Annotated in this window: 94 protein-coding genes, 1 tRNA gene and 2 pseudogenes (2 of these 97 cut by a window edge); 64 read left to right on the top strand and 33 right to left on the bottom strand. The window is 71.4% G+C overall.

The window, feature by feature from the left end; translation table 11 throughout:
• Together OG252_RS11280 and OG252_RS11275 are read left to right on the top strand one after the other, a co-directional pair.
• Positions 1-481 carry the end of an aminotransferase class I/II-fold pyridoxal phosphate-dependent enzyme gene (locus OG252_RS11280; RefSeq protein WP_266450042.1) on the top strand. It extends 767 nt beyond the left edge of the window, so the window shows 481 of its 1,248 coding nt (coding positions 768-1,248); the start codon falls outside the window, past its left edge; it ends in the stop codon at positions 479-481.
• A complete protein-coding gene (locus OG252_RS11275) occupies positions 478-1,521 on the top strand; it encodes an MBL fold metallo-hydrolase (protein WP_329335648.1) in 1,044 nt (347 codons plus the stop codon). The genes OG252_RS11280 and OG252_RS11275 overlap by 4 nt, the downstream gene beginning before the upstream one ends.
• On the opposite strand, the gene OG252_RS11270 is transcribed toward OG252_RS11275, so the two are convergent.
• Complete coding sequence (locus OG252_RS11270; RefSeq protein WP_329335646.1) at positions 1,518-2,141, bottom strand: DedA family protein; 624 nt, start codon at positions 2,139-2,141, stop codon at positions 1,518-1,520. The genes OG252_RS11275 and OG252_RS11270 overlap by 4 nt on opposite strands.
• On the bottom strand, positions 2,138-2,911 hold the full coding sequence (locus OG252_RS11265; protein ID WP_266450045.1) for an MBL fold metallo-hydrolase: 774 nt from the start codon (positions 2,909-2,911) through the stop codon (positions 2,138-2,140). The genes OG252_RS11270 and OG252_RS11265 overlap by 4 nt, the downstream gene beginning before the upstream one ends.
• Before the next feature lie 88 nt (positions 2,912-2,999).
• Here OG252_RS11265 and OG252_RS11260 point away from each other — a divergent pair, with 88 nt between their 5' ends.
• The 8 genes from OG252_RS11260 to dnaK all read left to right on the top strand — a co-directional run bounded on the left by OG252_RS11260 (position 3,000) and on the right by dnaK (position 12,733).
• Positions 3,000-3,431: a hypothetical protein gene (locus tag OG252_RS11260; protein WP_266450046.1), complete on the top strand. Its 432-nt coding sequence runs from the start codon at positions 3,000-3,002 to the stop codon at positions 3,429-3,431.
• An 89-nt stretch (positions 3,432-3,520) separates the two neighbouring features.
• Positions 3,521-5,635, top strand: coding sequence for a phage holin family protein (locus OG252_RS11255; RefSeq protein ID WP_329335643.1), 2,115 nt, complete (start codon positions 3,521-3,523; stop codon positions 5,633-5,635).
• A 114-nt stretch (positions 5,636-5,749) separates the two neighbouring features.
• Positions 5,750-6,811, top strand: coding sequence for an ATP-binding protein (locus OG252_RS11250; RefSeq protein WP_329335642.1), 1,062 nt, complete (start codon positions 5,750-5,752; stop codon positions 6,809-6,811).
• A 66-nt stretch (positions 6,812-6,877) separates the two neighbouring features.
• Positions 6,878-8,677, top strand: a complete 1,800-nt coding sequence (locus tag OG252_RS11245) for a vWA domain-containing protein (RefSeq protein ID WP_329335640.1) — start codon at positions 6,878-6,880, stop codon at positions 8,675-8,677.
• Positions 8,678-8,738: 61 nt separating this feature from the next.
• Complete coding sequence (locus OG252_RS11240) at positions 8,739-9,167, top strand: OsmC family protein (protein WP_266450050.1); 429 nt, start codon at positions 8,739-8,741, stop codon at positions 9,165-9,167.
• A gap of 115 nt (positions 9,168-9,282) precedes the next feature.
• Positions 9,283-9,879, top strand: coding sequence for a hypothetical protein (locus tag OG252_RS11235; RefSeq protein ID WP_329335638.1), 597 nt, complete (start codon positions 9,283-9,285; stop codon positions 9,877-9,879).
• Positions 9,880-9,886: 7 nt separating this feature from the next.
• Positions 9,887-10,645, top strand: coding sequence for a glycerophosphodiester phosphodiesterase family protein (locus tag OG252_RS11230; RefSeq protein WP_329335636.1), 759 nt, complete (start codon positions 9,887-9,889; stop codon positions 10,643-10,645).
• Between the two features lie 183 nt (positions 10,646-10,828).
• A complete protein-coding gene (dnaK, locus tag OG252_RS11225) occupies positions 10,829-12,733 on the top strand; it encodes a molecular chaperone DnaK (protein ID WP_329335634.1) in 1,905 nt (634 codons plus the stop codon).
• 73 nt (positions 12,734-12,806) lie between these two features.
• On the opposite strand, the gene narJ is transcribed toward dnaK, so the two are convergent.
• The 4 genes and pseudogenes from narJ to OG252_RS11205 form a co-directional block, all read right to left on the bottom strand.
• The gene (gene narJ / locus OG252_RS11220) at positions 12,807-13,289 is read right to left on the bottom strand and encodes a nitrate reductase molybdenum cofactor assembly chaperone (RefSeq protein WP_329335632.1); all 483 of its coding nucleotides are present in this window, start codon (positions 13,287-13,289) and stop codon (positions 12,807-12,809) included.
• A 187-nt stretch (positions 13,290-13,476) separates the two neighbouring features.
• Positions 13,477-14,190 (bottom strand): annotated as a pseudogene (locus tag OG252_RS11215) (SAM-dependent methyltransferase); the annotation flags it as partial.
• Positions 14,191-14,537: 347 nt separating this feature from the next.
• The gene (locus tag OG252_RS52330; RefSeq protein WP_443068397.1) at positions 14,538-14,759 is read right to left on the bottom strand and encodes an SAM-dependent methyltransferase; all 222 of its coding nucleotides are present in this window, start codon (positions 14,757-14,759) and stop codon (positions 14,538-14,540) included.
• A 97-nt stretch (positions 14,760-14,856) separates the two neighbouring features.
• Positions 14,857-15,720: a helix-turn-helix domain-containing protein gene (locus OG252_RS11205; protein WP_266450056.1), complete on the bottom strand. Its 864-nt coding sequence runs from the start codon at positions 15,718-15,720 to the stop codon at positions 14,857-14,859.
• A gap of 238 nt (positions 15,721-15,958) precedes the next feature.
• On the opposite strand from OG252_RS11205, the gene OG252_RS11200 reads away from it, so the two are divergent.
• Complete coding sequence (locus tag OG252_RS11200) at positions 15,959-16,384, top strand: hypothetical protein (protein WP_329335629.1); 426 nt, start codon at positions 15,959-15,961, stop codon at positions 16,382-16,384.
• On the opposite strand, the gene OG252_RS11195 is transcribed toward OG252_RS11200, so the two are convergent.
• Entirely contained in the window at positions 16,366-17,205 is an 840-nt protein-coding gene (locus OG252_RS11195) for a helix-turn-helix domain-containing protein (protein ID WP_266450059.1), read from the bottom strand. The genes OG252_RS11200 and OG252_RS11195 overlap by 19 nt on opposite strands.
• A 186-nt stretch (positions 17,206-17,391) precedes the next feature.
• On the opposite strand from OG252_RS11195, the gene OG252_RS11190 reads away from it, so the two are divergent.
• From OG252_RS11190 to OG252_RS11180, 3 genes are all read left to right on the top strand, one after another.
• The gene (locus OG252_RS11190; protein WP_329335626.1) at positions 17,392-18,480 is read left to right on the top strand and encodes an ADP-ribosylglycohydrolase family protein; all 1,089 of its coding nucleotides are present in this window, start codon (positions 17,392-17,394) and stop codon (positions 18,478-18,480) included.
• 98 nt (positions 18,481-18,578) lie between these two features.
• Entirely contained in the window at positions 18,579-18,884 is a 306-nt protein-coding gene (locus tag OG252_RS11185) for a 4a-hydroxytetrahydrobiopterin dehydratase (RefSeq protein WP_266450063.1), read from the top strand.
• 5 nt (positions 18,885-18,889) lie between these two features.
• Entirely contained in the window at positions 18,890-19,633 is a 744-nt protein-coding gene (locus OG252_RS11180; protein WP_266453029.1) for a class I SAM-dependent methyltransferase, read from the top strand.
• Here OG252_RS11180 and OG252_RS11175 read toward each other — a convergent pair.
• Positions 19,602-20,078, bottom strand: a complete 477-nt coding sequence (locus OG252_RS11175) for a hypothetical protein (RefSeq protein WP_329335624.1) — start codon at positions 20,076-20,078, stop codon at positions 19,602-19,604. The two genes, OG252_RS11180 and OG252_RS11175, sit on opposite strands and share 32 nt — an antisense overlap.
• Entirely contained in the window at positions 20,078-20,554 is a 477-nt protein-coding gene (locus tag OG252_RS11170) for a hypothetical protein (RefSeq protein WP_329335622.1), read from the bottom strand. Before OG252_RS11170 ends, OG252_RS11175 begins: the two co-directional genes overlap by 1 nt.
• Before the next feature lie 39 nt (positions 20,555-20,593).
• Here OG252_RS11170 and OG252_RS11165 point away from each other — a divergent pair, with 39 nt between their 5' ends.
• A complete protein-coding gene (locus OG252_RS11165; protein WP_266450068.1) occupies positions 20,594-21,550 on the top strand; it encodes a helix-turn-helix transcriptional regulator in 957 nt (318 codons plus the stop codon).
• Between the two features lie 41 nt (positions 21,551-21,591).
• The gene (locus OG252_RS11160; protein WP_266450069.1) at positions 21,592-23,490 is read left to right on the top strand and encodes a rhamnogalacturonan lyase; all 1,899 of its coding nucleotides are present in this window, start codon (positions 21,592-21,594) and stop codon (positions 23,488-23,490) included.
• A gap of 62 nt (positions 23,491-23,552) precedes the next feature.
• Here OG252_RS11160 and OG252_RS11155 read toward each other — a convergent pair whose 3' ends face one another.
• On the bottom strand, positions 23,553-26,210 hold the full coding sequence (locus OG252_RS11155) for a cellulose binding domain-containing protein (RefSeq protein WP_329335617.1): 2,658 nt from the start codon (positions 26,208-26,210) through the stop codon (positions 23,553-23,555).
• Positions 26,211-26,456: 246 nt separating this feature from the next.
• Positions 26,457-29,375, bottom strand: coding sequence for a glycoside hydrolase family 48 protein (locus OG252_RS11150; protein ID WP_329335615.1), 2,919 nt, complete (start codon positions 29,373-29,375; stop codon positions 26,457-26,459).
• Between the two features lie 251 nt (positions 29,376-29,626).
• Between OG252_RS11150 and OG252_RS11145 the strand changes: the two genes are divergently transcribed.
• Both OG252_RS11145 and OG252_RS11140 read left to right on the top strand, forming a co-directional pair.
• Entirely contained in the window at positions 29,627-31,126 is a 1,500-nt protein-coding gene (locus OG252_RS11145) for a cellulase family glycosylhydrolase (RefSeq protein WP_266450075.1), read from the top strand.
• Positions 31,127-31,173: 47 nt separating this feature from the next.
• Positions 31,174-32,883 (top strand): glycoside hydrolase family 6 protein, encoded by a 1,710-nt coding sequence (locus tag OG252_RS11140; protein ID WP_329335612.1) that lies wholly within the window; start codon positions 31,174-31,176, stop codon positions 32,881-32,883.
• Positions 32,884-32,924: 41 nt separating this feature from the next.
• On the opposite strand, the gene OG252_RS11135 is transcribed toward OG252_RS11140, so the two are convergent.
• Entirely contained in the window at positions 32,925-33,695 is a 771-nt protein-coding gene (locus tag OG252_RS11135; RefSeq protein ID WP_329335610.1) for a phytanoyl-CoA dioxygenase family protein, read from the bottom strand.
• 149 nt (positions 33,696-33,844) lie between these two features.
• Here OG252_RS11135 and OG252_RS11130 point away from each other — a divergent pair, with 149 nt between their 5' ends.
• Positions 33,845-34,750 (top strand): class I SAM-dependent methyltransferase, encoded by a 906-nt coding sequence (locus OG252_RS11130; protein WP_329335607.1) that lies wholly within the window; start codon positions 33,845-33,847, stop codon positions 34,748-34,750.
• 142 nt (positions 34,751-34,892) lie between these two features.
• Entirely contained in the window at positions 34,893-35,594 is a 702-nt protein-coding gene (locus tag OG252_RS11125; protein WP_329335606.1) for an SDR family oxidoreductase, read from the top strand.
• Positions 35,595-35,607: 13 nt separating this feature from the next.
• Here OG252_RS11125 and OG252_RS11120 read toward each other — a convergent pair whose 3' ends face one another.
• From OG252_RS11120 to OG252_RS11105, 4 genes are all read right to left on the bottom strand, one after another.
• Positions 35,608-36,309: a glycoside hydrolase family 75 protein gene (locus tag OG252_RS11120; RefSeq protein ID WP_329335604.1), complete on the bottom strand. Its 702-nt coding sequence runs from the start codon at positions 36,307-36,309 to the stop codon at positions 35,608-35,610.
• Between the two features lie 213 nt (positions 36,310-36,522).
• Positions 36,523-37,359, bottom strand: coding sequence for an aldo/keto reductase (locus OG252_RS11115; protein ID WP_329335602.1), 837 nt, complete (start codon positions 37,357-37,359; stop codon positions 36,523-36,525).
• 139 nt (positions 37,360-37,498) lie between these two features.
• Positions 37,499-39,325, bottom strand: a complete 1,827-nt coding sequence (locus OG252_RS11110; protein ID WP_266450088.1) for an AMP-dependent synthetase/ligase — start codon at positions 39,323-39,325, stop codon at positions 37,499-37,501.
• Positions 39,326-39,633: 308 nt separating this feature from the next.
• Positions 39,634-41,133 (bottom strand): MFS transporter, encoded by a 1,500-nt coding sequence (locus OG252_RS11105; RefSeq protein ID WP_329335599.1) that lies wholly within the window; start codon positions 41,131-41,133, stop codon positions 39,634-39,636.
• Positions 41,134-41,242: 109 nt separating this feature from the next.
• Here OG252_RS11105 and OG252_RS11100 point away from each other — a divergent pair, with 109 nt between their 5' ends.
• The gene (locus tag OG252_RS11100) at positions 41,243-42,223 is read left to right on the top strand and encodes an Lrp/AsnC family transcriptional regulator (RefSeq protein ID WP_266450094.1); all 981 of its coding nucleotides are present in this window, start codon (positions 41,243-41,245) and stop codon (positions 42,221-42,223) included.
• A 22-nt stretch (positions 42,224-42,245) separates the two neighbouring features.
• Here OG252_RS11100 and OG252_RS11095 read toward each other — a convergent pair whose 3' ends face one another.
• The gene (locus OG252_RS11095) at positions 42,246-43,109 is read right to left on the bottom strand and encodes a LysR substrate-binding domain-containing protein (RefSeq protein ID WP_329335597.1); all 864 of its coding nucleotides are present in this window, start codon (positions 43,107-43,109) and stop codon (positions 42,246-42,248) included.
• Positions 43,110-43,303: 194 nt separating this feature from the next.
• Between OG252_RS11095 and OG252_RS11090 the strand changes: the two genes are divergently transcribed.
• Positions 43,304-44,353: a bile acid:sodium symporter family protein gene (locus tag OG252_RS11090; protein ID WP_329345121.1), complete on the top strand. Its 1,050-nt coding sequence runs from the start codon at positions 43,304-43,306 to the stop codon at positions 44,351-44,353.
• Here OG252_RS11090 and OG252_RS11085 read toward each other — a convergent pair.
• Together OG252_RS11085 and OG252_RS11080 are read right to left on the bottom strand one after the other, a co-directional pair.
• Positions 44,289-45,464, bottom strand: coding sequence for a DUF4185 domain-containing protein (locus OG252_RS11085; RefSeq protein WP_443068396.1), 1,176 nt, complete (start codon positions 45,462-45,464; stop codon positions 44,289-44,291). The two genes, OG252_RS11090 and OG252_RS11085, sit on opposite strands and share 65 nt — an antisense overlap.
• A gap of 65 nt (positions 45,465-45,529) precedes the next feature.
• Positions 45,530-47,398 carry an exo-alpha-sialidase gene (locus OG252_RS11080; protein ID WP_329345120.1) on the bottom strand — a complete coding sequence of 623 codons (1,869 nt, stop codon included), beginning with the start codon at positions 47,396-47,398 and terminating at the stop codon, positions 45,530-45,532.
• A gap of 296 nt (positions 47,399-47,694) precedes the next feature.
• Here OG252_RS11080 and OG252_RS11075 point away from each other — a divergent pair, with 296 nt between their 5' ends.
• Positions 47,695-48,240, top strand: a complete 546-nt coding sequence (locus OG252_RS11075; protein WP_329335593.1) for an isochorismatase family protein — start codon at positions 47,695-47,697, stop codon at positions 48,238-48,240.
• A gap of 4 nt (positions 48,241-48,244) precedes the next feature.
• Here the strand turns inward: OG252_RS11075 and OG252_RS11070 are convergent, their stop codons facing one another.
• Positions 48,245-48,964: an SDR family oxidoreductase gene (locus OG252_RS11070; protein WP_329335591.1), complete on the bottom strand. Its 720-nt coding sequence runs from the start codon at positions 48,962-48,964 to the stop codon at positions 48,245-48,247.
• Positions 48,965-49,099: 135 nt separating this feature from the next.
• Between OG252_RS11070 and OG252_RS11065 the strand changes: the two genes are divergently transcribed.
• Positions 49,100-49,915: a LysR family transcriptional regulator gene (locus OG252_RS11065; protein WP_329335589.1), complete on the top strand. Its 816-nt coding sequence runs from the start codon at positions 49,100-49,102 to the stop codon at positions 49,913-49,915.
• A gap of 123 nt (positions 49,916-50,038) precedes the next feature.
• Here OG252_RS11065 and fdhD read toward each other — a convergent pair whose 3' ends face one another.
• The 5 genes from fdhD to OG252_RS11040 are packed head-to-tail and all read right to left on the bottom strand — an operon-like array spanning position 50,039 to position 56,533.
• Positions 50,039-50,887, bottom strand: coding sequence for a formate dehydrogenase accessory sulfurtransferase FdhD (fdhD, locus tag OG252_RS11060; RefSeq protein WP_266450106.1), 849 nt, complete (start codon positions 50,885-50,887; stop codon positions 50,039-50,041).
• 7 nt (positions 50,888-50,894) lie between these two features.
• Positions 50,895-51,755: a 2Fe-2S iron-sulfur cluster-binding protein gene (locus OG252_RS11055; RefSeq protein ID WP_307678357.1), complete on the bottom strand. Its 861-nt coding sequence runs from the start codon at positions 51,753-51,755 to the stop codon at positions 50,895-50,897.
• The gene (locus OG252_RS11050; RefSeq protein WP_329335586.1) at positions 51,752-53,584 is read right to left on the bottom strand and encodes an NAD(P)H-dependent oxidoreductase subunit E; all 1,833 of its coding nucleotides are present in this window, start codon (positions 53,582-53,584) and stop codon (positions 51,752-51,754) included. Before OG252_RS11050 ends, OG252_RS11055 begins: the two co-directional genes overlap by 4 nt.
• Before the next feature lie 55 nt (positions 53,585-53,639).
• Complete coding sequence (locus tag OG252_RS11045) at positions 53,640-55,565, bottom strand: molybdopterin oxidoreductase family protein (RefSeq protein ID WP_329335584.1); 1,926 nt, start codon at positions 55,563-55,565, stop codon at positions 53,640-53,642.
• Positions 55,562-56,533, bottom strand: a complete 972-nt coding sequence (locus tag OG252_RS11040; protein WP_266450112.1) for a 2-dehydropantoate 2-reductase — start codon at positions 56,531-56,533, stop codon at positions 55,562-55,564. Before OG252_RS11040 ends, OG252_RS11045 begins: the two co-directional genes overlap by 4 nt.
• 225 nt (positions 56,534-56,758) lie before the next feature.
• On the opposite strand from OG252_RS11040, the gene OG252_RS11035 reads away from it, so the two are divergent.
• The 4 genes from OG252_RS11035 to OG252_RS11020 all read left to right on the top strand — a co-directional run bounded on the left by OG252_RS11035 (position 56,759) and on the right by OG252_RS11020 (position 60,117).
• On the top strand, positions 56,759-58,093 hold the full coding sequence (locus OG252_RS11035; RefSeq protein WP_266450114.1) for an OFA family MFS transporter: 1,335 nt from the start codon (positions 56,759-56,761) through the stop codon (positions 58,091-58,093).
• Complete coding sequence (locus OG252_RS11030) at positions 58,062-58,196, top strand: MFS transporter small subunit (protein WP_266450115.1); 135 nt, start codon at positions 58,062-58,064, stop codon at positions 58,194-58,196. Before OG252_RS11035 ends, OG252_RS11030 begins: the two co-directional genes overlap by 32 nt.
• Before the next feature lie 148 nt (positions 58,197-58,344).
• Positions 58,345-59,286, top strand: a complete 942-nt coding sequence (locus OG252_RS11025) for a beta-ketoacyl-ACP synthase III (protein WP_266450116.1) — start codon at positions 58,345-58,347, stop codon at positions 59,284-59,286.
• A 153-nt stretch (positions 59,287-59,439) separates the two neighbouring features.
• A complete protein-coding gene (locus OG252_RS11020) occupies positions 59,440-60,117 on the top strand; it encodes a GntR family transcriptional regulator (protein ID WP_266450118.1) in 678 nt (225 codons plus the stop codon).
• Positions 60,118-60,202: 85 nt separating this feature from the next.
• Here the strand turns inward: OG252_RS11020 and OG252_RS11015 are convergent, their stop codons facing one another.
• Positions 60,203-61,039 carry an NAD(P)H-binding protein gene (locus OG252_RS11015; protein ID WP_329335579.1) on the bottom strand — a complete coding sequence of 279 codons (837 nt, stop codon included), beginning with the start codon at positions 61,037-61,039 and terminating at the stop codon, positions 60,203-60,205.
• Between the two features lie 225 nt (positions 61,040-61,264).
• Here OG252_RS11015 and OG252_RS11010 point away from each other — a divergent pair, with 225 nt between their 5' ends.
• From OG252_RS11010 to OG252_RS10935, 16 genes are all read left to right on the top strand, one after another.
• The gene (locus tag OG252_RS11010) at positions 61,265-62,446 is read left to right on the top strand and encodes an ROK family transcriptional regulator (protein ID WP_266450121.1); all 1,182 of its coding nucleotides are present in this window, start codon (positions 61,265-61,267) and stop codon (positions 62,444-62,446) included.
• Positions 62,447-62,633: 187 nt separating this feature from the next.
• Entirely contained in the window at positions 62,634-64,151 is a 1,518-nt protein-coding gene (locus tag OG252_RS11005; protein ID WP_266450122.1) for a sugar ABC transporter ATP-binding protein, read from the top strand.
• Complete coding sequence (locus tag OG252_RS11000; RefSeq protein WP_266450124.1) at positions 64,148-65,167, top strand: ABC transporter permease; 1,020 nt, start codon at positions 64,148-64,150, stop codon at positions 65,165-65,167. The genes OG252_RS11005 and OG252_RS11000 overlap by 4 nt, the downstream gene beginning before the upstream one ends.
• A gap of 17 nt (positions 65,168-65,184) precedes the next feature.
• Positions 65,185-66,243: a substrate-binding domain-containing protein gene (locus OG252_RS10995; protein ID WP_266450125.1), complete on the top strand. Its 1,059-nt coding sequence runs from the start codon at positions 65,185-65,187 to the stop codon at positions 66,241-66,243.
• Between the two features lie 83 nt (positions 66,244-66,326).
• Entirely contained in the window at positions 66,327-67,607 is a 1,281-nt protein-coding gene (locus OG252_RS10990) for a Gfo/Idh/MocA family protein (protein ID WP_329335575.1), read from the top strand.
• A 14-nt stretch (positions 67,608-67,621) separates the two neighbouring features.
• Entirely contained in the window at positions 67,622-68,626 is a 1,005-nt protein-coding gene (locus OG252_RS10985) for a sugar phosphate isomerase/epimerase family protein (protein WP_266450129.1), read from the top strand.
• 95 nt (positions 68,627-68,721) lie between these two features.
• Positions 68,722-71,244: a PQQ-dependent sugar dehydrogenase gene (locus OG252_RS10980; RefSeq protein ID WP_329335572.1), complete on the top strand. Its 2,523-nt coding sequence runs from the start codon at positions 68,722-68,724 to the stop codon at positions 71,242-71,244.
• Positions 71,245-71,259: 15 nt separating this feature from the next.
• Positions 71,260-72,621, top strand: coding sequence for a ThuA domain-containing protein (locus OG252_RS10975; protein ID WP_329335569.1), 1,362 nt, complete (start codon positions 71,260-71,262; stop codon positions 72,619-72,621).
• A gap of 226 nt (positions 72,622-72,847) precedes the next feature.
• Positions 72,848-73,972: an inositol-3-phosphate synthase gene (locus tag OG252_RS10970; protein WP_266450133.1), complete on the top strand. Its 1,125-nt coding sequence runs from the start codon at positions 72,848-72,850 to the stop codon at positions 73,970-73,972.
• A complete protein-coding gene (locus OG252_RS10965; RefSeq protein WP_329335567.1) occupies positions 73,969-74,949 on the top strand; it encodes an SCO3242 family prenyltransferase in 981 nt (326 codons plus the stop codon). Before OG252_RS10970 ends, OG252_RS10965 begins: the two co-directional genes overlap by 4 nt.
• The gene (locus OG252_RS10960) at positions 74,946-75,902 is read left to right on the top strand and encodes a sugar phosphate isomerase/epimerase family protein (protein WP_329335565.1); all 957 of its coding nucleotides are present in this window, start codon (positions 74,946-74,948) and stop codon (positions 75,900-75,902) included. The genes OG252_RS10965 and OG252_RS10960 overlap by 4 nt, the downstream gene beginning before the upstream one ends.
• On the top strand, positions 75,899-76,609 hold the full coding sequence (locus OG252_RS10955; protein WP_329335563.1) for an EboA domain-containing protein: 711 nt from the start codon (positions 75,899-75,901) through the stop codon (positions 76,607-76,609). Before OG252_RS10960 ends, OG252_RS10955 begins: the two co-directional genes overlap by 4 nt.
• Positions 76,609-77,457, top strand: a complete 849-nt coding sequence (locus tag OG252_RS10950) for a TatD family hydrolase (RefSeq protein ID WP_329335561.1) — start codon at positions 76,609-76,611, stop codon at positions 77,455-77,457. Before OG252_RS10955 ends, OG252_RS10950 begins: the two co-directional genes overlap by 1 nt.
• Positions 77,458-77,460: 3 nt before the next feature.
• Complete coding sequence (gene eboE, locus OG252_RS10945; RefSeq protein ID WP_266450140.1) at positions 77,461-78,705, top strand: metabolite traffic protein EboE; 1,245 nt, start codon at positions 77,461-77,463, stop codon at positions 78,703-78,705.
• Positions 78,702-80,141 carry a nucleotide pyrophosphatase/phosphodiesterase family protein gene (locus OG252_RS10940; protein WP_329335558.1) on the top strand — a complete coding sequence of 480 codons (1,440 nt, stop codon included), beginning with the start codon at positions 78,702-78,704 and terminating at the stop codon, positions 80,139-80,141. Before eboE ends, OG252_RS10940 begins: the two co-directional genes overlap by 4 nt.
• Positions 80,142-80,187: 46 nt before the next feature.
• Positions 80,188-81,240: a sugar phosphate isomerase/epimerase family protein gene (locus tag OG252_RS10935; RefSeq protein ID WP_329335557.1), complete on the top strand. Its 1,053-nt coding sequence runs from the start codon at positions 80,188-80,190 to the stop codon at positions 81,238-81,240.
• Positions 81,241-81,353: 113 nt separating this feature from the next.
• On the opposite strand, the gene OG252_RS10930 is transcribed toward OG252_RS10935, so the two are convergent.
• The 4 genes from OG252_RS10930 to OG252_RS10915 form a co-directional block, all read right to left on the bottom strand.
• Positions 81,354-82,742, bottom strand: coding sequence for an OFA family MFS transporter (locus OG252_RS10930; protein WP_266450146.1), 1,389 nt, complete (start codon positions 82,740-82,742; stop codon positions 81,354-81,356).
• 120 nt (positions 82,743-82,862) lie between these two features.
• Entirely contained in the window at positions 82,863-85,007 is a 2,145-nt protein-coding gene (locus OG252_RS10925) for an acetate--CoA ligase family protein (RefSeq protein WP_266450148.1), read from the bottom strand.
• 4 nt (positions 85,008-85,011) lie between these two features.
• Positions 85,012-86,253 (bottom strand): formyl-CoA transferase, encoded by a 1,242-nt coding sequence (gene frc, locus OG252_RS10920; protein WP_266450149.1) that lies wholly within the window; start codon positions 86,251-86,253, stop codon positions 85,012-85,014.
• Between the two features lies 1 nt (position 86,254).
• On the bottom strand, positions 86,255-87,937 hold the full coding sequence (locus OG252_RS10915; protein WP_266450151.1) for a thiamine pyrophosphate-binding protein: 1,683 nt from the start codon (positions 87,935-87,937) through the stop codon (positions 86,255-86,257).
• A 144-nt stretch (positions 87,938-88,081) separates the two neighbouring features.
• On the opposite strand from OG252_RS10915, the gene sucC reads away from it, so the two are divergent.
• The 3 genes from sucC to OG252_RS10900 all read left to right on the top strand — a co-directional run bounded on the left by sucC (position 88,082) and on the right by OG252_RS10900 (position 91,757).
• Positions 88,082-89,212, top strand: coding sequence for an ADP-forming succinate--CoA ligase subunit beta (gene sucC / locus OG252_RS10910; RefSeq protein WP_266450153.1), 1,131 nt, complete (start codon positions 88,082-88,084; stop codon positions 89,210-89,212).
• Positions 89,213-89,223: 11 nt separating this feature from the next.
• Complete coding sequence (gene sucD / locus OG252_RS10905; RefSeq protein WP_266450154.1) at positions 89,224-90,102, top strand: succinate--CoA ligase subunit alpha; 879 nt, start codon at positions 89,224-89,226, stop codon at positions 90,100-90,102.
• A 113-nt stretch (positions 90,103-90,215) separates the two neighbouring features.
• Positions 90,216-91,757: an aldehyde dehydrogenase family protein gene (locus OG252_RS10900; RefSeq protein ID WP_329335552.1), complete on the top strand. Its 1,542-nt coding sequence runs from the start codon at positions 90,216-90,218 to the stop codon at positions 91,755-91,757.
• 276 nt (positions 91,758-92,033) lie between these two features.
• Here the strand turns inward: OG252_RS10900 and OG252_RS10895 are convergent, their stop codons facing one another.
• On the bottom strand, positions 92,034-93,362 hold the full coding sequence (locus OG252_RS10895; RefSeq protein ID WP_329335550.1) for a DUF2254 domain-containing protein: 1,329 nt from the start codon (positions 93,360-93,362) through the stop codon (positions 92,034-92,036).
• 142 nt (positions 93,363-93,504) lie between these two features.
• On the opposite strand from OG252_RS10895, the gene OG252_RS10890 reads away from it, so the two are divergent.
• A tRNA-Leu gene (locus tag OG252_RS10890) sits at positions 93,505-93,592 on the top strand.
• Positions 93,593-93,621: 29 nt separating this feature from the next.
• Here OG252_RS10890 and OG252_RS10885 read toward each other — a convergent pair.
• Positions 93,622-94,215, bottom strand: a complete 594-nt coding sequence (locus OG252_RS10885; RefSeq protein WP_329335548.1) for a TetR/AcrR family transcriptional regulator — start codon at positions 94,213-94,215, stop codon at positions 93,622-93,624.
• Positions 94,216-94,427: 212 nt separating this feature from the next.
• On the opposite strand from OG252_RS10885, the gene OG252_RS10880 reads away from it, so the two are divergent.
• The 11 genes from OG252_RS10880 (at position 94,428) to OG252_RS10830 (ending at position 109,687) form a co-directional block, all read left to right on the top strand.
• Positions 94,428-94,988: a 2Fe-2S iron-sulfur cluster-binding protein gene (locus OG252_RS10880; RefSeq protein WP_266450159.1), complete on the top strand. Its 561-nt coding sequence runs from the start codon at positions 94,428-94,430 to the stop codon at positions 94,986-94,988.
• Positions 94,985-95,977, top strand: coding sequence for an FAD binding domain-containing protein (locus OG252_RS10875; RefSeq protein ID WP_329335546.1), 993 nt, complete (start codon positions 94,985-94,987; stop codon positions 95,975-95,977). Before OG252_RS10880 ends, OG252_RS10875 begins: the two co-directional genes overlap by 4 nt.
• The gene (locus OG252_RS10870; RefSeq protein ID WP_329335544.1) at positions 95,974-98,091 is read left to right on the top strand and encodes a xanthine dehydrogenase family protein molybdopterin-binding subunit; all 2,118 of its coding nucleotides are present in this window, start codon (positions 95,974-95,976) and stop codon (positions 98,089-98,091) included. The genes OG252_RS10875 and OG252_RS10870 overlap by 4 nt, the downstream gene beginning before the upstream one ends.
• The gene (locus OG252_RS10865; protein ID WP_329335542.1) at positions 98,084-99,217 is read left to right on the top strand and encodes an XdhC/CoxI family protein; all 1,134 of its coding nucleotides are present in this window, start codon (positions 98,084-98,086) and stop codon (positions 99,215-99,217) included. Before OG252_RS10870 ends, OG252_RS10865 begins: the two co-directional genes overlap by 8 nt.
• A 233-nt stretch (positions 99,218-99,450) precedes the next feature.
• Positions 99,451-100,932: an MFS transporter gene (locus tag OG252_RS10860; protein WP_329345119.1), complete on the top strand. Its 1,482-nt coding sequence runs from the start codon at positions 99,451-99,453 to the stop codon at positions 100,930-100,932.
• A 404-nt stretch (positions 100,933-101,336) separates the two neighbouring features.
• Entirely contained in the window at positions 101,337-103,493 is a 2,157-nt protein-coding gene (gene fusA / locus OG252_RS10855) for an elongation factor G (protein ID WP_329335540.1), read from the top strand.
• 189 nt (positions 103,494-103,682) lie between these two features.
• Complete coding sequence (locus tag OG252_RS10850) at positions 103,683-104,522, top strand: alpha/beta fold hydrolase (protein ID WP_329335538.1); 840 nt, start codon at positions 103,683-103,685, stop codon at positions 104,520-104,522.
• 98 nt (positions 104,523-104,620) lie between these two features.
• A complete protein-coding gene (locus OG252_RS10845) occupies positions 104,621-105,157 on the top strand; it encodes a GNAT family N-acetyltransferase (RefSeq protein ID WP_329335536.1) in 537 nt (178 codons plus the stop codon).
• 4 nt (positions 105,158-105,161) lie between these two features.
• Positions 105,162-106,652, top strand: coding sequence for an ABC transporter substrate-binding protein (locus OG252_RS10840; protein ID WP_329335534.1), 1,491 nt, complete (start codon positions 105,162-105,164; stop codon positions 106,650-106,652).
• 15 nt (positions 106,653-106,667) lie between these two features.
• Entirely contained in the window at positions 106,668-108,452 is a 1,785-nt protein-coding gene (locus OG252_RS10835; protein ID WP_443068395.1) for an ABC transporter permease subunit, read from the top strand.
• On the top strand, positions 108,449-109,687 hold the full coding sequence (locus OG252_RS10830) for an MDR family MFS transporter (protein ID WP_329335529.1): 1,239 nt from the start codon (positions 108,449-108,451) through the stop codon (positions 109,685-109,687). The genes OG252_RS10835 and OG252_RS10830 overlap by 4 nt, the downstream gene beginning before the upstream one ends.
• An 86-nt stretch (positions 109,688-109,773) precedes the next feature.
• On the opposite strand, the gene OG252_RS10825 is transcribed toward OG252_RS10830, so the two are convergent.
• Positions 109,774-110,550, bottom strand: coding sequence for a CDP-alcohol phosphatidyltransferase family protein (locus OG252_RS10825; protein WP_266450174.1), 777 nt, complete (start codon positions 110,548-110,550; stop codon positions 109,774-109,776).
• Positions 110,551-110,658: 108 nt separating this feature from the next.
• On the opposite strand from OG252_RS10825, the gene OG252_RS10820 reads away from it, so the two are divergent.
• From OG252_RS10820 to OG252_RS10800, 5 genes and pseudogenes are all read left to right on the top strand, one after another.
• The gene (locus OG252_RS10820) at positions 110,659-111,642 is read left to right on the top strand and encodes a zinc-dependent alcohol dehydrogenase (RefSeq protein ID WP_329335527.1); all 984 of its coding nucleotides are present in this window, start codon (positions 110,659-110,661) and stop codon (positions 111,640-111,642) included.
• Between the two features lie 174 nt (positions 111,643-111,816).
• The gene (locus tag OG252_RS10815; RefSeq protein ID WP_266450177.1) at positions 111,817-112,215 is read left to right on the top strand and encodes a 6-pyruvoyl trahydropterin synthase family protein; all 399 of its coding nucleotides are present in this window, start codon (positions 111,817-111,819) and stop codon (positions 112,213-112,215) included.
• Positions 112,212-113,396 (top strand): glycosyltransferase family 4 protein, encoded by a 1,185-nt coding sequence (locus OG252_RS10810; protein ID WP_329335525.1) that lies wholly within the window; start codon positions 112,212-112,214, stop codon positions 113,394-113,396. Before OG252_RS10815 ends, OG252_RS10810 begins: the two co-directional genes overlap by 4 nt.
• A gap of 80 nt (positions 113,397-113,476) precedes the next feature.
• Positions 113,477-114,460, top strand: a complete 984-nt coding sequence (locus tag OG252_RS10805; protein ID WP_425587633.1) for a class I SAM-dependent methyltransferase — start codon at positions 113,477-113,479, stop codon at positions 114,458-114,460.
• Positions 114,457-115,343, top strand: a pseudogene (locus tag OG252_RS10800) (lysylphosphatidylglycerol synthase transmembrane domain-containing protein); its annotated part runs 145 nt beyond the window's last position; the annotation flags it as partial. The gene OG252_RS10805 and the pseudogene OG252_RS10800, both read left to right, overlap by 4 nt.

Raw genomic sequence — 115,343 nt, 5'->3', positions numbered from 1 at the left:
CGCCCCGGTCGCCGTCGCGGCCGCGTACGCCCTGACCGAACCCGAGCCGCTCACCGCCCGCGTCAAGGCCGCCGTACGCCTGCACGCGCGCGTGGCCGCCGCCGCGCACACGGCCGTCGTCACGGCGGGCGCGCTGGCCCGGCCCCCGCAGGCCGGCCGCCATCTCTACGTCGACCTGGGACCTTTGAAGACCGCGCTCACCGGGCACGGGGTGGGCGACGCCCAGGAACTGGAGGACTTCCTCACCGCCCGGCTCGGCATGCCCGCACCGGGCGGCCACCGCTTCGGCGACGACCTCGGGGCGCTGCGGGTGCGGCTGTCCACCGGCCCGCTGCTGGGAGACACGGACGAGGAACGCGCGGAATGCCTCGGTTCCCCCTCACCGTTGGAACTGCCACACGTGCAACGCGCGTTGATCCACCTGGAATCGGTCTTCGACGATCTCCGCGACGACGCTCAGCGATGGGAGCCTCCTCGATGACGCAGCAGTCCGAGTCGACCACGAGCACGCCCCGCCACGACACCGACGCTCCCGCGGCCCCCGCCTCCGTCACGCCCGCCGCGGCCCCCAGAGCGCTCGGCGAGCACCGGGTGTGGCCGCGCTCCTTCCACGACCGGCTGACCGCCCCGCTGCCCGACCTGAAGTCCATGGCCCGCTTCGCCCGCGAGGGCTCCATCCGCCCCGGCCGGGAAGGTCTCGCCGACATCCCCCGACTGCCCTTCGAACCGGCCCCGCTGCCCCGCGTGGACGCGCGCACGATCGCCGTCTCCTGGGCGGGACACGCCAGTTGGGTCGTACGGATCGGCGGCCTGACCGTCCTCACCGACCCGGTCTGGTCCCGCCGCATCCTCGGCACCCCGGCCCGCATCACCCCGGTCGGCATCGCCTGGAGCGACCTGCCGCGCGTCGACGCCGTCGTCATCAGCCACAACCACTACGACCACCTGGACGCCCCCACCCTGCGCCGACTCCCGCGCGACACCCCGGTGTTCGCGCCGGCCGGGCTCGCCCGCTGGTTCCGCCGCCGCCGGTTCACCAAGGTCACGGAGCTGGACTGGTGGGAGGCGGCCGAACTGGGCGGTGTCCGCTTCGACTTCGTGCCCGCCCACCACTGGTCCAAGCGCTCCCTCACCGACACCTGCCGCACCCTGTGGGGCGGCTGGGTGCTCACCGCCCCCGACGGACAGCGCCTCTACTTCGCAGGCGACACGGGTTACGGCCACTGGTTCGCCCGCATCGGACAGCGCTACCCCGGCATCGACCTCGCCCTGCTCCCCATCGGCGCCTACGACCCCCGCTGGTGGCTCAGCGACGTCCACTGCGACCCGGAGGAGGCGGTGCGCGCGGCGCGGGACCTCGGGGCGCGGCGCATGGCGCCCATGCACTGGGCGACGTTCGTCCTGTCGGCGGAGCCGGTGCTCGAGCCGCTCACGCGGGTGCGGGCGGCCTGGGAGAAGGCGGGCCTGGCCCGGGAGGACCTGTGGGACCTGCCCGTGGGAGGTTCCCGGATCCTCGACTAGGCCTTCGCGGTCCGGCGGACCCGGCGCCACGCACTCGGCGCCGCGCTGATCACCACGGTCAGCGCGACCGCCGCGACCACGCCCTCCCAGGGCTCGCTGAACAGCGACCCGCCAAGGATCCCGATCAGCTGGTACGTCACCGCCCAGGCAAGGCACGCCGGAAAGTTCCCGCGGGCGAACCTGCGCATCGGCCACTTCGCCATCAGACAGGCCAGCATGACCGGGATCCGCCCGGCCGGCACCAGCCGGGACAGCACCAGGACCGCCACCCCGTGGTCGGCGAGTTTCTCCTGCGCCCGCGTGAGCCGGTCCTCGGGGGCGCGCGAGCGGATCGCCTCCAGCCAGCGCGAGCCGTTCTTCGACCGCATGCCGCGCCGCCCCAGCCAGTACAGGGCCATGTCACCGAGGAACGCGGCCGCCGAAGCCGTCACGAACACCAGCGCCAGCGCGAACGGCGCCGTCTGGTGAAAGGCCACCACAGCCGCCGAACTCACCAGCGCCCCCGTCGGCACCACCGGCACCAGCGCCCCGAGCAGCACCAGCACGAACAGCGTCGGATACCCGATCGCCTGCTGCGTGGACTCCGGCGTCACAGCCGTCGAGGCGGTCACCCAGCTCACCGGGCGACCTCCAGCCGCACGCTCTCCCCGTGCCCGAGCCGGTGCACCGCCACCTGCGGTGCCCGCTCGGCCGCCAGGCGCACGAACTCCTCACCCGGCGCGTGGAACTCGTGCGGGCGCACCGCGTCCATCCCGATCGGCCAGTACGTGCCGTAGTGCACGGGCACCGCGCTGCGCGGCGCCAGCCGGACCAGCGCCTGAGCGGCCCGCCCCGCGTCCAGATGCCCCTCGCCGAGGTAGGGTCCCCAGCCGCCCACCGGCAGCAGCGCCACGTCGACCGGCCCGACCTCCTTGGCCATCTCGTCGAACAGGCCGGTGTCCCCGGCGAAGTACGTGCGGCCCTCGCCCTCCACGACATAGCCGAGCGCGGGGGCGTGGTGCGGTCCGAGCGGCAGCCGCCGGCCGTCGTGCCGGGCGGGCACGACCCGTACCACCAGGTCACCGACCCTGACCTCGTCACCGGGAGCCACCTCGCTCACCCGCAGATGCGCGAGCCGGCGCAGCCCCGGTACCGCCCGTGGTGCGCCCCGGGGCACGAGCAGGCGCGTGCCCGGGGCGAGCCGCGCCAGCGAGGGAACGTGCAGATGGTCGGCGTGCAGATGGGACACCAGCGCCACGTCCGCGCGCCAGGCACCGGGCGGCGGCAACTCCCCGCGACGGCGCCGCAGATGAGCCAGACGGCGGACGAACAGAGGGTCGGTGAGCACACGTACGTCCGAATCCGTGACCGTGCAGGTGGCGTGACCCCACCAGGTGATCTCCACCGGCACCTCTTTGCCTCCTTCGCGCGACTCCCCGAAGCCTACGGGCAGGAGTAGGGTCGGCGGCGAAACCCGGAGGTGAGTGAGGGGGGACTCCATGGGAGAGGTCCGCGGTGCACCGGTCGGCCGCCCGCCGTTGCGGGTCACGGCGATCGCCAGCCTGACGCCCCTGGAGGAGCTCGACGACGACCCCTTCCTGGTGGACTCCCGCAGCCAGCACGCGATGTGCGCCCGCTGGGCCGCCGAGCGGGGCTACGTCGTCACCCGGGAACTGCTCGTGCACCGGCTCCGTCCCGACCACGGTGTCCTGTGGGAGGGCGTCCGCCCCGGCCGCGACGTGTTCGTCGCGCCGAGCCTGCGCGTCCTGCAGAGCGCCCTGTCGTCGGTCGACGAGTTCACCGCCGAGTGCGCCAGACGCGGGGTACGGGTCGAGACCGTGGGGCGCGCGGAGCCCGCGTACGACGCCCAGATGAAGGCCCACGTGCACCGCAGGCTGTCGATGCCGACGGCCGGCTACGACGGGCGCTAGCGGCACCACGAGGAACCTGTCCGGCCGGGCCCGTATGACAGGCTTGCCCCGGGCCCGCACCGATGACGGGCCGGGCCGGGACGTGAGGTGTGCTGGGCGTGCGTGCAGGGCGGTGGCGGCGGGTCGCCAGTCAGGTCGGGCGGAGCGTCACGGTGTGGGCCGTGTCCACCCTCACGATGCTCGTGCTGGCGGGCATCCTGCCCGATTTCCGGATCCAGTCCGTCGACGGCGACAGCGCCACCCGGATCGCCGTCACCGCCGCGTTCGGGGCGGGCGCCTTCGGTCTGCTGTCGGCACTGGTGTGGCCGCTTCTCGTACGGCTGCTGCTGCTCGTGCCCGCGCTCGTGCTCGGGCTGCTGGTCTTCTTCCTCAACGGCGGGCTGCTGCTGATCGCGCTGCGCCTCAACCCGGCCGAGCGGGGCGACGCCGCCCCGGAGACCGCGGTCGTGGTCGCCGCCGTGATGTCGGCCGTGGCCTCCGCCACCGGCGCCGCCCTGGCCGTGCGCGACGACGACGCCTACCGGCGCCGCCTGTACCGTCTCGCCGACCGCCGCCGCAGGGGCGGCGGCGCGGCCTGCCCGGCCAGCCCCGGCACCGTCTTCATACAGCTCGACGGCGTCGGCCACGACATCCTGCTCGACGCCGTCGGCCGCGGCCTGCTGCCCACCGTCGCCCGCTGGCTCGGCGCCGCCCCCGCCGCCCCCGCCGACGCCGGCGGCCGTCGCGGGCCCACCCACCGGCTCACCCCGTGGCGCACCGACTGGTCCAGCCAGACCGGCGCCAGCCAGCTCGGCATCCTGCACGGCAGCAACCACGACATCCCCGCCTTCCGCTGGTACGAGAAGGACCGCCGCGAGGTCATGGTCTGCAACCGCCCGACCAGCGCCGCCGAACTCCAGCGCCGCGCCGTCGAGGCCACCGGCGACGGCGGACTGCTCACCGCCGACGGCGCCAGCCGCGGCAACCTCTTCTCCGGCGGCGCCGACGAACAAGCCCTCGTGCTGTCCATCGCCACCCGCCGCCGCAGCCGCGAGAACCGCTCCCGGTCGGGCTACTTCGCCTACTTCTCCGACCCGGCCAACGCCGTGCGCACCGCCATGTCCTTCGTCGCCGAAGCCGGCCGCGAGATCGGCCAGTCCACCCGGTCCCGGGTGCGCAAGGATCGCCCCCGGGTCTCCCGCGGCGGCCTCTACCCCTTCATCCGCGCCTTCGCCACCGTCGTCGAACGCGACGTCGTGGTCGCCGCGGTCATGGGCGACATGCTCGCCGGACGCACGGCCGTCTACGCCGACCTGGTGGCGTACGACGAAGTGGCGCACCACTCCGGGCCGTTCAGCCGCGACGCCGAGAAGGTCCTCGAACGCCTCGACCGCTCCCTCGCCCTCATCGAGAACGTCGCCGAGCACGCCCCGCGCCCGTACCGCATCGTCGTCCTGTCCGACCACGGCCAGAGCCCCGGCGAGACCTTCCGCACCCGCTACGGCCTCACCCTCGGCGACCTGGTCCGGGCCGGCTGCGGGCTGCCCGTGCCGCGCCGGGCGCGACGCACCCACAGCGGCGCCGAGGCCCGCGCCGCCGTACGCGCCGCACTGCACCGGCCCGTCGAGGAGGGCGGCGAACAGTACCGCCCCTCCAGCCGCCGCTCGGAGCCGATCGTGCTGGCCTCCGGCAACCTCGGCCTGGTGTCCTTCCCGGACGTACCGCACCGGATGAGCAAGGAGGAGATCGACGCCCGCCACCCCGCCCTGCTGACCACCCTCGCCAACCATCCCGGCATCGGCTTCCTGCTGGTGCGCAGCGAGGAGCACGGCGGGGTCGTCCTCGGCCCCTTCGGCGCCGAGATCCCCCTGGACGAACTCGACGACGACCCCGGCCCGCTCGCCGACTTCGGGCCCCGCGCCGCCGACGCCGTCCGCCGCACCCACTCCTTCCCGCACACCGCCGACATCATGGTCAACTCCTGGTACGACCCCGCCGAGGGCGAAGTCCTCGCCTTCGAGGAACAGATCGGCTCGCACGGCGGCCTCGGCGGCGCCCAGGCCAAGGCCTTCCTGCTGTCGCCGCTCGCCCTGTCCGCACCCGACGAGGACGGCACCCAGCTCGCCGGGGCCGAGCACATCCACCGCGTGCTGCGCCGCTGGCTGCGCGAGACGGACGGCCCCCAGGTTCCGCTGGCGGCGCGCCAGGACCGACGCGCCGCCTGAACCCGGGGCGCGATAAATGGGCTGCGCCCGCCTGCCGCCGCGCCCACACTGTCCGTACCGGGCGTCGCGCACCAGTACGCCCCGGCCCCCTCGAACACTCCCAGGAGCCACTACTTGCAGGCAGCCGTCACCGTCACACCCTCCCGCATCCCCGAGCTGCTGCTCGGTCTCGCCACGGTGCGGCCGGTCTTCGTCTGGGGCGCCCCCGGCATCGGAAAGTCGTCCCTGGTACGGGAGTTCGCCGAGTCGCTGGGCCTTGAGTGCGTGAGCCTGCTCGGCACCCAGCTCGCCCCCGAGGACCTCATCGGCGTCCCGCAGATCCGCGACGGCCGCTCGGTGTTCTGCCCGCCCGAGGCGATCGCCCGCGACGAGCCGTACTGCCTCTTCCTGGACGAGCTGAACGCGGCCACACCGGACGTCCAGAAGGCGTTCTACTCGCTGATCCTGGACCGCCGGATCGGCAACTACGAACTGCCGAAGGGCTCCATCGTCATCGGCGCCGGCAACCGCGCCACGGACAACGCCCTCGCCCGCCCGATCGCCTCCGCGCTCGTCAACCGCCTCACCCACGTGCACCTGGAGGCCTCCGCCAAGGACTGGCTCGTCTGGGCCGCGGGCAACGGCATCCACCCGTGGATCCTGGACCACCTCACCGACCGGCCCGACCACCTGTGGTCCAAGCCCCCGAAGACCGAGGAGCCGTTCTCCACGCCCCGCTCCTGGCACATGCTCTCCGACGCCCTGCACTCCTTCGGGCCGGGCCTCGACGAGGACACGCTCAAGGTGCTGGCGCACGGCACGCTGACGCCCGCGCACGCCACCGCGTTCTGCGGCTACGCCAAGATCGTCCGCAGCCGGTTCGGCATCGAGGCGATCCTCAAGGGCGACGCCCGCTGGCCGAACCGCCTGGAAGACCGCGACCTGCTCTACTACCTCGCCGAGTCCTTCCGCGGCCGCCTCGTCAAGGAACTGCCCGCGAGCAAGGACCACATGTCGGCGAACGGCCGCCAGACCGCGTACCGCGCCAAGTCACTGCTCGTACAGCTCGCCGAGATCTCCGTCGAGGTCGCCCAGAGCGTCATCGCCTCCGACGCCGACGGCAACCCCCTCCTGCCCGCCTGGTTCCTCATCGAGGCCGCCCGGGACATGCCCCGGCTGGTGGAGGCGCGACGATGAGCCCGGCCACCGCGCGCACAGGGGCCCGCCCGTGAGCCGTACACGCGAGACCGCGCAGGCCCGCGGATGAGCCGCGGACGCAAGCAGAACGAGCCCAAGAAGGACCCGGCCGCCGAGGCGTGCGCCGACGGCGTGCGGCTGGCGATGGCGAACCCCGCGCTGGCCGCCATCGAGGCCAAGCTGTGCCGCGAGAAGGAGTGCGCCCTGGCTCCCCGGCACGGCCTCGCCCGCGTCACCTCCAACGGCACCGTCCACCTGCACCCCACCCGCCTCGCCGAACCCGAGGAATGGGCCTGGGCCCTCGCACACGCCCTCATCCACCTCGGCTTCGGACACGTCCCCGCCGCCACCGGCGAACGCGTCCAGCCCGACCGCCACGACCTCGCCGCCCGCTGCACGGTCGTCAACCGTTTCCTGCTGACCGTCCCCGTGGGCCGGCCCCCCGACGACCTCCCGCTGTCGTACCCCGGCGGCGACGAGGAGCAACTCGCCGCGAGCTGGCGGCGGACCGGGATCCCCGGCGCGTACGAGCACTGCGGCACGGCCGCGGGAGAGGCGGACCAGCTGCTGCTCCCGTGGAGCAGGTGGGGCGGCCAAGTACCGGACTGGCAGATCGCGTTCGCGCACGCCCTGACCCGCACCATGTCCACCGCCCTGGACCTGGCCGGCGGCCGCCGCGACTCCATGACCGGCGGCCCCACCCGACTGCACCCCTGGGAACGGGCCCTGAGCTGGTTCGTCTCCTCCTACCCGCTGCTCGGCGGCATCGCCGCCGGCATCACCCTCGTCGCCGACGCCGAACTCGCCCGCGCCCACGGCATCTCCGTCGCCGCGGTGAACCCGGAGGCCGGCGAGATCTACGTCAACCCCCTGCGCCGGTTCGACGACGAGGAGTGGCGCTTCGTCCTCGCCCACGAGATGCTGCACGCCGCCCTGCGCCACGGCGACCGCTGCGGCACCCGCGACCCCTTCCTCTTCAACATCGCCTGCGACTACGTCATCAACGGCTGGCTGACCGAGATGCAGGTCGGCACCATGCCCGAGGGCCTCCTGCACGACCCGGAGCTGACCGGCCTGTCCGCGGAGGAGGTCCACGACCGCATCGCCCGCGACCTGCGCCGCACCCGCCGCCTGGCCACCCTGCGCGGCAAGGGCGCCCGCGACATCCTCGGCGGCCCGCTCGGAGCGCCCCGCGACTACGTCGACCTCGACGAGCTCTACCGCCGGGGCCTGGCCCGCGGCCTCGACCTGCACGAGCAACAGGACCGCGGCCACCTGCCGGGCGGCCTGGTCGAGGAGATCCGCGCGCTCAGCCACCCCCCGCTGCCCTGGGACGCCCGACTGGCCCGCTGGTTCGACGAGTTCGTACCGAGCCCACAGCCCGTACGGACGTACGCGCGCCCCTCCCGCCGCCAGGCGGCCACGCCCGACATCCCGCGCGCGGGACGGTACTTCCCGCCCGAGGAGATCGCCCGCTGCACCTTCGGCGTCGTCCTCGACACCTCCGGCTCCATGGACCGGGTGCTGCTCGGCAAGGCGCTGGGCGCGATCGCCTCGTACGCCGAGGCCCGGGACGTACCGGCCGCGCGGGTCGTGTTCTGCGACGCGGCCCCGCACGACGCCGGCTATCTCCCGGTCACCGACATCGCTGGCCGGGTACGGGTCCGCGGCCGGGGCGGCACCGTCCTGCAGCCCGGCATCGACCTGCTGCACCGCGCCGACGACTTCCCGCCCGCCGCTCCGGTCCTCGTGATCACCGACGGCTGGTGCGACGTCCTGCGGGTGCGGCGCGAGCACGCCTACCTGATCCCGCAGGGGGCACGACTGCCGTTCAGCGCACGTGGACCGGTCTTCCGGGTGAGCTGAGCCGGAGTGTGATCGTATGGAGTCCGAAACCCGGATCCGGGACCATAGGAAAGGAATGACCGTGGCTACCACGCGCTCCGCACACACCGTCTGGGAAGGCAACCTGCTCGAGGGCAACGGAGTCGTCACCTTCGACACCTCCGGCGCCATCGCCGAGCAGCCGGTGACGTGGGCTGCCCGCACGCAGGAGGCCAACGGCAAGACCAGCCCCGAGGAGCTGATCGCCGCCGCCCACTCCAGCTGCTTCTCCATGGCGTTCTCGCACGCCCTCGCCGGGGCCGGCACCCCGCCCACCAAGCTCGTCACCTCCGCCGACGTCACGTTCCAGCCGGGAGAGGGCATCACCGGCATCCACCTCACCGTCGAGGGCACCGTGCCGGGCCTGGACGAGGACGGCTTCGTCGCCGCGGCGGAGGACGCCAAGGTGAACTGCCCCGTCAGCCAGGCCCTGAAGGCCGTACCGATCACCCTGTCCGCGAAGCTCGCCTGACCGGACCGGCACACCACGACCGTCGCGCGGGCCGCCCCACCCGGGGAGGCCCGCGCGACGGTCGGTTCGTGACCGGGCGGACGGGTATCAGGACGACGGTGTCGAAGGGAACGCGATGGGGCCGCGAACATCCAGCGGATCGGCGGTACTCGACTCCGGCACGCGTGAACTCACCCGCGCGGTACCGCTGTTCAGCCTGGTCGGCCGAATGCGCCCGGACGGCTCCCGGCCGGGCGCCCTCGTCGACCGCTACGACTACGGCCGCTTCGAACCGCACCTGAGAACCAGCGAGAACGTGCTCCCCGTACCGGTCCTGGCCCACCGCGCCACCCCGGACGACCTCCACCTGCCGCACGGCGGCCACGGCCTGGACCTCGCATCCGTCGACATCGCGTTCGCCGCCACCCCCCGCGGCGACGTGACCCTGGTCCTCGACTGCCAATTCGCGGCCGACTCCGAGCCCGCCGCCCTCGCCGCCCGGCTCGCGGACACCTGCTTCGAGCGCGCACGCATCAGCCTCGGCGACAGACCGCTCCTCGACGTCCTGAACGAGCGGCTCACGTCCTGCTCAGGCGGGACAGCCGACGCTCCGGCCGGCTCCTGTCACCGCCCGACGGCCGCCCGCCCGCGCCGGTGCCGCCGCCCCGGTCCGCGGCCGGGAGCTGACGCCACCATGTGCCGGTGCGACTCGACCGTGTCCCTCGGGAGGTGACCTGACCGTGCCGCGACGACCCGCCGTGTCGGCCCACCGGGGAGGATCCGAACGCGCCGCCGCCGCCACCTGGGCGGCGTACGAGGACGCGCTCGCCTCCGGCGCCGAGTACGCCGAGTTCGACATCCGGCGTACGGCCGACGGCGTCTTCGTCGTCTACCACGACCCCCGGGTCGCGCACTTGGGACCGCTCCTGTCACGGATCACGCACGCCGAGCTCAGCGACCGCGCCGGATACGCCGTACCGGTCGTCGAGGAGGTCATGTCCCTGATCGCCGGGAAGCTCGTCGGGCACCTGGACCTGAAGGACACGGGCCACGAGCGCGAACTGATCGACCGGGCGATCGCCCTGCTCGGCACGGACGGCTTCGTCGCCACGACCCTGGAGGACGCCTCCGTCGCCGCCATCAGGCGCGCGTTCCCCGCCGTGCGCACGGCCCTGTCCCTGGGCCGCGACCGCACCCAGATCGCCCCGGCCCGGCTGGCACGGACCCGGCTGAGCGAGCTGCTGCCCATGCGTCGGGTCCGCGCCTGCGGCGCGACCGGGGTCGCCGTGCACCAGGCGCTGGCACGCGCGAACGTCCTGCGCGAAGCGGCCCGGCACGGCCTGCACACCATGGTCTGGACGGTCAACGAGGACGCCCCGATGCGCGCCTTTCTCGCGGACCCGCGCGTGGACGTCCTGATCACCGACCGGCCCCGGCGGGCGGTCGCCCTCCGGGGCGGCAGGCAGGACGAGCGCGCCCTGGGGTACCCGTACGTTTGACAGGAGCCCTCCGATGACGAGCTGACAAGCCCCACCCATTGACAAGAACGCACTCAAGTTTTCTGCTGGAGTGCGGGAAGGCTGCGGGAAGGCTGCGGGAAGGCTGCGGGAAGGCTGCGGGAAGGCTGCGGGAAGGCTGCGGGAAGGCTCCCTGGCGGAAGGCCCTGGCGGAAGGGGACAGCGATGGGACGTGCGGTCGGAATCGATCTGGGCACCACGAACTCGGTGGTGGCCGTCCTGGAGGGCGGCGAACCCACGGTCGTCGCGAATGCGGAGGGGGCCAGGACCACACCGTCGGTCGTGGCCTTCGCCAAGAACGGCGAAGTGCTCGTCGGCGAGGTCGCCAAACGGCAGGCCGTCACGAACGTCGAGCGCACCGCGCGCTCCATGAAGCGCCACATGGGCGACGCGAACTGGCGCTTTCCCGAGCAGGGCGCCGTCGACGGCAACCGCTACCGGGCCCAGGAGCTGTCCGCGCGGGTGCTGCAGAAGCTGAAGCGCGACGCGGAGTCCTACCTGGGGGAGGACGTCACCGACGCGGTGATCACCGTCCCCGCCTACTTCGACGACACCCAGCGCCAGGCCACCAAGGAGGCCGGGGAGATCGCGGGCCTGAAGGTGCTCAGGATCATCAACGAGCCCACGGCCGCCGCTCTCGCCTACGGCCTCGACCGGGGCGAGGAACAGACCGTCCTCGTCTTCGACCTCGGCGGCGGCACCTTCGACGTGTCGCTGCTGGAGATCGGCGACGGCGTCATCGAGGTCAAGGCGACCAACGGCGACACCCACCTCGGCGGCGACGACTGGGACCAGCGGGTCGTCGAGTACCTGGTGAAGAAGTTCAAGGGCCAGTACGGCATCGACCTCGGCAACGACAAGATGGCCCTGCAGCGGCTGCGCGAGGGCGCCGAGAAAGCCAAGATCGAACTGTCCTCGTCCTCCGAGACGACGATCAACCTCCCCTACGTCACCGCCTCCGCCGAAGGCCCCCTGCACCTCGACGAGAAACTGACCCGCGCCCAGTTCCAGGAGCTGACCGCCGACCTCCTCGACCGCTGCAAGACCCCCTTCCACCAGGCGGTCAAGGACGCCGGCATCAAGCTCGCCGCGATCGACCACGTCATCCTCGTCGGCGGCTCCACCCGCATGCCCGCCGTCACCGACCTGGTCAAGGAACTCACCGGCAAGGACCCGCACAAGGGCGTCAACCCCGACGAGGTCGTGGCCGTCGGCGCGGCCCTCCAGGCGGGCGTCATCCGCGGCGACGTCAAGGACGTCCTCCTGCTCGACGTCACCCCGCTGTCCCTGGGCATCGAGACCAAGGGCGGCATCATGACCAAGCTCATCGAACGCAACACGACGATCCCCACGCGCCGTTCGGAGATCTTCACCACCGCCACCGACAACCAGCCCTCGGTCGGCATCCAGGTCTACCAGGGCGAACGCGAGATCGCCGCCTACAACAAGAAGCTCGGCGTCTTCGACCTCACCGGCCTGCCGCCCGCCCCGCGCGGCGTCCCGCAGATCGAGGTCGCCTTCGACATCGACGCCAACGGCATCATGCACGTCTTTGCCAAGGACCTCGCCACCGGCCGTGAACAGAAGATGACCGTGACCGGCGGCTCGGCCCTCCCCAAGGACGACATCGACCGCATGATGCGGGACGCCGAGCAGTACGCCGAGGAGGACCGCAAACGCCGCGAGGCCGCCGAGACCCGCAACCAGGCCGAACAACTCGTCTACCAGACCGAGAAGTTCGTCCGCGAGAACGGCGACAAGGTCCCCGCGGACACCAAGTCCGAGGTCGAGTCCGCCGTCGCCGAGCTGAAACAGCTCCTGGAGCAGAACGCCGAGACGAACGCCCTGCGCACCGGCGTCGAGAAACTCGCCTCCGTCAGCCAGAAGATGGGCCAGGCGATGTACGCCCAGGCCGCCGGCGGCCAGACCGGCACGGAGGACACGGGCACCGGCGGCCGGGACACCTCCTCGCAGGACGAGGAGGGAGTGGTGGACGCGGAGATCGTCGACGACGACAGGGACCAGGGCGGTCGGCAGGACGGGAGGGACGAGAAGGGCGGGGCGGCCTAGTTCCCCGGCAGAGCAGGGTCGTCGGCGGCGCGCTCCCGTGTATGCAGTCGGCAGTGTGTGGTCGTCGACGCGCTCAGGTGTATGCAGTCGGCAGTGTCGCGCATACGGCATCCAGGACGGATGCATACGGTGTACCGAAGTCGGTGAGCCGGGCGCGGAGTCGCTCCAGGCCGTCGCGGTGTTCGGTGAGCAGGCAGGTGTCGCCGGTGCGGGCCGCGAACTCCAGCACGGCGGGCAGGTAGTCGGGCACCTCCTCGCCGGTGAACTCCAGGCCGTGCGCCCGGTACGCGTCCTTGAAGCCGGCCGGCGACCTGCCCCGCCGCCGCACGTCGCCGTCCCGCCAGCAACTCAGGTACAGGCTGTGCCGGCTCTCGCCGTCGAAGACCTGGACGTAGTGCGCCGCCAGTTCCCGCGCGGGCGTGACGGCCGCGTGGTCCGCGAACTCCCGCAGCTGCGGGGCGGCTTCGCGCAGCAGCGGCAGCCGGGCGCGGAAAGCGTCGTCCGGGTAGGTCAGGCAGAGCGCCGCCGCCTGGTACAGCACCGTGTCCGAGGGCATCAGACATCCCCCGCCCCGCCGGCGGTCCGCCGGTGGCGCGGGCCGTGGACGTTCCGGGTGTCGGTCACCTGCGCTCCCTTGCTCCCGTGCTTGCCGGCGGCTCATTCGAACCTAGGGCGGGACAGGGGAACGCACCCGCTGACGGCACCCGTACGGGTCCCGCACCCGCCGGCGGCCGCCGTCCGGGTCAGGACTTGCGGGCGACACCCGCGTACACCGGCACGATGCCCTCGGCCTGCACCGCCACGTCCTCCGGCTCGGGCCGCCACCCGGAGACCGGGATCACGCCGGGACCGAGGAGTTCCAGGCCGTCGAAGAAGCGCGAGAACTCGGCGAGCGAACGGGGGAAGAAGGGGGTGCCGCTGCGGCGGAAGTGCTCGGCGGCCTTCTGGATCGCCTCCGGGTTCAGATCGGGGGTGACCTGCGACAAAACCAGATAGCTGCCGGGGGCGAGGAACTCGACGTACCGCTTCAGCAGACCGTGCACGTCGTCGCCGTCGGCCGCGTCACCGAGGTAGTGCGTCAGGGCCACCAGCGACAGGGCGACGGGCTGCCCGAAGTCCAGGGACTGAGCCGCGAGGCGCAGGATCGTGTCGGGGTCGCGCACGTCCGCGTGGATGTAGTCGGTCGACCCCTCCGCCGAACCGTGCAGCAGGGTCTCCGCGTGCCGCAGCACGATCGGGTCGTGGTCCGCGTACACGACCCTCGACTCCGGCGCCACACCCTGCGCCACCTGGTGCAGGTTCGGCTCGGTGGGAATGCCGGTGCCGATGTCCAGGAACTGACGTATCCCCGCCTCGGCGACCACCCTGGTCGCCCGCTGCATGAACCGGCGGTTGGCCCGCGCCCCGCGCAGCACCGTGTCGTCCACGGCGAGGATCTTGCGGGCCAGCTCCTCGTCCCGGTTGATCTTGATTTTCGGTGATACCCCTACCCCCCCGGGGTACCTGACCTGCGACGACGGCTGATGTATTCACGTCGTCGTCGGCTGAATAGGTGCATTCACGCTGTTCGCTTCTATTCACGGCCACGCGTATTGAATGGGGGGTGGGTTGTTTTTCTGGAAGCACGGGGGTCAGAATTCCTAAAGCACCGGGCTTGAATTGAACGTATTCCCGCTAAGCGTTATTCGCATTGTGCATTGCGATTACGCTATTGCTGCACCGCATTCCTTATCACGCACACCCATGCGTGGTGCACGCTGTTGCCACCATGCGCAGCATCATCATCGTTCGTGTTGCGAACGCATCATCGTTGTGCTTTCGCTTTGCGATCATCGTTGATGTTCTCAGCTTGCGCTTGACCCTTTTCCCTGAATGCGCACCCATGCCGGGTAACGCATTGCCTAGTACCCATGTGCATGGCCACCACCGGGTAGTTGTCCTTGCCGCCCAGCCACCAGTCGTACACCCGGGCCGGATGCGGCCGGCTGGTGTCGATACGAGCGGACGCGGCGTCGGATCCGGTCATACGGCGTCGTCTCCTCGGGATCAAGGCGGGGCGGTGCGGAAACGTGCAGGGGGAAGGGCAGGAGGAAGGCAGGGGGGGCGGGGGCAAGCGAGAGGGTTCAGAAGTCCTCGCGGCGCTCCCGGAGCAGCTTCTTGGTGCGCTCGGCCGACGCGGCACGCGCCGACATGTGGTCCAGGACCTCGAGGTGCGTCGCGACCTCCTTGCGGGAGTCGAGATACAGAGCGCCGGTGAGGTACTCGGTGAAGACCATGTCGGGCAGCTCCTGCTCGCCGAAGCGGAACAACGAGAACGGCGCGTACGTCCCCGGATGCGGGCCCTGCGAGAACTCCGCGACCTGCAGCGTCACCCGGTCGCGCTCGGCCAACTCCAGGAGCCTGTCCAACTGCTCGCGCATGACCTCGCCGTGGATGCTCACCGGCCGCCGCAGCACCGTCTCGTCCATGATCACCCACAGGTGGGGCGGGTCCGGGCGCTCCAGCAGCCGCTGCCGCTCCATGCGCAGGGACACATGCCGCTCGATCGTCTCCGGTCCCGCCTGCCCGATCGTCCCCGCCTCCATCACGGCCCGGGCGTACGCCTCGGTCTGCAACAGCCCCGGCACGAAGTGCGGTTCGTAGGAACGGATGATCCGGGCGGCGCCCTCCAGACTCACGTACAGGCTGAACCAGTCCGGCAGCACATCGTGGAACCGCTGCCACCAGCCCGGCTGGTTGGCCTCCTCGGCCAGGTCCACGAAGGCGGCCGTCTCGTCGCCGCCGACGCCGTACGTCTCCAACAACACCTGGACATACGGTATCTTCAGCGCGACCTCGGCCATTTCCATCCGCCGTACGGTCGCCGGGGCCACCCGCAGCACCTGCGCGGCCTCCTCGCGCTTGAGGCCGGCCGCCTCCCGCAGTTCCTGCAGGCGTCTGCCGAGCACCACCTGACCCACGGTGGGCGCAGGACGCCGCTCACTCACGCCACGCCTCCCCTACGCGTCGAAGCTTGCGTGCAGTGTGCCACGTTCCGCTGTCGGTCACACCAGTCCCAGCGGGCGGGGACAAGACCCTTCATCGCCGTGGGGATTACCTCCGGGGTAATCGACGATGGCGTCGGCGGACGGGATCGTGAGGGCAACGGGTTCCGGGCCGGCGCACTCCGGTCCGGGACCCGGCATCCCACTGCCCCGACCCGACCTCGACGGAGGGTGATTCGTCATGTCCGCGACCCAGATCGCCGCGCTCGCCCGGACCTCGGACCCGCACACCATGCTGCGTCGCTTCCTCGCCCTGGACGCGGCGGTGACCGGGGCGAACGGCCTCGCCTACCTCGCCGCGTCCGGCCCGCTGGGGCGCTTCCTCGGGACCGGCTCCGGGCTGCTGCTCGGACTCGGTGTCTTCCTCACGGTGTACGCGGTCGCCGTCGGCCTCCTTGCCGCCCGTGCCCGCCCGGCCGCGCTGCCGGTCCGGGCCGTGATCGAGGCCAACCTGGCCTGGGCGGCGCTGAGTTTCGTCGCCCTTGGCCTGTGGCTGTCGCCGACCACGGCCGGCGCCGTGTGGACCGTGCTGCAGGCCCTCACTGTCGGCGGCTTCGCCCTGGTGCAGCACGTGGCCCTGAAAGCCCGTCAGGACATCAGTGAGTGAAGGTACTTGACCGTCGCCGGGTCGGCCGGGAGCAGTGTCTCGATGGCCAGCTCGGCGACCGTCACGTCCATGGGTGTGTTGAAGGTGGAGATGGACGAGATGAACGACAGCGTCCGGCCCTCGTGCTCGATCTGCATCGGCAGCGCGAAGTAGGGGACGGGCTCGGCCGGTTGTCCGTCCCGCCCGTCGCCGGCCGCCTCCGGCACAGGGTAGGCGGCGACCTCCTCGTACAGCTCCCGCAGCGGATCCGAGCGGTACAGGGCGATGTGCCGCTCCATCTGCGCCAGCAGATGCCCGCGCCACTCACGGAGGTTGCGGATGCGGGGAGCCAGGCCCTGCGGGTGCAGGGTCAGCCGCATCGCGTTCAGCGGCGGCGCGAGCAGGAACTCCGGGATGCCGTCGAGCAGCATCAGGATGCCCCGGTTGGCCGCGAGCACGTTGTACATCGCGTCGAGCACGAGCGCCGGATACGGCTCGTAGCCCTGAATCAGCCGCTCCATGCCCTCGCGCAAGGCCTCCAGCGCGGGGTCGTCCAGCGGGGTTTCCGAGTAGTGCGGGGCGTAACCGGCCGCCAGCAGCAGGGCGTTGCGCTCACGGACGGGGACATCGAGGTGCTCGGCCAGCCGCAGCACCATCTCCTCGCTCGGCCGGGAACGGCCCGTCTCGATGAAGCTGATGTGCCGGGCCGAGGAGTCGGCACGCAAGGCCAGCTCCAGCTGACTGACCCGCCGCTGCTCCCGCCAGGCCCGCAACAGCGGGCCCACACCCCGGTCGGCGGGGGTGCCGGAGGACGCGGCGGAACCGGACGCGAGAATGGTCATACGGACGACCGTAGTCGAGGAACGGCCGCAGTCGACGAGAAGTCGCAGCGGCAGACCGACGACAGTCGGCGGACAACCGTGACGAAGAAGGCGAACGACCGTAGTCGAGATACCGGCGACTGTAGACAATCAACGATCAACGATCAGCAATCGACAGTCGTCCGTGTTCAGTTGAGGAGTGGGTGCATGAGCTGGCCGCCGAAGCCGACCTTGGAGACCGCCGCGGTGTACCGCGCCAGAGTGCGAGGGTGCCTCCTGGGCGGGGCGGTCGGCGACGCCCTCGGCTATCCCATCGAGTTCTCCTCCCTGGACCGCATCCGCGTCTCCCACGGCGAGCGCGGGGTGACGGGGTTCGTGCCCGGCGCGCACGGCGTGCTGGGCCGGATCAGCGACGACACGCAGATGACCCTGTTCACCGTCGAGGCCATCATCCAGGCCCACGCACGGGAACGGGAGAAGGGCATCGGCGGCGGCTGGGCCGTGCTGCTGCGCCAGGCGTACGAACGCTGGCTGGAGACCCAGACGAAGCCGGGCCCGGAGCAGGCCGCACCGGCACACAGCGGCGCTCCCGCCGGGGGTCTGATCAGCGAGACCTGGCTGTACTCCCGCCGCGCCCCCGGCAACGCCTGCCTGTCCGGAGTCGCCCAGATGTACGCCCCCGACCCGTGGCTCGAACTCGACGGCAAACCGGGTCAGGTCAACCCCGACTCCAAGGGCTGCGGCGCGGTGATGCGCTCGGCCCCCTTCGGACTCGCCGCCCCCGCCGACGCTGCCTTCGCCATGGCGGCCCGCGGTGCCCAGATCACCCACGGCCACCCCACCGGCTACTACGCGGCGGGCGCGTTCGCCGCGATCGTGGCGCATCTGGTCGCCGGGGACTCCCTGGAGGGCTCGGTACTGCGCGCCCTGCGCGAGCTGGAGCGCCACCCGGGTCACGAGGAGACCTCGGCCGCGCTGCGCCGGGCCGTCGACCTGGCCGCGGAGGGGGCGCCGACCGCGGAGAAGGTCGAGTCCCTCGGCGCGGGCTGGGTCGCCGAGGAGGCCCTGGCCATCGGCGTCTACTGCGCGCTCGCCGCGACCGGCGTGGAGGACGCCCTGCTCCTTTCCGTCAACCACTCGGGCGACAGCGACTCCACCGGCTCCATCTGCGGCAACCTCCTCGGTGCCCGGCACGGCGACGTCGGACTGCCGCACGTCTGGGTGGAGCGGGTCGAGGGCCGCACCCGGATCGCCGCGCTGGCCGACGACCTCGCGGCCGAGTGCGTCCCCGGCTGACCATCGGGAACCCTCCTCACCAGGCCTTGACCAGGGCCCAAGCGGCCCGGCTGTGGCAGGCTGAAGACGTACCCCGGCATCCAGGAAGGAGCGCGGCCATGCCCGTGGAACCGCTGTCGCAGAAGGAGATCGAGGACCGGCTCGCGGAGCTGCCGGGCTGGTCGCTCGACGGGGACCGGCTCGCCCGTTCCTACCGGCTCGGCACGCACTTCGCCGCCACGGCGATGGTCGTCCACATCGCCCAGGTCCAGGAGAAGCTCGACCACCACTCGGATCTCACCCTCGGCTACAACACCGTCTCCCTCACCGTGAACACCCACAGTGCGGGCGGGGCCGTGACCGAGCTGGACTTCGAGCTAGCGAGGAAAGTGGAGGCGCTCGCCCCCGGCCACGGAGCCCAGTGACGCAGGTGCTGGACTACGACAAGGAGGCCGACGCCTACGACGCCACCCGCGGCGGCGAGCCCAGAGCCGCCGCGGCCGCCGACGCGGTCCTCGGCCTGGTCCCCGCCGCCGCCCGCCGCCTCCTGGACGTCGCCTGCGGCACGGGGATCGTGACCCGGCGCCTGGCGGCGGCCCGGCCCGCTCTGCGGGTGACGGGCGCGGACCTGACGTACGGGATGGCCCGGATGGCGGCGGGACGGCTGCCCGGGGCGATCGTCCTCGCGGACAGCCGTCGGCTGCCGTTTCCCGACGGGACGTTCGACGCCGTCACCAGTGTGTGGCTGCTGCATCTCCTCGACGGCCCCGGCGAGGTCCGGGCGGTCGTCGCCGAGTGCGCCCGCGTACTGCGGCCCGGCGGCGTGTACGTCACCACCGTCGACAAGGCCGCCGCACACGACGTGGGCAGCGACATCGACGCGGTCCTCGCGCCGCGCCCGCGCCGGCCGGCCCAGGACGCCACCGCGACCGTCACATCGTATGCAGTCGACAGCGGACTGGATTCGGCCGGCCGGGCCCGCTTCCCCGGTCTCGGCCAGGGCCGCAGCCCACGCAGTACGGTCGCCGACCTGCGGCGCGGCTGGTTCACGCGACTGCCGCCGGGCGATCCGCTCGCCGAACGGTTCGCCGCGCGGCTTCAGGCGCTGCCCGACCAGGACCGGCCGCGCCCGGACCCCGTGTTCACGGTGCTGGCGTTCCGGAAGGCCGACTGAAGTCCATGGACCAGTTGGTCACCCAGGTGGCCCCGCCGTCCACCGAGAAGGCCTGCTCCCAGCGGGCCGTGGTGGCGGAGATCCCGGACCACACGAACCGCACCCGCACGTCCTTCCCGTCGTACGTGTCGTCGCCGTAAAACTCGCCACGGCCGCCCTCGAAGCGGCCGGTCACCGGCGGGAACAGCTTTCCGCTGCGGCTGGAGGACCAGTTCAGCGACCAGCGTTCGTTCTCCCGGTCGAAGAGCCGCAGCGTCAGCCCCTTCGACCCCAGGTGCGGCATGTCGATCTCGTCGATGTTCGCGGCCCCGTCGAACAGGCTCCAGCAGCGGCTCGTCGCCCCGAACTCCTCCCAACCGCTGTCCGGGTCGAGGAAGTCGGTGCGGCGGCGGTGGCGGACCTCCCACTCGCCGTGGAGGAAGTCGAAGTCGCGCGGGCTGCTCATCAGCGGTCTCCAGTGGTTCCGGCGGGCAGTGAATCGGTCAAGTAGGCGCCCAGGTCCGGGACTTCGGGGGTCAGCAGGTGCCGTACCCAGGCGTCCCGTTCGTGCAGGATCGGCGGCAGCTCCCAGACACAGCCGATCCACGGCAGGTCCGGCGTGACGAAGTGCGTGGGGTCGCTGTCCGGGCAGCCGAGGACGGGCTCACCCGCCGCGGCGCCCCGGAAGTGCAGGACGTTGTCCCACACCCAGCTGTACGCGTTCAGATAGGCACCGTCGTCACCGCCCCGGTGCAGGACGACGAAGGTCGCCGGCGGCGTCCCGTCCGGCTTCGGCAGCAGCTCCGGCAGGATCTCGTACGCCGCCTTCGCCACGTCGGGTGCGATGCCCGCCGGGTCCGCGGTGACGTGGTAGCGCTTGATGTGCCGCCCCGCCACCTCGATCGGCGGTGGCACGGTCAGCAGTTTCTCCGTGAAGGCCATGCCGCGACGCTAGGGCGACTTCACTGACATCCTGTGTCAGTGAAGTCGAGTCGGCTGGTGTCCATCATCCTGTTGCTCCAGACCCGCGGGCGGATGACCGCCGCCCAGCTCGCCGGGGAACTGGAGGTCTCCGTCCGCACCGTCTACCGGGACGTCGAAGCACTCAGTGCCGCCGGCATCCCGCTGTACGGCGACGCGGGCCACGCCGGCGGCTACCGCCTCCTCGACGGCTACCGCACCCGCCTCACCGGCCTCACCGAGGGCGAGGCGCAGGCCCTGTTCCTCTCCGGAGCCCCCGGTCCCGCCGCCGACCTCGGGCTCGGTTCCGTCCTGGCCGCCGCCCAGCTCAAGGTCCGCGCGGCCCTGCCGCCGGAACTGCGCGCTCAGGCCGACCGGATCAGCGGCCGCTTCCACCTCGACGCGCCCGGCTGGTACGCGGACGAGGACGAGACGCCGTACCTGTCCGCAGTCGCCGACGCGGTCTGGAACAACCGCATCCTGCATATTGCATACCGTCGTTGGCGTACACCCACCGACGTGGAGCGCCTCCTCGAACCGTACGGCCTGGTCCTCAAGGCAGGCCGCTGGTACGTCGTCGCCGGCCCCGGCCCCCGCACCTTCCGCGTCGACCAGATCCTCCGGCTCACCACCACCGACGAGGAGTTCGTCCGCCCCGACGACTTCGACCTGACCGCGTACTGGACGGCGTACCAGCGCGACTTCCATGCCCGGCTCCGGCAGGGCGAGGCGGTGGTGCGCCTGGCGCCGGGCGTACGGCTCGCCGGGCAGCCGGAGACCGGTGGACGTACGGACGACGACGGCTGGACCGTCGTCACGGTCCCCATCGAGTCCCTCGACCACGCCCACACCGAGTTCCTGCGCCTGGGCACCGGCATCGAGGTGCTCGAACCGCCCGAGCTGCGCGCGAAGCTGGCCCGGACGGTCGCCGAATTGGCCGAAACATACGGCAACGCCGGTGCGCGCGGCGGCGACTGAGGAGGAACGGAACACGCCCGTCCTCCCAGGAGGTTCGCACCGTGCAGAACCCGCACCCGCACCCGCAGCCGTCCCCGCGCAGGCACCGCAGACGTCGAGCGCTCCTCTCGGCGGCCACCGCCGTCGCGGCCCTCGTCGGCGCCGGACTCACCACGACACTCGGCAGCGACACCGCCGAGGCCGCCACCGCCCGCCAGGTCGAGAAGCTCGACCGCGGTGTCGTCAGCGTGCACACCGACAGCGGCAACCTGGTCAGCTGGCGCTGGCTCGGCACCGACCCGAACGACGTGTCCTTCAACGTCTACCGGGCCGGCACCAAGGTCAACTCCGCCCCGATCACCGGCTCCACGAACTACTTCCACTCCGGCGCGCCCGCCCAGGCCGACTACACGGTCCGGGCGATCGTCGGCGGCGTGGAGCAGGCCGACTCCGTCCATGCCGTCCAACTCCGCACCGGCTACAAGGACGTGCCCATCACCCCGCCCGCCGGCGGCACCACCCCCGACGGCGTCGCCTACACCTACGAGGCCAACGACGCCTCCACCGCCGACCTAGACGGCGACGGCGCCCTCGACTTCGTCCTCAAGTGGAACCCGACCAACGCCAAGGACAACTCCCAGTCCGGCTACACCGGCAACACGTTCATCGACGGCGTCAAGCTCGACGGCACCCGCCTGTGGCGCATCGACCTGGGCCGCAACATCCGTTCCGGCGCCCACTACACGCAGTTCCAGGCGTACGACTACGACGGCGACGGCAAGGCCGAGCTCGCCATGAAGACCGCCGACGGCACGAAGGACGGCACCGGCGCGGTCATCGGCAGCTCCTCGGCCGACCACCGCAACTCCAGCGGCTACGTGCTGTCCGGCCCCGAGTACCTGACCATGTTCAACGGCCAGACCGGCAAGGCGATGCAGACCGTCGACTACGTGCCGGCCCGCGGCACGGTCTCCTCCTGGGGCGACTCGTACGGCAACCGCGTCGACCGCTTCCTCGCCGGTACGGCGTACCTGGACGGCTCGCGCCCGTCCCTGATCATGGCGCGCGGCTACTACACGCGCACGGTGATCGCCGCCTGGGACTGGCGAAACGGCGCCTTCACCCGCCGCTGGACCTTCGACACCAACTCCTCCACCAACAGCGGCAAGGGCTACGACGGCCAGGGCAACCACAGCCTGTCGATCGCGGACGTCGACGCCGACGGCAAGGACGAGATCGTGTACGGCGCGATGACCGTCGACGACAACGGCGGCGGCCTGTGGACGACGAAACTCGGCCACGGCGACGCGGGCCACGTCGGCGACCTCAATCCCTCCCGGGCGGGCCTGGAGTACTTCAAGGTCTCCGAGAGCACCGGCCAGCCCGGCTCCTGGATGGCCGACGCACGCACCGGCTCCCTCTTGTGGCAGACGGCCTCCGGCGCCGACAACGGCCGCGGAGTCGCTGCCGACGTCTACGCCGGCAGCGCGGGCGCGGAGGCCTGGTCCGCCTCCGACACCACGCTGCGCTCGGCGACCGGCGCCTCGCTCGGCCGCGAGCCCTCCAGCATCAACTTCCTGAGCTGGTGGGACGGCGACCCGGTCCGCGAACTCCTCGACGGCACCCGCATCGACAAGTACGGCACCTCCGGCGACACCCGCCTGCTGACCGGATCCGGCGTGCACTCCAACAACGGCACCAAGTCCACGCCGTCCCTGTCCGGTGACATCCTCGGCGACTGGCGCGAGGAGGTCGTCTGGCCGACGTCGGACAACACGGCCCTGCGCGTCTACTCGACCCCGATCGAGACCGGCACCAAGATCACGACCTTGCTGCACGACACGATGTACCGCACGGCACTGGCCTGGCAGAACACCGCATACAACCAGCCGCCGCACCCGAGCTTCTTCATCGGCAACGGGATGGCGACGGCACCGAGGCCGACGGTCTACACCCCGTGAACGACGGTGGGTGCGTGCCTCCTCGGGAACACGCACCCACCGCACCTCGGTCCTCCCGCCCGTCAACTCACCGTGCAGATCCGGTCACCCAGCTTGAAGGCCGCCGGTTTCGTGTTCGTGCCCGACCAGCTCCCGGTGAAGCCGAAGCCCACCGACGAGCCCGCCGCCACCGTGCCGTTCCAGCCCACGTTCTTCGCCGTCACCGCCGAACCCGACTGCGCGTACTCGGCGTTCCACACCTGCGTGACCTTCTGCCCGTCCGGGAACGTCCAGCCGAGTGACCAGCCGTTCCAGGCGGTCGATCCGGTGTTGGCCAGCTGGACGTCGGCCTGGAAGCCGCCCGACCACTGGTTGGTGACCTTGTACGTCACCGTGCAGGCGCCGGTCGGATTCGGGTCGGGACCCGGTCCCGGATCCGTTCCGCCACCGGTGTCGGAGCTGTCGCCGTAGATGACGCCGCGACCGTTCGTCGCCACGTACACGCGGCCGTACACCCGCGGGTCACCGGTGATCGTCTCGCCCGTCCAACCCCACTGGTGGGCATCGTCGTTGACACGGGTCCAGGTCGCGCCCTTGTCGGTGGAGCGGAAGATGCCGCGTACGCCGCCGATCTTCGCGCTGGTGAAGAGCGTCTGGTACGACGCCCCCGTCGCCGCCTTGCCGAAGCCGATCGTGTCGGCCTGCTCGACGCCCGAGAGCTTGGCGAAGGTCGCGCCGCCGTCCGTGGAGTGCCACAGCCCGTAGGCGCCGTCACTCGCACCGCCCGCCAGCCACACGTCGCCCTTCGTGCCGGGCAGCGCCTTGAACCGCACGCTGTCCCCGGCGGGCAGACCCATGGCCGAGGACGCGGTGAAGGTCGCGCCGCCGTCCGAACTGACGTAGAACTTCCCGGACTTGAAGCCGTAGAAGGTCTTCGGGTCGACCCGGTCCGACTCGACGATCGCGCCCGCCGGGATACCGCTGGACGCGGCCCAGGACGTACCGAAGCCCGTCGTGTAATGCACCCCTGCGCCCGCCGGGCTCCACACGAAGCCGCTGCCGTCGGCCGCCGCCGCGACCGTCCCGCCGCCGCTCACGCCCGAAGGGTCGCTCCCCGCGAACCAGTTGGCGCCGTTGTCCGTCGAGAACGCGATGTGCGGACCGGAGTCCAGGTTGCCGACCCGGACCACCGTGTTCGGGTTGCTCTCGGCGAAGTCCAGACTCGTCGTGGAGGTGAAGTTGGGCGAGGTGAACATCATCGCCGGGACCTTGGTCAGGTCCGTGTGCCGGAACCCGCCGATGTCGCCGAGGGCGCTGAGCAGCGGGGCGCCCGAGGGCGGCGACGCCAGGTCGAGGACCGCCGTCTCCTCCAGCCCCTGCACCATCGGCCTGATGGTGAACTGGCTTCCGCTGTCCCAGCCGGTCAGGTTCTCCGTGCCGTAGACCGTCGCCCCCGTCCCGTACAACATCCGGTCGGAGTCGAACGGGTCGATCTCCAGCGACTCGGTCATCCAGCCGAGCTTCGGGGCCTGCTCGGGCGGCGAGGGGTTCGCGCCCCAGGTCAGCCACGGGGAGGACGACACGTCCATCGTGTAGCGGTTCGAACGGGTGGGATACGACGTGTAGTCCCACGCCTTCGTCCAGGTCCCGCCGCTGTCCGTGGAACGGAAGATCTGGGTGTCCGGCCACCAGGAACTGTATGCGGTGGCCATGACGGTGCCTGGCTTCTGCCGGTCCACCGTCAGCCCGCTGAAGCCGTAGTAGGTGTCCGCCTCGGCGACCGGGCTGATGTCCGTCCAGGTGCCGGTCGCGGTCGCGTACCGCCACAGCCGGCCCTTGCCACCGTCGTAGGGGCCACCCTTGTCGCTGTATGCGATGTACAGATAGCCGTTTTCGGTATCCAGTACACCCTTGTGCGCGAGGTATCCCGTCGGCTGTCCGGCCAGCCGAGACCAGGTCGCGCCCGCGTCCGTCGAGCGGTACACCGCGTTGTCCTTGTCGGCGACCCCGACGTAGATCGTCTTCGTCGCGCTCCCCGACGTACCCGTCGACTCGTCGAAGGTGACCCAGGTGACGCCCTGGTTGTCGCTGGCGTAGCCGCTGGTGTCGGTCGGATCCTGCGCGTAGTTGCCGACGTTGGGGAAGCCCGCCACCTGCGACCAGGTGACACCGGAGTCCGTCGACCGCCACAGGCCCTTGCCGCTCGGCGCGCCCAGATACAGCACGCTGTTCCTGTTCGGGTCGACGGCCAGACGCTCACCCATGCCCCGGCCGGGCATGTTGCCGCCCAGCTTGAAGGGCAGATCGGTCTTCTGCCAGCTGGCGCCCCGGTCGGAGGACCGGAGCACGGCCCCGTTTCCCGGATCCCAGCTGTTCGTGTACGTGCCGACGGCCGCGTACACCTTGTCGGGGTCCACGGAGTCCGAGGCCAGACTGGCCACGCCCGTGTGCCCCCAATTGTCCCAGCCGACCGAGTCCAGCAGGGGCGTCCAGGTCTTCGTCGACCCCTGCCAGCGGTAGGCACCACCGATGTCGGTGCGGGCGTAGGCGAGGTCCTTCTCGGTCCGGTTGAAGACGATGCCGGGGACGAAGCCGCCGCCGTCGACACGCGCGTTCTTCCAGGTGTAGGTGTCGGCGGCGATCGCCGGCTGCGCGGGGTCGGCGGCGAGTGCGGGCGGGGTGCCCGCGAGCAGGCCGGCCGCCAGTGCCAGCACGGTCGTGAGGATGCGGGTTCTTCGCACGGTGGGGGACCTTCCTTTCAGGAGGGGAGCGTGCGAGAACCGGGCGGCCCCCAGTGCGGGTAGGGACCGCCCGGCCGGATGGCCTCGTCGTCAGGTGACGAGACCGCGTACGCGGAGCTTTCAAGCGGTTCCGGAGAAGCGCGGTGAGCTACCGCGCCCCTTCAGGGGCGCGGGGAACTGCGCGACCAGCCACACACGGCCCGCAGCCGAAGAACACCGCCCTTCCCGCGGAGCGCTTGGCGGGGGCTATTCGAGGAGCTCCGCGTACGAGGCCATGGCCAGGGCGATGTCCGCCTGGGCCCAGAACCGGTGGTACGTGAAGGAGGGCGCGGCACCGCCCGCCAGGTAGGCCTCGATCTTCGACCAGGCCGGGTCGTCCTCGTAGAACGAGCGGATGGAGTCGAAGGTCGAGGACGCGTTGATGGCGTCGCCGTTCGGCATGGTGCCGGTCCAGCCGCTCGGGACGGTCACGGCGTCGTCGAAGCGGTTGTAGTCGGCGCGGGTCTCCGGGACGGCGATGCCGAGGTCGTCCTGGTAGTTGTCCCACATGCCGTCGAGGAGGGCCTTGGCCGTGGTCGCGGCCTGGGTGTCACCGGAGCGGTCGGCGTAGTACGTCAGGGTCTTGGCGTACGCGGCGGCCACACCGACGTCGTTGGTGTAGTCGGCGACGGTGACGTGCAGGCCGCTGTTGGCACCGGGGTTGGTGGCGTTCCAGGTGTCGGGCTGGCCCGACCACTGGAGCGTCGAGGGGATCAGATAGGTGCCGTCCGGGTTGACCGTGGTCTTGGACAGCGCCCAGTCGACCCACTTGTCGAGGACCACCTTGGCGTCCGCGTCCCCCGTCTGCTGGTAGTACTCGGCCACCCGCTCCATCGACCACGCCTGGAAGCCGAACCACTGGTTGGACGGCGGGTCGTGGTAGACGGGCTGCTGGTCGTAGTACATGCCGTAGAACGTCGACTTCCCGGCCGGCGGCGGCGCGTACCGGCCCGCCCAGCTGTTGGTCGCACCGCCCGCGATGGCGCCCTCGTCCGACTGCAGCCAGCGGTAGAACTCCAGCTGCCGGTCGAGCGACTTGGCCCAGTCGGCCTGCCCCGTCGCCGACTTGGGCTTCAGGTCGGCGTAACTGCTCAGCGCGTACGCGGCCAGCGGGTTCTGGTAGCCGCCGTGCGCGTGGCTGGAACCGATGCGCCAGGACCAGCCCGCCGAGGTGTCGGTGGCGCCGCCCCAGGCGTAGTACCAGGACATCAGGTACATCGAGGCGTCCTTGCCGGTGCCGGCCGCGCAGGTCGACGGCCCGACACAGTTGCCGACCTTCTTGAAGTACTTGTCGTACATGGAGTAGCGCAGGTAGTCGCCCATCTTCGCGGCCTTGCCGACGGTCGCGGAAACGTCACTGCCCTTGCCCTGTTCCTTCGCCCAGATGTCCGCCCAGTACGCGGCCTGCACGGCCCGCGCGTCGGCGTCCGGGGCGTTGGTGAACTTCCACTGCTTGGCGTACGAGGCGTCACCCGTGAACAGGTCCAGGTAGCCGTTGGTCCCGCCGTACTTGAAGGCGTCGCAGGTCGGCTGCGGCACCGTCTCCCACACCGACTCCTGCGCGCCGCGCTGGAAGGTGTTGATGTACGACGGTCCGGCGTCGGTCGGACCCGCCTCGCACTTGCCCGGCGAGTTGCCGTAGCCGTAGACGTTGTCGACGTCCTGCAGCCAGTGCATACCGTAGACATCGTCCGTACCGTATGCAGTCTTCAGTTCACCGGCGATCGGATCCGATCCGACCGGGACCGACGCGTCGAGTTTCGCCGGGTACTCGCCCGGCGTGTCCAGCTCGGGCGCGTACGTCGCCGGCTTCGACGCGTTGTAGAAGGAGTTCGTCGGCTGGTCGGCGTGGGTCGGGATCATGAACTTCTCCATGATGTCCCAGGCGCCGTTGAACTTGGTCCAGTCGCCGGTGACCTTGCCGTACATGGCCTGCAGCCAGAGAAGATAGCTGTACGCCTCCGACGTGGTCTCGTGCCCGTGGTCCGGGGCCTCGACGATCAGCGTCTCGACCGAGTGGTAGGGGATGCCCTCGGGGGAGAAGTAGCCGCTGGCCGGGTTGGTGATCTTGCCGTACAGCTCCAGGAACCGGGCGTCGTACGCCTTCGACGCCGCGATCTGCGTGACCGTCACCGTGGACTTCCCGTGCCCGGCGGCGGTCGACTCGAAGGTCGCCGCACCGGTGCCGGAGGCGTCGGCCGTGATGGTCACCTTCTGCGCGGTGTTCCAGTTCGACGGGGTGAAGGTGAGCGACGCCCCGCCGGTCACCGACAGACCCGAATTGCCGCCGGTGCGGGCGGTCGTGACGGTCACGTTGGCCGACGGCTGGGTCGACAGCTTCACGTCGAACGTGCCCGTCTTGCCCTGCTGGACGGCCAGTTGGTTGGTCGAGGCCACCACCGTGGGACCCGCGGCGACCGTGATGCCGACCGGTGTGGACTCCGCGGACGCGCCCAGACTGTCGTACCCCTTCGCGAGGAGCGAATGACTGCCCACGGTCAAACTTGAGGCCGAAAGAGAGTACGGCGCCGTCGTGTCCGTGCCCAGCAGTGTGGTGTCGTCGTAGAACTCCACCTTGCTGATCGTCGCGCCGTCCGCGGCCGCGGCGGTCGCCGCGAGCGGAACCGGGTCACCCTGCGTGTAGACCGCGCCCGCGGCCGGGCTGGTCAGCACCGTGATCGGGGGCTGATGCGCCCCCGTGCAGCTGGTGCCGTTCACCGCGAAGTCGGTCGGATTCGCGTTCGTGCCGCTGTAGGTGAACTGCGCGCCGGTGGAGACGGCGGCACCGACGGCGATCGTGCCGTTGTACGACGCGTTCTTCACCGTGATCGCCTGCCCGGACTGGGACCAGGTGCCGTTCCAACCGCTGCCGCTGAGCTTCTGGTTGCCCGCGTAGCTGTACGTCATGGTCCAGCCGGCGATGGGGTCCGTGCCGCGGTTGGTGATCGTCAGGTCCGCGGTGAAACCGGAGCCCCAGTCGTTCGTCCTGTAGTCGACGCTGCACTGAAGTGCCGCCGCTTGTGCGGGAGTTGAACCCGTACCCAACATCGTGAAAGGCAGTGCCAGGGCCGCCACGACGGCGGTCCATAACCGCCGAGCGGTCCGGCGTCTTGCTCTGGGAGGCATGTGCTGGTTCCTCCTTGCGGCTCGGAGATGTCAAGGCTTGAACCAGTGGGAGCGCTCCCATAGTGGGGACGGGGGTGAGAGGGGTCAAGGTGCTTGAAGAGTCGAAAAGATTCGACAATCGGCGTTGAGGGAAAGTCAGTAACTCCTCTGTTCTTTACCGTCACTTGGCGCTAGCTTCGTTGACACCAGTGGGAGCGATTCCATCAGTCGACGCGTCCGTCACGACGCGCCCGAACTGCAAGGACTCGCTCATGCGACACCCCCCGCGTTCAGTACTTTTAGCCGTCGCCGGCGCGGTCGCCCTAGTCGGGTCCGTGACGGTGCCGGTGGTCACGGCCTCCGGAGCCGCACCCGCCTGCACGGTGGAGTACTCCGTCACCAGCCAGTGGGACACCGGCTTCCAGGGCGCCGTGAACATCACCAACAACACGGCTGCCGTGAGCAGTTGGAAGCTGACCTTCGACCTCGCGAACGGCCAGAAGGTCGGCCAGGGCTGGAACGCCAAGTGGTCCCAGTCCGGTACGACCGTCACCGCCGCCAACGAGAGCTACAACGGCTCGCTCGGCACCGGCGCGAGCATCAGCGCCGGGTTCCTCGCCACCTCGTCGGGGAGCAACGCCGTACCGACGTCGTTCCGGTTGAACGGCACCACCTGCAACGTCGACGCCGAACCGTCGCCCACCCCGGATCCGACCGGTCCGACCGACCCGACCGATCCGCCGGATCCCGGTGACGGCACGGCACCTGTCCTAAGCGCTGTGGGCAACAAGCTCGTGGACGCCGAGGGCGACACCCGCCGCATGCTCGGCGTGAACCGGTCCGGCGGCGAGTTCATGTGCGTGCAGGGCCGCGGCATCTTCGACGGGCCGGTCGACGACGCCTCCGTCAAGGCGATCGCCGACTGGAACGCCAACACCGTCCGTATCCCCCTCAACGAGGAGTGCTGGCTGGGCCTGTCCAACATCAACCCGGAGTACGCCGGCGCCCACTACATCAACGCCGTCAAGGACCTGGTGGCCAAGGTGAAGGCCAACGGCATGACGCCGATGCTCGAACTGCACTGGACCTACGGCCAGTACACCGGCAACTCCGCCGGCTGCGCCGACGTGCACGCCAGCTGCCAGAAGCCGATGCCCGGCATGCAGTACACCCCGTCCTTCTGGACCTCGGTGGCCAACACCTTCAAGGACGACCCGACCGTCGTCTTCGACCTGTTCAACGAGCCCTACCCGGACCGTGCCACCCCCACGACCAGCCAGGCGTGGCAGTGCTGGCGGGACGGCGGCACCTGCCCCGGGATCGGTTATGAGGTCGCCGGAATGCAGGATCTTGTAGACAGTGTCCGCAATACCGGTGCCAAGAACCTGATCCTGGCCGGCGGGCTCGCGTACTCGAACGACCTGAGTCAGTGGCTCGCCCACAAACCCACCGACCCGGCGGGCAATCTCGCCGCCGCCTGGCATGTGTACAACTTCAACACCTGCTCCAACGAGAGCTGCTTCGACGCCACGCTCGCCCCGGTCGCCGCCCAAGTACCGCTCGTGGCCGGAGAGATCGGCGAGAACACCTGCTCACACGGCTTCGTCGACCGGGTCATGAAGTGGTTCGACGACCGCGGTCTGTCGTACCTGGGCTGGACCTGGAACACATGGAACTGCTCCACGGGTCCCGCGCTGATCACCAGTTACGACGGTACGCCCACGGCGTACGGCATCGGGCTGCGCGACCATCTGCGCGCCCTGAACGGCTGACAACTCCCGCAACCGAGTCACCCGCAACCGAGAAGGAACCCGCACTCATGAGTCGTACCAGAACCGCGATACTCGCTGCCCTGGCGCTGGTCGCCGGGGCCTCAGGGACGGCGTTCGCCGTCGTACCGGGGGACGTCGGCGCCGCCGCCGTCCCGTGCACCGTCGACTACCAGGTGCAGAACCAGTGGGACACCGGCTTCACCGCCGCCGTCACCGTCACCAACAACGGCGCCGCCAAGTCGAGTTGGGCGCTGAAGTGGTCGTACGCCGGAAACCAGAAGGTCACCAGCGGCTGGAACGCCAAGCTCAGCCAGAGCGGCACCGCCGTCACCGCCGCCAACGAGTCCTACAACGGCACGCTCGCCACCGGCGGTTCGGCCAGTTTCGGCTTCCAGGGCACCTACAGCGGCACCAACGCGATCCCGGCCACCTTCACCCTCGACGGTGTGACCTGCAACGTCGACGACGGCGGCGGCGGCCCCACCGATCCGCCGGACCCGACCGGCCCGAAGGTCGACAACCCGTACTCCGGCGCCAAGGTGTACGTGAACCCGGAGTGGTCCGCGAAGGCCGCCGCCGAGCCGGGCGGCAGCCGCATCTCCAACCAGCCGACCGGCGTCTGGCTCGACCGCATCGCCGCGATCAACGGCGTCAACGGCGGCATGGGTCTGCGTGACCACCTCGACACGGCGCTTACACAGAAGGGCTCCGGCGAACTCGTCGTCCAGCTGGTCATCTACAACCTGCCCGGACGTGACTGCGCAGCCCTCGCCTCCAACGGCGAACTGGGCCCGACGGAGATCGACCGGTACAAGACGCAGTACATCGACCCGATCGCCGCGATCCTCGCCGACCCCAAGTACGCCGCGCTGCGGATCGTCACGACCATCGAGATCGACTCGCTGCCCAACCTCGTCACCAACACCGGCAGCCGGCCCACGGCCACCCCGCAGTGCGACGTGATGAAGGCCAACGGCAACTACCAGAAGGGCGTCGGCTACGCCCTGAACAAGCTCGGCGACGCGCCCAACGTCTACAACTACATCGACGCCGGACACCACGGCTGGATCGGCTGGGACGACAACTTCGCCGCCAGCGCGACCGTGATGAAGGAGGCGGCGACCTCCGAAGGCGCCACCGTGAACGACGTCCACGGCTTCATCACCAACACGGCCAACTACAGCGCCCTGAAGGAGAACAACTTCACCATCAACGACAACGTGGCCGGCAAGTCGGCCCGCGAGTCGAAGTGGGTCGACTGGAACCGCTACGTCGACGAGCTGTCCTTCGCCCAGGGCTTCCGCAACCAGTTGGTCACGACCGGCTTCAACTCCGGTATCGGCATGCTGATCGACACCTCCCGCAACGGCTGGGGCGGCACCGCGAGGCCCACCGGACCGGGTGCCACGACCACCGTGGACACCTACATCGACGGCGGCCGCTACGACCGTCGCATCCACATCGGCAACTGGTGCAACCAGTCCGGCGCCGGCCTCGGCGAGCGTCCGCAGGCCAACCCGGCCACCGGGATCGACGCGTACGTGTGGATGAAGCCCCCGGGCGAGTCCGACGGTTCGAGCCAGTTCATCGAGAACGACGAGGGCAAGGGCTTCGACCGGATGTGCGACCCGACCTACACGGGCAACCCGCGCAACGGCAACAACCTCTCCGGTGCTCTGCCGAACTCCCCGCTGTCGGGGCACTGGTTCTCGGCACAGTTCCAGGAGCTCATGAAGAACGCCTACCCGGCGCTGTAGCACCCTGGGCGCCTGTAGCACCCTGAAATGATCCGCCGGGGTCAGCCTTCGCGGGCCAGACCCCGGCGGATCGCGAACTCCACCGCCGAGTAGTCCCCGTCCGCCCGCTCCAGCTCGTAGGGCACCGCCGGACACAACGGCGGCTGCGCCATGAAGCGGGGGCGGGTGCCGTGGTGCGGCTGGGCGGCGTGCACCACGAAGGGATGGCACAGGTAGACGTCGCCAGGGCGGCCGGTGGCGTACGCGAGCGGGCGGTGCGCGGAGGCCGCCGCCACCTTCGGTCCCAGCTCCATGAAGGAGGCGCCCTCTTCGCCGTACGGCTCCAGCACCGGCGGTACGTCGAGATGCGAGCCGATCCTGATGCGGGTCGGGGCGTCGGCCTCGGTGACCTCGCTGAACAGGAACAGCGTCAGCAGCGCGCGGTCCCTCGAGCGCAGGTTCGTGTGGTAGTTCGCGGCGCCCTCGGGGAGGTAGCTCCCCTCGATGTGCCAGCCCGCGTCGTCGGGTTCCTCCGCGTGCGGGAACCTCAGCGGGAAGCTGCCCAGCGAATAGCGGGGCTCCCACCGGCCCTCGCCGACCAGCAGGTCGAACGCCTCATGCAGTACAGGGGAGTTGGCGGCCGCCGCGAACGGCCCCTGCGCCATGCCCGCCACCCAGCGCACCGGGTCCTTCCAGGTGGCCGGGTCCTCGGCGTCGTATCCCGTCTCCCGCCACAGCAGCCGGGTGCAGTCCTCGGCGACGCGCGGCGGAAAGGCGCCCTCGATCCTCACGAACCCGTCCTCGAGGAAACGCTCCACCAGCTCGTCGTCCATACGGCCATCGTGAGTGATCCGCCGCGCAGGGCGCACCCCATTTTTCCGATACCGATTCCGGCGACGTTTTTGCTGTGGTGGCAACAGTGGTGGCCCTCGCGCGGTGCGTCGGCGCACGCTGGCCGCATCCTGACGAGAGGCTGACGTCCATGGCGCACCACGACCACGACCACGATCCGCACCACCACGGTCCGGACCACGCTCACGGCCACAGCGACATCGACTGGAACGAGATGGCACCGCTGCTGGAGAACCAGGCGGAGCTGTTCACGCCCCTGTACGAGCGGGCCCTGGCGTGGCTCGGCCACAAACAGACCGAGCCCGGGCTGATCGTCGACGCGGGCAGCGGACCCGGCGTCGTCTCCTGTCTGCTCGCCGATGCCTTCCCCGGCGCCCGTGTCGTCGCCGTCGACGGCACCGAACCGCTGCTGGAACGGGCCCGCGCCCGGGCCGTCCGGCTCGGCGTCGCCGATCGTTTCGACACCCTCGGTGGTGAACTCCCTGGCGCCCTCGATGACTTGGACTATCCCGCAGACCTTCTGTGGGCCAGTCGGAGCCTGCACCATCTGGGCGATCAGCGCGCCGCCCTCGCCGCCTTCGCGGCCCGGCTCGCGCCCGGCGGCACGCTCGCACTCCTGGAGGGCGGCCTGCCCACCCGGTTCCTGCCCCGCGACCTCGGCGTCGGGCGGCCCGGGCTGCAGGCGCGCCTGGACGCGGTGGAGGAGGAGTGGTTCGCGCAGATGCGCGCGGACCTGCCCGGCGCGGTCGCCGAGACCGAGGACTGGCCGGCGCTGATGAGGGCCGCGGGCCTCAGGCCGACCGGCACGCGCAGCTTCCTGCTCGATCTGCCCGCACCGACCACGGACCGGGCCCGCGCCTATGTCGCCGCGTTGCTGACCCGCCGCCGTGACGTCATCGGCGACCACCTCGACGCCACCGACCGAGCCACGCTCGACCGGCTCCTCGACCCCGAGGACCGGGCGAGTGTCCACCGACGGCCGGATGTGTTCCTGCTCGCGGCACATACGGTATACACCGCTGTGCGTACGGAGTGACGCCGACTGTATGCAATCAACATTGGCCCGGTCGGGCGTAGATCGAACCCCACCCGGCACCCTTGACTTCGAGAGTGCTCCAAGTGATGGACTCCCCGGCAGCGACACCAACACAAGCGCCATCGAAGACCCAGGGGGAACCATGACCGACTCTCCGGTCACGCTCATCACCGGCGGCGGCAGCGGTATCGGCGCCGCGGTCGCCCGGCGGCTGCTCGACACCGGCCACCGCGTGGCCGTCACCGGCCGCGGCGAGGAACGACTGCGCGGCTTCGCCGAGGAACTCGGCCGTCCCGACGGTCTGTTGACGCTCGTCGGCAACGCGGCGGAGTATGACAGTATCCAGTCGGCTGTCGACCGTACACTCAAGGAATACGGTCGACTGGATACAGTCGTCGCCAATGCCGGCTTCGCCACCCACGACTCCGTCGCGGACGGCGACCCCGCCGGATGGACCGAGATGGTGCTGACCAACGTCCTCGGCCCCGCGCTGCTCATCCGCGCGTCGATCGACGCCCTCAAGGAGACCCGCGGCCGGATCGTGCTGGTCGGCAGTGTCGCCGGGTTCGTGCCGACGCCCGGCAACATCTACGGGGCGACGAAGTGGGCGGTGACCGGTCTTGCCGAGAACACCCGTCGGCAGGTGACGGAGTTCGGGGTCGGCGTGACCCTGATCGCGCCCGGCCGGGTGGAGACCCCGTTCTGGGACGGCTACGGAAGCCTGCCTCCCGGGCAGTTGCTCACCTCCGACCAGATCGCCGACTCCATCGTGTGGGCCATGGGCCAGCCCGCCGGTGTCGACATCAACACCGTCGTCGTACGGCCGATCGGGCAGCCCAACTGACGGGATCCGCCTGTCAGTTGTCGCGGAGGAACCGCTTCGCCAGCCGCTCGCCCTCGGTCACCGCCGCTGTGTGGCTCTCGATGGGGGACACCTGGGAGTTCTTGAAGAGGATGTAGGTCACCCCGGAGGCCGCGCCGCCCGTCGCCGGGTCCGGGTTGAGGCCGAGGGCGCGTGCGGTGGCGTACGACGCCTCGCCGATGATCTTCGTGGGGCCGGTGTCGCCGACGACGGCGTACTGCACCTGCCTGCCGTGGATCACCGCGACCACGCCGCCGCCCTTGATGCCCGCGCGGGCATGGTTCCAGATGCCGCTCACCCCGGGGACGACGACGTACGGCAGGGTGTCGGAGCGCAGGGGCCTGCCGTCGGACTGGTGGAAGGCGGTGTCGGGGTGGAACGACGGGTCGGTCCGCTCGTTGCACTTCGCGGTGCGCCGGCCGTCGCAGTCGATGTCCATGTCGGCCTTCCAGAACACCGCTCCCTTTGTGCCGCACACCGGGACCGTGGCCCGGCTGCCCGTGTCGGTGCGGTACCTGCCGTGGGAGATCTGAGTGCAGGACTTCACCTTCGCGAGCAGGTCGGCCGCGCCGACCGAGCCCTCCCGGGCCGACGTCGGGTGCGAGGTGCCGTGGGCGCTCGCGGAGAGCGGGGGCTGCCCGGCAGCCAGCAGAGCGGCGGCGGAGAGTGTGGTGAGGGTCAGTGTCCGGAGGTGCACTGCGAGGGACCCTTCTGCGGGGAATCGGTAGGTAAGTCCGTTAAATAACGTTTAATGACGTTTAATAACGTGTCCCTACCATGTGGGTCCGCGGCCGTCCGCCGACCCGGCCGCGGCCTCCCCCGCCCGGGTGGCGCACATGGCCGCGCCCCGGGACCGGCACCACCGAGGTGGTATCGGTCCCGGGGCGCGAGCGAGCCGGGAAGGGAAAGGTCAGCCGGCGTCGAACGTCGCCGGGTCCGGGCCCAGACGACGGTCCTCGTTCAACGCGCTGATCGCCGCCAGGTCCTCGGTGTCCAGGCTGAAGTCGAAGACCTCGAGGTTCTCCTTGATCCGGGACGGGGTGACGGACTTCGGGATCACGACGTTGCCGAGCTGGAGGTGCCAGCGCAGCACGATCTGGGCCGGGGTGCGGCCGTGCTTCTGGGCGATGGCGACGATCGCCGGAACCTCCAGGAGACCCTTGCCCTGGCCGAGCGGCGACCAGGCCTCGGTGGCGATGCCCTGCTCGGCGTGGTACTCGCGCAAGGCGTGCTGCTGCAGGTGCGGGTGCAGCTCGATCTGGTTGACCGCCGGGATGACGGACGTCTCGGCGATCAGACGCTCGAGGTGCTCCGGAAGGAAGTTGGACACACCGATGGCGCGCACCCGGCCGTCCGCGAGGAGCTTCTCGAACGCCCGGTAGGTGTCGACGTACTTGTCCGCGGACGGCAGCGGCCAGTGCATCAGGTACAGGTCGAGGTAGTCCAGGCCGAGCGTGGCCAGCGACGTGTCGAAGGCGCGCAGCGTGGAGTCGTATCCCTGGTCGCTGTTCCAGAGCTTGGTGGTGACGAAGACGTCCTCGCGGGGGACTCCGGAGGCCGCGATCGCCTTGCCGGTGCCCTCTTCATTGCCGTAGATCGCCGCTGTGTCGATGCTGCGGTACCCGGCCTCCAGCGCGGTGGTGACCGCCTGCTCCGCCTCGTCGTCCGGCACCTGCCAGACTCCGAAGCCCAGCTGGGGCATCTCGACGCCGTTGTTGAGGATGATCGGGGGGACCTTGCTGCTCACGAGCTCGTGATCCTTACGGTTGTCGTCAGGTGGTACCACCATCGTCAACGATCACGAGCCGTTATGCATTCCTGACCGGAGAATCAGTAGGAATCGGCAGAATCAGGCGGAAACGGCCGGAGTGTGCCGGTATCGAGCCTCATGCCCGGTACAGCGCCTCGACCTCGCTCGCGTACGCGTTCTCGATCGCCTTGCGCTTCAGCTTCAGCGACGGGGTCAGCAGGCCGTGTTCCTCGGTGAAGGGCTGGGCGAGGATGCGGAACGTGCGGATCGACTCGGCCTGCGAGACCTGTGTGTTGGCGGCGACCACGGCCCGCCGTACCTCCGTCTCCAGGTCCGCGTCGCGCACCAGCTCGGCGGGCGACATCCGCGGTTTGCCGCGCATCGTCAGCCAGTGCTCGACGGCCTCCTGGTCGAGGGTGACCAGGGCGGCGATGTAGGGGCGGTCGTTGCCGACGACGATGCACTGGGCGACCAGCGGATGGTCGCGCACCCGTTCCTCCAGCTGGCCGGGGGAGACGCTCTTGCCGCCGGAGGTGACCAGGATCTCCTTCTTGCGGCCGGTGATGGTGAGGTAGCCGTCCTCGTCGAGGGAGCCGAGGTCGCCGGTGGCGAGCCAGCCCTCGTGCAGGGTCTCGTCGGTGGCCTTGGGGTTGTTGAGGTAGCCCTGGAAGACGTTGTCGCCGCGCAGCCAGATCTCGCTGTCGTCCGCGATGTGCACGGTCATGCCGGGGATGGGCTGGCCGACGGTGCCGTAGCGGGTGCGCTCGGGCGGGTTGGCGGTGGCGGCGGCGGTGGTCTCGGTGAGGCCGTAGCCCTCGTAGATGTGGACGCCCGCGCCCGCCCAGAACAGTCCGAGCCTGCGGTCCATCGCCGATCCGCCCGACATCGCCTGCCGGATCCGGCCGCCCATCGCGGCCCGCACCTTGGAGTAGACGAGCTTGTCGAAGAGCTGGTGCTGCATGCGCAGCCCCGCCGAGGGGCCGGGCCCGATGCCCCAGGCCTTCGCCTCCATGGCGTCCGCGTACTTCACGGCGACATCGACGGCCTTCTCGAAGGCGCCGGCCTTGCCCTCCTTCTCCGCCTTGCGGCGGGACGCGTTGAACACCTTCTCGAAGATGTACGGGACCGCGAGGAAGAAGGTCGGCTTGAAGGCGGCCAGGTCGGGCAGCAGGGCGGCGGCGTTGAGCTGCGGCTGGTGGCCGAACTTGACCTTGCCGCGGATCGCGGCGACCTGCACCATCCGTCCGAAGACGTGCGCGAGCGGCAGGAACAGCAGGGTCGCCGCCTCGTCACCCTTCTTGGAGTGGAACACCGACTCCCAGCGCTCGATGACCGTGTCCGCCTCGTACATGAAGTTGCCGTGCGAGATGACACAGCCCTTGGGGCGGCCGGTGGTGCCCGAGGTGTAGATGATCGTCGCGGTCGAGTCGGGGGTGACCGCCTGCCGGTGCCGGTGCACCACCTCGTCGTCGAGGTGGGCGCCGGCGTCGTACAACTCCTGGACGGCGCCCGCGTCCAGCTGCCACAACTGGCGCAGTTGCGGCAGCCGGTCGATGACGGTGGCGATCGTCATGGCGTGGTCCTCGTGCTCCACGACGGCCGCCGTGCACTCGGAGTCGTACAGCATCCAGAAGCACTGTTCGGCCGAGGACGTGGGATAGACGGGCACCACCTGGGCGCCGATCGTCCACAGGGCGAAGTCGAACAGGGTCCACTCGTAGCGGGTGGGGGACATGATCGCGACGCGGTCGCCGAAGCGGACGCCCTGGGCGAGCAGGCCCTTGGCGAGGGCGAGGACCTCGTCGCGGAACTCGGCGGCGGTCACGTCCCGCCACTGCCCGGTGTCGTCCTTGCGGCCGAGCGCGATGTACAGCGGGTCCTCCTGCGCATGCCGGAAGACGACGTCGGCCAGACCGCCCACCGGCGGTGCCAACGCCAACGGAGGGTTGGTGAACTCGCGCAATCCCCGCTCCCCGCCTCTGGTGACGCTCCGCACAGCGCCGTGAAAGCTACCCCACGCGAGGAGCGGGCGGGAGGGGCGCGGAAATCGAGCAGTGCTCACGTATGCACTGGTCAGTGGCGGAAAATGCGCCCACATGGGGAAGGGTCGGACAGAAACCTGACGGTTGAGTAAGTTTCGGTGCCGTAATCTCCACCGAATCTGTACGACCTGATGACGGCCGTCGCGGTGGCCGGATTCCGCCCCTCGCGACGACCCGATCATGACCACCCGATCATGACCACCCGATCGAGACGAGGGGCCGTCCGGCCTCAGCCGTGCTGTGCGGCCCTCTCCTGTGTCAGCGTCGCGGCGGTCGGATCCGTCACAGGGGCCCGCGCCGGCCGCGGAGTCCTGACCAGCGCGAGCACCAGCACGCCGGCGACCACGGCCACCGCTCCGGCGACGAGCGCCGCCCGGTCGAGCCCCGCGGTGAAGGCAGCCCGCAGGGTCTGCTCGGAGAACGTGCCCCCGAGCGCCTCGGCGCCGCCGCCCGCCAGGGCGTGGGCCGCGTCGTGCGGCAGCGTGTCCTGCATCCGGGAGGTCAGGACGGTGCCGCACAGGGCGATGCCGATCGCGTAACCGAGCTGCCGGAACGTGTTGACCGCGCCGCCCGCCATGCCCGCCCGCTCCGGCCCCACCGCGGCCAGCGCGGCGCCCGCGATGCCGGGCGACGCCAGCCCCGTACCGGCACCCACCAGCACCAGCCCCGGAATCAGCGCGTTCGCACCCGAGTTCGCGTCCAGTCCCGCCATGCAGAACTGGCCGGCGCCGATCAGCAGCAGCCCGCCCCCGACGGTGAACCGGGCCGACACCCCGTGCAGCAGCCGCCCCCCGGCCGCCGCCACCACGAACGAGGCGAGGGACATCCACAGGAACTGCACGCCACCGCGCACCGCGCTCATGCCGAGCATCGTCTGCAGCCAGATCGAGGTGTACGCCAGCACACCGAACGCCGCCCCGTTGAAGGCGAGCGCGCCCGCCATGACGCCCGAGAAAGCGGGCTTCGTGAACAGCCGCAGATCGAGCAGCGGGTCCGCGCCGCGCTGTTCGACGACGAGGAAGCCGGCGAGCGCCACGACCGCCGCCGCGAACCAGACGAGGGTGCCGCCCTCGGTCCAGCCGTGCGACCCGGCCCGCACCGCCCCGTACGTCACCGCCCCGGCGAACGCCGCGAAGGTCGCCGTACCCGCCCAGTCCACCCGCCGTCCCCGCGTGCCCCGCGACTCCGGTACGACCCGCAGCGTCAGCCAGACCGCCGCCACGCTCACCGGCAGGTTCACGAAGAAGATCCACCGCCAGCCCGGCCCGTCGGTGAGCAGCCCGCCGGCCAGCGGACCGATCGCGGCCGCCGCCCCGCTGACCGCGCCCCACACCCCGAGCGCCGTCGACCGCTGCCGCCCCTGGTAGACCGAGCCCAGCAGCGGCAGCGTGGTGGCGAACATCGCCGCCGCGCCCACGCCCTGCAGCCCGCGCGCGGCGACCAGCATCTGCGGCCCGGTCGCGAGCCCGCACAGCAGCGACGCGCCCGCGAACAGCACCACGCCCACGACGTGCACCCGCCGCCGCCCCAGCACGTCGGCCGCGGCCCCCATCCCGAGCAGCAGCGCCGCCAGCGCCAGCGCGTACCCGTCCATCACCCACTGCAGATCGCTCAGCGAGGCGCCCAGTGCCCGTGCCATGTCCGGCAGTGCCACGATCGCGATCGTCACGTCCAGCAACAACATGAACGTGCCCAGACACACCGCCGCCAGCGGCCCCCATGTACGCATGTCCCCAACTCCCTCTGTGGTGTGTGCTGCCTCCGTACGATGGGGGCCACACGGCCGATCGCAGCGGTAGCGGACCGTCTGGTGCCGAAATCCGACAGAGGTGAGCCGTATGGAGATGGAATCCCACACCTTCGACCACCTCGATCTGCAGTTGCTGGACGCGCTGGAGGTCAACGGCCGCGCCTCCTTCAGCCGGATCGGGGCGGTCCTCGGCGTCTCCGACCAGACCGTCGCGCGCCGTTACCGCAGGCTGTGGGCCGAGGGCGGCCTCAGGGTCGTCGCCGTCCGGGACGCCGAACGGCTCGGGCAGGACCAGTGGACCCTGCGGCTGCGCTGCGTCCCCGACAGCGCCCTGCCCATCGCTCAGGCCCTCGCCAAGCGGCCCGACACCAGCTGGATCGGCATCGCCTCCGGCGGCACCGAGGTCATCTTCGGCACCCGGCCGCGCAGTGTCGGCGACCGCGACGACCTGCTGCTCGGCAAGCTCCCGCGCACCCCGCGCGTCATGGAGATCCGCGCCCACCAGCTGCTGCACCGCTTCTTCGGCGGACCCAGCGGCTGGCTGAGCAGGTTCGGCGCGCTCACCGCGGACCAGCTCACCGCCCTTGGGCCCGAACCGGTCGCCGCCGAGGGCCTCGCGCGCATCGACCCGCAGGACGAACCCCTGGTCGCCGCGCTGGAGCAGGACGGCCGCGCCACCTACCCCGAACTCCAGCGCGCCACCGGCCGTTCGGAGTCCGCCGTCAAACGCCGCCTCGCCGCCCTGCTCGCCTCCGGCGCGGTCTACATCGATGTGGAGTACGACACCGAGAGCATCGGCTACCCGGTCTCCGCCGTCCTGTGGATCACCACCACCCCGGCCGCCCTGCACACCGTCGGCGAGGCCCTCGCCACCCACGACGAGATCGCCCACGCCGCCGCCACGGCCGGCCCCTCCAACATCATCGCCACCGTCGTGGTCAGGAGTACGGCGCATCTGTACGCCTACCTCAGCGGCCCGCTCGGCCGACTGGAGGGCGTCCAGCACGTGGAGGCCTCGCCGTTCCTGCGGCGGGTGAAGCAGCTCACCTACCAGCAGCCGTCGCGCTGACGCCCGGGCCGCCGCTGCCGCGTCAACGCCGGTGCAGCCGGTCCCCGCCCGCCAGGATCGCCGCCGCCAGCGCGTCGGCGCCGGCCTGGGCGGCCGTACGGCGGCCGCCGTGGACCAGGACGAAGTCGACGCGGCCGAGTTCCGGCAGGCCCGACCGGTCAGGGACGCGGACCAGGCCGGGCGGGATCAGGCCCCGGGAGTGGGCCATCACGCCGAGGCCCGCGCGGGCCGCCGCGACCAGCCCGTTGAGGCTGGCGCTGGTGCACGCGACGCGCCAGGCCCGGCCCTGCCGTTCCAGCGCCTCCAGGGCGAGCGCCCGGGTGATGCCCGGCGGCGGGTACACGATCAACGGCACCGGCCGGTCCGCGTCCAGGCGCAGCCGCTCGGCGCCGATCCACACCAGTTCGTCGTGCCAGACCAGCTGGCCGCGCGGGTCCTCGGGACGCCGCTTCGCCAGCATCAGGTCCAGTTTCCCAGCCGCCAACTGCTCGTGCAGCGTGCCCGACAGCTCGACCGTCAGCTCCAGGTCGACCTCCGGATGGTCGTGCCGGAAGCCCTCCAGGATCTCCGGCAGCCGGGTCAGCACGAAGTCCTCCGACGCGCCGAACCGCAGCCGCCCGCGCACCCGCGTCCCCGTGAAGAACGCCGCCGCCTGCTCGTGCACCTCCAGGATCCGGCGCGCGAAGCCCAGCATCGCCTCGCCGTCCTCCGTCAGCTCCACGGAGTGGGTGTCCCGGGTGAACAACTGCCGCCCGGCGGCCTCCTCCAGCCGCCGCACGTGCTGGCTGACGGTGGACTGGCGCAGCCCCAGCCGCCGGGCGGCCTGCGTGAAGCTCAGCGTCTGGGCCACCGCGAGGAACGTACGCAGCTGGGAGGGGTCGTACACGAGACCCAGCCTACCGCGGGCTATCGCGGAACGTGATGACAGTGAGTGCGGTATGCCGGATTCCCGATCGCCGGGTGAGAGAGCAGGATGGAGCGGGGACCCGTGACCCGGCGGCCGAAGGCCCGTCCCCCGCCGTACCACCGACAGCACCGAGCAAGTGGAGCACCGTGAAACGCCTGCGTTGGCCGAGTTGGATGCCGATCGACCCGTACATCCTGCTGCTGCTCGGGACGGTGGGCCTCGCGGCTCTCCTCCCGGCGCGCGGGACGTCGGCCGACGTGGCCTCCGGCGCCTCCACGGGCGCCATCGCCTTCCTCTTCTTCCTCTACGGCGCCCGCCTGTCCACCCGGGAGGCGCTGGACGGGCTCAAGCACTGGCGGCTTCACGTCACCGTCCTGGCCTGCACGTTCCTGGTGTTCCCGCTGCTGGGACTGGCCGCCCGCGGACTCGTCCCCGTCTTCCTGACCCACCCGCTCTACCAGGGCCTGCTCTTCCTCACCCTCGTGCCCTCGACGATCCAGTCGTCGATCGCCTTCACCTCGATGGCACGCGGAAACGTTCCGGCCGCGATCTGCGCCGGCTCCTTCTCCTCCCTGGTGGGCATCGTCGTCACCCCGCTGCTGGCGGCCGCCCTGCTCGGCAACAGCGGCGGCGGGTTCTCCGCCGACTCGCTGCTGGAGATCGTGCTCCAGCTGCTGGTGCCGTTCCTCGCCGGGCAACTGCTGCGCCGCTGGATCGGCGGCTTCGTCGCCCGGCACAAGAAGGTCCTCGGCCTGGTCGACCGCGGCTCGATCCTCCTCGTCGTCTACACGGCGTTCAGCGAGGGCATGGTCCAGGGCATCTGGCACCAGGTGAGCCCCCTCAGGCTGGCCGGCCTGCTCGGCGTGGAGGCCGTGCTCCTCGCCGTGATGCTGGCCCTGACCTGGTACGGCAGCAAGGCGCTCCGCTTCGGCCGGGAGGACCGGATCGCGATCCAGTTCGCCGGCTCGAAGAAGTCCCTCGCCTCCGGACTGCCCATGGCGAGCGTCCTGTTCGGCGCGCATGCCGCGCTGGCCGTGCTGCCGCTGATGCTCTTCCACCAGATGCAGCTGATGGTGTGCGCGGTGATCGCCAAACGCCGCTCGCACGACCCCGACGACTCCGGCGTGGCCCGCGGCTCCGGCGAGTCCCGTGAGGAGGTCACCGCGTCGGGGCCAGCCGCAGGGTCACGAACCGCGGTCGGTACAGGGACACGTTCCGGTTGAGCTGTGCCGCCGCGCCCGTCGCCTCCAGCCAGTTGACGTCGTAGCTCAGCACCAGCCTTCCGTCACCGCCGAGTTCGGGGTGCACCTGGGGGTTGTAGGCGGCGACCTGCCCCGGCGGCAGGGACGGCGTGAAGTCCTTCGCCGGGCCGTGCCAGGGCCCGGTGGGGGAGCAGGCCCAGTACGAGGTCACCGTGGTCAGCCCCCGCGCCCCCGCCGCCATCGTGAACAGCACGTACGTCCCGCCCACCCGCACCACCGAGAACGCGCTGCCCACCCCGGTGCGCCGCCCGTCCCCGAGCACGGCACCCGGGCGGGCCCGCGCCGCCCAGCCGGAACCGTCCCAGTACTCCCAGGCGGCCGGATCCCCGAGCCCGCCCTCGGGCACCCGCGCCACGTACGCCTGCGAGGCGGGCCGGGACGCCGCCTGCCCGTCGTCGCCGCCGAACACATAGGTCCAGCCGCCCTTCTCGACCAGCGTCGTCCCGAACAGCACCCGCCGGGACGGATCCTGGACGAGCCGCTGGTCGAGCACCTCGACGACCGACTCGACCCGCAGGTCGGGCAGGGACAGCGTGGCGACCTCGGTGGCGGTGGGCACGCCGTAGATCCACGGCGCCGACCCGGCCGTGCGCACCCACAGCAGCACCCGCAGCACCTGCTCGGATGAGCCGGGGGAGCGGGGCTCGACACGGGCCGCGACCGGCCAGCGCCACTGGTTCGGGCCCGGGTCGGGGAACAGCGGCGCGGGCAGCGTCGCCTGCAGCCGCCCCTCGTCCATCAGCACGGCCGAGTTGCGCACGAGCGGCGCCGTCCCGTCCCGCCAGGCGTACGACTCGCCGACCGGGTTGGGCGGACGGTGCACCTGGCCGAGATAGGTGTCCGAGAACAGCCACAGCAGCCGGCCGTCCGGCAGCCGCACCGAGTGCGTGCCGTCGCCGCCGGTCCAGTCGTCGGCACGGGTCGCGTCGTCGCCGTAGCGGGCGAACTCGGCGGTGATGCGGTCGTCCGTCGACCACGAGCCGACGGTATGCGGTATACAGTCTCCCGAATTCTGTTGATTGTCGTCGTCCGGCAGTGCGCTGAGCAGCACCGCCGCGAGAACCAGGGTCATCAGCAGGCCGACCCCGACTCCTGTCCGTTGTCGTGCTCGTATCTCCTCGGGCACGCTCCCGGACGTTAGCGGCTGTTGCTCACGTGGTCCATGGGCAGCCACAGGACGGCGTTCCCGACCGGGCCGCTCCCGTCCTCGATCTCCTCGTCGGTGAGGGCCCGGTCCCAGACACGGACGTCGTCGATCGCGCCGGTGAAGAAGGCCCGGCTGTCCATGCGCTGCCCGATGTGCACGCCGAACGGCGCGTTGCGGCTGACCGAGCCCGGCACGTCCGCGGCGCCGATCGCCGTACCGTCGATGAACAGGGTCAGCCGGCCGCCGCCGCGGCGCAGCGACAGATGGTGCCACCGGCCGTCGTTGTGGGCGCCGGTGGTGGTGACGGTCGCCGTGCGCACGGTCGTCGCGCCGTCCCGCGCGGTGATCAGGCCGCGCAGCCGGTTGCCCGCGGGCTCGCCGCGCATCCACACCTGCGGCTGGGTGTTGCCGACCCCGCCCATCCACAGCAGCGGCTGCTCCCCGGTCGTGGCGGTGTAGCGGAACCGCAGGGATGCCGTGAACTCCTTCGCGCCCAGGGCGAGTTGCTCGCGGTACGGCAGGCGTACGGCGTCGTCGGCGCCGTCGAACTCCAGTGCCCCGCCCAAGGCGCCGACCGTCGCCCCGGCGCCGCCCAGCACGGCCGCGCTCGCGGCGCCAGGGGCGAGATCCAGGGTGGTCGGATCCGGGCCGCGGCGGGCCTGCAGCCAGTCCTCGGTGAAGCGGGCGAAGCGGATCTCGTCGCGGGCGTCGACGGTGCCGGCCTCGTACAGCAGGCCCACCGTGGCGTCGTCGACCGGCGCCAGGTCGGAGTAACCGGACCAGTCCGTGGTGACGACCGTGCCCCGGTCGACACTGTCCCAGGTGGCGCCGCCGTCGTAGGAGGAGCGGATCATCATGGTCCGGCGGCGGTCGGGGTCGGCGGGACAGGACAGCAGGATGCGGTCGCCGAAGGGGAGCGTCGCGCACTGGACCTGGGGGGCGTAGAGGTCCGGGAGTTCGCGGAAGGGGGCGGTGAAGCTGGTGCCGCCGTCGAGGCTGACGGCCTGGGTACGGTGGCCGATGTCGGTGCCGTGCTGTTCGCGGCCGCTGACCAGGACCGCGCCGTCGGTGCGCTCGGTGAGCGTCAGCTCGGACGGTTTCTGCCGGAAGACGCGGTCCTCGGCGACGGGCCAGGAGTCGGTGGCGCCGGCCTTCCAGTGGTCGCCGCCGTCGTCGCTGACGATGAGCGCGGCGTGGTTGGCGGTGACCCGACTGCCGTTCCAGGTCTCGGCGTTGACGCCGAAGACCAGTCGGCCGGCGTGCGCGCCGCGGGTGAGCTGGATGCCGTGCACGGGGCCGGTGGCGTACCAGGAGTTCCAGTGTGCGGGCCGGATCTCGGCGCTCAGGTCGCGCGGCGCCGACCAGGTCAGGCCGTCGTCGTCGCTGTACTGCAGATGGGGGGTCCGGTCGCAGGGCGCGGAGCAGCCGGCGCTGTCCGTGCGACCCGTGTTGTAGGTCTCGGCGAGCAGCACGCGGCCGGTGTCGCGGTCCACGATCGGGGCCGGGTTGCCGTGCGTGTCGCCGTTGCCCTCGTTGATGACCTGGAGCGGGCCCCAGGTGCGGCCGCCGTCCGTGGAGCGCTTCAGGACGATGTCGATGTCGGCGGCGTCGCCGCAGTTCAGGACCCGGCCCTCGGCGAAGGCCAGCAGTGTGCCGTCGACTGTATGCACAATGGCCGGAATGCGGAAGCAGGCGTAGCCGGGGTCCTGGGACGCCTTGAAGAGGACCTGTTGCTCAAACTCGGGTGCGGAGCCGGGTACTTGGGCGTGGACGGGAGTGGGCGACACGGCCAGCGCCGCCGTCGCGACGACCGCCGTCAGAGTGATGGATCCCGGACGGGCGCGAAACCATGCCGGCAGGGGACGGGCTTCCCTTTCCTGTCTGAACATCTGATCATGCTAGGTCTGACGGTTTGTCAGGTATGTCAGGCGGGGCGCGTCGCTGCTCCGGATGGGTGTGACGCACGTCAGAACCTGCGGAGTGCCGGCGGCGGGCGGTCGGACCTCGCCCGCCGCGGCGGCCGGGAGGGCATCCGGGAGGGCATGAAGATGTGGCGGCACCATGCCGGCTCCCCGCGGGACCGAACGTGACGAGTTCATGGGCCCGTTGATCCGGATTCCCGGTACGGACGGCCGACGGCGGATAACGTTCCGTCATGAACGCACCACGCACCGTCGAATCCGGGCCCGCACTCGACGCCGCCCGCACCGCCCTCGTGCTCGTCGACCTGATGGACCGCATCGTCGCGCTGCCCCTGGAACCCCGGAAGGGCACCGAAGTCCTCGCCGCCGCCGAGGAGTTGGCGTCCCGGTTCCGCGCGGCCGGTGCACTCGTCGTGCTCGTCCGCGTCGAGCGCACCGGTGTCGCCGAGCAGCCGCCCGGCAGCGGGCTGGTGGCCGGCCTGCTCCGCGACGGTGACGTCGAGATCGTGAAGCGGACGATCGGCGCGTTCCAGGGCACCGGCCTGGACGAGCGCCTGCGCGAACACGGTGTCACCACGCTGGTGTTCGGCGGGATCGCCACCAACCTCGGCGTGGAGTCCACCGCACGCGCGGCCGGCGACCTCGGCTACGACCTCGTCTTCGTCGAGGACGCCATGGCCGCGTTCACGGCGGCCGAGCACGCGGCGTCCGTACGGCTGGACTTCCCCCGGCTGGGCACCGTGGTGACCGCGGCGCGGGTGCGCCCGGGGGCGGAGTGAGTCCTCAGACCAGTACCGTTCCGCCGTCCACGACCACCACCGAGCCGGTGCTGTAGGCGCCGCGCATCAGATACAGGTAGGCCTCGGCGACATCCTCCGGCTCGCCCACCCGCCCGACCGGGAGCGACTGGGCGGCGGAGGCGAACATCCCGTCCCGGGTCTCCTCGGGCAGGTCCCGCCACAGCTCGGTGCGGACCATGCCGGGCTCGACCACGTTGACCCGCAGCGGGGCCAGCTCCAGGGCGAGCGCCCGGGTGAGCGACTCCATCGCCCCGCACAGGCTCGCCGCGACGGTCGTCCCCGGCATCGGACGACGCGCCACGGTCCCGGTGGTCAGCACCACCGAACCGCCCTTCCGGATCGACGGGGCGCCGTACTTCACCGCCGTGTACGCGCCCCACAGCCGGGCGTCCAGAAAGCGCCGGGCCCGCCCCAGGTCGGACTCCGCCACGCTCTCCAGCAGCAACGACTCGCCGGCCGTGAACACCAGATGGTCGAAGCCGCCGATCCGCCCGAAGAAGGCGCGCACCGCGTCCTCGTCGGTCACGTCGAGCACCCTGCCCTCGGCGCCCTGCGGCAGTCGCTCCAGCGCGGCCGCCACGCTCTCCTGCCGACGCGAGGCGACCACCACCTGCGCCCCCTCCCGCGCGGCCGCCTCGGCGACCGCGAGTCCGATGCCCGCCGTACCGCCGATGACGACGATCCGCTGTCCTCGCAGACTCATGCCGTGCCCCTTCCGTACTGCCGTCCTGGTTGACGTGGTCCACCCTGCGGTCGCTCCCGTCCCGCCGTCCAAGACCTCTTCAGGCGTCGGCGATACCCTGAGGGCATCGCCACCGGACCGGGAGAAGGGGCGGCCATGGACCTCGACCTGCGGAAGGTCCGCTACTTCGTGGCGGTGGCCGAGCAGCTGCACTTCGGCCGCGCCGCCGAGCGCCTGCACATCGCACAGCCTGTGCTGAGCCGTCAGATCAGGGCGCTGGAAAAGGACTTGGGCGCCGCCCTCTTCGAACGCGACAGTCACGGCGCGACCTTGACCGCCGCGGGGCGCCAACTCCTCGACGACGCCCGGAACCTGCTCGCCTCCGCCGACGCCGCCCGGCGCAGGGTGCGGCGCGCCGCCCGCGGACCGCGCCGCCTCGTCGTCGGCTTCCGGGCGGGCATCGTCGTCACCCACGCCGTGCGGGCCTTCGGCGCCGCCCATCCCGACGTCGACGTACAGGCCCGCCGGGTCGAGTGGGACGACCAGGAGCGGCTGATCCTCGACGGCAGCGTCGACCTCGCCTATCTACGACGGCCCATCGACGAGCGCGGCCTGAAGCTGCTGCCGCTGTACACGGAGACCCGCGTGGCGATGCTCCCCGCCGATCACCGGCTCGCCGGAAAACCGGAACTCGCGTCGGCCGACCTGGCGGGCGAGACCTGGCTGCGCTACCTCGATCCCCGGCCGCACGACCTGCCGATCCGGACCATCGAGGAGAAGTTCGAGCGCGTGGCGGGCGGGCTCGGCATCACCCTCGTACCGCGGTCGGTCGCCGAGCAGTACTCCCGCCCCGACATCACGTACGTGCCCGTCCGCGACGCCGAACCCGACCAGGTGATCCTGGCCTGGGAGGCGAGCCGCCGCTCACCCTTGATCACCGCCTTCGCCGAGGTCGCACAGACGGCGGGCTGAGGCGGCGAGCCGAGGCGGCGGGCTGTGACGGCGGGCTGTGACGGCCGGTTGAGACGGGGCCCCTGCGGCGCAGGGGGCGCTCCCCGCCGGTCGGGGCCCCGCCGCCGTGTCGCGGGGAGCCGGTCAGCCCTGGGCGGCCGCGGCCCGCAGGGCGATGCGGCCTTCGCCCGCGTACACGTTCATGGAGCTGCCCCGCAGGAAGCCCACCAGCGTCAGTCCCGCCTCCGCCGCCAGGTCCACGGCCAGTGACGAGGGCGCCGAGACCGCCGCGAGGACCGGGATGCCCGCCATCACGGCCTTCTGCGCCAGCTCGAAGGAGGCCCGGCCCGACACGAGCAGGATGGTGCGGGACAGCGGCAGGTCCCCGTTCTGCAGGGCGCGGCCGACCAGCTTGTCGACCGCGTTGTGCCGGCCCACGTCTTCCCGGATGTCGAGCAGTTCGCCGTCCTCGGAGAACAGGGCCGCCGCGTGCAGGCCCCCGGTCCGGTCGAAGACCCGCTGGGCCGCGCGCAGCCGGTCGGGGAGGCTCGCGAGCAACTCGGGTTCGACGTGGACCGGGGGAGTGTCGGAGATGGGCCAGCGGGCGGTCGTACGGACGGCGTCGAGGCTCGCCTTGCCGCACAGGCCGCAGGACGAGGTCGTGTAGACGTTCCGCTCGAGCGTGATGTCGGGCATGATCACGCCCGGCGCGGTCCGCACGTCCACCACGTTGTAGGTGTTCGAGCCGTCTACGGTCGCCCCCGCACAGTAGACAATATTCAGCAGATCGGATGCCGCGGCCAGCACACCCTCGCTCACCAGGAAACCGGCGGCGAGCGCGAAGTCGTCACCCGGTGTGCGCATGGTGATGGCGAGCGGTTTGCCGTTCAGCCGGATCTCCAGTGGTTCCTCGGCGACGAGCGTGTCCGGGCGGCTGGAGACCACCCCGTCCCGGATGCGGATCACCTTGCGTCGTTCCGTGACTCGTCCCATGTCCTGATCAGCCCCGGTTCTGTACGTGCTGGTAGCCGAAACGGCCCTTGATGCAGAGGTTGCCGTGGGTCACCGGGTTGTCGTGCGGCGAGGTGACCTTCACGATCTCATTGTCCTGCACGTGCAGAGTGAGGTTGCAGCCCACTCCGCAGTACGCGCACACCGTGGTCGTCTCCGTCTGCGCCGACTCGTCCCAGGTACCCGCCGCCCGCATGTCGAACTCCGACTTGAAGGACAGGGCCCCCGTGGGGCACACCTCGATGCAGTTGCCGCAGTACACGCACGCCGAGTCCGTGAGCGGCCCGTCGTGCTCCACGGCGATCCGGGCGTCGAAGCCGCGCCCCACGACCGAGATCGCGAAGGTGTTCTGCCACTGGTCGCCGCAGGCGTCCACGCACTTGTAGCAGAGGATGCACTTGTCGTAGTCGCGGACGTAGAGGTCGTTGTCGACCCTCGGCTCCTCGTTCAGCCGGGCCGCGTCCGGGCCGAAACGGTCCGGCTTCGCCTCGTACTCCTTGATCCACTCCGCCACCCTCGGGGTCGTCGACATGTCGACCGAGGAGGCGAGCAGCTCCAGGACGATCTTGCGGCTGTGGCGGGCCCGCTCGGTGTCGGTCCTCACCTGCATGCCGGGCTCGGCCTTGCGGGAGCAGGCCGGGACCAGGGTGCGGGAGCCCTCGACCTCGACGACACAGACCCGGCAGGCGTTCTTGGGGGTGAGGGTGTCGCCCTCGCAGAGCGTCGGGATGTCCTTCCCGGCCGCCCGGCAGGCGTCGAGGACGGTCGAGCCCTCAGGGACCCTGGCCTCCTCCCCGTCGATGGTGAACTCCAGCAGGCGGCGGGGGATCCCCAGCGGTGTCACGGTCATTCGTACGCCCCCAGGCGGTCGATGGCGGATTCCACGGCGTTCCACGCGGTCTGTCCCAGACCGCAGATGGAGGCGTCCCGCATGGCGCGGCCGACCTCCCTGAGCAGGGCGATGTCGTCGGCCGCCGCCGCACCCGCGCGCTCCGCGATCCGGTGCAGGGCCTCCTCCTGGCGGACGGTCCCGACCCGGCACGGCACGCACTGGCCGCACGACTCGTCACGGAAGAACTCGGCGATCCGCAGGAGCAGCCGGGGCAGCGGCACCGTGTCGTCGAAGGCCATCACGACCCCCGACCCGAGCGTGGTGCCCGCCTCCCGGGTGCCTTCGAAGGTGAGCGGGATGTCCCGTTCGTCCGGCCGTACGAAGCCGCCGGCCGCCCCGCCGAGCAGCACCGCCCGCAGCCCCTCGCGCACGCCGGCCAGCTCCAGCAGTTCGCCCAGCGTGGCGCCGAACGGCAGCTCGTAGATCCCGGGCCGGTCCACGCTGCCCGACACGCAGAACAGTTTGGGCCCGGTGGACCGCTGGGTCCCGATCGCCGCGTACGCCGGGGCGCCCATGGTCAGGATCGGCAGCACGTTGACCAGCGTCTCCACGTTGTTCTCGACCGTGGGTTTGCCGAACAGGCCCTTCTCCACGGGGAACGGCGGCTTCGAGCGCGGCTCGCCCCGGTAGCCCTCGATGGAGTTGAACAGGGCCGTCTCCTCGCCGCAGATGTACGCGCCCGCGCCCCGCCGGATCTCGATGTCGAAGGCGTAGCCCTGGCCGAGGACGTCGTCGCCGAGCAGCCCACGGGCGCGCGCCTGGTCGACGGCATATTGCATACGGTGTACTGCGCGCGGATACTCGCCGCGCATATACAGATAACCCCGGTGCGCTCCGGTCGCGTACGCCGCGATCGTCATCGCCTCCACCAGCGCGTACGGGTCGCCCTCCATGATCACGCGGTCCTTGAAGGTGCCCGGCTCGGACTCGTCCGCGTTGCACACCAGGTAGTGCGGATGGTCGGGCTGGGACGCCGTGGCCTGCCACTTGCGGCCGGTGGGGAAGGCGGCGCCACCGCGCCCGACCAGGCCCGAGTCGGTGACCTCACGGATGACTCCGCCGGGACCGAGGTCGAAGGCCCGGCGCAGCGCGGTGTAGCCGCCGTGGGCCCGGTAGTCGTCCAGGCTCGTCGGGTCCACGACACCGACGCGGCGCAGCAGGGTCAGCGACGGGTCTCCCGCCTGGGGCACCGCCATCGCCGCCGACGGCTCGTCCGGCGCCGAGTCCGGTGCGCTCGCCGCGAGTACGGCCGCCTCGACCGTCGCCGGCGCCGAGACCGCCGTACGCACCGGATCCCCGGCCTTGACCGCGAGCGCGGCCGGAGCCCGTTCGCACAGGCCGAGGCACGGGCTGCGTTCGACCGAGACGCCGCTGCCGAGGCCGAGCCGGGCCTCGATCCCGGCGCACAGATCGGACGCCCCGGCGGCCGCGCACGCCAGGTCCGTGCACACGTGCAGCACGGTCGCGGGGCGCGGCTTGACCGAGAACATCGCGTAGAAGGTGGCGACCCCGTACGCCTCCGCCGGCGGCACGGTCAGCCGGCGGCACAGGTAGTCCAGCGCGCCCTCGCTGATCCAGCCGACCCGGTCGTTGATCGCGTGCAGCCCCGGCAGCAGCAGGTCGCGGCGGTCCCGGGCCGCGCGCCCGCCACGGGCCCACCTCAGGTCGGCGGCCCTCATCTCATCGCGGTCGGCCCCCTCCCACGAGGACTCCGGAGGACCGAGCAGCGCGTCGACCGCCGCCCGCTCGTCGTCCGTCGGCTTGCTGTCACCGAAGTGCAGATCCACCAGGTCACCTCACTCTTGAGCCACTGAGCGGACTGAGCAGACTGAGCAGCTTGGGTCAGCCGACGGTCGTCGTGATCGGCAGCTTCTCGATGCGGATCGCCGACGCCTTGAACTCCGCCGTCCCCGCGATCGGGCAGTTCGCCTCGATCGTCAGCTGGTTGGTGTCCACCTCGTCGGGAAAATGCATGGTCATGAAGGCCAGCCCCGGCCTGAGGGCGGGGTCGATCCACACGGGCGCGACGACCGACCCGCGCCGCGAGGTGACCTGCACCTCCTCGCCGACCACGACCCCGTACCGTTCGGCGTCCTCCGGGCACAGCTCGATGAACTCGCCGCGCCGCAGCGGGGACGCGAAACTCCCGCTCTGCACACCGGTGTTGTACGAGTCGAGCCGTCGGCCGGTGGTCAGCCGGACCGGGTACTGCTCGTCGGTGAGGTCGACCGGCGGATCGTGCTGGACGAGCCCGAAGGGGGCCGGCCTGCCGCGCCGTGCGGGGTCCTTCTCCCACAACCGGCCGTGCAGGTACGTCGGTTCGAGCCCGTCGGGATCGGGACAGGGCCACTGGATGCCCTGGTGTTCCTCCAGGCGGTCGTACGTCATCCCGTAGTGGTCCGGCGAGACCGAGCGGAGCTCGTTCCAGACGGACTCGGAGTCGGCGTACTTCCAGTCGTGGCCGAGCCGTGCGGCCAGGTCGCAGATGATGTCGATGTCCTCGCGGGCCTCGCCGGGCGGGGTCACCGCCCGGCGCACCCGCTGAACCCGCCGCTCGCTGTTGGTGGTTGTGCCCTCGGTCTCCGCCCAGCCGGCCGTGGCGGGCAGGACGACGTCCGCGAGTTCGGCCGTCTTCGTGAGGAAGATGTCCTGCACCACGAGGAAGTCCAGCTGCCGCATCCGCCGTACGGCCTGCTCGCTGTCCGCCTCCGACTGCGCGGGGTTCTCGCCGATGCAGTAGACCGCCTTGAGCGTGCCCTCCTCCATGGCCTCGAACATCTCCGTCAGGTTCATCCCGTAGTGCGGCTGGATGACGGTGTCCCAGGCCGACTCGAACTTCAGCCGCGCCACGGGGTCGAGGATGTCCTGGAAGCCAGGCAGCCGGTTGGGTATGGCGCCCATGTCGCCGCCGCCCTGCACGTTGTTCTGCCCGCGCAGGGGCTGCAGACCGGAGCCGTAGCGGCCGACGTGGCCGGTGAGCAGCGAGAGGTTGATCAACGCGCGCACGTTGTCGGTGCCGTTGTGGTGCTCGGTGATGCCGAGGGTCCAGCACAGCTGGGCGCGTTCGGCGCGGGCGTAGGCGTGCGCCAACTCCCGTATGGCGGCGGCCGGTACGCCCGTCACCTTCTGCGCGAGGGACAGCGTCCACGGTTCGACGAGTTGCTTGTACTCCTCGTAGCCGCTGGTGGCGCGCGCGATGAACGCCTCGTTGGCGAGGCCGGCGTGGATGATCTCGCGGCCGATCGCGTGCGCCATCGGGATGTCCGTGCCGACGTTGAGACCGAGCCAGCTCTCCGCCCACTCGGCGGTCGACGTCCGTCGCGGGTCGACCGCATACAGTCGGCCGCCGTTGTGTATGCCCTTGAGTACGTGCTGGAAGAAGATCGGATGCGCGAAACGGGCGTTGGACCCCCACATCACGATGATGTCGGTGTGCTCGATCTCCTCGTACGACGACGTCCCGCCGCCCGAGCCGAAAGCGGCCGACAGACCGGCCACGCTCGGGGCGTGACACGTCCGGTTGCAGGAGTCGACGTTGTTGGTGCCCATGACGACTCGGGCGAACTTCTGCGCCACGTAGTTCATCTCGTTCGTCGCCCGGGCGCAGGAGAACATGCCGAACGCGCCGCGGGCCGCCGCGAGGCCCTGGGCGGCGCGGTCCAGCGCATCCTCCCAGGTGGCCTGACGGAACGGTTCGTCGCGGGAGTCCCGGACCAGTGGATGGGTGAGCCGGGTGTAGGTCTTCGGGGTTCGATCGCGTTTCCTCATGCGGCGCTCCTCAGGGCGAGCAGGTCCGAGATGGCGTGCACGGTGCGCAGGGTGGGCACCTCGACGCCGGTGATCTCCGCCAGCTCCACGACGGCCGCGAGCAGCACGTCGAGTTCGAGCGGCTTGCCGCGCTCCAGGTCCTGGAGCGTGGAGGTGCGGTGGTCGCCGACCCGTTCGGCGCCCGCGAGCCGGCGCTCGATGGAGACGCCGACCTCGCAGCCGAGGGCCTCGGCGACGCTGAGCGTCTCGGTCATCATGATCTCGATGACCTTGCGGGTGCCGCCGTGCAGGCACATCTGCCGCATGGTGGCGCGGGCCAGGGCGCTGATCGGGTTGAAGGAGATGTTGCCGAGCAGCTTGAGCCAGATGTCGTTGCGCAGGTCGGGCTCGACCGGGCACTTCAGCCCGCCGGCCTGCATCGCCTCGCTGAACGCCGTACAGCGCGCCGAGACGCTGCGGTCGGGCTCGCCGACGGAGAACCGGGTTCCTTCCAAGTGCCGTACGACGCCCGGACCTTCGAGCTCGGTGGCCGCGTAGACCACGCAGCCGACGGCCCGTTCGGGCGCGAGCACCGCACTGACCGCGCCGTCCGGGTCCACGCTCTCGACGCGATGGCCGTCGTGGGGGCCGCCGTGCCGGTGGAAGTACCACCAGGGGATGCCGTTCTGGGCGGCCACGACCGCCGTGGAGTCGTGCAGGAGAGGCTCGATCAGCGGCCCGCACGCCGCGTACGAGTTGGCCTTGAGGCCCAGGAAGACGAAGTCGACCGGGCCGACCTCGGCCGGGTCGTCGGTGGCGTGTGCGTGCGCGGTGAAGTCACCGCGCGGGCTGAGGACCCGCACACCGTGCTGCCTCATGGCCGCCAGATGCGGTCCACGGGCGACGAGGTGCACGTCGGCGCCGGCGCGATGGAGCGCGGCACCGACGTAGGCGCCGATCGCTCCGGCGCCGAGTACTGCGACTTTCATACGAGGGAGCTCCGTTCGGTCGAGGGTACCGAGGAACTGCCGAACTCTGTCGACGAAATATTGTCTACAGTATGGAAGTTGTGCCAGCAAGGGTTCGCGCAGGATGGGGGTGCGGTCGGGGAAACCGGCCGGTAGGACCGTTCGGCGCGCGCGGGATACCGTTCATCGCATACGGTCGACGCGCCGCCTTTTCAACTACCGCGATTCTTCCTACCGTTCGGGATCATGAGTCCCCCAGTCGCCCCCGCGGGCTGGAGTCGCTGGCTGGTTCCGCCCGCCGCCCTCTCGGTCCACCTCTCCATCGGCCAGGCCTACGCCTGGAGCGTGTTCAAGCCGCCCCTGGAATCAGCCCTCGGCCTCAGTGGCACACAGAGCGCGCTGCCCTTTCAACTGGGCATCGTCATGCTCGGTCTGTCAGCCGCGTTCGGCGGCACGCTCGTGGAGCGCAACGGGCCGCGCTGGGCGATGACCGTCGCCCTGATCTGCTTCTCGTCCGGCTTCCTGCTCTCCGCGCTCGGCGCGGCCACCGAGCAGTACTGGCTGATCGTCTTCGGCTACGGCTTCGTCGGCGGTATCGGCCTCGGCATCGGCTACATCTCGCCCGTCTCGACCCTGATCAAATGGTTCCCGGACCGGCCGGGCATGGCCACCGGAATCGCCATCATGGGCTTCGGCGGCGGCGCCCTGATCGCCTCGCCCTGGTCGGCGCAGATGCTGGAATCGTTCGGCAGCGACAGCTCCGGCATCGCGCTCGCGTTTCTCGTACACGGGCTTTCGTATGCAGTCTTCATGACCCTGGGCGTGCTGCTCGTACGGGTACCGCGCAGCCCGAAACCGGTCGAAGGCGCACCGAGTGTCCTCGCGGGCCCGCAGGTCTCCGCCCGCAGTGCGGTGCGCACCCCCCAGTTCTGGTGCCTGTGGGTCGTGCTCTGCATGAACGTGACCGCCGGCATCGGCATCCTGGAGAAGGCCGCCCCGATGATCACGGACTTCTTCGCGGACACCTCGACCCCGGTGTCGGTCTCGGCCGCCGCCGGCTTCGTCGCCCTGCTGTCCGCGGCCAACATGGCGGGCCGGATCGGCTGGTCGTCGACCTCCGACCTGATCGGCCGCAAGAACATCTACCGCGTCTACCTCGGCGTGGGCGCCATGATGTACGCGCTGATCGCCCTGTTCGGCGACTCGTCGAAGCCGGTGTTCATCCTGAGCGCGCTGGTGATCCTGTCCTTCTACGGCGGCGGGTTCGCGACCATCCCCGCCTACCTCAAGGACCTCTTCGGCACCTACCAGGTCGGCGCGATCCACGGGCGGCTGCTCACCGCCTGGTCCACGGCGGGCGTCCTCGGGCCGCTGATCGTGAACTGGATCGCCGACCGGCAGGAGGAGGCGGGCAAGCACGGGGCGTCACTGTACGGTCTGTCGTTCGTCATCATGATCGGGCTGCTCGTGGTCGGCTTCGTCGCCAACGAACTCGTCCGGCCCGTCCACGTCCGTCACCACATTCCCGCCCCGAGCAAGGAGGCCGTCGATGTCCAGCGACAGCAGTCAGAGTCCGCCTAGCCGGCGGGGGCTGATCGCCTTCGCCTGGGTGTGGGTCGGGGCACCGCTCGCCTACGGGCTGTACGAACTGGTACAGAAGGCGACCCAGCTGTTCACCGGGTGACCGTTCGGACAGTGTTCGGGCGTCCGAGGGCCTGATGGAAGCCGACAAGGCCGGAGCCGGTTTCCTGTGGCTTCACCTGCCGTCGTACCCGCGAGTCATTGATCAGACTGGTGAATCCCGCTACCTGAGCAACGAGGGGGATTCGCCCATGAACGGCTCGCGCATCGCCGCTGTCGGCCATTACCAGCCCGCCAGGGTACTCACCAACGAGGACCTGGCGGGCATGGTCGACACCAGCGACGAGTGGATCAGGTCCCGGGTGGGCATCCGCACCCGCCGTATCGCCGGTCCCGACGAGCCGGTCGACGAGCTGGCCGCGCACGCCGCCGCCAAGGCGCTCGCGGCGGCCGGTCTGACCCCCGCCGACATCGACCTGGTGCTGGTGGCCACGTCGACCGCGGTCGATCGTTCGCCGAACATGGCCGCCCGGGTCGCCGCCCGGCTCGGCATCCCCTCACCCGCCGCGATGGACATCAACGTCGTGTGCGCCGGTTTCACCCACGCGCTGGCCACCGCCGACCACACCGTGCGGGCGGGCGCGGCGACCCGCGCCCTGGTCATCGGCGCCGACAAGATGTCCGAGGTCGCCGACTGGACCGACCGTACGACCTGCGTGCTCGTCGGCGACGGCGCGGGCGCCGCGGTGGTCGAGGCCGCGGAGACGGAACCCGGTATCGGTCCGGTGCTGTGGGGGTCGGTGCCCGAGATGGGGCACGCGGTACGGATCGAGGGTCAGCCCGCGCGGTTCGCGCAGGAGGGGCAGAGCGTCTACCGCTGGGCGACCACGCAGCTGCCGCCCCTGGCCCGCCGGGCCTGCGAGCGCGCGGGCCTCGTCCCCGCGGACCTCGCCGCGGTCGTGCTGCACCAGGCCAACCTGCGCATCATCGACCCCCTCGCCCAGAAGCTGGGTGCCGTCAACGCCGTGATCGCACGCGATGTCACCGAATCGGGTAACACCTCCGCCGCGAGCATTCCGCTCGCGTTCTCCAAGCTGGTGGAGCAGGGCGCGATCTCCACGGGGGATCCGGTGCTGCTCTTCGGCTTCGGCGGGAACCTGTCGTACGCCGGACAGGTGGTCCGCTGTCCCTGACGTGCCCTTACAACGGGATGTGACGAGGCCAACTCGCCGTTCCCCTGGCACCTGTGCACCGTAGACTGTAGACGAAAGACAATTGATACTGGGTCTACGGGCGACACCGGCTTCACGGCTGCTGTGCACGGCCCGCAGAGGAGGGGGACCGCGATGTTGTCGACAGGACTGCCGCAGGGAGCAGTGCCCAAGCTCGAACGGCCGGGTCCACTGCGGGACCGCGTCTACGAGGCGCTGCTCGAACTCATCACCACCCGCGCCCTGCAGCCCGGCCAGCATCTCGTGGAGAGCGAACTGGCCGGGCATCTCGGAGTCTCCCGGCAGCCGGTGCGCGAGGCCCTGCAGCGGCTGAACACCGAGGGCTGGGTCGATCTGCGCCCCGCCCAGGGCGCGTTCGTGCACGAGCCGACCGAGGAGGAGGCCGACCAACTCCTCACCGTGCGCACCCTGTTGGAGGCCGAGGCCGCCCGGCTGGCCGCCGCGAACGCGGACAAGGCCGGCATCCAGGTGCTGGAAGAGATCCTGAAGCAGGGCAGGCTGGCGGTCGCCTCGGACGACGTGGACGCCGCCGTCGCCCTGAACGCCCGCTTCCACGGAAAGGTCATGGAGCTCGCGGGCAACGCGGTCCTCGCCGAACTCGCGGCACAGGTCGACCGGCGGGTGCGCTGGTACTACACACCGGTCGCCCGGCAGCGCGGCAACCAGTCCTGGATCGAACACCGGGACCTGATCGCGGCGATCGCCGACCGCGACGAACAGCGCGCCACCGAGCTCATGCGGGAACACACCGAGCACACCCGCCGCTCGTACCACGCCCGCCAACAGCCTTGATCCACACGGTACGTACCGTGCGCGCCGGGACCTGCTGACCTCAGCTGCCGGCCTCCCGGGCTGCTGACCTCACGGCGTCCGCCGCTCAGAACGCGTCCGCGTGCGCCCTCGCCCAGTCGGCGAAGGCGCGCGGCGCCCGGCCGGTGACCTCCTGGACCGTCGGCAGGACCACCGACTCGTCCAGGGTGCCGTCGACGAAGAAGGCGAAGAACGCGTCGACGTACGGCGTCGGCATGCGCGCCTCCAGCTCGGCGCGCGTCTCCTCGTGCGTCAGTCCAACGGCGCGCAGGTCCCGCCCCAGCACCTCGCCGAGGACGCGGACGCGATCGGCGGGCAACAGCGCCTCGGGGCCGGTCAGTTCGAGAGCCCGGCCCGCGAACTCGTCGGACAGCAGGGCACTCAGGGCGGCCTGCGCGATGTCGTACGGATCGATGTCGGTGGTGTACACGTCCGGGAAGGGCACCCGCACCGTGTCGCCCTTGCGGATCTGGTCGGCCAGTTGCAGCGCGTTCGACATGAAGCTGGTCGGCCGCAGGCAGGTCCACGCGAGCCCCGACTCCCGCACCGCCGTCTCCGCGTCGATCAGATAGCCGGCGACCGCGTTAACCGTGTCGCCGGTGCCCGCCGACTTCCCCGACAGCAGGACGACCCGCTCCACTCCCGCGTCCCGCGCATCCGCCAGGACCTGGCGCTGACCGCCGTAACCAGGCATCAGGAACAGGGCGGTCACGCCGTCCAGCGCGTCCCGCACGGTCTTTGGCCGGTTCAGGTCGCCGGCCACGGCCTCCACCCCCGACGCCCCCGACGGCAACCCGTCCGTCCGGCCGGTCCGGCTCAGCGCCCGCACCGGCCGACCGGCCTCGGCCAGGGCGCCGACGAGTTCGGCCCCCACATTCCCCGTGGCGCCCGTCACCAGAATCACACGGTCCCCCTCTCGGCCCGGGCCGTGCCCGGCCCGGGTCTCGTGCCCATCCTGCGGCGCCGGGGCGGGAGGCACCAGGGTGCGGACCGTCTTTGTCCTGTGAGGAGAAAAAGTCTGCGGCAATCCGTGCACGACTTCTTCCCACCTTCGGCAGCCACTGCTACGTTCCCCTCGAAAGCCAGCCAACCGGTGGCCGATTGAGGCGGGGAGGGGCTCGTGAGACGCATGACGGCTCGACCCGCGAACGCGCATCAGGCCCGCCTGCTGAAGCTGCTGCGGGACGGCGGCCCCAACTCCCGTGCCCAACTGGGAGATCAGGTCGACCTGTCGCGGTCCAAGCTGGCCGTGGAGGTCGACCGGTTGCTGGAGACCGGCCTGGTCGTGGCCGACGGACTCGCCGCCTCGCGCGGCGGCCGCCGCTCCCACAACATCAGGCTCGCCCCCAGCCTGCGGTTCCTCGGCGTCGACATCGGCGCGACCTCGGTCGACGTCGCCGTCACCAACGCCGAACTGGAGATCCTCGGCCATCTCAACCAGCCCATGGACGTACGCGAGGGCCCGGTCGCGGTCTTCGAGCAAGTCCTGTCCATGGCCGCCAAGTTGAGGGCCTCGGGACTCGCGGAGGGGTACGACGGCGCCGGCTTCGGCGTCCCCGGCCCGGTCCGTTTCCCCGAGGGCGTGCCGGTGGCCCCGCCGATCATGCCGGGCTGGGACGGCTTCCCCGTGCGGGAGGCGCTCAGCCAGGATCTCGGCTGCCCGGTCATGGTCGACAACGATGTGAACCTGATGGCGCTGGGGGAGATGCACGCGGGCGTCGCACGCTCCGTGGGCGACTTCCTCTGCGTCAAGATCGGTACCGGCATCGGCTGCGGCATCGTCGCCGGCGGTGACGTCCACCGCGGGGTGACGGGCAGCGCGGGCGACATCGGCCACATCCAGGCCGTGCCCGACGGACGACCGTGCGCCTGCGGCAACCGGGGCTGCCTGGAAGCCCACTTCAGCGGGGCAGCCCTCGCCCGGGACGCCACGGACGCGGCCCAGCAGGGTCTGTCGGTGGAACTCGCGACCCGCCTGGAGACGAACGGCGGCCTCACCGCCGTCGACGTCGCCGCCGCGGCCGCCGCGGGCGACGCCACCGCCCTCGACCTGATCCGTGAGGGCGGCGACCGCGTCGGCCAGGTCATCGCCGGCCTGGTCAGCTTCTTCAACCCCGGCCTGGTGGTGATCGGCGGCGGGGTGACCGGCCTCGGCCACACCCTGCTCGCCGCCATCCGCACCCAGGTCTACCGCCAGTCACTGCCGCTGGCCACCGGCAACCTGCCCATCGTCCTGGGGGAGCTGGGTCCCACCGCCGGAGTCATCGGCGCGGCCCGCCTCATCAGCGACCACCTGTTCTCACCCGCATAAGCGCCGACTTCGTACGCTCCACGCCCATACGCTCCACAGCCGACTTCATACCCTCACCAGCCGACTTCCTCCATCAGCCAACCGACTTCATACGGCATATCGCCGACTGCATACAGCTCATGGGGCACCTCGCCCTACCCCGCCCTGCCCTGATTCCGGCCCGCACGCCTGCCAGGGGGACCCGCACATGGCACCCGAACCAACGCTGCTCAGCATGTCCGGCATCACCAAGTCGTTCCCCGGAGTCCGGGCCCTCGACGGCGTCGACCTCGACGTCCAGGCCGGAGAGGTGCACTGCCTGCTCGGCCAGAACGGCGCCGGCAAGTCCACCCTCATCAAGGTCCTGGCCGGCGCCCACCAGCCCGACACCGGCACCATCCGCTGGCGCGGCGAGGACGTCACCCTCCGCTCGCCGATCGCCGCGATGCGCCTCGGCATCGCCACCATCTACCAGGAACTCGACCTGGTGGAACACCTGTCGGTGGCGGAGAACGTCCACCTCGGCCACGAACCCACGGCCGCCGGTTTCGTCGTACGGGGCAAGGCGGCAAAAGCATCAACGGCCGCTCTGCTCAAGCGACTTGGGCATCCGGAGATCGATCCGGCCCGCCTGGTGGGGGAGTTGTCGGCCGCCCAGCAGCAGATCGTGTCCATGGCGCGGGCACTCTCGCACGACGTACGGCTGATCGTGATGGACGAGCCGTCCGCCGCCCTCGACCCGGACGAGGTCGACAACCTCTTCCGGATCGTCGGCGACCTCACCGCCGACGGTGTCGCGGTCGTCTACATCTCCCACCGGCTCGAGGAGATCCGCCGCATCGGCGACCGGGTGACCGTCCTGAAGGACGGGCGGGCGGTCGCGGTCGGACTGCCCGCGAAGTCGACGCCGACCCGCGAGGTCGTCGCGCTGATGACGGGACGCAACGTGGAGTACGTGTTTCCCGAGCGGCCGGCGTCGGCCCCCGGCGGCACACCGGTCCTTCAGGTGCGCGGGCTGGCCCGCGAGGGCGAGTTCGAGTCCCTCGACCTGAGCATCCGTCCCGGCGAGATCGTCGGCCTCGCCGGACTCGTCGGCTCGGGCCGCTCCGAGATCCTGGAGACGATCTACGGTGCCCGCAAGCCCACCGCCGGCCAGGTCAGCGTCGACGGACGCCCGCTGCGGCCCGGCAGCGTCCGTGCCGCCGTCCGCGCCGGCCTCGGACTCGCCCCCGAGGAACGCAAGGCGCAGGCCCTGCTGATGCTGGAGTCGGTCACCCGCAATGTCTCCGTCTCCTCCATGTCCCGCTTCGCGCGAGCCGGTTGGATCGACCGGGGCGCCGAACTGGGGGCCGCGCGGGCCGCGACCCGCGAGCTGTCGCTGCGTCCCGACAACCCGAACGTTCCGATCCGCACCCTGTCCGGCGGCAACCAGCAAAAGGCCGTCCTGGCCCGCTGGCTGCTGCGCGGCTGCCGGGTGCTGCTGCTCGACGAACCGACCCGCGGGGTCGACGTCGGCGCCCGCGCCGAACTGTATGCAGTCGTCCGTCGACTGGCTGACGAAGGCCTCGCCGTGCTGCTGGTCTCCAGCGAGGTCCCCGAGGTGCTGGGCCTCGCCGATCGTGTCCTGGTGCTGCGCGAGGGCCGCGTCGTCCACACGGCACCCGCCCGCGACCTCGACGAACACCGCGTACTCGACCTCGTCATGGAAGGAAGCCCCGCGTCATGACGCAGCCCGTCTCCCCGCCCCGGGACAGCGCCGACAAGGTGCCGTCGACGAACGAAGCCCCCGCCTGGCGGTCCCTGATGTTCCGCGCCGACGTGCGCACCCTCTCCCTCCTCGGAGTGCTCGCCGCGCTGATCCTCATCGGAGGCATCACCAAGCCGGACGAGTTCCTCGACACCCGCAACCTCCAACTCGTCCTCACCCAGGCCTCGGTGATCGGTGTCGTCACCGTCGGGATGACCTTCGTCATCACCTCGGGCGGCATCGACCTGTCCGTCGGCGCCATCGTCGCGCTCGCCTCGGTGTGGGCGACCACGGTCGCCACGCAGGAGTACGGCTTCGCGGGCATCCTCTTCACCGCGGTGATCGTCGGTGTCGGGTGCGGCCTGGTCAACGGGCTGCTCATCGCGTACGGCGGGATGGTCCCGTTCATCGCCACCCTCGCCATGCTGGCCTCCGCGCGCGGACTCGCCCTGCAGATCACCGACGGCCGTACGCAGATCGTCACCGTCGACGGCATCCTCGACCTCGGCGAACGCGACTCCTACGTGCTCGGCGTCCCGCCCCTGGTGATGGTGTTCGCGGTCGTGACGATCATCGGCTGGCTGGTGCTGAACCGGACCACCTTCGGACGCCGCACGGTCGCCGTCGGCGGCAACGCGGAGGCCGCCCGGCTCGCCGGCATCGACGTACGCCGCCAGCGGCTGTACCTCTACCTGCTGTCCGGACTGTGCTGCGGCATCGCCGCCTTCCTGCTGATCATCCTGTCCGGCTCCGGCCAGAACACCAACGGCAACCTCTACGAACTCGACGCCATCGCGGCCGCCATCATCGGCGGAACCCTGCTCAGCGGGGGTCGCGGCACCATCACCGGCTCCGTGCTCGGCGTCCTGATCTTCACCACGATCACCAACATCTTCGCCCTGAACAACCTGCAGAGCGACGTCCAGCAGATCGCCAAGGGCGCGATCATCGTCGCCGCCGTGCTGGTCCAGCGCCGTACCGCGAGCACGAACTGAGGAAAGGGTTCACCGCCATGCCAGAGCCGACTTACCCCAGCCGCTTCACCAGTCGCAGAGGACTGCTCTTCGGGACCGCCGCCGTCTCGGCCGGTGCCCTCCTCGCAGGTTGCACCAGCAACGACTCCAGTGACGACGAGCCGGCCGCGAACGACCAGCCCGCCGCCGAGGACAAGCCCGGCAAGGAGGTCACCATCGGCTTCGCCGGCCCGCAGGCCGACCACGGCTGGCTCAACGCCATCAACGACAACGCCAAGAAGCGGGCCGAGAAGTACTCCGACGTCACCCTGGAGATCACCGAGGGTTCGAACGACACCGCCCAGCAGATCGGGCAGATCGAGACCCTCATCAACAAGAAGGTCGACGTCCTGGTCGTCCTGCCCGCCGACGGCAAGGCCCTGACCCAGGTCGGCCTCAAGGCGATGCGCGCGGGCATCCCGGTCGTCAACCTCGACCGGATCTTCAACACCCCGCAGGCGTACCGCTGTTGGATCGGCGGCGACAACTACGGCATGGGCCTCAGCGCCGGTCACTACATCGGCGAGAAGCTCAAGGGGAAGTCCGGCGCGCGGGTCATCGAACTGGCCGGCCTCGACAACCTGGAGCTGACCAAGCAGCGCACCCAGGGCTTCGACGACGCGCTGAAGAACTACCCCAACATCCGCAAGGTGGCCCGCCAGGCGGCCGACTTCACGGTCGAGTCGGGGCAGGCCAAGATGGCCCAACTCCTGCAGGCCCAGTCGAAGTTCGACGCCCTGTGGAACCACGACGACGACCAGGGCGTGGGCGCGCTGCGCGCCATCGAGCAGGCCGGGCGCGACGACTTCCTGATGGTCGGCGGTGCGGGCGCGCTGTCCGCCTTCCAGGCCATCAAGCAGGACAACGGCGTCCTGAAGGCGACCGTCCTCTACCCGCCGACCATGGCCGCGTCCGCGATCGACCTCGCCCGCGCCCTCGGCCAGGCCAAGGGCGTGAGCGGCCTCGCCGAGTACGAGATCCCGGCGTCGATCACGCTCTACTCCGCCGTCGTGGACAAGGACAACGTCGACCAGTACATGTCCACCGGCTTCAAGTGAGGCGTTCCGCCGAAGGCGCCCGGTTCCTCGACGGACCGGGCTGCACCCCCCACCGCGCCACCACGACGAGGAGGACATCGCCCATGGCACAGCCGCAGCAGTCAGCAGGAGCGGAGGCGAAGGGGCCGGACATGGCCGGGGCCGACCGTCCGGAGCGGGCCGAGGCGGGCAGCCCGCAGCCGGCCGCCGCCGAGAAACCGCCGCTGCGCGTCGGCATGATCGGTTACGCCTTCATGGGCGCCGCCCACTCCCAGGGCTGGCGGACCGCGGGCCGCGTCTTCGACCTGCCCCGCACCCCGGTCCTGGCCGCGCTGTGCGGGCGGGACGCGGTGGCCGTCCGCGCGGCGGCCGACCGGCACGGCTGGGCGTCCGCCGAGACCGACTGGCGTGCCCTGATCGCGCGGGACGACATCGACCTCGTCGACATCTGCACCCCCGGCGACAGCCACGCCGAGATCGCCCTCGCCGCGCTGGCCGCGGGCAAGCACGTGCTGTGCGAGAAGCCCCTCGCGAACACCGTCGAGGAGGCCGAGGCGATGACGCGGGCGGCCGAAACGGCGTACCAGCAGGGCCAGGTGGCGATGGTCGGCTTCAACTACCGCCGGGTGCCCGCCACCGCCCTGGCCCGTTCGATGGTCGCCGAGGGCCGCCTCGGCAGCCTGCGCCACGTGCGGGTGACGTACCTTCAGGACTGGCTGGTGGACCGGGAGTTCCCGCTCACCTGGCGGCTGCGCAGGGAGGTGGCGGGCTCGGGCTCGCTCGGTGACCTGGGGGCGCACATCGTCGACCTCGCCCAGTACCTGGCGGGGGAGCCCCTGGCCGGAGTCTCCGCGCTCACCGAGACGTTCGTACGGGAGCGCCCGCTGCCCACCGGCCCCAGCAGCGGCCTGACCGCGGTCTCCGCCCACGGCACCGGTCAGGTCACCGTGGACGACGCCGCCCTGTTCACCGGCCGCTTCACCTCCGGCGCCCTCGCCTCCTTCGAGGCCACCCGGTACGCCACCGGCCGCAAGAACGCCCTGCGCATCGAACTCAACGGCGAACTCGGCTCGCTCGCCTTCGACCTGGAGCGCCTCAACGAACTCACGTACCACGACGGTACGGAGCCCGGAGCGCACGCCGGCTTCCGCCGCATCCTCGTCACCGAACCCGACCACCCCTACCTGGACGCCTGGTGGCCGCCGGGCCACGGCCTCGGCTACGAGCACACCTTCGTCCACCAGGCCCGTGACCTGGTCCACGCGATCGCCGAGGGCCGCAGGCCCGAACCCTCCTTCGCCGACGGGCTCCAGGTGCAGCGCGTCCTGGCCGCGGTGGAGGAGAGCGCCGAGAAGAACTCCGTCTACACGCCCATAGCGGCCTGAGGAGGCCCCGCGACATGCCGCGCACCTTCACGCTCTTCACCGGCCAGTGGGCCGACCTGCCGCTCGAAGAGGTCTGCCGCCTCGCCCGCGACTTCGGCTACGACGGCCTCGAACTCGCCTGCTGGGGCGACCACTTCGAGGTCGACAAGGCACTCGCCGACCCGTCGTACATCGACTCGCGCCACCAGCTCCTCGACAAGTACGGCCTCAAGTGCTGGGCCATCTCCAACCACCTGGTGGGCCAGGCGGTCTGCGACGCCATCATCGACGAACGGCACCAGGCGATCCTGCCGGCCCGTATCTGGGGCGACGGTGACGCGGAGGGCGTACGGCGGCGGGCGGCGGCCGAGATCGCCGACACCGCCCGCGCCGCGGCCGCCTTCGGCGTCGACACCGTCATCGGCTTCACCGGCTCCTCGATCTGGCATCTGGTCGCCATGTTCCCGCCCGCGCCGGAGTCGATGATCAAGCGTGGCTACGAGGACTTCGCCGAACGGTGGAATCCGATCCTCGACGTCTTCGACGCGGAGGGCGTGCGGTTCGCGCACGAGGTCCACCCCAGCGAGATTGCATACGATTACTGGACGACTGTATGCGCGCTGGATGCGGTCGACCGTCGACCGGCTTTCGGCCTCAACTTCGACCCGAGCCACTTCGTGTGGCAGGACCTCGACCCGGTCGGCTTCCTCTGGGACTTCCGCGACCGCATCTACCACGTCGACTGCAAAGAGGCCCGCAAGCGCCTCGACGGCCGCAACGGCCGCCTCGGCTCCCACCTGCCCTGGGGCGACCCGCGCCGCGGCTGGGACTTCGTCTCCGCGGGCCACGGCGACGTCCCCTGGGAGGACGTCTTCCGGATGCTGCGCTCCATCGACTACCGGGGACCCATCTCCGTGGAGTGGGAGGACGCCGGCATGGACCGGCTGCAGGGAGCCCCGGAGGCCCTGGCCCGCCTCAAGGCGTACGACTTCGAGCCGCCGTCGGCTTCCTTCGACGCGGCGTTCGGCGGCAACGAGTAGAGCAAGCTCGTTGCCTCTTCAGTGAGTTCCGGGATGACGGCGCATCCCGGCGAAGCGCACCCGCATGTACAACCGGCCCCATTCTGGAGGCACCCGTGCACGGGAACGACCGCACCACCAGCACCGACAGAATCGAGACCCACAGACGACGCCTGCCCTTCCGCAAGGCAGCCGCCCTCTTCACCGGGGCACTGCTCGCGGGCGCGTCCCTCACCCTCACCACACCACAGGCCGGCGCAGCCGTCGCCGACCCGGGAGCCGCACCCGCCGCCCCGGCCGCCTTGGCCGCCGAGGACTTCCAGCAGGTCACCCTCGCCAAGGGCGAGCCGGAGGTCGGCGAGCCGATGTCGCTCGCCGTCCTCCCCGACCGTTCGGTCCTGCACACCTCGCGCGACGGCGAACTCCGCCTGACCGACGCGGCGGGCAACACCAAACTCGCCGGCAAGCTGGACGTGTACTCCCACGACGAAGAGGGCCTCCAAGGCATCGGCGTGGACCCGGACTTCACGACCAACCGCTTCATCTACCTCTACTACGCACCCCCGTTGAACACCCCGGCGGGCGACGCCCCCGAGACGGGCACCGCGGCCGACTTCGCGCCCTTCGACGGCGTCAACCGCCTCTCCCGGTTCGTCCTGAACACCGACGGCACCCTCGACGCCGCCAGCGAGAAGAAGATCCTCGACGTCCCGGCCTCGCGCGGCCTGTGCTGCCACGTCGGCGGCGACATCGACTTCGACGCGGCGGGCAACCTGTACCTGTCGACGGGCGACGACACCAACCCGTTCCAGTCGGACGGCTTCACCCCCATCGACGACCGGGACGGCCGCAACCCCGCCTTCGACGCCCGGCGCTCGTCCGGCAACACCAACGACCTGCGCGGCAAGATCCTGCGCATCAAGGTGAACGACGACGGCTCCTACACGGTCCCCGACGGCAACCTCTTCGCACCCGGCACGGACAAGACCCGGCCCGAGATCTACGCGATGGGCTTCCGCAACCCGTTCCGCTTCAGCGTCGACAAGGAGACCGGCATCCTCTACGTCGGCGACTACGGCCCCGACGCCGGCGCCGCCGACCCGGCCCGCGGACCGGCCGGCCAGGTGGAGTTCGCGCGGGTCACCGGTCCCGGGAACTTCGGATGGCCGTTCTGTACGGGCGACAATGACCCGTACATCGCATACGATTTCGCGACCGGTGTATCCGGTGCACCGTTCGACTGCAGCGCACCGAAGAACACCTCGCCGCACAACACCGGCCTCACCGACCTGCCGCCCGCCCAGCCGGCGTGGATCCCCTACGACGGCGGGTCCGTGCCCGAGTTCGGCACCGGCTCCGAGTCCCCGATGGGCGGCCCGGTCTACCACTACGACGCCTCGCTCGACTCGCCGGTGAAGTTCCCCGAGGCCTACGACGGCGACTTCTTCGCCGGGGAGTTCGGACGGCGCTGGATCAAGCGGATCGTCAGCGACGACAGCGGCACCGTGCAGTCCATCAACGACGTGCCGTGGTCCGGCACCCAGATCATGGACATGGCCTTCGGCCCCGACGGCGCGCTGTACGTCCTCGACTACGGCCTGGCCTGGTTCGGCGGCGACGAGAACTCGGCCCTGTACCGCATCGAGAACGCCACCGACGGCCACTCCCCGGTCGCGCAGGCCGCGGCGAGCCGGACCTCGGGACAGGCCCCGCTGAAGGTGGGCTTCTCCTCCTCGGGCACCACCGACCAGGACGGCGACGCCCTCACCTACAGCTGGGACTTCGGCAACGGCAGCACGTCGACCGCGGCGAACCCGACCCACACGTACCGCAAGAACGGCACCTACACCGCGACCCTGACCGCCAAGGACCCGAGCGGACGCACCGGCAGCGCGAGCGTGCAGATCGTCGTGGGCAACACCGCGCCCAAGGTGACGCTTGAACTCCCGCGCGACGGCCAGCTGTTCAGCTTCGGCGACGCGATCCCGTTCAAGGTCCGGGTCACCGACCCCGAGGACGGCAGGAACATCGACTGCTCGAAGGTCAAGGTCACCTTCGTCCTGGGCCACGACAGCCACGGCCACCCGGTGACCTCGGCGAACGGCTGCACCGGCACCATCCAGACCAGCGCCGACGGCGGCCACGACGACGACGCCAACATCTTCGGCGTGTTCGACGCCGAGTACACCGACGGCGGAGGCGGCGGCCAGGCCCCGCTCACCACCCACGACCAGAACGTCGTCCAGCCCAAGCACCGCCAGGCCGAGCACTTCGGCACCTCCTCCGGCATCACGGTCGTCGACAAGGACACCGCGCACGGCGGGAAGACGGTCGGGGACGTGCACAACGGCGACTGGATCGCATTCACGCCGTACGCCCTCGGCAACGCCAAGAAGATCACCGCACGGGTCTCCTCGGCCGGCACGGGCGGCACGCTCGAGATCCGCGCCGGGTCCGCGAAGGGCACGCTGCTCGGGAAGGCGACCGTGCCGGTGACCGGCGGCTGGGACACCTTCCAGGACGTCACCGCCGACCTGTCCCGCGCCCCGCGCGGCACGACCACGCTGTACCTGGTCTTCAAGGGCAGTGGCTCCGGAGCCCTGTACGACGTGGACGACTTCACCTTCACGACCGGCTGACAGGAGGTGACCACGATGCACTCAACCGGACGTCTGACCACGGCAATTGTGGGCACGGCGCTGCTCCTGGGCTGCGTCTCGGAACCGGCCGCCTCACAGCCGGCCGACGACAAACGGGTCCTCGTCTTCTCCAAGACGGCCGGCTTCCGCCACGACTCGATCCCCGACGGGGTCGCCGCCGTCCAGCAGCTCGGCGAGAGTGCCGGGTTCAAGGTCGACGCCACGGAGGACGCGGGCGCGTTCACCGGACGCAACCTGCGGCGGTACGACGCGGTCGTGTTCCTGTCGACGACCGGAGACGTCCTCGGACCCACCCAACAGGCGGCCTTCGAGGGCTACATCCGGCACGGCGGCGGCTACGTCGGCGTCCACGCGGCCGCCGACACCGAGTACGACTGGGAGTTCTACGGCGGCCTCGCCGGCGCCTACTTCGAGTCGCACCCGGCGATCCAGCCAGCGACCGTCACCGTGGAGGACCGCGCCCACCCGGCGACCTCGGACCTGCCGAAGACCTGGGAACGCACCGACGAGTGGTACAACTACCGCTCGAATCCCCGGGAACGGGCCCATGTCCTCGCCTCGCTCGACGAGTCGTCGTACACCGGCGGCACCATGCACGGCGACCACCCGATCGCCTGGTGCCAGACCTACCAGGGCGGCCGCGCCTTCTACACGGGCGGCGGTCACACGAAGGAGTCGTACGCGGATCCCGCCTTCCGTAGACACCTGGCCGGCGGAATCCTGTATGCGATAGGCGATGTCCAGGCGGACTGTCGACCGGAGACCGGATACCGTCCGCTCTTCGACGGCGGCTCGCTGGATGGCTGGCAGCAGGCCGGGCCGGGATCCTTCACCCTGGACGACGACGGCACGATCACCTCGTCGGGCGGCATGGGCATGCTCTGGTACGTCGACCGGGGCTTCGGGTCGTACTCGCTGAAGCTCGACTGGAGGATGGCGAGCGAGTCCGGCGACGACAACTCCGGTGTGTTCGTCGGCTTCCCGCCCTCGGCCGACCCGTGGTCGGCGGTGAACAACGGGTACGAGATCCAGATCGACGCCACCGACGTGCCGGAGAAGACCACCGGTTCCGTCTACGGCTTCCGGTCCGCCGACCTGGCCAAGCGTGACCGCGCGCTGAACCCGCCGGGGGAGTGGAACACGTACGAGATCCGCGTGGAGGGCGAACGCCTTCGCGTCTGGCTCAACGGCGTGAAGATCAACGATTTCACCAACACCGATCCGGCCCGGAGTCTCAGGGACGGCCATGTCGGCATCCAGAACCACGGAGCCGACGACCGGGTGTCCTTCCGTGACATCCGGATCAAGGAACTGCCCGCGAAGTCCTCGGCGCGAACGGCGTCGCAGGGCGACTGAGCGGCGGCGGGCGGGGGACGCCGGACTCCCGCCCGCCGTCTTTTCCCACCTCGGAGTGTGTACGACCGCCGGGTGTTCGTACGGCTCAGGCGGAGCCGCGACTGCCCCAGCGGCCGCGACTGCCCAGCGGTCGTACGGACCCAGCGGTCGTATGCCCCGCTGTTCTTGCGACCCGGTGTTCTCACGACCCGGTGTTCCTACGACGTGTTCGACAAGGAGGCCGCCCATGTCCGCGTCCGTTTCCGCATCGCGCGTCGGTGTGTGGCTGATCGGGGCGCGTGGCTCCGTCGCCACCACCGTGGTGGCGGGCTGCGCCGCCGTGAGCGCCGGCCTGCACCCACCGACCGGCCTGGTCACCGAGACGCCCGAGTTCGCCGACAGCGGCCTGCCTGCCCTGGCGAACCTCGTCTTCGGCGGCCACGACACCCTGGACTGCCCGCTGCCCAAACGGGCGGAAGCACTGGCCGCCGGCGGTGTCCTGCCGTACGGCCTTACCGCGGCGATCGGCGCCGAACTGACCGCCGCCGACCGCGAGATCCGACCCGGCGGCCCGGCCCCGGGGGACACCCGGAGCGAGGACGAGCTGATCGCCGCCTTCGCCGCGGACATACGGGACTTCGTCCGACGACGGGACCTGGACCGGGCGGTCGTGGTGAACGTCGCCTCCACGGAGCCGGCGGCAACCGGCACCGACCTGCCCCCCAGCTCCCTCTACGCGGCGGCGGCCCTGCGTGCCGGCTGCCCGTACGTGAACTTCACCCCGTCGACCGGCCTGCACCACCCGGCGCTCGCGCCGCTCGCCGCGTCCTCCGGGCTGCCGTACGCCGGCCGGGACGGCAAGACCGGCCAGACCTTGCTCCGCTCGGTGCTGGGCCCGATGTTCAGGCAGCGGGCGCTCGCCGTGCGGGCCTGGTCCGGCACCAATCTGCTGGGCGGCGGTGACGGAGCCGCCCTCGCCGACCCGGCGGCCGCGGCGGCGAAGAACGCGGGCAAGGAGCGGGTCCTCGCCGACACCCTCGGCTCGGTCCCCGAGGGCGAGGTCCACATCGACGACGTCCCCGTCCTCGGCGACTGGAAGACCGCCTGGGACCACATCGCCTTCGACGGCTTCCTCGGCGCCCGGATGATCCTCCAGACCACCTGGCAGGGCTGCGACTCCGCCCTGGCCGCCCCTCTGGTCCTCGACCTGGCCCGCCTGGCCGCCCGCGCCCACGAGCGGGGTCTGACCGGCCCGCTGACCGAGCTGGGCTTCTACTTCAAGGACCCGGTGGGGGAAGGTCCGTCGGCGCTGGGGGAGCAGTACGCGGCCCTGGTGGGGTTCGGGGAGCGGTTGCGGGGTGAAGTGCGATGAGCGGCCCGAGCGGTGGCGCCGGCAACGCGGCCGGAGCCCGGTCCGCAAGAGCGGCCTGGGCCGAACTGCTGCGCCTGCCCGCCCTGTTCACCGTCCCGGGCGACGCCCTCGCCGGGGCGGCCGCGGCCGCCCCGCGCCCGAACTCGCGCACCTTGCTCGCCATCTGCTCCTCCCTCTGTCTGTACGAGGCCGGCATGGCCCTCAACGACTGGGCCGACCGGCACGAGGACGCCGCGGAACGCCCGCACCGTCCCCTTCCTTCCGGCCGCATCCGCCCCGCCGCGGCTCTCGCGGCGGCCGGCGCCTTCACCGGAGCCGGCCTCTCCCTGGCCGCCTGCGCCGGCCGCCCCACCCTCGCCGTCGCGACGAGTTTGGCGGCCACCGTCTGGGCGTACGACCTCGGCCTCAAGCGCACCCCGGCAGGTCCCGTCGCCATGGCGGCGGCCCGCGGCCTGGACCTGCTGCTCGGTGCCACGGCCTCGACGAGCTCGCGGACGTCCAGGAATGCGGGGACGATCCCGGCCCCCCGCACCGCGAGCGGCCTGCGCCGAGCCCTTCCGTCCGCCGCCCTCCTCGGCGCGCACACCCTCACGGTCACGACCGTCTCACGGCGGGAGACCCAGGGCGGCGCACCCCTCGTCCCCCTGACGGCCCTGGCCACGACCACCGCACTGGCCCGGCTCCTGACACGTCCCTCCACGAGGCCGGGGCCAGGCGTTTTTGCGTCCCCGTCCGACCTCGCCCTGTGTACCGCGCTCGCCGCCGCCTACGCCACGACCGCGGCCCGCCCCTACTTCCACGCCGCCCTCAACCCGTCACCCCCGCTCACCCAACGAGCCGTCGGCGGTGGCATCCGCGCCACCATCCCCCTCCAGGCCGCCCTCTCCGCCCGCTCCGGCGCCCCGGTCACCGCGCTGCTCACGGCGGCCCTGGCCCCGCTCGCCGGGAGGTTCGCGAGGAAGGTGAGCGTCACATGAACCCCGAGGCCCTCCACCGCGAGGCCGGACCGCACGCCGGGGCGGACCTCCCGTCGCCCGGTCCCGCGACGACCCCGCGCTCCTCCGAAGCCCACCCCCTCCGCTTCGGCTACGGAACCAACGGCCTCGCCGACCTCCGTCTCGACGACGCCCTCGCCCTCCTCGCCGACCTCGGCTACGACGGCGTCGGGCTGACCCTCGACCACATGCACCTGGACCCGCTCGCGCCGGACCTGACCACCCGCACCCGCCGCCTCGCGCACCGGCTGGACGAGCTCGGGCTGTCGGTCACCGTGGAGACGGGCGCCCGCTATGTGCTCGACCCCCGGCGCAAACACGGTCCCTCCTTGCTGGACCCCGACCCGGACGACCGTGCCCGACGCGTCGACCTGCTGATCCGCGCGGTCCGGGTGGCCGCCGGCCTTGGTGCGCACGCCGTCCACTGCTTCAGCGGGATCACGCCGGCGGGGACGGACCCGGACACGGCATGGAAGCGTCTGGCCGAGACGCTCGCCCCCGTCCTGGACGCCGCCACCCGGGCCGGCATTCCCCTGGCCGTCGAACCCGAGCCCGGCCACCTCCTCGCCACCCTCGCGGACTTCCACCGACTCCGCCGTTCCCTCGGCGACCCGGAGAACCTGGGCCTGACCCTGGACATCGGCCACTGCCAGTGCCTTGAGCCCTTGTCGCCCGCCGAGTGCGTACGTGCCGCCGGCCCCTGGCTGCGCCACGTCCAGATCGAGGACATGCGCCGCGGCGTCCATGAACACCTCCCTCTCGGCGCCGGGGAGATCGACTTCCCGCCGGTACTCGCCGCTCTGTCCGCCGTCGGCTACCAGGGCCTGACCGTCGTCGAACTGCCCCGCCACTCCCACGCCGGCCCCCACTTCGCAGAACTGTCCCTTCCGTTCCTCCGTCACGCGGCGGCGCCCTCACAAGGGAGCACCTCATGACCCACACCCACGCCGACCCGGCGACCCCGGCGGCAGGCATCCAGGGCACCACCCTCGCCCGCACCCCGCCGGCCGATCTGCACAGCCGTATCGCCACCCACCTAGGCGGAACCGCCCGCGCCTGGCTCGACCAGGCCCTCGACGAGGCCGCCGCACATCCCGGCACGCACGGCCCCATCTCCGTGTGGGAGCTGCGGCTCGCCGAGGCCGGACGCCGCTGCGGCTCCGCGCACGCCGACGCCGTACGCGTCCTCATCCTGCACGCGGCCCTCGCCGACACCGACGCCCTCACCCGGGTCTACCTCCAGGGCACCGCCGCCGAACGCCGGGCCGTCCTGCACGCCCTGCCCCACCTGGTACCCGGCCCGGACGCCCTGCCGCTCGTCGAGGACGCCCTGCGCACCAACGACACCAGCCTCCTCGCCGCCGCGGTCGGCCCGTATGCCGCCCGGCACCTGCCTGTCCACCAGTGGCGTCATGCCGTCCTGAAGTGCCTTTTCACCGGTGTGCCCGTCGACGTCGTGGCCGACCTGGACCGCCGTGCCCACGGCGACGCGGAACTCGCCCGCATGCTCGGCGACTACGCCGCCGAACGCACCGCAGCGGGCCGCCCGGTCCCCGAAGACCTGTACCGCGTCCTGACCCTGACCGACCCCACGGCCGCCCCACCGGCCACGCAGGGCAACCACGACGGCGAGGAACTCTGATGCGCATCTTCGACCCCCACATCCACATGACCTCCCGCACCACCGACGACTACGAGGCCATGCGCGCCGCCGGCGTGCGGGCCGTCGTCGAGCCGTCCTTCTGGCTCGGGCAGCCCCGCACCTCTCCCGCCTCCTTCCTCGACTACTTCGACTCGCTGCTGGGCTGGGAGCCCTTCCGCGCCGCCCAGTACGGCATCGCCCACCACTGCACGCTCGCCCTCAACCCCAAGGAGGCGAACGACCCGCGCTGCGTCCCCGTCCTCGACGAACTGCCCCGGTATCTCGTCAAGGACCAGGTGGTGGCCGTCGGAGAGATCGGCTACGACTCGATGACCCCCGCCGAGGACACCGCTCTCGCCGCCCAGCTCCAGCTCGCCGCCGACCACGAGCTGCCCGCGCTCGTCCACACCCCGCACCGCGACAAACTCGCCGGCCTGCGCCGCACCCTCGACGTCGTCGGGGAGTCCGCGCTGTCCCCGGAGCGGGTCCTGGTCGACCACCTCAACGAGACCACCGTCAAAGAGGCCAAGGACAGCGGCTGTTGGCTGGGCTTCTCCGTCTATCCGGACACCAAGATGGACGAGGAGCGGATGGTCGCGATCCTTCGCGCGTACGGTCCCGACCGGGTGCTGGTGAACTCTGCCGCCGACTGGGGCCGCAGCGACCCCCTCAAGACCCGCGGGGTCGGCGACCTGATGCTGGCCGAGGGCTTCACCGAGGACAACGTCGACCGGGTGCTGTGGCGTAACCCCGTCGCGTTCTACGGCCTCAGCGGCCGGCTGAACCTGGACGTCGCCCCGCCCGATGCCACCCACGAGGGCAACTCCGTGCTGCGCGGCGGGGAGTGAGCGATGCGCTTCCGCCATCCCGACGGATCCACCGTCCACCTCGCCTACTGCACCAATGTGCATCCCGCCGAAACCCTCGACGGCGTCCTCGCCCAGCTCCGCGACCACTGCGAGCCCGTCCGCCGACGCCTCGGCCGGGACCGCCTCGGCATCGGCCTGTGGCTCGCCAGGGACGCCGCCCACGCCCTCGTCACCGACCCGTCCGCGCTGCGCGCGCTGCGCTGCGAACTCGACCGGCGCGGCCTCGAGGTCGTCACCCTCAACGGCTTCCCCTACGAGGGCTTCGGCGCCGAGGAGGTCAAGTACCGCGTGTACCGGCCGGACTGGGCCGACCCCGAACGCCTCGACCACACCACCGCCCTGGCCCGAGTCCTGGCCGGCCTCCTCCCCGACGACGTCACCGAGGGCAGCATCTCCACCCTGCCCCTGGCCTGGCGCACCGCTCTGCCGCGCACCTCCGGCTCCGCGAGAGCGGACCGTACGGCCACGGCAGCGCGCGCCGAGGCGGGCCGCACCGCCCTGATCGCCCTCGCCCAACGACTGGACGCCCTGGCGGAGTTGACCGGACGCTCCATCCGCGTCGGTCTCGAACCCGAGCCCGGCTGCGTCGTCGAGACCACCGCCGACGCCATCGCCCCGCTCACCGCGATCGGCCACGACCGCATCGGCATCTGCGTCGACACCTGCCACCTCGCCACCTCCTTCGAAGACCCGCACACCGCCCTGGACGCGCTCACCCGCGCCGGCGTCCCCGTCGTCAAATCCCAGCTCTCGGCGGCCCTGCACGCCGAACACCCCCATCTCCCCGAGGTCCGCGAGGCCCTGGCAGCCTTCGACGAACCCCGCTTCCTGCACCAGACCCGCACGTCCCCCACTCTCAACTCCGTTCGAGCGGGAGGGGCCCCCATCGCCGCAGGCCTGCGCGGCACCGACGACCTGGGCGAGGCCCTCAAGGGCGACACGCTTCCCGACGGGGCCCCCTGGCGCGCCCACTTCCACGTCCCGCTGCACGCGGCACCCACCGCGCCCCTCACCTCCACGCTCCCCGTCCTGAAGGCCGCCCTGACCCGGCTCGTCGGCGGCCCGCGCCCGCTCACCCACCACCTCGAGGTCGAGACCTACACCTGGCAGGCGCTCCCGCCCGAGCTGCGGCCCCGCGCCCGCGCCCAGCTCGCCGACGGCATCGCCGCCGAACTCACCCTGGCCCGCGACCTGTTGACGGACCTCGGCCTGAAGGAGCTCCCATGAGCACCCACCGGACCACTCCGGGCCCGACCCCCCTCCTCGTCCTCGACGTCGTCGGTCTCACCCCCCGCCTCCTCGACCACATGCCCCACCTCAAAGCGCTCGCCCGGTCCGGCTCCCGCGCGCCGCTCGGCACCGTCCTGCCCGCCGTCACCTGCGCCGCCCAGTCCACCTTCCTGACCGGCACCCACCCCCGCGAGCACGGCATCGTCGGCAACGGCTGGTACTTCCGCGAACTCGGCGACGTACTCCTGTGGCGTCAGCACAACGGTCTGGTCGCCGGAGACAAACTCTGGGACGCCGCCCGCCGCGCACACCCCGGCTACACCGTCGCCAACATCTGCTGGTGGTACGCCATGGGCGCCGACACCGACATCACCATCACCCCCCGTCCCATCTACTACTCCGACGGCCGCAAGGAACCCGACTGCTACACCCGGCCCGCCGACCTCCACGACGAACTCACCGAGAAACTCGGCACCTTCCCCCTCTTCCACTTCTGGGGACCCGGCGCGGACCTGGTCTCCAGCCGCTGGATCATCGACGCGACCCGCCACGTCATCCGCACCCGCCGACCCGATCTGACGCTCTGCTACCTCCCCCATCTCGACTACGACCTGCAGCGGTACGGTCCCGACGACCCGCGCTCCCTCAAGGCGGCCGCCGACCTCGACGCGGCGCTGGCTCCGCTCCTGGACGACGCCCGCGCCGAGGGCCGGACCGTCGTCGCCCTGTCCGAGTACGGCATCACCCGCGTGGACCGGCCCGTCGACATCAACCGCGCCCTGCGCCGCGCCGGTCTGCTGGAGGTGCACACGCAGGACGGCATGGAGTACCTCGACCCGATGGCCTCCCGCGCCTTCGCGGTCGCCGACCACCAGATCGCGCACCTCTACGTCCGCCGGCCGGAAGACCTCGACGCGACCCGGGCCGCCCTCGACGGCCTGCCCGGCATCGAGCAACTCCTGGACGACGAAGGCAAGAAGGCCCATCACCTCGACCATCCGCGCTCCGGCGAACTCGTCGCCGTGGCGGAGCCGGACGCCTGGTTCACGTACTACTACTGGCTCGACGACGCCCGCGCGCCCGACTTCGCGCGACTGGTCGAGATCCACCGCAAACCCGGCTACGACCCGGTCGAACTCTTCATGGACCCGCTCGACCCCTATGTGAAGGTGAAGGCGGCCACGGCACTGGCCCGCAAGAAGCTCGGCATGCGTTACCGCATGGCGGTCGTGCCCCTGGACCCCTCACCTATTCGCGGCAGCCACGGCCGCCTCCCCGAGAGCGACGACGACGGTCCGCTCCTCATCTGCTCCACCCCCCGCGCTGTCGGCGACCGCGTAGCGGCCACCGATGTGAAAGCACTGCTGCTCCAACTGGCCGGTCTTGGCCGACCGGCCCCGTCCGACCTGTCTCTTGCGACTGGTCACCAGTGAAGCACTCACCACTGACAACGCCCCGCGATCTTGAGGAGTTCCAGACATGAGCCGCATGTCCCAGACCGACCCCGAACTCACCCACCGCCTCACCAGACGAGGCATGCTCGGCGTCGCCGCCGGAAGCACCGTCGCCGCGCTGCTCGGCGCCGCCGCGGGCCCCGCCACCGCCGCCACCGAGTCCGCGACCGCCGCCGAGACCGCCGCCGGCGGCCGGGGCCGTCCCGTTCTGCCGCCCGGCCGGCTCGGCATCCAGCTGTACAGCCTGCGGGACAAGGTCTCCACGCTGGGCTTCGCCCCCGTCTTCGCCGAGCTGGAGAAGTACGGCTACGACGAGGTCGAGTTCGCCGGATACACCCAGGGCTCGGCCGGCCCGATCACGCTCGCGCAGCTCAAGCGGCTGGCCCGGAACCACGGCCTGAACCCGATCGGCAGCCACGTCGGCTACTACTCCAACGACCCGAACGCCTACACCTTCGCCCAGAACCTCACCAAGGTCCTCGACGACGCCCAGGCCCTCGGCCTCAAGCACATCGGCACCGCCGCGGGACCGTTCCGCTACGGCTCGACCGTCGACGCGTGGAAGCGCGCGGCCGAGGACTTCAACACCTACGGTGCGGCGGCGAGGGCGCGCGGCATGAAGTTCTACCAGCACAACCACTCCGAGGAGTTCTCCTTCGCCACCGACAACCCCAAGGTCCGCCTCTACGACGTGCTGCTCGCCGAGACCGACCCCGACCTGGTGTTCCTGGAGATGGACATCTTCTGGGCGTACTCGGGCCAGTTCCGCTTCTCCAAGCGGCCCGACGGCACGCCCGCGCCCTTCGAGCCCCTCGACTACGTGCTCAAGCAGCCCCACCGCTACCCGCTCTTCCACGTCAAGGACGGGGAGAGCGACCCGGCGAACCAGTACGGCTACCGCATGACCGACGTCGGTGACGGCGACATCGACTACCAGCGGTTCATCTCCGCCGTGACCCGGCTGCGCGGCGAACGACTCGCCCACCACTGGCAGGCCGAGCACGACAACCCGACCGAGTCCTTCACCTTCGCACGGCGTTCGAGCGCGCATCTGCACTCACTGCGCGAGAAGTGCTGACGGCTCGCACCCGCATGAGGCGGCCCTCCCCGGATCGGGGAGGGCCGCCTCATGCGTGCCGGCTCATACCGCCACACGGCCTCGTGAACGCCGTTCCGGCGTCCGCCGGCATGTCACGCCATCTCCTCGCCGAGCGGGTGCGGGTTGGGAGCGATGCGCCGGGCCTGTGGCCTGCCCGGTGCCTTGAGGAAGAGCGCCAGGACCGCGGAGGCCAGACCGATGCAGCCCGCTATGACGAACGCGCCCTCGTAGTCCCACACGTTGACCACGACCGCGCCCATCCCGGATCCCACGAGCCCCGAGATCAGCTTCGAGCTGTAGACCATGCCGTAGTTGGACGCGTTGTTGTTCTCCCCGAAGTAGTCCGCGGTCATCGCCGCGAACAGCGGGAAGATCGCGCCGCCGCCGAAGCCGGAGACCATGGAGCAGAACAGGAAGAACGGCATGCTGCCCATCTGGCCGGAGATCAGCACGCCGAACTGCGCGGTCCCCAGCACCAGACACACGATGATCAGCGTGTTGCGGCGCCCGAACTTGTCGGAGATCCAGCCGATGACCCCGCGCCCGGTGCCGTTGACGATGGCCTTCAGGGACATCGCCGTGGCCACGATCCCGCCCGCGAAGCCCATGTCCTTGCCGAACGGCACCTGGAAGGCGATGCCGAAGATGTTGATGCCGGCCGTGCACAGCAGACAGAACCACATCATCCACAGCACGGGCGTGCGGGCGGCCTCCTTGGGGGTGTACTGCTTGACCGCCGGCGGGTTCTTCTCCAGTGCCCGGCGGATCTTCGGGTCGTCGGTCTGCCGCAGCGGGTCGACGTTCGCGGGCCACCAGTTCTTCGGCGGGTCCTTGAAGAACCACCCGGCGAACGCGACGACCGCGCAGCAGATGACACCCACCATCACCAGGACGACCTCGTAGTTGCTCAGGTCCATGTACGAGGTGAACAGGAAGACGAAGGGCACCGAGCCGTAGGCGAAGCCGCCGTTGACCATGCCGGTCTTGCCGCCCTTGCGCTCCGGATACCACTTGCCGACCATGTTCACGCAGGTCGCGTAGACGAGGCCGGCGCCGATGCCGCTGAACATGCCGAAACCGATGTAGGCGACGATCACGTGCGGCGCGAAGGCCAGCGAGATGTAGCCGCAGATCGTGCCGAACGCGCCGAGCATCATCGCGTACCGCGCGGGGAGCCTGCCGCTCTCGCGCAGCTGCCCGGCGGGGAAGGCGACGGCGGCCTGGAAGAACACCCAGACGCCCATCAGCCAGAAGATGTGCCCGTTGTCCCACAGGTGGGCCTCGTGCAGGGTGTCCTCGGCGGAGGTGAACGCGTACTCCGAGGAGCTGATCCCCATCATGCCGATCCACGGGAAGAGCACCATGGTCCATCGTGGCCGGCCCATGATGTCCCGGTCGGTCTCGCCGATCCGGTACAGGCGGCCGTTGCGGTCCGTCACCTCCCTGTAGGGGACGGGTGTGGAGAAGTCGGTGGTTGTCATGTGTGTCGCACCCCTTGCGTCGAAAGCTCTGGCCAGCGCCCCCTGTCCAATGCCTTTCGTGTGCGCACGGGTCCCGGGCCGGCCGACGCGCACCGTCGGCCGGCCCCGCACCGGTTCACCTCATGAACGGCCCCCCAACAGTCCGGCCGCGCGCGCCCAGCGGTACTTGGCGCCGAGTACGGCCACCGGCTTCTCGGTCGTGTACGGGTACGCCACGACCCCGCGTTCGTACAGGTACTGGCAGGCCTCCTCGACCTCGACGTCGCCCGCGAGCGAGGCCACCACCGGCTTCTCGATGCCGCGCTCCCGGAACTCGGCCACCACGCGCGCGGTGAGCTCCGCGAAGACCATCGGGGGAGTGACGATGGTGTGCCAGTAGCCGAGGACCAGCGCGTGGATGCGCGGGTCCTCAAGACCCAGCCGGATCGTCGCCTCGTACGTCGACGGCGGCTCGCCCCCGGTGATGTCCACCGGGTTGCCCGCGGCCCCGAAGGGCGGGATGAAGGTCCGGAAGGACGCGTCCAGGTCCGGCGGGATCTCCATCAGGGTGAGGCCGTTGTCGGTCACCGCGTCGGACAGCAGTACCCCGCTGCCGCCCGCCCCGGTGATGATCACGACGTTGTCCCCCTGAGGGGTGGGAAGCACCGGCAACGCGCGCGCGTACTCCAGCATCTCGTTCAGCCCGGGCGCCCGGATGACCCCGGCCTGCCGCAGGATGTCGTCGTACACGGCGTCGTCGCCCGCCAGAGCTCCGGTGTGCGAGCCGGCGGCCTTCGCGCCGGCCGCGGTACGTCCCGCCTTCAGGACGACGACCGGCTTCTTCGGCACGGTGGCCCGCGCGGCCTCGACGAAGGCGCGCCCGTCCTTGAGGTCCTCCAGGTGCATCGCGATGCACTCGGTGTTCGGGTCCTCGCCGAACCAGGTCAGCAGGTCGTCCTCGTCCAGGTCCGACTTGTTGCCGAGGCCGACGATCGCCGACACGCCCGTCTTGGTGGTCCGGGCGAAGCCCAGGATGGCCATCCCGATGCCACCGGACTGCGAGGTCAGCGCCACCCCGCCCTTGACGTCGTACGGTGTGCAGAACGTGGCGCACAGGTCCTGCCACGTCGAGTAGTAGCCGTAGATGTTCGGCCCGAGCAGCCGGACCCCGTGCCGTTCGCCGATCGCCACGATCTCGTCCTGGAGTTCGTGCTCGCCGGTCTCCGCGAACCCGGAGGGGATCAGCACGGCGTTCGGGATCTTCTTGCGTCCCACCTCCTCCAGGGCCGAGGCCACGAACTTGGCGGGGATCGCGAAGACCGCCACATCCACCTCACCGGGAACGTCGGTGACACTCTTGTACGCCTTGCGGCCGAGAATGTCATCGGCCTTGGGGTTCACCGGATGGATCTCCCCGGCGAAGCCGCCGTCGATGAGGTTGCGCATCACGGAGTTGCCGATCTTGCCCTGTTCGTTGGAGGCACCGATCACGGCGACCGAACGGGGCTCCATCAGCCGGCGCATCGAGGTGAGGATCTCCTCGCGGGTGTACGTCGGCCGGGGCTTTTGCAGGGACTCGGCGAGGATGACCCTGATGTCGGCCGCGACCGCGCTGGTCGGCGTGGCGATCACCGGGTTGAGGTCGACCTCCGCGATCTCCGGGAAGTCCGCGACGAGTTGGGACACCCGGCGGATCTGCTCGGCGACCGCCCACCGGTCCACGGCGGGCGCGCCGCGCACCCCGCGCAGGATCTCCGCCGCCCGGATCGAGTCCAGCATGGACAGCGCCTCGTCGGCGTCCAGTGGTGCGAGCCGGAACGTGACGTCCTTGAGGACCTCGACCAGCACCCCGCCGAGGCCGAAGGCCACCACCTTCCCGAAGGTCGGATCGGTCACCGCGCCGACGATGACCTCCTGCCCCTTGGGCAGCAGTTCCTGGATCTGCACGCCCTCGATACGGGCCTCGGCGCTGTAGGCACGCGCGTTGGCGATGATCTCGTGGAACGCGGCCCGTACGTCGGCCGAGCCCTCGACGCCCACGATCACACCGCCGGCGTCGGTCTTGTGCAGGATGTCCGGCGAGACGATCTTCATCACGACGGGCCCGCCGAAGCGCGCCGCGTACGCCACCGCCTCGTCGACGTCGGTGGCCAGCTCCTCACCCGGTACGGCGATCCCGTACGCGTCGGCGATCACCTTGCCCTCGGGCGCGGTCAGTGCCGTCCGGCCCTCGGCGCGCACGGTGTCGAGGAGCGTGCGCACCCTCAGGTGGCGGTCTTCGGCCATCACGTCAGATCACTCCGTTCGACTTGAGCAGGCGCAGCTCCTCGTCGCCGAGACCGAGCTCGCCGACGTAGACCTGTTCGTTGTGCTCGCCCAGCAGCGGTGAACTGCTCACCTCGACGGGGGAGTCGGAGAGCTTCAGCGGGCTGCCCACGGTCACGAACTCGCCCCGCTCGGGGTGCGGCACGGTGACGACCATCTCGTTGGCGACCAGCGACCGGTCCTCGATGATCTCCTTGGTGGACAGGATCGGCCCGCACGGGATGTTGTGGGCGTTGAGCTTCTCCAGCACCTCCCACTTCGGGAGCGTGGCGGACCACTCCTCGATCAGCTGGAACATCTTGCCCAGCTTGGGCAGCCGGGCCTCCGGCGACGCCCACTCGGGGTCGTCGGCCAGCTCGGGCCGGCCGATGAGCTCGCTGAGCGGCCGCCAGCCGACGGGCTGCACGATGACGTACACGTAGTCGTTCGGCCCGCCCGGCGCGCACTTGACCGCCCACCCGGGCTGGCCGCCGCCGGAGGCGTTCCCGGACCGGGGAACCTCGTCGCCGAAGTCGTCGTTGGGATATTCAGCGAGCGGGCCGTGTGCCAGGCGCTGCTGGTCGCGCAGCTTCACCCGGCAGAGGTTGAGCACAGCGTGCTGCATGGCCACATTGACCCGCTGACCGCGCCCGGTGTTCTCCCGCTGGTACAGCGCCGCGAGAATCCCCGCCACGGCGTGGACGCCCGTGCCCGAGTCCCCGATCTGGGCCCCCGTCGCCAGCGGCGGCCCGTCCTCGAAACCGGTGGTCGACATCGACCCGCCCATGGCCTGAGCGACGACCTCGTACGCCTTGAAGTTGGTGTACGGGCCGTCCCCGAACCCCTTGATGGAGGCATAGACGATCCGCGGATTGATCTCCTGGATGCGGTCCCAGGTGAAGCCCATGCGGTCGACGGCGCCCGGTCCGAAGTTCTCGACCATGACGTCGGAGCGCCGGATCAGCTCGGTGAGGATCTCCTTGCCGCGCTCGGTCTTGGTGTTGAGGGTGATGCTGCGCTTGTTGCAGTTGAGCATCGTGAAGTAGAGGGAGTCGACGTCCGGCAGGTCGCGCAACTGCTTGCGCGTGATGTCACCGGTCGGCGCCTCCAGTTTGACGACGTCCGCGCCGAGCCAGGCGAGGAGTTGGGTCGCGGAGGGTCCGGACTGGACGTGCGTCATGTCCAGGACGCGGATGCCTTCAAGTGCCTTGGTGGTCACCTGGGTCACCTCACTTGTACATCGTCTGGTTCATGGTTCCGGGGGCGTACGCGTCCGGGTCGACCCAGACGTTGATCAGCGAGGGCTTGCCCGACTCGCGGGCGCGCCGGAGCGCGGGGCCGATGTCGGCGGGGTCGCGGACCTCCTCGCCGTAACCGCCCAGCATCTGGGCGAACTTGTCGTAGTGGACGTCGCCGAGGGTGTTGCCGACCCGCTCGCGCTCCAGGCCGTACTTGGCGGCCTGGCCGTAACGGATCTGGTTCATGGAGGAGTTGTTGCCGACGATGCCGACGAAGGGCAGGTCGTAGCGGACCAGGGTCTCGAAGTCCCAGCCGGTGAGGGAGAAGGCGCCGTCCCCGAAGAGGGCGACGACCTCCTTGTCGGGCCGCGCCTGCTTGGCGGCGAGCACGAAGGGGACGCCGACGCCGAGGGTGCCGAGCGGGCCCGGGTCCATCCAGTGGCCCGGAGACTTGGGCTGCACGACCTGCCCGGAGAAGGTGACGATGTCGCCGCCGTCGCCGATGTAGATGGAGTCCTCGGTGAGGAAGTCGTTGATCTCGCTGACCAGCCGGTACGGATGGATCGGCGAGGCGTCCGACTTCAGGCTCGGCAGCCGCTTCTCGATCGCGGTCTGCTCGGCGGCCCGCAGCTCGTCGAGCCACTCCTTGCGCTTCGACGCGCCCCCGTTGACGCGCCCGGAGGCCGCCTCGGTCACCGACTTCAGCACCAGGCCCGCGTCGCCGACGATCCCGAGGTCGATGTCGCGGTTCTTGCCGACGGTCCGGTAGTCGAGGTCGATCTGCACGACGGTCGCGTCCGGCGACAGCCGCTTGCCGTAGCCCATGCGGAAGTCGAAGGGCGTGCCGACGATGACGATGACGTCGGCGTTGGAGAAGGCGTACCGGCGCGACAGCTGGAAGTGGTGCGGGTCGCCCGGCGGGAGGGTGCCGCGGCCGGCTCCGTTCATGTACGCCGGGATGTTGAGCGTCCGCACGAGGTCGATGGCCGCCTCGGTCCCGCGTGTCGTCCACACCTGGCTGCCCAGCAGGATCGCCGGTTTCTCGGCGTGCACGAGCAGGTCGGCGAGCTTCTCGATCGCCTCGGGATCACCGGCCGAGCGGGTCGAGGCGCGGTAGGCGCCCGGCTTCGGCACGCGCGCCTTGGCCACCGGCACCTTGGCGTCGAGGACGTCGCGCGGGATCTCCAGGAAGGAGGGGCCGGGCGCGCCGTGATAGCACTCGCGGAACGCCATCGACACCATGTCCGCCGCGCGCGCCGTGTCCGGCACGGCCGCCGCGAACTTGGTGATCGGCGTCATCATGTCGACGTGCGGCAGGTCCTGCAGCGACCCCATCTTGTGCTGGGTCAGCGCCCCCTGGCCGCCGATCAGCAGCATCGGGGACTCCGCGCGGAAGGCGTTGGCGACACCGGTGACGGCGTCGGTCGTACCGGGGCCCGCGGTGACGACCGCGCAGCCGGGCTTGCCGGTGATGCGGGCGTAACCGTCCGCGGCGTGTGCGGCGACTTGTTCGTGCCGGACGTCGACGACTTCTATGCCCTCGTCGACGCAGCCGTCGTAGATGTCGATGATGTGGCCGCCGCACAGGGTGTAGATGCGGTCGACCCCCTCGGCCTTCAGCGCCTTTGCAACGAGATGACCACCGGAAATGACGTCCTGGGTGTCGTCGGGCATGGCGAAGTCCTGTCCCTTCGTAGGGGGTTGGAACGCTCTCGCGGTACATTGCATACAGTCGACGAATACTGTATGAAGCTTGTTATCCCGCATCCGGTGGGTGGTGTCCAGGGGGCGTGCGGCACTTTTAAGGCAGGAGCCGAGATGGACCTGTACGAGCACCAGGCAAGGGAACTCTTCGAGGAACACGGCATCTTGGTGCCGAGGGCAGGGGTCACCGACTCGCCCAAGGAGGCACGTGAGATCGCCCGCGGACTGGGTGGTCGTGTCGTGGTGAAAGCCCAGGTGAAGACCGGTGGCCGGGGCAAGGCGGGCGGGGTCAAGCTCGCCGCCGATCCGGCCGCGGCGGAACTGACGGCCCGCCAGATCCTGGGCATGGACATCAAGGGCCACACGGTCGGCAAGGTGATGCTGGCCCAACCCGTGGACATCGAGGACGAGTTCTACGTCTCCTATGTCCTGGACCGCGCGGCCGGCCGCTTCCTCGCGATCGCCTCCGCGGAGGGCGGGATGGAGATCGAGGAGATCGCCGCCAGTCGACCGGAGGCTGTGGCCCGTATACACATCGACCCGGTGGAGGGTGTCACCTCGGCGAAGGCGGCCGTGATCGCACAAGCCGCCGGACTGCCGCCGCAGACCGTCGACGTCCTCGTCCGGCTGTGGGAGGTACTGGTCCGGGAGGACGCCGTCCTCGTCGAGGTCAACCCGCTCGTCCGTACCCGGCAGGGGCAGATCCTCGCCCTCGACGGCAAGGTCACCCTCGACGACAACGCCCGCTTCCGGCAGGCACGTTGGGGCGCGGAAGGCGCGGCGCACGACGACCCGCTGGAGGCGGCGGCCGCCGCCAAGGGCCTCAACTACGTCAAGCTCGACGGCGAGGTCGGCATCATCGGCAACGGCGCCGGGCTCGTCATGTCGACCCTCGACGTGGTCGCCGGGTGCGGGGCCCGCCCCGCCAACTTCCTCGACATCGGCGGCGGCGCGTCGGCGCAGATCATGGCCGACGGCCTCTCGGTCATCCTGTCCGACCCGGCCGTGAAGTCCGTCTTCGTCAACGTCTTCGGCGGCATCACCGCCTGCGACGCGGTCGCCGACGGCATCGTGCAGGCCCTGGACACCGTCCAGTTGACCAAACCGCTCGTCGTGCGCCTCGACGGCAACAACGCGGCGCGCGGCCGCAGCATCCTCGACGAGCGCGCCCATCCGCTGGTCCAGCAGGCCACCACCATGGACGGCGCCGCGCGCCGCGCCGCCCAACTCGCCACCACAGCCTGAGGAGACGGGACATGGCGATCTACCTCACCAAGGAAAGCAAGGTCCTCGTCCAGGGCATGACCGGCGGCGAGGGCATGAAGCACACCCGCCGCATGCTCGCGGCCGGCACTAACATCGTCGGCGGCGTCAACCCGCGCAAGGCGGGCCGCACCGTCGACTTCGACGACCGTGCCGTGCCCGTCTTCGGGTCGGTCGTCGACGGTATGCAGTCGACCGGAGCCGATGTCACCGTCGTGTTCGTTCCCCCGGCCTTCGCCAGGGCGGCCGTCGCCGAGGCCGCCGACGCCGGCATCGGCCTCGCCGTCGTCATCACCGAGGGCATCCCCGTCCACGACTCCGTCGCCTTCACCACCTACGCGAAGGAGAAGGGCACCCGCGTCATCGGTCCGAACTGCCCCGGCCTGATCACCCCCGGCCAGTCCAACGCGGGCATCATCCCGGCCGACATCGCCAAGCCGGGCCGGATCGGCCTGGTGTCCAAGTCGGGCACGCTCACCTACCAACTCATGTACGAACTGCGCGACATCGGCTTCTCGACGTGCGTCGGCATCGGCGGCGACCCCGTCATCGGCACCACCCACATCGACTGTCTCGCCGCCTTCCAGGACGACCCCGACACCGAGACCATCGTCCTCATCGGGGAGATCGGCGGCGACGCGGAGGAACGCGCGGCCGCCTACATCCGCGCACACGTCACCAAGCCCGTCGTCGGTTACATCGCCGGCTTCACCGCGCCCGAGGGCAAGACCATGGGGCACGCGGGCGCGATCGTGTCCGGTTCGGCCGGCACCGCGCAGGCCAAGAAGGAGGCGCTGGAGGCGGTCGGCGTCAAGGTCGGCAGCACCCCCACCGAGACGGCCCGCCTGGTGCTGGCCCAACTGGAGGCGTGACCTCACTCATAGGTGACGCGAGGTCACTTACCGCGGTCGCGGCGCCTCGCTAACGTCCTTCGCAGCCATGCACCACCCCGCCCCCGACTGTGCACCGAGAGCGGAGAACCCCGATGGCAACCACCCTCACCCTCAAATCAGGCACGTCCTGGACCGACGCCTGGCAGCGCTGCCTCGCCGTCGCCCCCGAGGCGTTCCGCGACGACCGCGTCCTGAATCTCTGGAACTGCGCCTGGCGGGCGGACGGGCGGGTCCTGCCCGCCACCAGCCCCGTCGACGGCAGCCCGATCGCGGGCCCGCCCCGCCTGGACCGGGCCACCGCCCACCAGGCCGTACGCGCCTCGCTCGACCAGCACCGGGCCTGGCGGCACATCCCCCTCGACGAGCGCCGGACCCGCGTCGCGGCCACCCTCGACGCCCTCACCGAGCACCGTGAACTGCTCGCCCTGCTGCTCGTCTGGGAGATCGGCAAACCCTGGCGGCTCGCCCAGGCGGACGTCGACCGGGCCATCGACGGCGTGCGCTGGTACGTCGACGGCATCGAGCCGATGCTCGCCGGCCGGGCCCCGCTGGACGGCCCGGTGTCGAACGTCGCGAGCTGGAACTACCCGATGAGCGTGCTCGTTCACGCATTGCTGGTCCAGGCACTGGCAGGCAACGCGGTCATCGCCAAGGCCCCGACCGACGGCGGTGTGGCCTGTCTGACGCTGGCGTGTGCGCTCGCCGCCCGCGAGGGGATTCCCGTCACCCTCGTCAGCGGCAGCGGAGGCGAGCTGTCCGAGGCGCTGGTGCGGGCGCCGGAGATCGGCTGCGTCTCCTTCGTCGGCGGCCGCGACACCGGCGCCGCGGTGGCCACGGCCGTCGCCGACCTCGGCAAACGACACGTACTCGAACAGGAGGGACTCAACACCTGGGGCATCTGGAACTACACGGACTGGGACGCGCTCACGGCGGTCGTGCCCAAGCTCTTCGACTACGGCAAGCAGCGCTGCACGGCGTACCCGCGGTTCGTCGTCCAGCGGCAGCTGTTCGACGAGTTCCTCGCGGCGTACCTCCCGGCGGTCCGCACGCTGAGGGTCGGCCATCCGCTCGCGGTCGAGCACCCCGACGACCCCTGCCCCCGGCTGGACTTCGGGCCCGTCATCAACGCGGCCAAGGCCAAGGAGCTGCACGACCAGGTCGCCGAGGCCGTCGACCGCGGCGCCGTCCCGCTGCACCGCGGCCGGCCGGCCGACGCGCGCTTCCTGCCCGGCCAGGACACGTCGGCGTACGTCCAACCGGTCACGCTGCTGAATCCGCCGCCGTCCTCCCCGCTGCACCACGCGGAACCGTTCGGCCCGGTCGACACCATCGTCCTGGTCGACACGGAGGCGGAGCTGCTGGCCGCGATGAACGCGTCCAACGGCGCGCTGGTGGCCACGCTGTCCACGGACGACCGGGCGACCTTCGACCGACTCGCCCCGCAGATCCGGGCGTTCAAAATCGGGCACGGCACACCCCGCTCCCGCGGTGACCGTGACGAGCTGTTCGGCGGGTTCGGCGCGTCCTGGCGGGGCGCGTTCGTCGGCGGCGAACTCCTGGTGCGGGCCGTGACCCACGGCCCGGCGGGGGAGCGGCTGCCCGGCAACTTCCCGGAGTACCAGCTCATGCCGTGAGACCGACCGCGCGAGGCCGGCACGACGGGGCGCGCCCGCAGCACCCCGCGGGCGAGCGGCTCAGGTGACGGCCGACGGCCGGGTGGTGTCCGCATCCCGCGGGCGCCACCCGGCGAGCACCTCGCCGGCCGGCCACCGTGCCGCGCTCTGCGGACGGGGGGCGTGGCAGGCTCGGCACGAGGTGGTTCATGCGTCGAACCGACGAAGGCCGACGAGGAGTGGAGCAGCAGGGCCCGTAGGGCGCACACCGACACCATGCCCAGCCCCTCAGGCGCGTCAGCCGATGCCCTGACGGTCCGGTCGCAGGGCGAAGGTCCGGTCCGAAGCCTCCAGCACACCGCGCTCCACGGCCTGCGCGAGCAGCGCCCGATGGCGCAGCAGCGGCTCCCGCCGCTCCTCGGGGACCAGGAGCGCCAGGTCGTCGAGTCCGGCCAGCAGACGCCGCGTGACCTGCGGATGTCCTACGGCACAGCCACGGATCTCGGCGAACCCCAGATCCACCAGCGCGGCCCAGCCCGGCACGGGCTGCACGAGCCGGACGGCGCCGCGCCGGTCCCGGTGCAGCGAGGCGTCCAGTGGCCGCGGGGCCAGGGCGGCCAGGAACTGCACGATCCGGTCCAGGGCCTGTACGGCCGTCGTCGGATCGTTGACCGCCGGGGACAGCGCCCTGAGCGCGATGTCGGACAGCTGGCGCAGCCCGAAGCCGAGATCCTGGTGGAAGGTGCGCTCGACACCGACGGAGACGGAGTAGCGCAGCGCGCGGTACGGCGGCACCCGGCCACCGTGCACGGCCAGGACGGGCGTGCCGGGCACGACGAAGTCCCCGGTCCGCGGAATCAGCCGCAGCACGACGTCGTGCTGCCGCGCCACCCGCACCAGCCGGGCGATGTTCACGTCCCGCAGGACGCCCGCCCGCCCCTCGTGCGCGATCCAGTCCGTCTCGGGCCCGAGCGCGTGCCCTTCGGCGGATGCCCCGACCGGCAGCAGGGCGACCGCCCCGAACGCCTCCCCGACGATCCGGTCGATGACGTGCCCGACCCGCATCAGCCGCAGCGTCGTGTTCACGTACATCACGAACAGCAGCAGGCTCAGTGCGACCATGACGAGCGTGACGAGCGACTGGACGAGGGGGACCGAGGTGACCAGCCGGGGGTCGGGGTCGCTGTCGTACGCGGTCAGGACGAGCAGGGTCAGCAGGAAGGTCGCGAGGAAGACTGCGAAGGTCGCCTTGGTGATCCGGGACCGTACGAAGATCCGCACCACCCGCGGGCTGAACTGACCGCTCGCCATCTGCACCGCGACCAGCGAGATGCTGAAGACCACGCCGATGAAGGTCATCATCGCCGAGCTCACCGTTGTCACCACGGTCCGCGCGTCGTCCGCGACCTTCAGCAGCTCCTCGACCGCGTCGTAATCGCCCCGGTCCTGAAGCGCCTCGACGATCCTGGTGTCGATCTCCGACGCCACCGCCCACACGAGGAACACGCCCACCATGGCCGTGGCGGGCGCGAACCAGAACGTGTCCCGCAGATGCTCCCTGAGGGGCGACAGCGCCCGCGGTCTGCGCCCGGCGGACGGGCTGTGCGTAACCTTCCAGTCGCTCATGGTGAGACCTTAGTTTCACCGGCCCGGTCACCCCGGGAGCGCCGCTCGGACGACGGATATGCAGGTGAAAGCCACTGCGAAACCTTGGTATTGTTGTCCATGTCGCCGCCGGGAACACTCCCGGCCAGGCGGCAGACACCTGGTCCGGGTGGCGGAATGGCAGACGCGCTAGCTTGAGGTGCTAGTGCCCTTTATCGGGCGTGGGGGTTCAAGTCCCCCCTCGGACACCACAGAACCACATGAGACATGAGACCCCCGTTCACCGGGGGTCTTCTGCTTTTCCGGGTGCTCCCGCGCGCAGTCCGTCCATGACGAGGTCCAGCAGCCGGGCGGTGCGCGTCCGCCACTCTCCGCGGGGATCGATCTGCCAGAGGCCCGCTATGGCGAGGAGGAAGTCGTCCGCGGTGACTCCCGGGCGGATGGTGCCGGCCTCCTCGCTCGCGCGGAGCAGGACCTCGACCGCGGCCGCCACAGGGGCGTGGCCCGGTTTCACCGGGCCGTCCGCCGCGCTCATGGCATGGCGGATCGCCTCCGCCATCCCCGCCTTGGCCATCGCGAACTGGGCCAGCCGGTCCATCCACTCGCGCAGCGCCCGGTCGGGCGCGTGCGTTTCGAGCAGCTGGGGCGCGGCCTCGGCGACCTGCTGCATCTCGTAGCGGTAGACCTCCAGGACGAGCGCCTCGCGGTTGGGGAAGTTCCGGTAGAACGTGCCCTGTCCGACGCCCGCCTTCTTCGCGATCGCACTGAGCGGGGCGTCCGCGGAGTGCGTCAGCTCGGCCAGCGCCACTTCCAGGATGCGCTCGCGGTTGCGTTGCGCGTCCGAGCGCAGAGGCGCGTCCTTCTTCTGCTGCACTCGTCCTCCTGGTGGGCGCGGCCGAAAGCCGTCCTTGCTAACCGGACAGCTGTCCACTACGTTCGAAGTAAGCGGACAGCTGTCCATTTGAGTCCACTCTAGCGCCGTTGCGACGGCGTTCCTCCCCCGCGTCCACCCGAAACGTCTCCTGACTCGGTTGACTGCCGGAGCGTGCTCTCGACGTGCTCCGGACACGCGAAAGAAGGCTGATCATGGCCCCACCCCCCTCGTCGACGACCAGCGCCGTCACCTTGAAGATCAACGGCGACAAGCACACGCTGTCCGTCGACCACCGCACCACGCTCCTCGACGCCCTGCGCGAGCGCCTGGACCTGACCGGCACGAAGAAGGGCTGCGACCAGGGGCAGTGCGGTGCCTGCACCGTCCTGCTCGACGGACGCCGTGCCGTGGCCTGTCTGCAACTGGCGGTGGCGGCCGAGGACCGCGAGATCACCACTGTCGAAGGGCTGGCCGAGGCCGATCGACTCCACCCGGTGCAGCAGGCGTTCCTCGACCTCGACGGCTACCAGTGCGGCTACTGCACACCGGGGCAGATCTGTTCCGCCGTCGCGGTGATCGAGGAACACGCGGCGGGCTGGCCGAGCGCCGTCACCGACGACGTCCGCCCCGAGGCGGGAGTGCCACCGTTGACCGCCGACGAGATCCGCGAGCGGATGAGCGGCAACCTGTGCCGCTGCGGCGCCTATGTGTCGATCGTCCAGGCGGTCGCCCGGGCGGCCGAGGCGCAGGTGTCCCAGGAGGCGGCCGCATGAAGGAGTTCGACTACCGGCGTGCCGTCGACGTGTCCGGCGCTCTCGCGCTGCTCGACGCCGACCCGGACGCCCGCTTCCTCGGCGGCGGCACCAACCTCGTCGACCTGATGAAGACCGGCGTCGAGCGGCCCGCCCGGCTCGTCGACGTCCGCGAACTCCCGTTGAACGGGATCGAGTCGACGGAGAGTGGCGGGTTGCGTATCGGCGCGACCGTGACAAACAGCGATCTTGCCGCGCACCCCGAAGTGCGCCGCCGCTACCCGGCGTTGACCCAGGCGGTGTTGGCCGGCGCCTCGGGGCAGCTGCGCAACATGGCCACGGTCGGCGGGAACCTGCTCCAGCGCACCCGCTGCGGCTACTTCGCCGACGTGAGCAAGCCCTGCAACAAACGCGTCCCCGGCAGCGGTTGCCCCGCCGTCGAGGGCGAGCACCACAACCACGCCATCCTGGGCGCCTCCGAGCACTGCGTGGCCACCCACCCCTCCGACATGGGTGTCGCGCTGACGGCCTTCGACGCCGTCGTCTCGTACGAAACGGCCGATGGGCCGGGCGAGTTGTCGCTTGCCGAGTTCTACCGGCCGGTGGGTGACACCCCGCACCGGGAGACCGCGCTGCCGCCGGGAGCGCTGATCACCGGCGTCACCCTGCCGCCCGCCCCCGTCGCCGCCAACTCCCGTTACCGCAAGGTGCGCGAGCGTGCCTCGTACGCCTTCGCGATCGGCTCGATCGCCGCCGCGCTCGACATCGAGGACGGTGTCGTACGCGAGGTGCGCCTGGCCTTCGGAGCGGTCGCGTCCCGGCCGTGGCGGGCCCGGACGGCCGAACGCGCGCTGACCGGGGCACCGGCGAACGCCGAGACCTTCGCGGCCGCCGCGGCCGCCGAACTGGCCGCCGCGAAACCGCTGCCACACAACGGATACAAGGTGACCCTCATGCGCAACCTCGTCGTGGCCGTGCTCACCGAACTCGCCGAGGAGGCCGCCCGATGACCACCGCCCCCACCCGCCGGCACTCCGTCGGCACCGCGCACACCCGCGTCGAGGGCCGCGACAAGGTCACCGGGGCGGCCCGCTACGCGAGCGAGATCCCCTTCGAACAACTCGCCCACGGCTGGCTGGTGTTGTCCACCGTCGCCCGTGGCCGCATCACCTCGGTGGAGGACACCCCCGTCCTGGCCATGCCCGGCGTGGTCGCCGTCCTGCACCACGGCAACGCCCCGCGCGTCGACACCGAGTACACCGGCCTGCTCGGCACCGCGCCGGACCCGACCGCGGCCCTCTTCCAGCACGACCGGGTACCGCACACGGGCTGGCCGGTCGCCCTGGTCGTCGCCGACACCTCCGAACAGGCCCGGGAAGCCGCCGAAGCGCTGGTCGTGCACTACGAACAGGAGCCGCACGACGTCGACTTCACCTCCGAGCACCCCGACGCCTATCCGCTCGACAGCCACCTGCCGGCGGTGGCCGAGAAGGGCGACCTGGAGGCCGAACTCGCCGCGTCCGCCGTCGTCGTGGACGCCGAGTACACCACCCCTGAGGAACACCACAACCCGATGGAGCCGCACGCGGCGGCGGCCCGCTGGGACGGCGGACGGCTCGACGTCGTCGACTCCAACCAGGGCACCCTGTGGGTCGCGAGCGAACTCGCGAACCTGTTCTCGCTCGACCCGGCCTCGGTGCGGGTACGGTCCGAACACGTCGGCGGCGGCTTCGGCAGCAAGGGGCTGCGCGCCCACCAGGTGGCCGCGGTGATGGCCGCGACCGTCCTGCAGCGCCCGGTCCGGGTCGTCATGACACGCCGTCAGATGTTCTCGCTGGCCGGCTACCGCAGCCCGACCCGGCAGCGCCTCAGGCTCGGCGCCGACGCCGACGGCCGGCTGCGCGCGCTGGAGCACCGCTGCCTGAGCCTCACCTCGACCGTCCACGAGTTCGTCGAACCGGGCGCGGGCCCGGCCCGGACGATGTACGACGCCGACGCCCACCACACCGCCAACCACGTCGTACGACTCGACGTGCCGACGCCGACCTGGATGCGCGCGCCGGGCGAGGCACCGGGCTCGTTCGCGCTGGAGTCGGCGCTCGACGAACTCGCCGGGAAGCTGGGGATCGACCCGATCGAGCTGCGCGTCCGCAACGAGCCCGCACTGGGTCCCGTGTCCGGGCTGCCGTTCAGCGGCCGCAACCTGCTCGCCTGCTTCCGGGAAGGCGCCCGCAGGTTCGGCTGGGCCGACCGGGACCCGCGTCCCGGGCTGCGCCGCGACGGGAGGTGGCTGCTCGGTACCGGCACCGCGGCGGCCTCCTTCCCCGCCGGTGCCGCACCCTCCACGGCGACCGTGACGGCCGAGGCGGACGGCACCTTCACCGTGCGGATCAACGCGGCCGACATCGGAACCGGCGCCCGCACCGCGCTCACCCTGGTCGCCGCCGACGCGCTGGAGACGGCGCCGGAGCGGGTCCGGGTACGCATCGGCGACAGCGACCTCGGGCCCGCGTTCATCGCCGGCGGATCGATGGGCACCCGCTCCTGGTCGTGGGCGGTCACGGTCGCGGCCGAGGAACTGCGGGAGCGGCTCGCCCTCGGCGCCGCCGTCCCGCCCGAGGGGATCACCGTACGGTCCGACACCACCGAAGCCGTCGGCGCTCTCGCCCGGAAGGAACGGCACTCCTTCGGCGCACAGTTCGCCGAGGTCGCCGTCGACGTCGACACCGGCGAGGTGCGGGTGCGCCGCATGCTCGGCATCTTCGCGGCCGGCCGGATCGTCAACCCGCTCACCGCACGGGGCCAGTTCGTCGGCGGCATGACCTGGGGCATCTCGATGGCCCTGCACGAGGAGGCGGTACGGGACGCCGGCACGGGCGGCCACTACGGCGCCGACCTCGCCGGCTACCACGTGGCCGCGCACGCCGACGTCCCGCTCGTCGAGGCGGACTGGGTCGACGACCCGGATCCGGACGACCCGGTCGGCATCAAGGGCATCGGCGAGATCGGCATCGTGGGCGCGGCGGCGGCCATCGCCAACGCGGTCTGGCACGCGACCGGCGTACGCCACCGCCACCTGCCCATCCGGCCCGACCGCGTCCTGGTGGCAGGCCGGCATGCTTGACATCGCCGCCGAGCTGCACCGCTGGGCCGAGGAGGACCGCGCGTTCGCCGTCGCCACGGTCGTGGCCGTCGGCGGCAGCGCCCCGCGCGGCCCCGGTGCCGCCCTGGCGGTCGACAGCGCCGGCACGGTGATCGGCTCGGTCTCCGGCGGCTGCGTGGAGGGAGCGGTGTACGACCTGTGCGTCCAGGCCCTCCAGGACGGAGAGACGGTCGTCGAACGCTTCGGGTACAGCGACGAGGACGCCTTCGCGGTCGGGCTGACCTGCGGCGGGGTCATCGACGTCATGGTCACGCCGGTCCGGACGGACGGACCGGCACGCACCGTCGTCCGCTCGGCGCTGTCCGCAGTCGTCCGGGGCGAGCCGACCGCGCTCGCCCGGGTGGTCCGAGGACCGGCCGAGCTCCTGGGCAGGACCCTGTTCGTGCGCCCCGACGGGTCCTACGAAGGCGGCCTCGGCGAACTCGACCGCACCCTCGCAGCCGAGGCCCGGGCGCTGCTGGACGCCGGCCGTACCGGCACGGTCGAGCTCTCCGCGGACGGCTCGCACTGCCCCGGCGGACTGACCCTGCTCGTCGAGTCGAGCGTGCCGCCACCCCGCATGATCGTCTTCGGCGCGATCGACTTCGCCGCGGCGCTGGTACGCGCCGGCAAGTTCCTCGGCTACCACGTGACCGTGTGCGACGCCCGCCCCGTCTTCGCCACCCGGGCCCGCTTTCCCGAGGCCGACGACCTCGTCGTCGACTGGCCGCACCGCTATCTGCGGGGCACCACGACCGACGCGCGCACGGTGCTGTGCGTCCTCACCCACGACGCCAAGTTCGACGTACCCCTGCTCAAGGAGGCTCTGCGCTTGCCGGTCGCGTTCGTCGGGGCGATGGGCTCGCGTCGCACGCATGCGGACCGGGAGCGCCGACTGCGGGAAGTGGGCGTGACGTCGAGGGAGTTGGCGCGGCTGCGGTCGCCGATCGGGCTCGACCTCGGCGCGCGTACCCCCGAGGAGACCGCGCTGTCCATCGCGGCGGAGATCGTCGCGCACCGGCGGGGCGGAACGGGCGTCCCGCTCACCGGATCGGGGACGCCGATCCACCGTGACGGGGGAGAGGGGAGTGCCGTGGCGGCGGCCTGAAGGTCATGTACGGGAGCCTGAAGGTCATGTACGGGTTCGAGTGGTAGGCCCCGGGAGACGGGCGTACCGTCGAACGGTGAACAGCGGTGGACGCAGGCGTTCGCTGCTCCCCTCGCGAGGGTCCACACCTGACGCGACGGTTCACCCCGAGAGTGCGACATGCCATGACGAGCCCCCAGCCAAGCCCCTCAGCGCAGACCACCACCGGGGAATCCGGCGGTGGCGGAAACGCGATGGCGTTGCTGGTCATCGCGTCCTGTCAGCTCATGGTGGTCCTGGACATCACCATCGTGAACATCGCACTGCCGGACATCCAGCGCTCCCTGGACTTCTCCACCACCAGCCTGGCCTGGGTGGTCAACGCCTACACCCTCACCTTCGGCGGTCTGCTGCTGCTCGGCGGCCGGACCGGCGACATCCTCGGCAGACGGCGCGTGTTCATCTTCGGCGTGCTGCTCTTCGTGCTCGCCTCCCTGCTCGGCGGCCTCGCCCAGAACGAGGCCCAACTCCTGGCCGCACGAGCCCTCCAGGGCGTCGGCGGCGCCATCGCCTCCCCGACCGCCCTCTCCCTGGTCAGTACGACCTTCCGCGAAGGCCCCGAGCGCAACCGGGCCTTCGGGGTCTTCGCCGCGGTCTCGGCGGGCGGCGGCGCGATCGGGCTGCTCGCCGGCGGGATGCTCGTGGAGTGGCTGAACTGGCGGTGGGTGCTCTTCGTCAACGTACCGATCGGGCTGCTCATCGCCCTCGCCACACCCCGCTGGATCAGAGAGTCCGAACGCCACCCGGGCCACTTCGACATCGCCGGCGCGCTGACCTCCACCGTGGGCATGGTCCTGCTGGTGTACGGGTTCATCAGGGCCGCGCAGGAAGGCTGGCGGGACGCGCTCACGCTGGCCTCGTTCGCCGCGGCCGTCGTCATCCTGTCGGGCTTCGTCCTGATCGAGAAGCGTTCCCGGCAGCCGATCACCCCGCTCCACATGTTCGCCGACCGCAACCGGGCGGGCACGTACGGCATCATGCTGTGCCTCGCCGCCGCGATCTTCGGCATGTTCTTCTTCCTCACGCTCTTCGTGCAGAACGTGCTGCAATACAGCCCGCTGGCCACCGGGTTCGCCTTCCTGCCGGTCAGCGCCGTCATCGCGGTCGGTGCCGGACTGGCCTCGAAGTTCCTGCCCACCTACGGACCCAAACCGTTCATGGTGGTGGGCGCGATCCTCGCCGCGGTGGGCCTGGCCTGGCTGACCCTGACCGATGTCCACTCCACCTACGCGGGCAGTGTCCTCGGCCCGATCCTGGTCTTCAGTCTCGGCATGGGCATGGAGTTCGTCTCGCTGACGCTGATGGCGCTCTCCAACGTCTCCGTCCGCGAGACCGGCGCGGCCTCCGGGCTCCTCAACGCCACGCAGCAGGTGGGCGGTTCGCTCGGCCTGTCCATCCTGGTCACGGTGTTCGGTACGGCCAACACCAACGAGGCGGAGAAGCAGATCCCGCTCTTCCTCGAGCAGGCCACCCCGGCCGAACGCCTGCGCTTCCAGCGCACCGGGGAGCTCCCGCGCCCCTTCTCCGACGAGGTCCTCACCGCTGGAGTGTCGGCCGCGTTCGTCATGGCGGCCATCTTCACCGCGGTCGCCGCGCTGATCGCCGTCCTGGTCATCCAGGTCCGGCCGTCCGACCTGGAGCGCCTCAAGGGTGGGGCGGGGCCGGGGCCGGTCTGAGCGCGGTCATCGGTCCTCAGGCTCGGGCGGGGAAAATCACGTGCTCCGCTCCTCGCCGGTTGCCTACACTCACCAAGGACCAGGCGCCGCCCACCAGTTCGCGGCGGGTGCCATGACGTGGAACGACGAGTGAGGGGAGACGGTCATGCGTGAGTGCACCGCTGTCGTCGTCCCCCGGTCGCAGTACGACGTGATCCTCGTGTCCTCGTCCGTCCGGTGCCCGCTGCGCGGCCGGTACCGGATGACCCGGACGAACGACTGACCACACGACGCCTGACCACGACGTCCGCCCTGAACTCGGGGGCGTTCGTTTACGTACTGACGTTCCGTCAGATACGTCGGAGAAGTGCTCCGTCCGGGAATCGCGCTGCCCTGTCACCGACCCTTTCGAAAGGCCACGGGCCGTGCGCACCAACCTCAACACCCTCACCGCCGTCCGCAACCTCGGCATCCTCGCCCACGTCGACGCCGGCAAGACCACCGTCACCGAGCGGATCCTGTACGCCACCGGGACCACGCACAAGCGTGGCGAGGTCCACGACGGCACCACCGTCACCGACTTCGACTCCCAGGAGCGCGACCGCGGGATCACGATCTTCGCCGCGGCGGTCAGCTGCGCCTGGGACGGTCACCGGATCAACCTGATCGACACCCCGGGCCATGTCGACTTCGCCGACGAGGTGGAGCGCTCGCTGCGCGTGCTCGACGGAGCGGTCGCGGTCTTCGACGCCGTCGCGGGCGTCGAGCCGCAGAGCGAGTCGGTGTGGCGGCAGGCGGACCGGCACGGCGTGCCGAGGCTCGCGTTCGTCAACAAGCTGGACCGGGCCGGAGCCGATCTCGACACGGCCGTCGAGTCGATCCGGGAGCGGCTGCACCCGGCTCCGCTGGTCGTGCAGTTGCCCATCGGGAGCGAGGACGGGTTCGTCGGCGTCGTCGATCTGCTGCGGATGCGGGCGCTGACCTGGGTCGACGGCAGTGAGACGGTCGAGGAGGGACCGGTGCCGGAGGAACTGCGGGACGAGGCGCTCAGGCGGCGTCGGCTGCTGGAGGAGGCGGTCGCCGAGCTGCATCCGGGCGCGCTGGAGGAATTCTGTATGCAGTCGACCGGCGACGCGGGGTCTACGGGAGACGGTATTCAGGCGACGGTCGAGGGCACCCAGTCACCGGTCGACGGCATCCAGTCGGCGCTCGACACCCGCACGCTCGTCGACGCCCTGCGCGACCTCACCCGCACCGGCGAAGGCGTGGTCGTGCTCTGCGGCTCGGCCTACCGCAACCGCGGGATCGAGCCGCTGCTGGACGCCGTCGTGGCGTACCTGCCGTCACCGCTCGACGTGCCCGCCGTACGCGGCACGCGCGACGACGGAACGGAACAGGAGCGGGCCGCCGATCCGCAGGCGCCCTTCGCGGCGCTGGCGTTCAAGGTGAGTGCCACCCCGACGGGACGGCTGACGTATCTGCGGGTGTATTCGGGAACGATCGAGAAAGGGGCCACGGTGATGGACGCGGGTACGCGGCGCACCGAGCGGATCGGGCGGATCCTGCGGGTGCAGGCCGACCGGCACGCCCAGTTGGAGCGGGCGGTGGCCGGGGACATCGTCGCCGTGGTCGGGCTGAGGTCGGCCCGGGCCGGCTCGACCCTGTGCGCGCCGGACGCCCCGCTCGTCCTCGAACCGCCCAGCGTGGCCGACCCGGTCGTCTCGGTGGCGGTCGAGGCGCGCAGGTCCACCGACACCGACCGGCTGGCCACGGCGCTCGCCCGGCTGGTCGAGGAGGACCCGTCGCTGGTGGCCCGGACCGACCCGGAGACCGGTCAGACGCTGCTGTCCGGCATGGGCGAACTGCACCTGGAGGTCGCGGTGGAGAAGGTCCGGCGCGAGCACGGGCTGGAGGTCTCCGTCGGCCGGCCGAGGGTGGCCTACCGGGAGACGGTCGTCCGAGGGGTGTCCGGGCTGGTGTACCGGCACGTCAAACAGGACGGCGGGGCAGGGCAGTTCGCGCATGTCGTCCTCGACGTGGAGCCACTGGATCCGGAGGCCGGCACCAGTACCGGTACTGGTACCGGCTTCGAGTTCCGGTCCGCCGTCGTGGGCGGGCGCGTGCCGCAGGAGTACGTCCGGGCGGTCGAGGCCGGCTGCCGGGACGCCCTCACGGAGGGGCCGATCGGCGGGCACCCGGTGACCGGGCTGCGTGTCACCCTCACCGACGGGGCCACGCATGTGAAGGACTCCTCGGACACGGCCTTCCGCACAGCCGGCCGGTTCGCGCTCCGGGAAGCCCTGCGCGCCTCGGCGATGACCCTGCTGGAACCGGTCGTCGAGGTCACGGTCACCGTGCCCGAGGACGCCGTCGGTACCGTCCTCGGCGATCTCGCGGCACGCCGCGGGCGGGTCTCCGGCTCGGCCACGCGTGCGGGGTCGGCGGTCGTGACCGCGACCGTGCCGCTCGCCGAACTGTTCGGCTACGCCACCCGGTTGCGCAGTCGCACCCAGGGCCGCGGCACCTTCACCACCCGGCCCACCGGCTACGCCCCGGCACCGGTCGCCACGCCGACGCGGTAACGCGAGATCCGGTGGCGCGGTGACGCGGTGACGCGATGCCGACAAGGCGGCCCCACCCGCACCCGCGGGTGGGGCCGCGCCGGGCTCACATGCAGGACACGACAGCTGACGGCTCCCGCGCTCCCGCGCCCCCGGCGCCCCGCCGCAATCCAGTTGCCGGGAAGGGCACCCGTTGAAAGGCTCGCCCGCATGCCCACCTTCTCCGCACCAGACGGCACCCGCCTCGCCTACCACGTGTCCGGCGACGGCCCGCCCCTGGTCTGTCTGCCCGGCGGCCCGATGCAGGACTCGCTCCATCTCGGCGACCTGGGCGGTCTGACCGCCCACCGCACCCTGATCCGCCTGGATCTCAGGGGCACGGGCGGCTCGGCGACGCCGGACGACCCGGCGTCGTACCGCTGCGACCGCCTGGTCGACGACGTCGAGGCGCTGCGCGAGGAACTGGGCCTGGACCGGGCGGACTTGCTCGCACACTCCGCCGGCGCGAACCTGGCCGTCCTGTACGCGGCCCGGCACCCCGACCGCGTCGCGCGCCTCGCCCTGATCACGCCGAGTGTCTACGCGGTCGGCATCGAGATCACCGCCGAGGACCGCCTGAGCACCGCACGCCTGCGCCGGGACGAACCGTGGTTCACGCCGGCGTACACGGCTCTGGAAGCGATCACCGCCGGCCGGGCGGGCCCCGACGACTGGCAGGCCGTCGCCCCCTTCTGGTTCGCCCGCTGGGACGACGAGGCGAAGGCCGTACGAGAGGCGGAGGCGAAGCAGCGCAACGACGAGGTGGCCGCCGTGTACGGGTCGACGGGTGCGTTCGACCCGGCCGCCACCCGCGCGGCCCTCGCCGGGTTCGCCGCGCCGGTGCTCGTGCTGGCCGGTGAGGTGGACGTGGCGGCGCCGGCGCGCGCGGTGGCTGAGTACGCGGGGCTGTTCCCTGACGGCGAGTTGGTCGTCCAGCCCGGTGCCGCGCACTTTCCGTGGCTGGACGATGCGGGGCGGTTCGTGACGGCGTTCCTGGAGTGGGGGCAGTAGTCCCGGAACCCCGGCGACCGATGCGGCAGCTGCGGCCGTCCCGACAGCGGACGCGGGCCCGTTGATCACCCCTCCGCCTTAATGCATATGATGTGCAAGTGCGTAATTTCAGCATCAGGGTAGCGACCCCCGACGACCTCGATGGTGCGCGAGCCGTGATGCTCGACACCGTCTACCGCGACTTCGGTACCGGCTATGTGCCCCACTGGCACGCCGACATCGTCGACCCGGCCGCCGCCTATCTCGCCTCCGCCCGCCACACCCTCCTCGTCGCCGTCGAGGCGGGCGACGGAACCGTCGTGGCCACCGCCGCGCTAGACTCCCGCGGCCCGGCGCACCCGCCGAACCCGCGCCACCTCGCCGACCGCTACCCCTCCGGCGAGACCGCACAACTGCGCCGGGTGTACGTCCGCCCCGAGCACCGCAGGCGTGGCCTGGCCCGGCGCCTGGTCGACGAACTGCTCGCCTTCGCCGCCGCCGACGGCGGCTACCGCAGCGTCTACCTGCACACCGACCCGGTGGTACCGGGCGCCGAGGCCTTCTGGCGGTCGCTCGGCAAGATCGTGCACGACGAGCGCGAGGATCCCGACGGCGGCAACGGGGTCCTCCACGTCGAGATCCCGATGGGGCGGTGAGAACATGCGACGCCGTCACCTACTCGGTTCCCTGCTCCTCGCCCCGCTCCTGACCGCCTGCTTCGCCTCCGGCGGCGGCAGCGACTCGTCGGGCGACGCGAAGGAAGGCTCCCGGCTGCGGGTCGCCCTCGCCTTCCCGCCCGCCGAGAACCTCTCGCCGTACGGTGCCGACGCCACCATCCTCAGCCGCCTCGGCGTCACCGAGGGCCTGACCGCCCTCGACGCCAACGGCGCCGCCGCCCCCGCGCTCGCCGCGTCCTGGCGCCGCGAGAACGCCCGCACCTGGCTGTTCACCCTGCGCGAGGCCACCTTCCAGGACGGCTCGGACGTCACCCCGGGCGCGGTCGCCGCCGCCCTCACCCACGCCACCGAGGCCAAGCCCGCCCCCGCCGCCCTCTCCGGCGTCACGCTCACCGCCAAGGCCGCGGGCGACACCGCCGTACGGATCACCACCGCCGCCCCCGACCCCGTACTGCCCCTGCGCCTGGCCGGACCCAGCCTCGCCGTCCTCTCCTCGAAGGCCTACGACGACAAGGGCCGCGTCGACCCCGTCGGCACCGCCACCGGCCCCTTCGCGCTGACGAAGGTCACCGGATCCACCTCCGCCGCCCTCGACCGCTACGACGACTACTGGGCCGGCCGCGGCCAGGCCTCCGGCCTCGACGTCCGCTTCATCCCCGACGGCACGGCCCGCGCGAGCGCCCTGCGCACCGGCGAGATCGACATCGCGGAGGCCGTACCCGTCGCCCAGGCCGCCACCCTGGACGAGGCCACCCGCAAGGAGACGGCCACCACCCGCACCACGAGCCTGCTCCTCAACTCCGCGTCGGGTCCCTTCAAAGACGCGGCACTGCGCGCCGCCGCCCGCGAGGCCGTGGACACCTCCGCTCTCGCGGAGGGGGTCTACGAGGGGTACGCCGACCCCGGCACCGGCATCTACGGACCCGCCGTGACCTGGGCCGAGGGCAAGCGGCAACAGCCGGCCGGACGTGCGAGGGCCGGCGACCCCGACGACACGGCCATCACCCTCGCCACCTACGACAACCGGCCCGAACTCCCCGAAGCCGCCCAGGTGTTGAAGCAGCAGCTGGAGAAGGCCGGGTTCAAGGTCACGCTGGAGGTGCGTGAGTACTCGCGCCTCGAGAGCGACGCGCTGGAGGGGAAGTTCGACGCCTTCGTCCTCGCCCGCAACACCCTGGTCGACACCGGCGACCCCGTCGCCGTGCTCGCCGGCGACTACACGTGCGACGGGGGCTACAACATCGCCCAGCTCTGCGACCGGAACGTCGACCGGGCCGTCGCCGAGGCCGAGCGTCTGACCGACACCGGCCGACGCCAGGACGCCGCCATGGCCGCCGAAGCCGCCGTCCTCGGTACCGACGCCGTCGTCCCGCTGGTCCACCAGCGCATCATCACCGGCGTCGCCGACCCGGTCAGCGGCGTGCTCCTCGACCCGTACGAGCGCACCCTCGTCGGCGCCGGAACCCGGCGCTGAACCGTGCGACGACATGTGGCCGCCCTCGTGTGGCGTGCTGCCCTCGCGGCCGCCCTCGTCTGCGGCATCGGCCTGCTGCCCTGGCTGACACGGACCGACCCGGCGCTCACCGTCCTCAAGGCCCGCTCGGCCGACCGCGACCCCACCCCCCGGGTACTCGCGGACATCCGGGCTCAACTCGGCCTGGACGAGGGCCCGTTGCGGCTGCTCGGACAGTGGCTCGGCGGGCTGTGGCGCGGGGATGCCGGACGGTCGTGGCTCTCCGGCGACGAGGTCACCCCTGCCGTGCTCCAGGCCCTCGGCGCGTCCTTGCTGCTCATGGCGGTGGCCCTCGCGGTCGCCGCCCTCACCGCCGCCCTGATCTGCGCCCGCACGCTGTGGCTCGGCGCGCACCGACGCCTCGACGGCCGCCGCGCGGGAGGCAGCGGCTCGGCGGTGCTCGCCGCGCTGCCCGAGTTCCTCACCGCGTCAGTCCTGGCCACCGTCGTCGGCGTACAGCTGGGCTGGCTGCCCGCCCTCGGCTGGTACGGGCCCCAGTGGACGGTGCTGCCCGCCCTCGCCCTCGGCCTGCCCGCCGGCGCGGTCATCGGGCGGCTCCTCGACGACCTGCTGCCCGGCGCCTTCGCCGAACCCTGGACACTGGCCGCCGCCGCGCGCGGACTGCCGGGCCGCAGCATCGCCCGCCAGGCGGTACGCCGCTGCCTGCCCGGACTGCTCCCCAACCTCGGCCTGTTCGTGGTCGGCCTGACCGGCGGGGCCGTCGCGGTGGAGCAGATCTTCGACATCCCCGGCCTCGGCCGCACCACCCTCCAGGCCGCCCTCGCCCAGGACCTGCCCGTCCTCCAGGCCGGCACGCTGGCCCTGGTCCTGCTGGCGGGGATCGCGGCGGGACTCGCCGCCCTCACGACGCGGCTCCTCGTCGGCCCGGCCCTGCGCGACGGCGCGTTGTCCTCACTCCACCGTCGACCGCCGCCCGTCCGCAGGATCCTGCCTATTGCATACGGTCTCCTGCTGACGGTCGTCGTCGTGTTCGGCCTGCCCCGCGACCCGCTCGCCCTCGACACCGGCGAACGCCTGCGATCCCCTTCCGTGAGCCACCCGTTCGGCACCGACGCCCTCGGCCGGGACGTCCTCGCCCGGGTCGCCCACGGCGCCGTCGACACCCTCGTCCTCGCCCTCGCGATCGGCGCCGCCGCGCTGTTCACCGGCGTGCTGCTCGGACTGGTGCCCCGGCTCTCGGGGCCGCTCGTCGACACCGTCAACGCCGTCCCGCCCGTCCTGCTCGCGCTCCTTGTCACCGCGGTCGTCGGCAGTGGGCCCGCCATACCCGCGCTCGCCGTGGGCGCCGTCGCCTGGGCGCCCCTGGCCGCGCACACCTCCGCGCTGCTGCGCCAGGAACGCGCCGCCCTCCACGTGACCGCCACCCGGGGTCTCGGCGCCGGCCGCTGGTACCTGCTGCGCCACGAACTCCTGCCCGCCGCCCTGCCGTCCGTCACCCGCCACGCCCTGCTCCGCCTGCCCGGCATCGCCCTCGCGCTCGCCTCCCTCGCCTTCCTCGGCCTCGGCGCCCAGCCGCCCTCCCCGGAGTGGGGCCTGCTCCTCGCCGAGAACCAGCCCTACGCCGAGCGCGCCCCCTGGGCGGTCCTCGCCCCCGCCGCCGTACTCGCCCTGCTCGGGGCGCTCGCGGTGAGTGCGGCGGGCGGAGTGCGGCTGCCGAGGCGGCCCCGGCCGGCGCGTACCCCCGAGCCGTCGTCGGCCGAAGAACCGTCACCCACAAAGGAGTTGGTGGGAACCCGATGACCTCGCCGTCGACCGGCCTGCGACGCAAGACGCCACTCGGGGCATCCGGGCGCACCCGGCTCTCGCCCCTGCTGCGGCTGCTGATCCTCACCCAACTCGCCTTCAACATCGGCTTCTTCGCCGTGCTGCCCTTCCTCTCCGAACACCTCGGACAGGCCATGGGCATGGCCGGCTGGCTCGTCGGCCTGGTGCTGGGCCTGCGGACCTTCAGCCAGCAGGGGCTGTTCGTGGTGGGCGGGGCGCTGGCCGACCGGTACGGCATCCGGCCGGTGGTGCTCGCGGGCTGCGTGCTGCGGATCGCGGGATTCGCCTGGCTCGGGTACGCGGAGGAGACCTGGTCCGTCATCGGCGCCGTCCTGCTGATCGGGTTCGCCGCCGCGCTGTTCTCACCGGCCGTGGAGTCCGAGGTCGCCCGGCAGGCGGTGGCCTGGGAGTCGGCGGGTGGCGGTTCCCGTACCCGTGTCCTGGCCCTGTTCACCGTGGCCGGACAGGCGGGGGCGTTCGTCGGCCCGCTCCTCGGCGCACTGCTCCTGTCGGTCGACTTCCGCACGGTGTGCCTGGCCGGAGCGGGGATCTTCGTCCTGGTCCTCGCCGGACACGCGTGGCTGCTGCCGCAGCGCATCCCGGGCCGGGAACCCGTCCGAGTCCGGGGCGGCATGGGGCCGTTGCTCCGCAACCGCGGCTTCCTCGCGCTGTGCTGCGCGTACGGCGCCTACCTGCTCGCCTACAACCAGCTCTACCTCGCCCTCCCCGACGAGGTGCAGCGCGCGGCCGGCTCCCAGGCCCCGCTCGCCTGGCTGTTCGCCCTGTCGTCGCTGCTGGTCGTGACCGCCCAGCTCCCCGTCACCCGCTGGGTGGGAGACCGCCTCACCCTGCGCCGCTCCATGGCGACCGGACTGCTGCTGATCGCGGCCGGCTTCACGGTGGTGGCCCTCGCCCGCCCCGCGAACTGGACGGACACCGCGGGCCTGATTCCCGCCGCGGGCTTCGTCGTCCTGCTCACCTTCGGCCAGATGCTCGTCGCCCCCGTCGCCCGGGCCTGGGTCCCCGACCTCGCCGAAGAAGGCCGACTCGGTCTGTACACGGGAGCGTTGTCCTCGGTCTCCGGCCTGATCGTCCTCGTCGGCAGCGCGGTGACGGGAATGCTGCTGGACAGCGGACTGCCGGCCGCGGTGCCGTGGCTGGTGCTGGCGGCGCTACCGGCTGCGGCGGTCGGGCTGTTGCCGCGGCGATAGGGTCGACGCCCTTGCCGCTGGGTGGCTGACGACCGTATACCGGATTCTGTATGACGGTGGTCGACGGTATGCAGGACACCGCATGCTCAAGACGCCACCGGCTCCGGCTCCGGCACCAGCTCCAGCACCCTCGCCACGGAAGCCTCCTGCGCCCGCTGTGTCCGCCACAGCCACAGGATGTCCCGGCCGAACGACCACACCAGCAGCACCAGCGCGGTCGCGGCGACCGCGAACGTCGCCGTGTACGGAAGGAGGGCCGAGGCGGCCACGAGGAGCAGGATGCCCTGGAGTGCGGCGACCGTCTTGCGGGCCGTGCTCGGAGGGAGTGGGGCGTTGAGCCAGGGCAGGGCGCGGGCCGCGGCGACGAAGGCGTAGCGCATGGCGCCGATCAGCAGGACCCAGGGGCCGAGGGCCATGGAGACGTACACGCTGAGCACCAGGATGAGGAACGCGTCGACCTCCATGTCGAAGCGTGCGCCCAATGGTGTCGAGGTACCCGTGCGGCGGGCGACCTTGCCGTCCACGCCGTCGAGGATCAGCGCCACCGCCGTCAGGCCGACGAACAGTGTCACCGGTGGTGAGCTCTCGAAGGAGTCGGCGACCAGGGCGGTCACCGCGCCGACCAGGGTCGCCCGGCCGAGGGTGACCCGGTTGGCCGGGCCGAAGGAGCGCAGCCGGGACCGGTGCAGGGCTCGGGAGAGCACCGCCCAGGTGGCGATGGCGAAGGCGAGGCCGGTGAGCCAGCCCGCCGGCCCCATGCCGATCGCCGTGCCGAGCAGGGCCAGCAGCAGGATCTGCAGCCCCGCTCCCACCGCGGTCTCCTGCTGGACCAGCCTCGCGTCGTAAGTGTTGTTCAGGGCCACCGCACATTCCTCCGGCCAGGTGACAGAGTCGATCAAGGCCGCGTACTGTGCGCGACCTGTGCACACCTCGGTACGTGAACAGCTTCCCGATCGTTCAGGAGGATGCCGATGAAGCGCACCGGACGTGCGTTCTGGCTCAGCTCTCCGGGGCATGGCGACATACGCGAGATGGCCCTGCCGGATCCCGCCGAGGGCGAGGTCGTCGTGCGCTCGCTGTACTCCGGGGTCAGCAGGGGCACGGAGACCCTCGTGTTCCGTGGCGGAGTACCGGAAAGTCAGTACGCGGCCATGCGGGCGCCGTTCCAGGAGGGCGACTTCCCCGGACCGGTGAAGTACGGCTACCTCAATGTGGGCGTGGTGGAGGAGGGGCCGGACGACCTCCTCGGGCGGACCGTGTTCTGCCTGTATCCGCATCAGACGCGGTACGTCGTCCCCGTGACCGCCGTGACCCCCGTACCCCCCTCCGTACCCGCCGAACGGGCCATTCTCGCCGGCACCGTCGAGACCGCCGTGAACGCCCTCTGGGACGCGGCGCCCCTGGTCGGCGACCGGATCGCGGTGGTCGGCGGCGGCATGGTCGGCAGTTCGGTGGCCGCCCTGCTGGCCCGCTTCCCCGGCGTGCGCGTCCAGTTGGTCGACGCCGACCCGGCCCGTGCCAAGACCGCCGAGGCCCTCGGCGTCGGCTTCGCCCTGCCCCAGGACGCCCTCGGCGACTGCGACCTCGTGGTCCACGCCAGCGCCACCGAACAGGGCCTCGCCCGCGCCCTGGAACTGCTGAGGGCCGAGGGCACCGTCCTCGAACTGAGCTGGTACGGCGACCGGCAGGTCAGCGTCCCGCTCGGCGAGGCCTTCCACTCCCGGCGGCTGGTCGTCCGCAGCAGCCAGGTCGGTTCCGTGTCGCCGGCCCGCCGCTCCAGCCGTACCTATGCCGACCGGCTGGCCCTCGCCCTGGACCTGCTCGCCGACCCGGCGCTCGACGCTCTCGTCACCGGGGAGAGCGCCTTCGGTGAACTGCCCGACGTGCTGCCGCGGCTCGCCTCCGGCGAGATTCCCGCGCTGTGCCACCGGGTCCGCTACGACTCGGACGAGTGAACAGGCGACACACGGGTTCAATCCCGTATGACCCACCCCAGGCGCGCAAGAGCGCCTGACCTGAGAAAAGAGTGAGAGGAGGCTGAACAACGGGGGGCGAGGAGCCGTACTACACGGCATCCCCCGGCAGGGATCAGCGGGGGACAAGACGCGCCGCACCTGGAGGGTCGTCCGTTGTTCAGCATCACCGTCCGCGATCACATCATGATCGCCCACAGCTTCCGCGGCGAGGTCTTCGGACCCGCGCAGCGCCTGCACGGAGCGACGTTCCTGGTGGACGCCACGTTCCGGCGCGAGCAGCTGGACGACGACAACATCGTCGTCGACATCGGACTCGCCACACAGGAACTCGGCGCGGTAGTCAGCGAGCTGAACTACCGGAACCTCGACAACGAGCCCGACTTCGCCGGGATCAACACCTCCACGGAGTTCCTGGCCAAGGTCATCGCGGACCGGCTCGCCGAACGGATCCACAAGGGCGCGCTCGGCGAGGGCGCCAAGGGTCTGGCGGGGCTCACCGTCTCGCTGCACGAGTCGCACGTCGCCTGGGCGAGTTACGAGCGTGCCCTGTGACCGACACGACGATGGAGCGGGCCGCCACGCTCGACTACGTGCCCGTGCAGCACTCCGCTCTCAAGAACGCGGAGATCATCCCCATGTCACTGCGCTCCGTGCACTTCGTCCTGCCGGGCGGGGTGGACGACCCGACCGCCCCCAGCGGCGGCAACGCCTACGACCGGCGCGTGAGCCTGGACCTGGCCGGCTTCGGCTGGCAGGTGCACCAGCACGCCGTGCCCGGCGACTGGCCGCGTCCGGCGGCCGCGGCCCGTACGCAACTCGCGCAGACGCTGCGGGACCTGCCGGACGGCGCGGTCGTCCTGCTGGACGGGCTGGTGGCCTGCGGTGTCCCGGAGGTCGTCGTTCCCGAGGCGGAACGGCTGCGCCTGGCCGTCCTCGTCCACCTCCCGCTCGGCGACGAGACGGGGCTGGACCCGGCGGTGGCGGCGGAGCTGGACGCCAAGGAACGCGCCGTGCTGCGGGCCGTCCCCGCCGTCATCGCGACCAGCGACTGGGCCGTGCGGCGCCTGGTCTCCCACCACGGTCTCGCCCCCGACCGGGTCCATGTCGCCGCCCCCGGCGCCGACATCGCGCCGCTCGCCTCCGGCACCGACGGAGTGTCCCGGCTGCTGTGCGTCGCCGCGGTGACCCCGCGCAAGGGCCAGCACCGGCTGGTGGAGGCGCTGGCCGGGGTGACCGATCTGCCGTGGAGCTGCGTCTGCGTCGGCGGACTCACCCAGGATCCGCAGTACGTCGCCGGCCTCAGGGTGCTGATCCGCAGGTACGGCCTGCAGGACCGCCTGCATCTCGCGGGCCCGCAGTCCGGCGCCGCACTCGACGCCAGCTACAACGCCGCCGACCTGATGGTCCTCACCTCGTACGCCGAGACGTACGGCATGGCGGTCACCGAGGCCCTGGCGCGCGGTATCCCCGTGCTGGCCACGGACGTCGGCGGCCTCCCCGAAGCGGTCGGCCGCGCCCCCGACGGCGGGGTGCCCGGCATCCTCGTCCCGCCGGAGGACCCCGCCGCCCTCGGCTCGGAGCTGCGCGGCTGGTTCGGCGAGGCGGACGTACGACGCCGGCTCAAGTCCGCCGCCAGGGGCCGGCGGTCCGCCCTGGGCGGCTGGGCGGCAACGGCCCGCAGCCTGGCCGGAGTACTGGGCCGACTGCCGAGCGAACCCCGGAGGGCGGCATGAGGAAGACGGCAATGACACAACAGGCGGGGAAGATCCCGACGCAACTCGGCCCCGACGAGGCCGTCGAGTCAAGGAGTTCCATGGTCGCCGGTCCTGGAGGAGCGTTCGTGCAAGCTGCCGTGGCCGGACCCGGGGAAGTCCCCGGCGAGGCCGAACACGTCATCCCCGGCGCCGGCCCCACGCTGCGCCCCGGCGAGCGGCCCACGGTGCGGCTGCGGGACACCGGGCCCGACGATCCGCCGCGCTACGCCCCCGAGTGGCTGGAGCTGCGGGAGGGCGCCGACGCCGCCGCGCGGGCCGTCGAGTTGCTCGATCCGCTGCGGATCCGGCTCGCGAACCTGCCGGGGAAGGCCGGCATCGTCGTCCACGACCTGGGCTGCGGCACCGGCTCGATGGGCCGCTGGCTGGCCCCCCGCCTGGACGGCGCCCAGCACTGGATCCTGCACGACCGCGACCCCTACCTCCTGCACTTCGCCGCCGTGGCCGCACCGCGCTCCGGCGCCGACGGCAGCCGCGTCTCGACCGAGACCCGTCGCGGTGACGTCGGCCGGCTCACCCCGGACGCCCTGGCCGGCGCGTCCCTGGTGACGGCCTCCGCGCTGCTCGACGTGCTCACCCGCGAGGAGATCGACACCCTCGCCGCCGCCTGCACCGGAGCGGGCTGTCCGGCCCTGCTGACGCTCTCCGTGGCCGGCCGCGTCGACCTCACCCCGTCCCACCCGCTCGACGCGGAGATCGCCGAGGCGTTCAACGCCCATCAGCGCCTGGGCGGCCTGCTCGGCCCGGACGCGGTCACCGCGGCGTGCGAGGCGTTCTCCGAACGCGGCGCGACGGTACGGCTGCACCCGAGCCCCTGGCGTCTTGGCCCCACCGAGTCCGCGCTGACCGCCCAGTGGCTGCGCGGCTGGGTCGGCGCGGCCGTCGAACAGCGCCCGGAACTGCGGGAACGCGCCGACCGGTATCTGAGCGAGCGCCTCGCGGCCTGCGCGGCGGGCGAGTTGCGGGTCGTGGTCCACCACACCGACCTGCTGGCGCTGTCCCGGCCGACGGGCGGGGCGTCATGAGCGTGCAGACGGTACGGACCTGGGGCGGCCTGCCTGGCGTGGAGCCGCGCGAGCGGCACACCGACCTGGCCGTGGCGCCCGCCCGGCCCGGCGGCAGGACGGTGGCCCCCGCCGGTGCGGCCGTCTCCGAGGACCGTATCGGCGTGATCGTGCCGGCACCCCGGCCCGGTGCCGCCCGCTCCTCCTTCTCCCGTTCCTTCTTCGCCCGCTTCAACTCCCGTGCCGTCCGCACCCACTTCGGGACCGTCGCGGGCGTGGCCATCCTCGCCGTCCTCCTCTGGCGCCTGGGCACCGGCGTCTTCCTGGACGGCCTGCGCCGCATCGACGGTCCGACGCTGCTCGTGGCGCTCGGCATCGGCCTCGTCACCACCGTCTTCAGCGCCTGGCGCTGGCAGTTGGTGGCCCGGGGCCTGCGCATCCGGCTCCCGCTCGGCCCGGCCGTCGCCGACTACTACCGTGCGCTGTTCCTGAACGCGGCCCTGCCCGGCGGCGTCCTCGGTGATGTGCACCGGGCGGTACGGCACGGGCAGAGCGCCGGTGACCTCGGCCGCGGCGTCCGCTCGGTCGTCATCGAACGGGCCGCGGGGCAGATCGTCCTGGCGCTCGTCGGCGTCACCGTACTGCTGACCATGCCGTCCCCGGTGCTGGCCGACGCCCGGCACTTCGCGCCCCTGGCCGCGTTCGCCGCACTGGGCGCGCTCGCCGTCGTCGTCGCCCTCCGCATGAACCGGGCCCCCTCCCACCGCGGACGGGCCCTGCGGGCAAGCCTCGGCGAGGCGCGCGAGGGACTGCTGTCGCGCCGCAACCTGCCCGGCGTCGCCCTCTCCTCCACCGTCGTCCTCGCGGGCCACCTCGGGATGTTCGTCGTCGCCGCCCGCGTCGC

It is taken from the genome of Streptomyces sp. NBC_01352 (genome assembly GCF_036237295.1).
Classification (GTDB): Bacteria; Actinomycetota; Actinomycetes; order Streptomycetales; family Streptomycetaceae; genus Streptomyces; species Streptomyces plumbiresistens.
This window is presented reverse-complemented; position numbering and strand designations above follow the sequence as displayed.

What these genes read in the sequence shown, in the direction of transcription:
- OG252_RS11275 (WP_329335648.1), top strand. Translation starts at nt 478, where the DNA reads ATGACGCAGCAGTCCGAGTCGACCACGAGCACGCCCCGCCACGACACC.
- OG252_RS11260 (WP_266450046.1), top strand. Translation starts at nt 3,000, where the DNA reads ATGGGAGAGGTCCGCGGTGCACCGGTCGGCCGCCCGCCGTTGCGGGTC.
- OG252_RS11245 (WP_329335640.1), top strand. Translation starts at nt 6,878, where the DNA reads ATGAGCCGCGGACGCAAGCAGAACGAGCCCAAGAAGGACCCGGCCGCC.
- OG252_RS11235 (WP_329335638.1), top strand. Translation starts at nt 9,283, where the DNA reads ATGGGGCCGCGAACATCCAGCGGATCGGCGGTACTCGACTCCGGCACG.
- dnaK (WP_329335634.1), top strand. Translation starts at nt 10,829, where the DNA reads ATGGGACGTGCGGTCGGAATCGATCTGGGCACCACGAACTCGGTGGTG.
- narJ (WP_329335632.1), bottom strand. Translation starts at nt 13,289, where the DNA reads ATGCCCTCGGACACGGTGCTGTACCAGGCGGCGGCGCTCTGCCTGACC.
- OG252_RS52330 (WP_443068397.1), bottom strand. Translation starts at nt 14,759, where the DNA reads ATGACCGGATCCGACGCCGCGTCCGCTCGTATCGACACCAGCCGGCCG.
- OG252_RS11200 (WP_329335629.1), top strand. Translation starts at nt 15,959, where the DNA reads ATGTCCGCGACCCAGATCGCCGCGCTCGCCCGGACCTCGGACCCGCAC.
- OG252_RS11195 (WP_266450059.1), bottom strand. Translation starts at nt 17,205, where the DNA reads ATGACCATTCTCGCGTCCGGTTCCGCCGCGTCCTCCGGCACCCCCGCC.
- OG252_RS11190 (WP_329335626.1), top strand. Translation starts at nt 17,392, where the DNA reads ATGAGCTGGCCGCCGAAGCCGACCTTGGAGACCGCCGCGGTGTACCGC.
- OG252_RS11185 (WP_266450063.1), top strand. Translation starts at nt 18,579, where the DNA reads ATGCCCGTGGAACCGCTGTCGCAGAAGGAGATCGAGGACCGGCTCGCG.
- OG252_RS11175 (WP_329335624.1), bottom strand. Translation starts at nt 20,078, where the DNA reads ATGAGCAGCCCGCGCGACTTCGACTTCCTCCACGGCGAGTGGGAGGTC.
- OG252_RS11170 (WP_329335622.1), bottom strand. Translation starts at nt 20,554, where the DNA reads ATGGCCTTCACGGAGAAACTGCTGACCGTGCCACCGCCGATCGAGGTG.
- OG252_RS11150 (WP_329335615.1), bottom strand. Translation starts at nt 29,375, where the DNA reads ATGCCTCCCAGAGCAAGACGCCGGACCGCTCGGCGGTTATGGACCGCC.
- OG252_RS11145 (WP_266450075.1), top strand. Translation starts at nt 29,627, where the DNA reads ATGCGACACCCCCCGCGTTCAGTACTTTTAGCCGTCGCCGGCGCGGTC.
- OG252_RS11140 (WP_329335612.1), top strand. Translation starts at nt 31,174, where the DNA reads ATGAGTCGTACCAGAACCGCGATACTCGCTGCCCTGGCGCTGGTCGCC.
- OG252_RS11135 (WP_329335610.1), bottom strand. Translation starts at nt 33,695, where the DNA reads ATGGACGACGAGCTGGTGGAGCGTTTCCTCGAGGACGGGTTCGTGAGG.
- OG252_RS11130 (WP_329335607.1), top strand. Translation starts at nt 33,845, where the DNA reads ATGGCGCACCACGACCACGACCACGATCCGCACCACCACGGTCCGGAC.
- OG252_RS11125 (WP_329335606.1), top strand. Translation starts at nt 34,893, where the DNA reads ATGACCGACTCTCCGGTCACGCTCATCACCGGCGGCGGCAGCGGTATC.
- OG252_RS11105 (WP_329335599.1), bottom strand. Translation starts at nt 41,133, where the DNA reads ATGCGTACATGGGGGCCGCTGGCGGCGGTGTGTCTGGGCACGTTCATG.
- OG252_RS11100 (WP_266450094.1), top strand. Translation starts at nt 41,243, where the DNA reads ATGGAGATGGAATCCCACACCTTCGACCACCTCGATCTGCAGTTGCTG.
- OG252_RS11090 (WP_329345121.1), top strand. Translation starts at nt 43,304, where the DNA reads ATGCCGATCGACCCGTACATCCTGCTGCTGCTCGGGACGGTGGGCCTC.
- OG252_RS11085 (WP_443068396.1), bottom strand. Translation starts at nt 45,464, where the DNA reads ATGACCCTGGTTCTCGCGGCGGTGCTGCTCAGCGCACTGCCGGACGAC.
- OG252_RS11075 (WP_329335593.1), top strand. Translation starts at nt 47,695, where the DNA reads ATGAACGCACCACGCACCGTCGAATCCGGGCCCGCACTCGACGCCGCC.
- OG252_RS11070 (WP_329335591.1), bottom strand. Translation starts at nt 48,964, where the DNA reads ATGAGTCTGCGAGGACAGCGGATCGTCGTCATCGGCGGTACGGCGGGC.
- OG252_RS11065 (WP_329335589.1), top strand. Translation starts at nt 49,100, where the DNA reads ATGGACCTCGACCTGCGGAAGGTCCGCTACTTCGTGGCGGTGGCCGAG.
- fdhD (WP_266450106.1), bottom strand. Translation starts at nt 50,887, where the DNA reads ATGGGACGAGTCACGGAACGACGCAAGGTGATCCGCATCCGGGACGGG.
- OG252_RS11055 (WP_307678357.1), bottom strand. Translation starts at nt 51,755, where the DNA reads ATGACCGTGACACCGCTGGGGATCCCCCGCCGCCTGCTGGAGTTCACC.
- OG252_RS11045 (WP_329335584.1), bottom strand. Translation starts at nt 55,565, where the DNA reads ATGAGGAAACGCGATCGAACCCCGAAGACCTACACCCGGCTCACCCAT.
- OG252_RS11040 (WP_266450112.1), bottom strand. Translation starts at nt 56,533, where the DNA reads ATGAAAGTCGCAGTACTCGGCGCCGGAGCGATCGGCGCCTACGTCGGT.
- OG252_RS11035 (WP_266450114.1), top strand. Translation starts at nt 56,759, where the DNA reads ATGAGTCCCCCAGTCGCCCCCGCGGGCTGGAGTCGCTGGCTGGTTCCG.
- OG252_RS11030 (WP_266450115.1), top strand. Translation starts at nt 58,062, where the DNA reads ATGTCCAGCGACAGCAGTCAGAGTCCGCCTAGCCGGCGGGGGCTGATC.
- OG252_RS11025 (WP_266450116.1), top strand. Translation starts at nt 58,345, where the DNA reads ATGAACGGCTCGCGCATCGCCGCTGTCGGCCATTACCAGCCCGCCAGG.
- OG252_RS11020 (WP_266450118.1), top strand. Translation starts at nt 59,440, where the DNA reads ATGTTGTCGACAGGACTGCCGCAGGGAGCAGTGCCCAAGCTCGAACGG.
- OG252_RS11010 (WP_266450121.1), top strand. Translation starts at nt 61,265, where the DNA reads ATGACGGCTCGACCCGCGAACGCGCATCAGGCCCGCCTGCTGAAGCTG.
- OG252_RS11005 (WP_266450122.1), top strand. Translation starts at nt 62,634, where the DNA reads ATGGCACCCGAACCAACGCTGCTCAGCATGTCCGGCATCACCAAGTCG.
- OG252_RS11000 (WP_266450124.1), top strand. Translation starts at nt 64,148, where the DNA reads ATGACGCAGCCCGTCTCCCCGCCCCGGGACAGCGCCGACAAGGTGCCG.
- OG252_RS10995 (WP_266450125.1), top strand. Translation starts at nt 65,185, where the DNA reads ATGCCAGAGCCGACTTACCCCAGCCGCTTCACCAGTCGCAGAGGACTG.
- OG252_RS10990 (WP_329335575.1), top strand. Translation starts at nt 66,327, where the DNA reads ATGGCACAGCCGCAGCAGTCAGCAGGAGCGGAGGCGAAGGGGCCGGAC.
- OG252_RS10985 (WP_266450129.1), top strand. Translation starts at nt 67,622, where the DNA reads ATGCCGCGCACCTTCACGCTCTTCACCGGCCAGTGGGCCGACCTGCCG.
- OG252_RS10975 (WP_329335569.1), top strand. Translation starts at nt 71,260, where the DNA reads ATGCACTCAACCGGACGTCTGACCACGGCAATTGTGGGCACGGCGCTG.
- OG252_RS10970 (WP_266450133.1), top strand. Translation starts at nt 72,848, where the DNA reads ATGTCCGCGTCCGTTTCCGCATCGCGCGTCGGTGTGTGGCTGATCGGG.
- OG252_RS10965 (WP_329335567.1), top strand. Translation starts at nt 73,969, where the DNA reads ATGAGCGGCCCGAGCGGTGGCGCCGGCAACGCGGCCGGAGCCCGGTCC.
- OG252_RS10960 (WP_329335565.1), top strand. Translation starts at nt 74,946, where the DNA reads ATGAACCCCGAGGCCCTCCACCGCGAGGCCGGACCGCACGCCGGGGCG.
- OG252_RS10955 (WP_329335563.1), top strand. Translation starts at nt 75,899, where the DNA reads ATGACCCACACCCACGCCGACCCGGCGACCCCGGCGGCAGGCATCCAG.
- OG252_RS10950 (WP_329335561.1), top strand. Translation starts at nt 76,609, where the DNA reads ATGCGCATCTTCGACCCCCACATCCACATGACCTCCCGCACCACCGAC.
- eboE (WP_266450140.1), top strand. Translation starts at nt 77,461, where the DNA reads ATGCGCTTCCGCCATCCCGACGGATCCACCGTCCACCTCGCCTACTGC.
- OG252_RS10940 (WP_329335558.1), top strand. Translation starts at nt 78,702, where the DNA reads ATGAGCACCCACCGGACCACTCCGGGCCCGACCCCCCTCCTCGTCCTC.
- OG252_RS10935 (WP_329335557.1), top strand. Translation starts at nt 80,188, where the DNA reads ATGAGCCGCATGTCCCAGACCGACCCCGAACTCACCCACCGCCTCACC.
- OG252_RS10930 (WP_266450146.1), bottom strand. Translation starts at nt 82,742, where the DNA reads ATGACAACCACCGACTTCTCCACACCCGTCCCCTACAGGGAGGTGACG.
- OG252_RS10925 (WP_266450148.1), bottom strand. Translation starts at nt 85,007, where the DNA reads ATGGCCGAAGACCGCCACCTGAGGGTGCGCACGCTCCTCGACACCGTG.
- OG252_RS10915 (WP_266450151.1), bottom strand. Translation starts at nt 87,937, where the DNA reads ATGCCCGACGACACCCAGGACGTCATTTCCGGTGGTCATCTCGTTGCA.
- sucC (WP_266450153.1), top strand. Translation starts at nt 88,082, where the DNA reads ATGGACCTGTACGAGCACCAGGCAAGGGAACTCTTCGAGGAACACGGC.
- sucD (WP_266450154.1), top strand. Translation starts at nt 89,224, where the DNA reads ATGGCGATCTACCTCACCAAGGAAAGCAAGGTCCTCGTCCAGGGCATG.
- OG252_RS10900 (WP_329335552.1), top strand. Translation starts at nt 90,216, where the DNA reads ATGGCAACCACCCTCACCCTCAAATCAGGCACGTCCTGGACCGACGCC.
- OG252_RS10895 (WP_329335550.1), bottom strand. Translation starts at nt 93,362, where the DNA reads ATGAGCGACTGGAAGGTTACGCACAGCCCGTCCGCCGGGCGCAGACCG.
- OG252_RS10880 (WP_266450159.1), top strand. Translation starts at nt 94,428, where the DNA reads ATGGCCCCACCCCCCTCGTCGACGACCAGCGCCGTCACCTTGAAGATC.
- OG252_RS10875 (WP_329335546.1), top strand. Translation starts at nt 94,985, where the DNA reads ATGAAGGAGTTCGACTACCGGCGTGCCGTCGACGTGTCCGGCGCTCTC.
- OG252_RS10870 (WP_329335544.1), top strand. Translation starts at nt 95,974, where the DNA reads ATGACCACCGCCCCCACCCGCCGGCACTCCGTCGGCACCGCGCACACC.
- OG252_RS10865 (WP_329335542.1), top strand. Translation starts at nt 98,084, where the DNA reads ATGCTTGACATCGCCGCCGAGCTGCACCGCTGGGCCGAGGAGGACCGC.
- OG252_RS10860 (WP_329345119.1), top strand. Translation starts at nt 99,451, where the DNA reads ATGGCGTTGCTGGTCATCGCGTCCTGTCAGCTCATGGTGGTCCTGGAC.
- OG252_RS10850 (WP_329335538.1), top strand. Translation starts at nt 103,683, where the DNA reads ATGCCCACCTTCTCCGCACCAGACGGCACCCGCCTCGCCTACCACGTG.
- OG252_RS10840 (WP_329335534.1), top strand. Translation starts at nt 105,162, where the DNA reads ATGCGACGCCGTCACCTACTCGGTTCCCTGCTCCTCGCCCCGCTCCTG.
- OG252_RS10830 (WP_329335529.1), top strand. Translation starts at nt 108,449, where the DNA reads ATGACCTCGCCGTCGACCGGCCTGCGACGCAAGACGCCACTCGGGGCA.
- OG252_RS10820 (WP_329335527.1), top strand. Translation starts at nt 110,659, where the DNA reads ATGAAGCGCACCGGACGTGCGTTCTGGCTCAGCTCTCCGGGGCATGGC.
- OG252_RS10805 (WP_425587633.1), top strand. Translation starts at nt 113,477, where the DNA reads ATGGTCGCCGGTCCTGGAGGAGCGTTCGTGCAAGCTGCCGTGGCCGGA.